Here is a 115,343-nt window from a genome sequence, read left to right on the forward strand (position 1 = left end):
GCCCACCCTTAACAATTACTTAATAAAACCAAAGAGAAAAAACCTCTCACTCCTTTAAAACAAAGAGCTTTACATAATTTTACAAGATTTATAAAATCATAATTATCAAAAGACATACAAACAAAAACCAACTTTACACCACAAAAAAAAGCGAGACATTTCTGACTCGCTTTTTATATAAAAAAATATAAAAAAAATTATACTTTTATCTCTACTTCTACCCCACTTGGCAATTCAAGTTTCATTAAAGCATCAATAGTTTTTGATGAAGATGAATAAATATCAATCAATCTCTTGTATGACATTACTTCAAATTGTTCTCTTGCTTTTTTATTAACGTGCGGAGAACGCAATACAGTGAAAAGTTTTTTGTGAGTTGGTAACGGAATTGGACCTGTTACAACTGCTCCAGTAGTTTTTACTGTTTTCACGATCTTTTCAGCAGACTTATCTACCAACATGTGATCGTAAGATTTTAGTTTTATTCTGATTTTTTGACTCATTTTCTTAAGAATTAAGCGTTACCTTTTGCTTTTTTAATTACAGCTTCTGAAATATTAGAAGGTGTTTCTGCATAGTGAGAAAACTCCATTGTAGAAGTAGCTCTACCAGAAGATAATGTTCTTAATGTTGTTACATATCCAAACATTTCTGATAAAGGCACATCAGCTTTAATAGTTTTAGCACCATTTCTATCACCCATGTCATTAACCTGACCTCTACGACGGTTGATATCACCTACGATATCACCCATGTTTTCTTCCGGTGTAATAACCTCCATTTTCATGATAGGCTCAAGAATAATTGCTCCAGCAGCTTTTGCTACTTCTCTATAACCCATTCTTGCAGCTAATTCAAAAGAAAGAGCATCAGAATCGACAGGGTGGAAAGATCCGTCTGTCAAAGTTACTTTCAAACTATCCACTTGATAACCAGCCAAAGGACCAGTTTTCATAGCTTCACGGAAACCTTTTTCTACAGATGGAATATATTCCTTAGGAACGTTACCACCTTTTACTGCATTAATAAACTGTAATCCTACAGGAACTTTACCATCAACTTCATCAGCTGGCTCAAGTGTAAATACGATATCACCGAATTTACCACGACCCCCTGATTGTTTCTTATAAGTTTCTCTATGCGTTGCAGTTCTTGTAAACGCTTCTTTATATTCAACTTGAGGCTCACCTTGGTTTACTTCAACTTTAAATTCACGTTTCATACGATCCACCAAGATATCCAAGTGAAGCTCACCCATACCTGAGATAATTGTCTGCCCTGAAGCCTCATCTGTTCTAACAGTAAATGTTGGATCCTCTTCAGCTAATTTAGCCAAAGCCATACCCATTTTATCAACGTCAGCTTTAGTCTTAGGCTCAATTGCAATACCAATTACCGGTGCAGGGAATTTCATAGACTCAAGAATAATTGGGTGTTTTTCATCACACAATGTATCTCCAGTTTTAATATCTTTAAATCCAACAGCAGCTCCAATATCTCCAGCCTCAATATATTCGATTGGATTTTGTTTATTAGCGTGCATTTGGTAAATACGAGAAATTCTTTCTTTGTTTCCTGAACGAGTGTTCAAAACATAAGAACCAGCATCTAAACGACCAGAGTAAGCACGGAAGAAAGCTAAACGACCTACAAACGGGTCAGTAGCAATTTTAAATGCCAAAGCAGCGAATGGCTCTTTTACATCTGGCTTACGTAAGATTTTAGTTTGATCTTCTTCTAACAATTCAGCATCATCAGGATGAATTCCCTCGATACCTTCTTTGTCCATTGGAGAAGGCAAATATTTACAAACTGCATCTAACATGAATTGAACTCCTTTGTTTTTAAAAGAAGAACCAGCAATCATCGGAATGATAGCCATATCCATAGTAGCAGCTCTTAAAGCATTATTGATTTCTTCCTCAGTAATAGAGCTTTCATCTTCCATGAATTTCTCTAAAAGATTTTCATCATAGTCAGCAACTGCTTCAATAAGAATAGATCTGTATTCTTTAACTTCCGCAACCATATCAGCAGGAATTTCAACAATATCAAAAGTTGCCCCTTGAGTTGCATCATGCCAAATGATAGCTTGGTTTTTTACTAAATCCACAACACCTTTGAAATCATTTTCTTCACCAATTGGTAAAGTGATTGCAACAGCATTTGATTTCAACATATCACGAACTTGTTGACAAACTGCCAAAAAGTTAGATCCTTGACGGTCCATTTTGTTTACAAATCCCATACGTGGAACTCTGTACTGATCAGCAAGTCTCCAGTTAGTTTCTGACTGAGGCTCAACACCATCAACAGCACTAAACAAGAAAACCAAACCATCAAGCACACGTAAAGAACGGTTTACTTCTACAGTAAAGTCAACGTGTCCAGGAGTATCAATAATATTAAAGTGGTATGGCAATGATTCAGGCAAAAGCTTACCTTGCTCAGTTGGAAAATTCCACTCACAAGTTGTTGCAGCCGAAGTAATTGTAATACCTCTTTCTTGCTCTTGAGCCATCCAGTCCATTGTTGCAGCACCATCATGCACTTCACCAATTTTGTGTGACTTTCCAGTATAAAAAAGGATACGCTCAGTAGTTGTTGTTTTACCAGCATCAATGTGAGCCGCAATCCCGATGTTTCTTGTATATTTTAAATCTCTAGCCATTTCTTACGAATTAAAATCTAAAGTGAGAGAAAGCCTTGTTAGCCTCTGCCATCTTGTGAGTATCCATTCTTTTCTTAACTGCAGCACCTTCTTCTTTAGCAGCAGCTAAACATTCTGAAGCTAAACGCTGTGCCATAGATTTTTCATTTCTTCTTCTTGCATAAAGTATTAACCACTTCATAGCCATAGAAATTTTTCTGTCTGGGCGAATTTGCATTGGAATTTGGAATGTAGCTCCCCCAACTCTACGACTACGCACTTCTACGTGAGGCATAACGTTTGTTAAAGCATCTTTCCAGATTTCTAATGAAGTTTTCTCATCATTTTGCTTTTTAGTTTCAATGATGTCAATTGCATCATAAAATACTTTGAAAGCTGTAGATTTCTTACCGTCCCACATTAAGTTGTTCACAAAACGCGTTACCAATTGGTCATTAAACCTTGGATCTGGTAAAAGTGGTCTTTTCTTTGCCGCTCTTTTTCTCATGTCTTTTTCTTAAAAGTTTTAAATTACTTTTTTGCTTCTTTTGGGCGTTTAGCACCGTACTTAGATCTTCTTTGCGTTCTTCCTGCAACTCCTGACGTGTCAAGCGCTCCACGAACGATATGATATCTAACACCTGGTAAATCTTTTACCCTTCCGCCTCTAACTAATACTATCGAGTGCTCTTGTAAATTGTGTCCTTCTCCAGGGATGTAAGCATTCACTTCATTACCATTTGTCAAACGTACACGCGCAACTTTACGCATTGCAGAGTTTGGTTTTTTTGGTGTAGTAGTGTAAACACGCGTACAAACCCCTCTTCTTTGAGGACAAGAATCTAAAGCAACCGATTTACTCTTCTTAGTTATCTGAGTTCTTCCTGTTCTTACTAATTGTTGAATTGTTGGCATAATTAATACTAAAAATTAATATGATATTAAATTCCCGCTTTTTACGGGGTTGCAAATGTATAAAATAAATTTCACTATGCAAACGTTAATCTATTAATTTTCAACAACATTATTTAATAGTATGTTTTTACAAACAAACAATAGATATTTGCAACATCTTTTAATTAAACAAAACTTTCACTATTGAAACCGTTTTTTCAAACATTATTTTTTCTTTTTATAAGCTATTCAGCTTATACACAAAATTTTTATCTAAAAATAAACGGATCGAACACTTTAGAAAGTAAAACGATAGACTCAGTATTTTATAACACAATTCATCCTAACACAAAATCACTTTTTAACGAGATTAAAAATACTTCAGAAAAACTTTCAAAAGAAGGATACATTGACAACAAAATACTAGACACTAAAAAAATAAATGACAGCACTTATATTTCATTTTTTGACTTAAAAAAGAAAACAAAATACATACATATATATATAGGTAGAAATAATGATGCATTTAATCTGAATAAAAACCAAAATGACACTATAAAAATACCATATAACGAAATTGAGAATTATTTAAACAAAGAAGCATCTAATGCTGAGAAATCTGGTTTTGCTCTCAGCAAAATCAAACTTGAAAACATCAGAAGAAAAAATTCTATAATTTATGCCGATTTAAATCTTAAATCAGAAAAAAAACGAATAGTAAATTCGATAATTTTAAATTACACAAATCAGAGTTCTTCAGATTTTTTTCCGAAAGGACATCTAAAACAACTTAACAAAAAATACCTAAACAAAACATTCAATCAGGAAATCACAAAGCAGCTTTATGATGACATTAATAGTTTTGAATTTGTTTCACAAACAAAATATCCTGAAATTCTTTTCACAAACGACTCCACAAAAATCTACACTTATATAGAAAAGAGAAAAGCCAATACTTTTGACGGCTTTATAGGCTTTTCTAATGATGAAGATAAAAAAGTAACCCTAAATGGCTATTTAGATGTTTTACTAATTAACACTCTTCATGCCGGCGAGCAATTTTCTTTATACTGGAAAAGCGATGGAAACCAACAAAAGACTTTTAACACAAGACTGGAAATCCCTTATATATTTAAAACCTCATTAGCAATAAAAGCTCAATTGAATATTTTCAAACAAGACAGCACTTTTCAAAATACTAAAACCGCTCTTGATTTAGGTTATTATTTAAATTACAATTCCAAAATCTATTTAGGATATCAATCTACAGAGTCAAGCGACATTCAAAACACAAACAATTCAGTCATCAGTGACTTTAATAATTCCTATTTCACATCTTCATATGAATATAAAAAAACTGATTATGAAAATAATTTAATGCCAAAAAAAGCTTTTTTCTATTCCTTAATCGGATTTGGAAAAAGAAATACTAATAACGATCTTGAAACAGCTGGAACAACTAAGCAATTTCAAATAAACTTAAATGCTTTATATAATTTCAAAATCAACAACAAAAACTACATTAATTTAAATTCACAAAATTTCTACCTTAAAAGCAAAAACTATATTACCAACGAATCATTTCGATTTGGAGGCACAAAGTCAATTCGTGGTTTTCTGGAAAACAGTCTTCAAGCAAATTTTACCACATCAATTCTTACAGAATATAGATATGTAGTTTCACCAAGTCTTTACATAAATTCTATATTAGATTATGGTCTTTATCAGGATCTAACGAGTTCCACAAATCCTAAAAAACTTAAAAAAATAATAGGCTTAGGTGTAGGGATATCAATACAAACACTAAACGGAATAATAAATTTAAACCTCACTAATGGAGGAGAAAAAACGTCAGAATTAAATTTATATAACACTATTGTCAATATATGTTATAATGTTAAATTTTAATATTTGTAAAAAAAACATTACCGATTAATAGGTTTCTTAACAAATAATTATGAATTTAGTTTAACTAATTCCAAAATTATTATTAATATGAAACCAAAATGCAACAAGTTTTTAGTACTATTAATAGTACTTATTGCGCAGTTAACCTTTGCGCAAGAAAGAGTTGTTTCGGGAACTGTTACCGATGAATCAGGCTTACCTCTACCAGGTGTAAGTGTCTTATTGAAAGGAACTAATACCGGAACACAAACTGATTTTGATGGGAAATATTCTATCAAGGCTACACCAAATCAGACATTAGTGTTTAGCTATATTGGCATGACAACTCAGGAAATCAATGCAAGCTCAACAAATGTTAATGCAAAACTAACAGGAACAGTGCAACAACTAGAAGGGGTTGTTGTTACTGCCCTAGGTTTATCAAGAGAAAAAAAATCTCTTGGATATGCAACACAAGAAGTTAAAGGAGAGAATTTAGCTGCTGTTAAAAGCGACAACTTTGTAAATGCTATTTCAGGAAAAGTTTCAGGTGTTCAAGTTAAAAGAACAACAAACTTTGGAGGTTCAACCAATATCGTAATTAGAGGTAACTCTTCTCTAACCGGAAACAATCAAGCTTTATTTGTTATTGATGGGGTACCCGTAAGTAATAATAACTCAAACTCAAGAGACCAAGAGCAATCTGGAGCAGGTTTTGACTATGGAAGTGCCGCTTCTGACATTAATCCTGAAGATATCGAGTCAATCAACGTCCTTAAAGGTTCTGCCGCCAGTGCCCTTTATGGATCTAGAGCTGCAAATGGAGTTGTGGTAATAACGACTAAAAAAGGAAACAAAAAAGGCAAAGGCTATTCTGTAACCATAAATTCTGGAATAACTACTGGTTCTGTTGACAAAAGCACTTTCATCAAATACCAAAATCAATATGGCGGTGGTTACGGTCCTTACTATGGTCCAAATGAAGATTCATACTTAGATCTCAAAGACATTAACGGAGACGGAACTTTAGATTATGTGACTCCATTAACCGAAGATGCATCATATGGACAAGCCTTTAATCCAAGTCTGCTGGTATACCAATGGGATGCATTTTATCCGGAATCGCCGAATTATATGAAAGCTACTCCTTGGGTAAATGCAAAAAATGGTCCTATAACTTTCTTTGAAAAACCAATAGCTACCACAAACTCAATCTCTATAGACAAAGGTTTAGAAAATGGATACTTAAGATTAGGTTTTAACAATCTTGATCAAAAAGGTCTTTTACCAAACAGTACACTAAAAAGAAATACTTTTACGTTAAATGGCTCTACACTTATCAATGACCGATTAACAGTATCTGGTTATGGAAATTTTACCAAAACAAGCACAGTAGGACGAAACAGTACCGGATATAATGATAACATCGCTGGTAATTTTAGACAATGGTGGCAAACTAACGTAGACATTAAGTCACTACAGCAAGCTTATCAATTAACGGGAAGAAATATTTCATGGAATCCAAATTCATACACAAACCCAACTCCTATATTTTGGGACAATCCATACTTTCAACGTTATGAAAATTATCAAAACGACAGCAGAAGCAGATTTATTGGTAACGCATCATTAAACTATAAAATCACAAATTGGCTGGATGCTTTCGGAAGAGTTTCTGTAGACACTTACGATGAGCTTCAAGAAGAAAGAAGAGCCATAGGAAGCGTACCCGCAAACTTTGGTATTGGAACCGGCGGTGGTGATGGAAGTACAAATAGAAGTCCGGCATCATCTGGATATTCAAGAAAAAATATTGGGTTTAGCGAGTACAACTATGATTTTATGCTAAACTACAATACTGACATTACTCAAAAATTAAACCTCAAAGGAGTTGTTGGGGTAAACATCAGGAGAAGCTATTATAATTCAATCTTTGCAGCAACAAATGGCGGCTTAAGTATTGCAAAACTTTATTCTCTGCAAAACACAGCAAGTCCTTTATTAGCGCCTATAGAAAGAGACGAAACTATTGGGGTTGATGGTATATATGGAAGTGCATCTTTTGGATATGATGATTATTTATTTCTTGAAGGAACAATTAGAAGAGATCACTCATCAACACTTCCAAAAGAAAACAGTTCCTACTACTACCCTTCTGTATCAACAAGTTTTGTGTTTTCAAAATTCATACAAGCCGATTGGTTTTCATTTGGAAAGCTTAGACTTAATTATGCAGAAGTTGGAAACAGCCCAGGTTTTGACAGAATATTAGACACTTATGCCGTTAACACCGCTTTTGGAGCAGCCTCTGCATCAGTTAAAGACACGAAAAACAATCCGAATCTTAAACCTGAACGCACCAAAAGTTATGAGGCTGGTATTGAACTTTCTTTTTTCAAAAAAAGACTCGGACTTGATTTATCCTATTATAAATCAAATTCTATAGATCAAATCATTCCTTTACGATTAACTTCTTCAACAGGATATCTGTATGAATTGATTAATGCCGGAGAAATAGAAAACAAAGGTATTGAAGTATCCTTAACCGGAACACCAATAAAAACAAGTGATTTTTCTTGGGATATAAATCTTAACTGGGCAAGAAACAGAAACAAAGTATTAAATCTCCTAGAAGGAATAGACAACTTACAATTAGGGTCTTTTCAAGGAGGTGTTACCATTAACGCTGCAGTCGGTCAGCCTTATGGCGTAATTTATGGAACGCAGTATACTTATTTAAACGGTCAAAGAGTCGTTGATCCGTCTAATGGTCAATACATCAAAACTTCAACTTCAGACAATGCTATTGGAAACGCAAATCCAGATTATACTGCCGGTTTAAACAATAAATTTACTTACAAGAATTTCTCTTTGGAATTTTTAATTGATATGCAAAAAGGTGGTCAGATTTTCTCACTAGACCGTTATTATGGTTTAGCAACTGGTTTATATGACGACACTGCATACAATAATGAACTAGGAAATCCTATAAGAGACCCTCTTGCTTTTAACCAATATGACACAGATGGTGTGGGAATTCCTGCCGGAGGATATACTGCTGCTTCGGGGGGATTTATCAATCCGGGAGTTAATCCAGATGGCTCTGTAAACACAACAAGAATTGAGGCCAGCAGATTTGGAGCTCAGGGTTACAGAAGAGGACTTCCAGATGAGGCATTTGTTTATGATGCCAGTTATATAAAATTAAGACAAACCTCTATTTCATATTCATTATCAGAAAAAGTATTAAAAGACACTTTTATAAACGGAATGACAATTAGTATAGTAGGAACAAATCTTTGGATTATTCACAAAAACCTTCCAGATGCTGATCCTGAATCAGGATTAGGAGCTGGTAATTTACAAGGTTACTCAACAGGCTCTTTACCATCAACAAGAGACATTAGCTGTAACATTAAAATCCAATTTTAAAATTAAGAAATCATGAAAAAAATATTTTTCCTTATTTTCACTGCAGCAAGCTTACTATCTTGCTCAGATGACATAGAAAATCTAAACACAAACGAAAAGGATCCTTTGGAAGTTCCAGGTGAAGCTTTATTTACAAGTGCTCAAAAAAGCCTGGTAGACCAAATAACAAGTACCAATGTAAACGACAATGTTTTTAGATTATTAAATCAATATTGGACAGAAACCGTTTACACTGATGAAAGTAATTATGATTTGGTAACAAGAACCATTCCTGAACAACATTGGCAATATCTTTATAAAGATGTTTTAAAAGATTTGGATCAAAGTGCTTCAAACATAACCAATACACCTCTAGGGTTGACAGAAAATCCTTTGGGAAAACAAAACAAATTAGCCATAATAGAGATATTAAATGTTTACACCTACGCAATCTTAGTAGAAACTTTTGGAAATGTTCCTTACTCACAAGCCTTAAATCTTAATTACAAAACACCTAAATACGATGATGGTTTAACAATCTACAAGGATTTAATAACGAGATTAAATAATGCTATTGCAAATCTAAATCCTGCGGGAGGAAGCTTTGGAGATAATGACAGAATTTATGGCGGCAATGTATCAAAATGGATAAAATTTGCCAACACTTTAAAACTGCGAATGGGAATTACTATTTCAGATATTCCTTCTGAAAGTGTTTTGGCCCAGGCTACAGTATCCAGCGCCGCACCAAATGTTTTTACATCAAATGCAGATAACGCTATTTTAAAATATTTAACTGCAACACCAAATACAAATCCTCTATATGTTGATTTAGTAGCAAGCGGACGTTCGGATTTTGTTCCTGCAAATACCCTGGTAGATGCAATGAATACTTTGCAAGATCCGAGACGTGCAAAATATTTCGACAGTAATATGGATGATCCAAATACTCCAGAGATTGAATATATAGGAGGGGTTTATGGAGCAAGTAATTCTTTTGCCAATAAAACACATATTACACCTACGATTCAAGCTCCTGATTTTCCTGGAAAAGTTTTAGATTATTCACAAACAGAATTCCTTTTAGCGGAAGCTGCGGAAAGATCATTATATGGGAGTCCCGCAGATGCAGAAGCCCATTATAATGCCGCGATTACAGCATCAATATTAGATTGGGGAGGAACTCCAGCAGAAGCAACAACATATTTAGCGAATCCTTTAGTTGCATACTCGACTGCAGCTGGAAACTGGAAACAGAAAATAGGAACTCAAATCTGGATTGCTTTGTACAATAATTCATTTGAAGGATATTCATCTTATAGACGCTTAGATTATCCCGTTTTAGTTAAGCCTGCAGATGCAGTATCAGAAATCCCTATGCGCTATACATATCCTATAATAGAACAATCTTTAAATAAGGCAAGTTATACACAAGCAAGCACTGCAATTGGAGGTGATGCTGTAGAAACTAAATTATTTTGGGATAAATTTTAGATATAATATTGCGTTAAGATAAAAACCACCTCCAAAAAGGTGGTTTTTCTGTATAAAAGTTACAGAAAAAACAATTATGGATATGATTTTCCTAAATTTAACATTTCCATTAACAATGATATTTTAAATTATTATCAAATTAGACACTTCTAATTGCGAATATCTAAACAATAACTGTTTTTTAACGCTAAAAAAACAATATCTTATAGTAAAATCATAATTTAACGAAAAAAAAAGCATTTTATATTAGGTAGATTAACAAATTATTAAGATTTTTGTCGAACTAATTCAAAATATTTAAAAATGAAACTAAAGTTCAATGGATTCTTAGTACTTTTATTAGTACTAGTTGCGCAGTTAACTTTCGCGCAAGAAAGAGCTGTTTCAGGAACTGTTTCTGATAATACAGGAATGCCTCTTCCAGGTGTGAGTGTAATAATCAAAGGAACAAAAACTGGAACACAAACAGATTTTGATGGTAAATTCTCTATCAAAGCATCTCCAAGCCAAGTTTTGGTATTTAGCTACATCGGAATGAAAACTCAGGAAGTTGCAGCAAGTTCATCAACTGTAAGCATCAAATTAAAAGATGATTCAGTAGAACTTGGAGAGGTAATTGTAGCGGGAGCTGTAGGTATTAAAAAGAAAAAATCTGCGGTAACATCATCTTACTCTACAGTTAACAATTCAGAATTAAAAGCCGCTTCTAACCCTGACGCTGTGCGTTCATTGGTTGGTAAAGTATCAGGTTTAACAATTAACAGTACTACAAATGGTGTAGGAGGAACAAACTCTATCAGAATTCGTTCTATGTTATCTTTCACAGGTAACACTGAAGCACTTGTAGTTATTGACAACGTTATCTCTAATGCTGATGTATTGGCTTCAATCCCATCTGACATTATCGAAAATGTTACTGTATTAAAAGGTGCTCAAGGAGCTGCTCTTTACGGTTCTCAAGGTAAACAAGGGGTTGTTTTAGTTACAACTAAAAAAGGATCTAAAAACGAAAACCTAACAGTATCTTTCAACTCATCTGCAGATATTGAAAAAGTTAGTTTTGTTCCAGAAAGACAACAAAAATACGGTCAAGGATGGTATAACCTACAAGATCAACAAGAAAATGGTGGATGGGGTCCTTTATTAGATGGATCTTTACAACCAGTTGGTATTCCAGATGCAAATGGTAATTCAATCATAGCACCATATAGCGCTAGAGGGAATGACGAAATCAAAAAATTCTACCAAACTGGTACTATTTTACAAAACAACTTAAACGTTAGCGCCGGTGGAGCTGATGGTTATGTAAACTTAAACTTAGGTAATGTAAGACGTGACTTCATCTTACAAGGAGACGAATTAAACAGAAATACTGTAGTATTAACAGCTGGTAAAAAAATAAATAAATTTACTGTTGGAGGTACATTTACATTTACAAACCAAAGAACAAAACAAGCAAACGTAAATGCTGCTACTTCTCGTTCTGACTATACTCTTTTAACAAACTTGTTACAAGCAGCTTCAAACGTGCCAATTGAACAATTTAAAGACAGAGGATTATACGGATGGAATGGTTATTACCAAAACCCTTACTGGGCAAGAGAAAATAACAGACTTGAAGAAACTAAAAACTTCATCAACTTAGGTCTTAATGCTGGTTATGAAATTAACAAAAACATTGAAATTACTTATACTGGTTCTGTTCAATTAAGAAACACTAATCAAATTTCATACGCAAATCAAGCTATTTCACCAGCTGATGCTGATGGTGGTTTTGATTCACCTTCTGAATTCTTCCAATCTAGTTTAGGATCAACATTCTATTATGGAGATATAATGGCTAACTTCAACTATGATTTATCTGATGCTTTAAAATTAAAGTTCAACATAGGTCAGAACATGCAGTACAATTACAGCAAAAGAATCTCTCAAGGGGGTACAAACTTAGAAATTCCAGGATTATATAACATTTCGAATGTTCTTAATCCAGCGAATCCATCTACTTTAGACAACAGAACAGTTGAAACTAGATCAACAGCAACATTTGCGAACGTTGATTTTAGCTACCAAAACTACTTATTCTTAAACTTAACAGGTCGTTATGAAGGAAATAGTGTGGCTTCAGTAGGAAATCAGTTTTACTTTTATCCATCTGCTGGTTTATCTTACGTAGCAACAAATGCTATCGAATCATTAAAAGACAAGTCTACATTAAGTAACTTAAAATTATATGCTAACTACACACAAGTAGGTTCATTAGATCCGGTAGCTGCTTATGATATTTTAGATTTAGGTTCTATTGCTACAGGTTTCCCTTTTCCAAACACTGGAAACTCTTACAACAATAGTTATTTCCCAACTGACCCAAACATCAAACCAGAAACTTATACTACATACGAAGGTGGTATTAACTTTGGTTTCTTGAATGACAGAATCACATTAGATGTTGCTGGTTACCTTACTAGAACTACAGACTTAATTACAGAGGCATCAACTAGTTCTGCTTCAGGTTTACAAACAAGTAAAACTAATAATGGAGAATTAGAAGGAAAAGGTTTAGAGATTGATTTAGCAGTTATGCCATTCAACACTCCAACATTCAAATGGAATGCAAGACTTTCATATACTTCAAATGATACAAAAGTAATAAGTGCTGGTGAAACTGACAAAGTAGTTATCACTGACGGAGGAAACTCACAAATTAACGGAGACGTATCTGCTGTAAAAGGATTACCTTTCCCTTACATCACTGGTACAGACTGGATGAGAGATTCAGCAGGAAATGTTATTGTTGATGCTCAAGGACGTCCAACTCCAGATGCAACTTTCAAAAACATTGGAAAAGTTACTCCAGATTATATCTTAGGATTAACAAACAGCTTTGAATACAAAGGAGTTGGTTTATCTTTCACAATGGATTACAGAACTGGTCACAGTTTCTTATCTCAAACAAAATACAACTTAACTTGGAATGGTCACTTAGTTGATTCAGGTGATTTCGACAGAAACGTTGGTTTCTTATATCCAGGATCTGTAATTGACAACCCTGCAACAGCAACTGTTGGAGATTACATCCCTAATACAAGTGTTTTAACTGGAGGTTTCTCAAGTTTAACTGGAGCTGCTAACAGAACTCAAGCTTACTTTAACCAAGCTGCAAGTGTAGGTTCTCACAACTTAATTGATGCTACTGCATTTAAAGTTAGAGAGATCGCTTTAAGCTATTCATTCCCTAAAAGAATATTAGAAAAAGCTGGAATCGAAACTTTCAAATTAAGTTTGAATGCTAGAAACCCATTTATCATTTTAGCATCTAGCAACAAAGGATATGCTGATCCTGAAGCTTCTAACCAAGTGAATTCATCAACATCTTCAGCTGCTAAAAACCCTAATGCTAACAGTACTTTAACTAATACCTCAAGAAATGGTCTTGGTTTCATTGGTGATGCTCAATACCCATCAACTCGTACTTTTGGTTTTAGCATAAACACTACATTTTAATACTTAAATAAAAACATTATGAAAAAAATATTTTTCAGCAGTATGTTTGCTTTATTTTTATTTACATCTTGTGAAAACTACCTAGATGTAAACGAAAAGCAATCAAACAGACCTGATTTTGATGCCATCGCACCAAATCAAATGCTTGCGGGAGCTATAAACAATTACACCAATCACCAGTTAAACTCATTATCAACTTATGGTAACAGATTAACATATGTTTGGGGATTAAATAATGGTTTTACTTCTAATGACCCAGCTTGGACATACACTTACGATAGTAACAGTTATCCAGCTCTTTTTGAAAACACATTTCTTTTTGCAGATAACTTTCAAGATATCTTAGACAAAAAAGATTCATATCCTGACTACAAATATCATTTTGGAATCGCTAAAGTTTTCAAAGTAATGTTGATGGATTATGCTACAGCTCTATACGGAGATGTACCTTACTCTGAGGCTTTTAAAAACAATATCACAACTCCTAAATATGATGATGATAAAGTAATCATCCCTGCATTATTTAAGGAATTAGATGAAGCAAGAGCATTTTTTGCTAGTGCAGATGCATCAACTGTTGATTTAGGATCAGAAGATATCGTTTTTAATGGTGATATTGCTCAATGGCAAAAATTCATCAACACTGTTGAGTTAAAACTTGTATTGAGACTATCAAAAACAACAGATGCTACTCTTGTAGCTTTAAGAACTGCTCGTGCTGCTCAATTAAATGCAGCTCAAAACTTTATTAGTGCTGACGTTACAGTTAATCCTGGTTATAACTCAAGTGATACTTCTAAAAGATCTCCATTATACAGATTATATGGTTTAAATGATGCGCTTAGTGACTGGACTTCTGCAAACAGAGCAAATGCTGGTGGTGCTTTCATTATCGATATTTTAAATGGAACTTTGAGCAATACTGACATTAATTCAACTGATGTAGTAGATCCTAGAAGAGCTAGAATGTTTGCTTCAATTCCTGTAACAACTCCTGCAACACCTGGACAAGGTACTTGGATTGGTAACGTACAAGGTCTTTTCCCAACTAATCCAATTTCAAGAATGGGAGGTTTTTACATTGGTCGTGTAGGAAATACTGGTGCAGAAGCAGATGAAAACGGAATGACAAGAGATGCATATTTAATGCAGGCTGCTGAAAGTAAATTTTTACAGGCAGAAGCTATGGAAAGAGGTTACTTAAGCGGAGATGCTCATGCAGCATTTACAGATGCTATTAAGGCTTCATTTAATTTCTACTCTAGACCTTTTGGTAAAGCTGTTGTTTCTACACTTGATGCCAATGCTTACATCGCTGCTACTGATGCTAAAAATGGATTAGGGTGGACAGGTTCTGGAACAAACAAGATTAATGCAATTATTACTCAAAAATATCTTGCATTAGCTCAATGGCATGGAATCGAATTATATATCGACCAACAAAGAACTGGGTATCCTGTAACACCTCTACCTGTAGGAGTTTTACAAACAACTCATCCAAACAGATTAATTTATCCAACATCTGAGTACTCATCAAATAGTGCAAACGTTCCAAACGTTTCAGGTGCAGAAATTTTTACTGTAAATGCAAAAACTCCTTACTACTTACAATAGTAGATAGTAAAAGTTAAAATAATGAAGCAGGCTGTTCAATGAACAGCCTGCTTTTTTTATATAAACAATATAACTATATTTGCTCCATGGAAAAAGAACATCAAATATTTGGCATTAGAGCCATTATAGAAGCAATACAAGCAGGTCAGGAAGTTGATAAAGTATTTATACAAAAAGAGATTTCCAGTGAATTAATGAAAGATTTAATGAAGGTAATGAAACGTGCCAACATTAATTTCTCTTATGTACCTGTTGAAAAATTAAATCGGTTAACTCCAAACAATCATCAGGGTGCGGTTGCTACAATTTCACCAATTGGATTTATCGATATAGAACACCTTGTAGAATCAACTATTGCTTCAGGTTCAAAACCCCTTTTTTTAATTTTAGATCAAATCTCTGACGCAAGAAATTTTGGTGCTATAATCAGAACTGCAGAATGTACTGGTGTAAATGGTATCATTGTCCAAAAAGCAGGTTCGGCACCAGTAAACGGTGACACTGTTAAAACTTCGGCAGGAGCGGTTTTTAATGTGCCTATTTGTAAAGTTGAACACATTAAAGATGCTATTTTCTACTTGCAGGGTTCTGGAATTAAAACGGTAGCCGCGACAGAAAAAACAGATCAAAATATATATGATTTATCATTAAATGAACCATTAGCTATTATAATGGGATCGGAAGATAGAGGAATAAACCCTTCTGTTCTAAAAATTGTTGATGAAAAAGCAAAACTACCAATGTTTGGATCTATAGGATCACTGAATGTGTCTGTTGCCTGCGGTGCCTTTTTATACGAAACTGTCCGCCAAAGAAGTTAAATGACACTAAGAATTAGGATTGACAATTAAATACAATATTTTATGTCTTTAAAACCTAATCATATCATTCTAAAAAACAATGTGTGCTCAATACTTGTAATACTACTATTTACAAGTATTAGCCACGGGCAAACTATACACTACAATCAATTTTGGGGAGAAGTTCAATTTAATAAAACCATAAATAAAAAATGGTCTACTGAACTAAATCTTGGCACTAGTTACAGCAGTACAGAATCATCTCCTCACATATTTGAACAAAACACTCAAAGATCTTTTCGCGGCTGGGGACATTACTATTTGAATTCGCGGTGGAAATTATCTTCTTTTATAGCTTACTACAATAATAAAGATGTTCCGGAAATTGGTCAATTTGAATCTCCAGAATGGAGGTTTGCTCTTCAGGGTATTTATTATTTTCATAAAACCGGATATACACTCAGCACAAGAATGAGAGCTGAACTTCGGCACATGAAAAACGAAGACGATACCTATGAAAACGTTATTCGATACCGGCATCAAATTAAATATATAAAACCAATAAACAGCAAGGTTCTTCGCAGTGGTGTAGTTTATGCTGTAGCTTCAGATGAAATATTTTTAAAATCAGGCACCAAAGTAACCGGGTTGAGTTTTTTTGACAGAAACAGATTAAATCTTGGAGCTGGATATTTATTTTCAGATGATATTCAGCTTGAGATAACGTACGCAAATGAATACCTGCCCAGAGATAACGGAAATCAAATCGTAAATGCAGGTTCACTAACTCTTACTTTCAACAATCTTTTTAAAAATTTGAGCAAAAAACTTTTACATCAAACTCCAACCGAAAATGACGAATAAGTTTTACTTCTCTTCTTTATTTAAAAAGCAGGCCAATTGTTTTACAATTTCGTCTTTATGAAGTTTAAAATTGTAATCACGAATAAACTCTGTACCTTTCATATTTATAGATGCCACAACAGCTTCAAACTTAGAAAAAGCCTCTACATCTTTTGAATCTATTAAATATAAAACCTGCATAACAGAATCATTTTTTATATACTGTGTATCATAATGAGTCAGCTTGTATGCATTTTTATCTGCAAGATATATAACCAAATCATCTGTGATTTTTTTTCCTATCTTTTTTTCTGGAAAAGGAATTGGCCGCAAAGCAACAAAATAACTTTCTTTATCTGTTATAATATTAATTTTCAGAGATTTCGATTTTGTTGTATAAAAAACCTCTGGATCTGAATAATACACCATTGAGCCATCTGCGAGTACTTTATTTTTTATCTCGCATTGTGCAAAAGATTTAGTATTAACTAAAATCAATAAAATCAAAACTGCAAAAAAAAGTGCTTTCATAATCAATAAATGAAATTGAAATGGTCTTTAACAAAATTAAGAATTTAATTAGACACTACTTAAATTTTAAACTTTATCTCCTGATTCTGATTTTGTTACAATATAATTCACAGAAATATTTGAATTAAAAAACGATTCTGTATTTTGAACTTCTTCTTCAACAACCTCAGTATTCACAAAATTACCATCTTCATCAAAATGTTTCATAAAAGGATCTCCCGACGGATCAAAATCAGGTTTTTGCCAATCATAAATTATTGGCTTTGCATATTCGGGGGTTTTGTAATATAAAGAAAGTCCAAATCCGGTAATAAATCCGGCCAAATGCCCTTCCCATGAAATTGTCTTATCTACATCTGGAAACACATACCAAATCATGCCGCCATAGAGAAGAATAACCGATAAGGAAAGCGCAACTAATCGATAATATTTAGTTTGAATTCCTTTAAAGAAAATAAAACTGACCAAAACATAAATCAGTCCACTCGCTCCAATATGAAAATTTTCGCGTCCTATAAGCCATGTTATTAGTCCAGAAAACAAAATTCCAAACACTATAACTGCAAATGACTGTTTTGGATAGAAAAATTGTAATGCAGCTAATAATACTAAAAGCGGAATAGAATTATTATATAAGTGCTCTAAATTTTCATGAATAAAAGGACTAAACAAAACGCCTTGCAATCCCGAAAAATCTCGAGGATAAATTCCGTTTTGGTAAAAATCGAAATCAAAACGAATCTGAATCCAATAAATTATCCATAACAAAAGCACAAAAAATACTGGAAGTCCAATAACGGCATTCGAAAATTTAAAGTAGTTATCATTCATATAGTTTCGGTTCTAATTTCCAGATAGAACATCAAAAAACTATCCAAACACAATCTACTGATATTTTGTCAGCCGCATGATTTTCTGTTAAATGTTTACAATTGAATTCGTATATCTTTTTGGAACCAATAAAATTAATTTTGAAAATAGTAATTTTACAAAATGGAAGCACCTTTAGCAGAGCGTATTCGCCCACGGAAACTAGAAGATTACATAAGTCAAAGTCATTTGGTAGGCCCTAATGGCTCTTTAACACAGCAAATTTCTAAAGGAATTATTCCTTCTTTAATTTTTTGGGGACCGCCGGGAACAGGAAAAACGACTCTGGCACAAATTATTGCACAGGAATCTAAACGTCCGTTTTACGAATTGAGCGCCATAAATTCCGGCGTTAAAGATATTAGAGATGTAATCGAAAAAGCCAAACAAAGCGGCGGACTTTTTACTGCCAAAAATCCTATTTTATTTATTGATGAGATTCATCGGTTCAGCAAATCGCAGCAAGATTCACTTTTAGCAGCTGTAGAAAAAGGCTGGATCACACTTATTGGAGCAACCACCGAAAACCCAAGTTTTGAGGTTATTCCCGCGTTATTATCCCGTAGTCAGGTCTATGTGCTAAATGCCTTTACAAAAGACGATTTAGAGGCTTTGCTGCATCGCGCCATTAAAATTGACAAAGAATTATCATCAAAAAATATAACACTAAAAGAAACAGAAGCTTTATTAAGACTTTCCGGAGGTGACGGAAGAAAATTACTGAATATTTTTGAGCTTGTAGTAAACGCATCATCAAGTGACGAAATAATAATAACCAACGATCGCGTTTTTGAGTTAGTGCAGCAAAACACCGTTTTATATGATAAAACTGGAGAACAACATTATGACATTGTTTCTGCTTTTATAAAATCAATACGAGGGAGTGATCCAAACGGAGCTGTTTATTGGCTTGCAAGAATGATTGAAGGCGGTGAAGATGTAAAATTTATAGCCAGAAGAATGCTTATTTTATCAAGTGAAGATATTGGAAACGCAAATCCAACAGCATTTATCATGGCAAACAATACTTTCCAGGCGGTTTCGACAATTGGTTACCCGGAAAGCCGAATCATTTTAAGTCAATGCGCTATTTACCTTGCAACATCACCAAAAAGCAATGCCTCTTATATGGCAATTGGAAACGCACAGCAGTTAGTAAAACAAACAGGCGATTTACCAGTTCCAATTCACTTAAGAAATGCTCCAACGAAACTTATGAAAGAGTTAGGTTATGGAGAAGAGTATAAATATTCGCATGATTATGCCAATAATTTTGCCGAACAGGAATTTTTACCCGAAGCTATAAAAGAAACGGTTCTTTACAATCCGGGAAGCAATTCCAGAGAGAACAGCAACCGCGAATTTTTAAAGAACCGCTGGAAAGATAAATACGGATATTAATCCGTATTTATTTTAGAATTTTACAGAAATTTTTTCTGAAACTAATTTATCGTTTTGATAATATTCAAAATACCATCCATTGTCTTTTGCATTTAAAGAACCTTGTACTGCATCTTTAATGGCAATAAAAGAATCTGGGCGTGAAGTTTTAAGAAGCTTCATTACAACTTTTGGTGTTTTATCAATTAATTGATATCCATTTTCCGTTGGCTGCGCGTACAACAAATTTGGATCTGAAACATCTACGGTAGGTATTACAGTAGCCGCAACTGGTGCAGTTGTTGGTAATGATTGCGAAGTAATTGTTTTACCATTATATTTATAATGCTGCCCAATAACAGATATAAAAGCATTATCTAAACTTTCTTTGTATGCTGCTTCATAATCTTTCTCCCTGCTTTTTCCTATTTCAGATGTATACACTACTTTTCCATAGCAATCTTTAAGCTCCACAAAAAGTTTAGTTACCAAAAAAGCATTATCTTTTTTCACATCGATGTAAAGAAGCTCACATCTGTCACCTAAACCTGCAGGTATTTCTTCATTTGCATAATAAGCTTTAAATCCAGCTCTAAGCAAATTAGATTTAGTAACTGTAGCCAATCTATACTGATTATCAGTTTTCATAAAATCATACTTTAGTGGAATTATTACAGCTTTATAATCGTTAATAGATTGCGAGAATCCAAGGACTGAACAAAGAAGCAAAGTCAATAAAACTTTTAGTTTCATAATTATAAATATTTTTTAAGTTCTAATAAATGATTAATTTGTTTATAGTTTTTAGGTGTTTCAATATTTCTTATATTAAAAAAAATAGCATCCATACCTGCATTTAAAGCTCCGTTGACATCGGCATCAAAATCATCGCCAATCATGATACTTTTTTCTTTTGATGAGTGAGCCAAATTGACAGCATAATCAAAGATAATACTATTTGGCTTTTTTACGCCTGCTAATTCAGAATTTGTAATTGTCGTAAAATAACCTCCAAGAGCTGCGTTATTAATTTTCTTATCCTGAACATGGGCAAAACCGTTTGTAATAATATGCAGTTTGTATTTGGGTTTTAAATAGTCTAAAACTTCAATTGCACCATCAAAAAGATAATTATTGTCTGTTAAAAATTCGATGTAATCATTTGAAATCTGATCAATGTTTTCGTCTGTCATCGAATAATTCAAAGCGTCAAAAGAAAGCTTTAATCTATTATAACGCAATTCCTGATGTGTAATTTGATCGTTTTGATACAACCTCCAGCATTCCTGATTTATTGGAAGATACTTTTCAATAAAATCCTCAATTTTAATTCCTCCGAAATTGTTTTTAAAAATACGATCAAAAGCCATTTGAGAGTTTTTATCAAAGTCCCATAATGTATGATCTAAATCAAAAAAAATGTCTGTAATATTAGTATTCATAGATTAAAAAATTCCTTCATCTACAAAACTATAATATTTTGTTTCAGTAATAATCAAATGATCTAAAATTTTAACATCTAAAACCTCTCCAGCAGTCTTAATTTTCTTCGTAATCTGTTTATCAGCATTACTAGGAGTTAAATTTCCAGAAGGATGATTATGACACAAAATCAAACCAGTAGCACCATTTTCTAATGCTAATTTAAAAACCAATCGCACATCTACAACTGTTCCGGCAATTCCACCTTTACTTAATTGTGATTTAGAAATTACTTTATTTGAATTATTAAGAAAAAGCACCCAAAATTCTTCATGAGGAAGTTCGCCAATAATAGGCTGCATAATATCAAAGGCATCTTTACTCGAAGTAATTTTTTTTAACTTCAATATATCTTCCGCCCTCTGTCTTCTTCCTAATTCTAATGCTGCAACGATTGAAACTGCTTTGGCCTCTCCTATTCCTTTAAATTTCATTAATTGCGAAATAGACATTTTCCCCAAAGAGTTTAAATTTTTAGCAGAAGCTAAAATCCGCTGGCTTAATGCAACAGCAGATTCATTACGACTTCCAGAACCAATTAAAATAGCCATTAATTCAGCATCACTAAGAGCATCTTTTCCCTTGAGAATTAATTTTTCACGAGGTTTGTCATCTTCAGACCAATCTTTTATCGCGAAATGTAATCCTTCCATATTCGAATTATTTAAGAAGCGAATATATGCAAAAAGAAGAAAAATCTTTCAAAATATCTAAATCATTTCCAAATTTGTTTAACTTTAAAAACTGAGTTATTTCAAATGAAAATTTTACGCATTTCTTTCCTCCTATTTCTTTTTATATCCTGCAGGCACAAGGAAATCACAAAAATTGTTTATTCAAATATACCATTGTGGGACATTATAAATATCAGAAATAAATCACAAAAAAAGCCGACTGTAAAACAGCCGGCAGATTATCTAATTTTCAAATTGACAAATTTTCTAATTAATCAAATCTTTTACTTCATCAAAATTCAAACCTCCGTAATTTCCTGAACTCATTAATAATAGTGCAGAATTATCAAGTTTTAAGTTGAATAAATACTCCTTAAACTCTGTTGGATTCGTATAAATAATTAAATCTTTTCTGTTAAATGCAGTTGCAATCTGCTCATAAGTTACTTCTTCAAGCTGTTTAATTTTTACAGCATCGGGCGAATAAAATACAACGGCAACATCAGCATATTCTAATGCTCCTTCGTATTCTTTTAAAAATTCGGCATTTAAACTACTGTAAGTATGCAATTCTAAACACGCCACCAAAGTTCTGTTTGGATATTGTTCTTTAACCGCTTTAGTCGTTGCGGCCACTTTACTTGGTGAATGCGCAAAATCTTTATATGCCACTTTCCCTTTTCCTTCGGCGATTTTTTCCAAACGTTTAGAAGCTCCTTTAAAGCTGGCTATTGCTTCGTAGAAATCCTCTTCGTCAACACCCATATTTTGGCAGATCCATTTTGCTCCGGCCAAATTATTTAAATTATGTGCTCCAAAAACTTCAATTGGCATATCCCCTTCCGGCGTTTTTAAAAGCGTTACTCCATCGGACACTGAATATTCTGGTGTACTGTAAGGTAATTTACGAATTGGATTTGTTGCTGCTTCAGAAACACGTTTTACTTCAGCATCATTTTCATTATAAACCAAAATACCTCCATTGGTAATTTTTTCAATAAAAATTTCAAACTGCTCTACATAATTCTCATAAGTTGGAAAAACATTGATGTGATCCCAGGCAATTCCGGAAATTAAAGCAATATTTGGCTGATATAAATGAAACTTCGGACGTCTGTCTATCGGCGAAGACAAATACTCATCTCCTTCCAAAACCACAAAATCGTTTTCTTCAGTCAAATGAACCATTGTATCAAAACCTTCTAACTGCGCTCCAACCATATAATCAACCGCAATATTATGATAATGCATTACATGCAAAATCATTGAAGTAATGGTAGTTTTTCCGTGAGAACCACCAATAACAACACGGGTTTTATTTTTAGACTGTTCGTATAAAAACTCTGGATATGAATAGATTTTCAATCCCAATTCCTGCGCTTTTAACAATTCCGGATTATCAGCTTTTGCATGCATTCCTAAAATAATGGCATCAATATCTGCCGTTATTTTCTCAGGAAACCAACCCAGTTCAGCAGGAAGAATTCCTTTTTTTTCTAATCTTGATTTTGAAGGTTCAAAAATAGCATCGTCACTTCCTGTAACCTGATATCCTTTATTATGTAATGCCAATGCAAGATTATGCATCGCGCTTCCGCCAATAGCGATGAAATGTGTTTTCATTTAAATTTCAATTTTTTATCCCGAAGCATCGGGACGAAATTCCATTTATTTCATGAAATTCATCTTTGAGATTTGATCTCTATGCTTCAAATTTTCGTTTTAATTCCTGTGCCTTTTTAGGGTCTTTTAATTTATTCAAATATAAATTATATAATTTTTGAAATGTAACTTTTGATTTACCAATTTCATTTGCTTTTATATAATTTTTTTCGGCCAATGTATATCTTTTAAAGTACTCCTCAATTCTTCCTCTTGACAAATAACCATCTACAGGCGAAAATTGCGCCAATTCATTCGAATATGAAATTGCCCTTAACTCACTCCCTCCCAAAATTCCGGGTAATTGCAAGTAAATTTCGATCAATGCCCATCTCGCCTGAACGTGTTTCGGATTCAGTACAATCGCTCTTTCAAAAGCTTCTTTCATATCATCAACCATTGTAAAAGCCTTAATTTTATTGACCTCCACAGCTCTCATCGCCAAACAGCCGCCATATTTAAAAAAATAATCGGCTTCGGTAGGTTTCAATTCTTTAAGCTTTTTGAAATATGCGGCTCCTTTTACCCATGATTTTTGATGTGCTGCTATCTCTCCTAAATAATTAAGGGTTTTAATATCTAAAGGTTTTGCTTTAAGAATCTCTTCAAAAACAATTTGCGCTTCATCATATTTTTTTGCGTGAAATAACTTTTCTCCTTTTTCAAAATTCGATTGTGACCATAGCAAAATGGGCATCAATATAAAAAAGAACAGGAGTTTTTTCATGTTTCAAAAATAAGGAAATATAAAATGTCACATTTGGTTTTGAGGATAAATTAGTAATTTGTACCAAAATTATTTTTTCGCATATCCCAACCATTTTATAAAAAAAGGCCTCTATATACTAAAAACTGCTTTATGAAAAATATATTATTTGTATTTACTTTGATTTCATCCACATTATTTGCCCAGCAAAATGACAAAAATTGGAAAAAAGTTTTGGCATTTGAAAACGAAGGCAAAATTAAATCTGCAAATGAATTAGTTGCAAAAATTTATAAAAAAGCAACCGTAAAAAAGGATGAAGTTGAAATGATAAAATGTTTTTTTTATCAGGCCAAATATTTACTGGTAATTGATGAAAATGCCAAAACAAAAATCCTCGACAATCTTAAAACCGATATTAATCGTGTTTCAATTCCATCAAAAGCCATATTGACATTGATTTATGCAAAATGCCTCAATCATTATTCAAATTATGACGAATACGCAGTTGTCGTAGACAGCGCTGCAACTGTTGTTGACGAAGCTTCTTTAATTGATGAAGCTGCCGCGACAATTGACACAGCAGCAATTGATGGAATTGCGCATCAGGATTCTTCAATTTATTTAACACCCGAAAAAGAGATTATAGCACTTTACAATAAAACTTTAGAAAACGAAGGTGTACCAAAAAATACACCTTTAAACAATTACGCCGCTATTTTTGAGTTTTATTCGGATAAATTCAAAACTTCAACCTTGTATGATTATGTATTAGATGAAAATATAGCTTTTTATAAAGAAAAAATCAAAAGCTGGAACATTACCTATTCTGATTTCTTTGTGCATTCTGATGAATTGTTAGGCAGTTCTAACTCTTTTACCACACTTAATCTGGATTTTGTAAAGGATGAATATATAAAGAAAACGTTGGAGTTATACCAGAAAAAAGAAAAAGACAATCCCTCATTGGAAAATCAATTTGAGCGTGTAAAATTCTGCAATAGCGTACTAATTCATTCTGATGAAGCTTTTAGCCAATATGTAGACAAAACCGAAAAAATAGCTAAAGATGAAAATCTGCTCCAAAAAATAAAACTTGAAAAAGCAGAACTTTTAGCAAACAAAGCTTCGAAAGAATTTTATCCGAATAATAATATTGAAGCACTCAAAATACTTGATGAGATTATTCAAATCAATAAAAAATCAAATACGGCGAATTTAGCTTTATATAGAAAGAGAGAACTTACTGCTAAATCAGTATCAATTCAACTTGAAAAGTATATTTACGATAATGAAAATACAAGAGCATATATAAGTTATAAAAATCTGAATAGGCTGAAAGTTTCTTATTATAAAATCAATTTATCGCAGGTAAAGAAATTTCAAAAACAATCTGAAACAGCAAGAGACAGCTTGTATAAGTCAACAATAAAAAATCAAACGCCTATAATTTCAGAGGACTATGATCTAAAAAATAAGAACGATTATTTTGAATACAATACCGAACTATTACTTCCTAAATTAACCATTGGAAATTATTTAGTATATTTTGAAAGTGATTCTGACACTAAAAATCAGAGAGCTTTTGCTTATGAAGTGATTACTGTTTCAAATATTTCTGTTTTGGCAACGAGACAAGATAAAATCGAAAATTATCAGGTTTTAGATAGAAAAACAGGCAAACCTCTTGAAAATGTAACGGTAAAATTTTCTACTTCTACTGCCAAAACTGACTCAAAAGGCATCGCATCATTAAAACTGAAAAACGAAAGTTATAATTATGAACCTGTTGAATTTTCGATAGGAAATGATAGTATCTTAATTCACAAAAACTACCTGAGATATATTTCTGATTATAACTTGTCTGAAAATGAAAGAGCAAATGCTAAAATCGAATTTTACTTAGACAGAGCAATATACAGACCGGGACAAACCGTATATTTTAAAGGTATTGCCATTCAAAAAAGCAAAAACAAAAACAGTGTAGTGCCGAACACAACTTTTAAGGTTGTTGTAAACGATGTTAATTATCAAAAAATAAATGAATTTGAATTAACCACAAATGAATTTGGTTCGTTTTCCGGTGAATTTATTCTGCCAAAAAATGGTTTGACAGGTAATTTCCATATTGGAATAGAAAGACCTGATGAATATGAAAAAAAGGAAAATGCATTTAAATTTTGGAACAATGTTAACTTTAATAATTCTACCATTTATTTTAGTGTTGAAGAATACAAACGTCCAAAATTTGAAGTTACTTTTGATGCAAAAAAAGAAAGCTTTAAACTTAACGAATCTGTTAAAATAAAAGGAACAGCAACTGCTTTTGCCGGAAGTAATATTTCTGACGCCGTTGTTAAATACACCGTAAACCGATACACAACGTATTTTAGAAATTATTACGGACACAGAGACAATGAAACTTTAGCTGTTGGAGAAACAAAAACCGATGCTTCAGGAAAATTCACGATTGACTTTACTGCTTCACCTTCAAACAATAATACTAAAGAACAAAGACCCATTTTTAATTATGAAATTAATGTTTCAGTTACAGATATAAATGGCGAAACACATTCGGCAGTAACAACAGTAAAAGTGGGCTATCATGACTTAATTATCGACGCACTTATTCCAAATACTATTGAAACAAAAGACAAAAACGAAATTATTCTAACCAGCACAAACTTAAATGGAGAATTTCTGGCTGCCAAAGGCGAAATCAAATTGTATTTTGTGAGTCCGTTTCCAAATAAATTCAAGCCAAGAATCTTTAACAGACCAGAAATTGAAACTATTTCAGCTAAAGAATTTGAGCGTTTATTTCCGTATGAAATCAATGACAATCCATTTGCAGAGAAATCACCGGAAGTTTTATTGTTTTCAAAGAAAGTAGACACACAGAAAGATAAAAAAATCATTCTTGATTTCATTTCAAACTATAAATCCGGAAATTATAAAGTTGTATTTTCTGCCAAAGACAGTTTCCAAAATGCAATTGAAACCACAACAAACTTCAGCATCAAACAAAGCAAGGATAAATTCCATTCAGACCGCTTATTTTCGGCAGAGCAAATCAATGATGATCCTAAAAAAGATGGTTTTGTACTGGTGAAATTGTCGTCGGTAATTCCTGAACTTTATATTACTGCAAATGGAAACTATCAAAATAAAGTATATTTTGAAGATACATTTCATTTGCAAAATCATGAAGTTGTAATTAAAATTCCGTTGAAAAACGAATTTGAAAAACAGATAAAAATAGGATTTGAAAGCATTTTCGATAATGCCAGTTTTACTGATGCCATAACTGTCGATCTTAAAACCCAAGAACCAAAACTAGAATGGATAGTTGAAACTTTTAGAAATAAAGTACAACCCGGAAGCGCCGAAACCTGGTCGTTTAAATTAAATGGCATAGCTGCAAAAATCGAAGCCGAAGTTTTAGCTTCTATGTACGACAGTTCATTAGACCAATTCACTAAAAAAGACTGGGATATTTTGAAACTTGATACTAACTATTATAATTCAGCTGCGACAAGATCTGTATTAGGTTTTGACATGGCGTATTTATCATTAGAAAACTTAAATGAAATATTCCCTCAAATTGATTTTTATTTTGATGACATCAAACTAAACTGGTTTGGCTTTGACTTTTACAACAGCCGATTTGGTACTGCTCATTCGTCCATAACAATCGCTGAACTAAAAGACAAAAAAGTGGGAGTTGAAACTGATGCTGTTTTAGCAGCAGGCGCACCCCTCGCCGCACCATCTGTTATGAAAGAAGAAAGTATCGAAGGCAGTTTTAAAGCAAGTAAAAAAGCGCCCGGAATACGAATTAGAGGAAATGGCAATATTTCAGGAAATGAACCCATATATATTGTGGATGGCGAAACTGTAACCGATATTAAAAGTATCAACCCGAAAGAGATTCTTTCAATGGAGACATTAGATCCGGAAAAAGCAACTGCACTCTACGGAAGCAGAGCTGCAAACGGTGCAATCATTATTACAACTAAAAAAGCCCTTGAAGCCTTAACTCAGGTAAAAGCGAGAAAAAATCTATCTGAAACTGCTTTCTTTTTACCCAATTTAAAAACAGATTCCAAAGGAAAAGTAAGTTTTAATTTTACATCGCCTGAAGCTTTAACCGCTTGGAAATTCCGTTTATTGGCACATAATAAAGATGCTGTTTCGGGATATTTAGAGAAAAGTGTTATAACACAAAAAGAAATAATGGTCGTTCCTAACTTCCCTCGCTTTTTTAGAGAAAAAGATGAAATTGTGATCAATGCCAAAATTTCAAATATTACGGATCTGGCCAAAACAGGAATTGCTTCTTTACAATTTTTTGATGCAGTCACGATGGAGCCAATTGATGCTAAAATGTTAAACACAAAAAACATTCGAAATTTCACCATTCCATCACATGGTAATACTTCGGTAAGCTGGACAATTACAATTCCTGAAGGTTTACAGGGCGTTCAATATAAAATTATAGCAAAAGCCGGTAATTTTTCAGACGGTGAAGAAAACATCCTTCCTGTCTTAACCAATAATATGCTGGTAACAGAAAGTATTCCGGTATGGGTTCGCGAAAATGCTGCTAAAGAATATACTTTTGAAAACTTAAAAAACAATAATTCTACAACTTTAAAAAATCATCAGTTTACTTTTGAATATACATCTAACCCAACGTGGCTGGCGATTCAATCCTTGCCTTATTTAATGGAATATGAACACGAATGTGCTGAACAGACTTTTGCGCGTTATTATGCCAATTCTTTAGCCTCAGAAATTATTTACGGCAATCCTAAAATTGCAGCTGTTTTTGAAGAATGGAGAAAAAGCGGAAAACCTGTTTCTAAACTGGAAGAAAATGAAGAACTAAAATCTTTAATTCTGGCCGAAACTCCTTGGCTGAATGATGCGCAAAGCGAAGATCAAAAGAAAAAAAACCTGTCTCTTTTGTTTGATTTGGAGAAAATGAAAACTTCTTTAGAAAGTGCTTTTGAAAAATTAAAACAAAAACAAAATACTTCAGGAGCATTTTCATGGTTTGAAGGCGGTTATGAAAATGAATATATTACCAGACATATTTTAGCCGGTTTAGGACATTTAAATAAACTTACAAAAACGGCTGAAAACAAAGCTGATGAAATTGCTAAAAACGGAATTCCGTTTCTAGACACAAAATTTATAGAATACCACAAAACAAGAACTAAAAATTTAAAAGAAATTAATAAGTTAATCTGGATCAACCCGTATTCAGATCTTCATTATTTGTATACCAGAAGTTTCTATTTAGAAAAATATCCACAGTCTGATACTTTGAAAAAAACGATCCAATTGTATCTGGATAAAGCTAAAAAAGACTGGCTCAATTATTCTATTTACGAAAAAGGATTAGCAGCAATAACTCTAAACCGATTTGGTGAAAAAGAAACCGCTAAAAAAATCATAGAAAGTCTAAAAGAAACTTCATCAAACAATGAAGATTGGGGAATGTACTGGATTGCGAATAAATCCGGCTGGTATTGGTATCAGGCACCTATAGAAACTCAGGCTTTATTAATTGAGGCTTTCGCCGAAGTTACTAACGACACCAAATCTGTTGATGCAATGAAAGTATGGTTATTAAAAAACAAACAGACCAAAAACTGGCCAACTACTAAATCTACAACCGAAGCCGTTTATGCTTTATTAATGCAGGGTACAGATTGGCTTTCAGTAAAAGACAATACGATAATAAAATTGGGAGATGAAAAAATCATGACCAAAAAACTGGCAGAAAACCAAAAAGAAGCCGAAACGGGTTATATCAAATTAAACTGGAAAGCCGAAGAAGTGAAAAAAGAAATGGCATCAATCAGCATTCAAAACAAATCGAAGGTTCCCGGATTTGGAGGTGTTTACTGGCAGTATTTTGAAGATTTAGATAAAATTAAAAATAACTCTGGTGCGGTTTTATCAGTTTCAAAAGAATTGTACATAAAGAAAAGCTCTTTAAAAGGAGATCAGCTTCATAAAATTACTTCTAAAGATCCTTTAAAAACAGGCGATCTAGTTACAGTTCGTTTGATAATTACAGCAAAAGAAGATTCAGAATATGTTCATTTAAAAGATATGCGTGCTTCTTCTTTTGAGCCTGTAAATGTACTTTCAGAATATCAATACAAAAATCGTCTGGGTTATTATATGAGTACCAAAGACGCGGCAACACATTTCTTTTTTGATCAAATTAATAAAGGAACTTATGTTTTAGAATATGACATTCGAGTAAACAACAGCGGTGAATTCTCAAACGGAATTACCACAATTCAAAGCATGTATGCTCCGGAGTTTGCAAGTCATACCAAAGGTATTCGGGTTAAGGTTGAATAAAATCAAAGCACAAACAACCTAACACTTTTAAAACCTGTTAGGTTTACTTGATAATAAAACTGAGTCTAAACTCATATTTTAAAAAACAAAAAAGCCCGATAGATTTCAGAAATCTATCGGGCTGAATTTTATAATAAATCGAGATTATTTAGCAATCGTCAATTCATCAATAATATTTTTAGCTCCAGCGTATTTATCGATGATCCAAAGTACATAACGAATATCAACGTTGATAGTTCTTTGTAATTTAGAATCGAAAATAACGTCTCCAGCCATAGCTTCGATGTTACCGTCAAAAGCAATACCAATTAATTCACCTTTTCCGTTAAGAACCGGAGAACCTGAGTTTCCACCCGTAATATCATTATCCGTTAAAAAGTTTACCGGCATATATCCTGCTTTATCAGCATATTGTCCAAAATCTTTTTTCTTGTTTAATTCTAATAAACGTGCTGGTAAATCAAATTCCTGATCTCCTGCCTTATACTTTTTCACCATGCTTTCCATAGTAGTATAATTGTTGATAGCAGCATCGTTACGAGGATCTGCAGGTAAAGCGCGAACTTTTCCGTAAGTTAACCTTAAAGTTGAGTTAGCATCTGGATATTTAATTGCATTTAATTTTGACTCTCTTAAACCTTCAACCAATTCGCGGTAAGCAGTTGCAAAACCATCATCAGCTTTTGCCTGATCATCTGTTTTAGAACGGTATTTTGTCAATAAATCATTAGAAATAATGTACAATGGATCATGTACAATTGCTAATGGTTTTGGATTAGCCATGAATGCTTGTATTTTTTCTTTAGATGAAAAATAACTCATTTCAGCTCCTTTAGTAACATCTGATGTAAAATCACCATTGTTAGCTGCTTTCATAGCTGCAATTTGGGTTGCTAAACCATACTCAGAAGCTTTAGAAGCATATAAATTTAATTGTGCAATTAAAACATCTTTTTCTAACGGCTCATAAAACTCACCGTAGATGTTTTCGATCATGGCATTAATTTTAGGAAGCATTTCTGCTTTTTTTGCATCATTTTCGTTAAAGTAAGCGATTAATGCATTTCCTAAATTTGCTGGTCCTGTTGCGTAACTTGAAGTACGTAAAAGCTGCGTTAAGTAATTATCGTGACGTGCTTTTAAGTTTGTTTCTCTATAGTAATCGTTAATAGTTGGAATTACGTTTTCGTATTTCTCTTTATTTGCAGGTTTACTTGCCCACTCGTAAAATTTATCTTCTTGTTCTGCTTTTGCATCTACTGTTCCTGCTTTTGTTAAAGCATCGATCATACCTTGACGGTTTTTCCAGTAGTTTGCTGTCGAAGCATATTTAGATGCGTATTGTAAACGAACAGTTGCATCTTTATCCATATACTTTTTCATTACATCCATTCCGGTTTTTGCACCTTCAACCCATGCAGGATAAGCAAATTTGATGTTTTGCTCAATTCCTCCTGCCGGCATCCAGCGGTTTGTTCTACCCGGATATCCTAAGATCATTGCAAAATCATTTTCTTTTACACCTTTAATACTTACTGGCAAATAATGTTTTGGTTTCAAAGGCACATTGTCTTTAGAATAAGCCGCAGGATTTCCGTCTTTGTCAGCATAAACTCTAAACATTGAGAAATCTCCTGTTTGACGTGGCCATTCCCAGTTATCAGTGTCTCCTCCAAATTTACCAACGCTTTCTGGCGGTGTTCCCACTAAACGAACGTCTGTATAATCTTGGTAAACGAAATAGTAATATTCATTTCCTTGAAAGAAAGGACGAACAGAAACTGTATATTTTCCGTTTTCGCTATTTTCTTTTTCGATCAAGCTGATTTCCTGCTGAATAACTTTGTTTCTTTCCGTTTCAGTCATTTGATCATTTACTTTTGACAAAATTCTTTTAGAAACATCATCCATACGAACAAAGAAACGAACGTATAAAGATTTTGGTTTCATTTCGGCACTTTTTTGTTTTGCCCAAAAACCATCTTTTAAATAATTTTGCTCTGCTGTAGAAAGCTCAGCAATAGCATTATAACCACAGTGGTGGTTTGTTAAAACCAATCCTTCTTTTGAAACGATTTCAGCTGTACATCCTCCGTTGAATTGTACAATTGCATCTTTCAAACTATGGTGATTAATACTGTAAATTTCTTCGGCTGTTAATTGTAAGCCCATTTTTTCCATATCTCTATGGTTCAATCTTTCGATAAACATCAAAAACCACATACCTTCATCAGCTCTCACCGGGAAAGCCATAAGACACATAGTCAAGAATAAAATTACTTTTTTCATGTTATTTTGTTTAAGTTCTGCGAATATAACTCATTTTAGAAGAGAAAATAAACATTAAAGCAAAAAACAAAAGATATTAAATAGATAATTTGCTGATTTTGCGAAATTCACAATTTAACTAAGATTAAAATAAGTTACCGAAACTTCACAATAAATTATATAAAAACTATTAAAAAACTACTTTAAAAGTATTTTGCTAACATAAATATTGCCTAATTTATAAAAATAAACCTTCATTATAAATTTCATAACATAATCCATTTCTTACAATTTATTTATTCTAAATTTGCCCTTTTGAATAAATAAAACTAAAAAAATGAAAAAATTATTAGCTGCAGTTGTACTTTTTATTACAACTGTTGGAACTGCTCAAAAAAACTCAATCTTATTAGGTGGAAATGTTGGATTCACTTCAGAGAAAATTGGTGAATCTAAATTGGACAATTTTGAATTTTCTCCATTAGTGGGATATCAATTTGCAGATCATTGGACAGCGGGAGTTCAAGGCTCAATCAAAAACACCAAAACAGCTTCGTTAGACAAAACTGAAAAATACAAAATTGGAGGTTTTGTACGTTATTCAACCCCGCTCTATGAAATGTTCTCATTTTACGCAGATTTGGGGGCCGGATATCAAAACACTTCATTAAATAACGCAAAAGGAATATATGCGGGTTTTGATCCAGGTTTATTTATTAATATGAAAAATGGTTTTGGTTTAAATTTTTCTATTGGCGGTATAAACTATGATAATCTGGACGGCAAAAATGACCCAAGGCAACAACGTTTAGGTTTTGATTTTGGAAAAACCTTAAACATTGGTATTTCTAAAAACTTTGGATTATAATTATTTTTAGGATTTCAGTTAAAAAGTAAAATCCTTATACTTTTTGTTTTTTCGCGCAAAAAGTAAAAAACCCGACAATAACAAATTGTCGGGTTTTATATTTTTATAAAAATAATTTTACTCGTTAAGCATTTTCCAAAGTCTATCCTTTAAATCTGTTAAACCTTGCTGTGCAACAGACGAAATAAACATATAAGGAACATCTTTAAAAGAAACGTCTAATTCCGCTTTTAATTCCGCTTTAAGTTCGTCGTCCAGCATATCACATTTAGAGATAACTAAAAGACGTTCTTTGTCTAGCATTTCAGGATTGTATTTTGTTAATTCATTAACCAAAATATCATATTCTGCTCTAATATCGGGCGTATCAACCGGAACTAAAAACAATAAAGTCGAATTACGTTCAATATGGCGAAGGAAATAATGTCCTAAACCTTTCCCTTCTGCTGCGCCTTCAATAATTCCCGGAATATCAGCAATTACAAAAGATTGATAATCTCTGTAAGCTACAATTCCTAAATTTGGTTTTAGCGTAGTAAACGGATAATCTGCAATTTTTGGTTTTGCGGAAGTTAATACAGAAAGCAAAGTAGATTTTCCTGCATTAGGAAAACCAACCAATCCAACATCTGCCAGAACTTTAAGTTCAAGAATAACATCTATTTCTAAACCAGGTAAACCAGGCTGTGCATAACGCGGTGTTTGGTTTGTAGAACTTCTAAAATGCCAGTTCCCTAAACCTCCCTTTCCTCCTTTTGCAATTATTCTTTTTTCACCGTCTTCTGTAATTTCAAAAAGTACTTCGCCGGTTTCTTTGTCTTTTACAACAGTTCCAAGAGGCACTTCAATAAATTTATCATCTCCATCTGCTCCTGTGCTTCGGTCACCTCCACCGTCTCCACCATGTCCGGCTTTTATATGGCGCGCAAACTTTAAATGAAATAATGTCCAGAGTCCTTTATTCCCAACTAAATATACATGTCCTCCTCGACCACCATCACCACCGTCTGGACCGCCTTTTTCTATAAATTTCTCTCTATGTAAATGCGTAGATCCTTTTCCTCCCTTTCCGGAAGAAACATATATCTTAACGTAATCTACAAAATTTCCTTCTGTCATTTTTGTTTGTTTATGTGTAGTTTCAGTTTTCAGGTTTAATGTTCCAAGTTGCGTAACGCAATAAACCTGAAACTTTAAACTTGAAACTTGAAACAAATTCTCTCTACTCTTTAAGTGCTTTTACAAGTACCTTATCAATCTTTACGCCATCCATGTCAACAACTTCCAGGACGAATTTTTGCCAAACCAGTTTTTCCCCTTCTTTTGGAATATGCGAAAGCTCGGTCATAATCATTCCGCTTACAGTGTTTACTTCGTAATCGTTTGTTAGTTCATCTAATTCAAAATACGTTAAGAAATCGTGTAATGAATAATGTCCATCAACCAGCCATGATCCGTCTTCTCTTTCTATAAGCTGAAATTCGTCTTTATAAAATTCAGATGCATCTCCAACTAAAGCTTCAAGGATGTCATTTAAAGTAATCATTCCCTGAAAAACTCCATATTCATCTGAAACTAATGCATAATGCACGCCGGTTTTCTTGAAATTTTCTAAAGCTTTATAGGCCGTAGTCTGTTCCATTAAATAAGGAGCATCTGTCATTATAGAAGCAAAATCAAAATTGTCATTTTCTATACTGGCAAATATATTTTTAAGTGTTACAACACCTACAATATCATCGTAATTTTCGTTGTAAACGGGATAAACCGCATGTAAATCCTGAACGACCAATTCTTTTATTTTAATTCTGTCCGCATTAAGTGGCAGCATGTCAACCGATTTACGGTGTGTCATAAGCGAACTTACTTTTCGGTCTCCAATATGGAAAACACGTTCCACGATATCCTGTTCGATTTCCTGAACTTCACCAACCTCTGTTCCTTCTTTGATGATGGCTTTAATTTCTTCTTCGGTAACTTTTCCGTCAGCAGTTGGTTTTATCTGAAAAATTTTCAATAAAAAATCTGTCGAAGAAGTTAACAGCCAAATAAATGGTGCCGTAATAATCGAAATAATTTTCATTGGCATTGCAACCATTTTTGCAATTGATTCCGGATAGTTTAATCCAATTCGTTTTGGAAGTAATTCTCCTAAAACTAAGGAGAAAAAAGTCAAAACGACAACTACAATTCCAACTGCAACTGAATGTGCATATGGTTTTAAAACTTCAAAACCTCTTACAAATGTTTCTACATCTACCGTGATTTTATCACCAGAATAAATACCTGTCAAAATTCCGATTAAGGTAATTCCGATTTGTACAGTTGATAAAAATTTGTTTGGAGAATTCGCCAGATCCAGCGCTGTTTTAGCACTTTTATTTCCTTTTTTTGCTGCTGTTTCCAGTCTATTTTTTCGTGCCGAAATCAATGCAATTTCTGACATCGAGAAAACTCCGTTTAATAGTATTAGAAAAAATATTATTAGTATTTCCAATGTTTAGTAGATTCGTTATTTGTTTGGTTCGTTGTATATTAGGGTAATCTTATTATTCTTTTTTTGCCCGATTCCCGATAATTATCGGGAGAGGAGCCCGCAGTAAAAAAACTAATTTTTCCTGCCAGAAAACAGTCGACTCCCGAAGCATCGGGATAAGCTCGTTTAATGGTTTGGAAAAATAGTTTTTTTAGTGAGGACTTGTAACGTACAGCTGGATCAGCTTCTACAAATTATCTATAACTGACGTTAAGCGCTCTGTAATTTCTTTTACTTCTCCTATACCGTCTACTGCATGAAACTTACCTTGTTCTTTGTAGTATCCGATTAGTGGAGCTGTCTTTTCATTGTATTCCTGATATCTTACACGAATTTTTTCTTCGTCCTGATCATCTGCTCTTCCGCTTGTTTTTCCTCTTTCAAGTAAACGTGCTACTAAAATTTCGTCATCAGCCTCTAAAGCAATTGTTGCGGTTACGCTTGAACCAATTGTTGGCAAAAATTTATCCAAAGCTTCAGCCTGATCTAAAGTTCTTGGATATCCGTCGAATAAAAATCCTGCAGTATCCGGATGTTTTTTTACTTCGTCAATTAACATTGCGGTTGTTACTTCGCACGGAACTAATTCTCCGTTGTCCATAAAAACTCTTGCTTTTTTACCTAGTTCAGTATCATTTTTTAAATTAAAACGGAAAATATCTCCTGTTGAAAGGTGCGTTAAATTGTATTTTTCTTTTAAAAATTCTGCCTGAGTTCCTTTTCCTGCTCCTGGCTTTCCAAATAAAACAATGTTAATCATAATACGTTTGAGTTGTGTGACTTCTTATTTTTTGAAGAAGTTTAAAATGAATATATAGTTGTGTTTTGTTTAATATTATTCTGCTAATTTGTATATTTCGGTCAGGTTTCGTCCAAGACCATCATAGTCTAATCCGTAACCCACAATAAATTTATTCGGGATTCTGATTCCGATATAATCTATTTTAATGTCTTTTTTATAGGCTTCCGGTTTAAAGAACAAAGTTGCCACTTTAAAGTGTTTTACATTTTGTGCTTTAAATAAATTTTTCAATTCTTCCAGCGTATTTCCTGTATCGATAATATCTTCGATTATTACAACAGTTCTGCCTGTTAAATCCTGATTGATTCCAATTAATTCTTTAACTGAATTTGTTGTTTCAGTTCCTTCATAAGAGGCCATTTTAATGAATGAAACCTCGCATGGGCTTTTATACTTTTTCAGGAAATCAGAAACCACCATAAAGGCCCCATTCAAAACTCCAATAAAAATTGGTGTATCATCTCCAAAATCATCTTCTACCTGAGCCACTAATTTAGTTAAAGCAAAATCAATTTCTTTAGCCGAAATAAACGGAACAAATTGTTTATCGTGAAGTTGTATCATTATTTTTAAATTTAAAATAATGGACAAAGATACAGAATTACAACCAAACTGTAAGTATCAAAAATACACTGTAAGTACATTTTTATGCATGAAGAGTATATTTAATTTTAACAATGTTAAATATCAGTTAATAATTACAAATTCTTTTAAGTCGCTATTTTTAAAATCACTAAATTGTTGTTGAAAAATCATTTAACTCCAAAATACCAATGAAGAAATCCTCACCATTATTTTCTATATCCTTATTAATTTTAATGACTGCCTGTAACGGGCAAGTTAAAAAAGAAGAAAAAGAAGCGCTGGCAAAACAGCCTGGAAATACCGTAAAAACTGCTGTTGGCGACATCACGCTTCCGCCTCCTTATGCTACTGAATCTAAAACGAACAACAGCAAAGTTATTGGATGGCCAAACGGAATTACTCCAAAAGCTCCGGAAGGTTTTACGGTTACGAAATTTGCCGATGGTTTTGAAAACCCGCGTTGGACTTATATCGCACCAAACGAAGATATTTTTGTTGTTGAAAGCGGTACTCGAGCCAGTAAAAACCAAATTACAGTTTTGCGCGATAAAGACAAAGACGGAAAATTTGAAACTCGTGAAGTTTTCATTAAGGACCTCAACAAACCTTTTGGAATGCTGGTTTTAAAAGACTTTTTCTATATTGCCAATACTGATGGTTTATACCGTTATCCTTATAAAAATAATCCGCTCAAACTGGAAACAAAAGGCGAAAAAATCCTTGAACTTCCTGCAGGTGGTTACAACAATCACTGGACACGAAATTTATTAGCGAGTCCTGATGGTTCTAAAATTTATGTTTCTGTTGGTTCCGGAAGTAATGTTGGCGAAAACGGAATGGATAAAGAAGTTCGCCGTGCGGCTATTTTAGAAATTAATCCTGATGGAACGGGCGAAAAAACTTTCGCATCAGGGCTTCGAAATCCTGTAGGAATGGATTGGAATCCTGTAAACAAAGAACTTTGGACGGCTGTAAATGAACGCGACGAATTGGGCGATGATCTGGTTCCGGATTATATTACGAGTGTAAAAAGAGATGGTTTTTATGGATGGCCTTATTCTTATTTTGGAAGTATTCCAGATCCAAGACTGAAAGGCGAACGTAAAGATTTAGTCGAAAAAGCAATTGTGCCTGATGTTCCGGTTGGTCCGCATACGGCTTCGCTTGGATTGGCTTTTTACACGAAAGATGCTTTCCCTGCGAAATATAAAAATGGTGCTTTCGTAGGACAGCACGGATCTTGGAACCGTTCTAAAATTTCAGGTTATAAAGTGCTGTTTGTTCCTTTTAAAGATGGAAAACCTTCGGGAAAACCGGAAGATTTTTTAACCGGTTTTATTTCTGATCAAAATAAAGCTGAAGTTTACGGGCGTCCGGTTGCAGTTACTGTTACAAAAGACGGATCGCTTTTAGTGAATGATGACAGCGGGAATACGATTTGGAAAATTTCAGCTAAAAAATAAATTCCATCCTTACAGCTCTGTCGGGACAAATTCTTTACAGATAATTGAAACACATAGAAACATAGATTTTTAGCTTAAAAAGAAGTTGTTGAATAAAAACCTGTTTTTACACATAGACTGCTATGTGAATCTAAAATAAGTGAAACGCCTTTTTTGCCTCAATCAATACTATGTTTCTACGTGTTTTAAAACTACGCCATTAATTCAGCCTTTTTATGATCTTAAAAAAATATTGTTTTTTTCTTTTTGTGTTTCTTGTTTTTCAAAACATTGAAGCGCAGAAAAAAGAAGGCAAAAGAATTGATTCTGTTAAAACAGAAAAACTGAAAGAAGTTATCATCAGTTCTCTTCATATTGATAACAATTTATTAAACACTCCGGCTTCGATTGGGATTCTTTCCAAAAAAGATTTGCTGCAAAATAACACGACTGATATTACAACGGTTATCAATACAATTCCGGGTGTTTTTATGCAGTCTTCTAATTTTACTACAACCCGAATTTCGATTCGCGGCATTGGTGCACGAACTACTTATGGAACGAATAAAATTCGAGCTTTTTACGGCAGTATCCCTTTGACTTCTGGAAACAGCGAAACGGTTATTGATGATATTGACCTTGAAAACCTCAACCAAATTGAAATTATTAAAGGACCGCTTTCGAGTGTTTATGGTGCAGGTTTGGGCGGTGCGATTTTAATTTCACCCCAACTTTCTAAAAACGGAAATCAAAGTGCGGGAATAAGTTCGGTTTTTGGCTCTTTTGGTTTATTAAAAAACAGCCTGAATTTTGGTTTAGATGAAAAATCAGGAAGTTTAAATATTAGTTATCATAATTTAAAAACCGACGGCTGGCGGGAAAACAGTGCATACAAACGTGAAGGAATTACACTTGCAGGTGAATTATTCAGAAAGAAAAACAGCAAACTGACTTACTTTTCAAATTATACGTATTTAAAAGCTTTTATTCCGAGTTCGATAAATAAAAATGCTTTTGAAAATAATCCAGAATCTGGCGCGCCAACTTGGGTCGCTTCAAAAGGATATAAAGAATACAAATCGACTTTAGGCGGATTGGCTTATGATTTTTCAATCAATGAAAATTTAAAAAATTCTACTTCGGTTTTCATCAATTATAAAGACAGCAACGAGCCGAGGCCTTTTGATATTTTACGCCAATATACTTTTGCAACGGGCGCAAGAACACAATTTTCTGGAAATTTTAAAATTGGAAAAATCAAAAATAACTTTATTACCGGAATTGAATATTTTACGGATGCATATAAAGGCAATACTTTCCAAAACCTGTATCAGCAAAATAATGGTTTGGGAAGTCTGCAAGGAAATCAGCTTACCGAAACGGGACAGAAAAGACATTTCTACAATATCTTTTCTCAATTACGAACTTTACTTTCGGAACAATTTGAAATTCAGGCTGGTTTGAATTACAATAAAACAAATTTCAGCCTTGATAATTATAACGAAACCTCAAAACAGAAATATAGTTATGATGGAATTTTTTCTCCGCAATTGTCTTTATTGTTTAAACCAAATTCACAGCAGACTTTATATTTTTCTGTAAGCCGAGGATTTTCTCTGCCTGCAACAGAAGAAACGCTTACAACTGAAGGAACAATTAATACGAGTATAAAACCTGAAAACGGTTATAATTTTGAAGTTGGCGGAAAATTCTACTTCTTCAATAAAAAGCTTTACACGGAAATTGCAATTTATAGAATGGAAATTAAAGATTTATTGGTCGCAAAACGAGTTGGCGATGATCAATATGTAGGTTTAAATGCCGGAAAAACATTTCATCAGGGAGCTGAAATCACTTTAAATCATAATTGGCAAATGAATCGTTTTCTTTCTCTAAATTCTTATTTGTCCGGATCTCTGGGGAATTATGAATTTAAAGATTTTGTGGACAGCGGTAATGATTATTCTGGTAACAAACTAACGGGAGTTGCGCCGCAAAAAATTAATATTGGTGTAACATTGAATACCAATTTTGGTGCTTATTTTAGTGCCGATTATCAATTTGTTGGTGAAATTCAGATGAACGATGCCAATACTGCTTATTCTGATTCATATACTATTCTTAATTTAAAAACGGGGTATCGATTTGAAATTTTACAAGGTTTAACCAGTCATTTTGCTGTTGGGGTAAACAATGTGACAAATGAGAAATATGCTTCGCTGATACTGCCCAATGCTGTGCCAACGGGAAACTCAGCTCCAAGATATTATTATCCTGGGCTTCCTGTAAATTATTACGGAACTGTATCCTTAAATTATTTATTTTAGATGTATGAAATCAAATCAAAACCAAAAAAAATGCTTTCTGAATTACAGGAAAAACTAGATTATGTAAGTGCTTATCGTGAAAACCGTTTAAAGTGCGCACAAGATGTTCTTGAAAATCCACATTTATTTAATGAATTGGTTTTAATTTGTTTTTCACCCGAAGACAAAAACAATCATAAAGCCTGCTGGATTTTAGAATTTGTATCGTATGAAGAACTAATCTGGCTGCAGCCTCATCTTGATTTTTTCTGTTCTAATTTAAAGGTTTTAAAAGATGAAAGTTCGCTTAGGCCAATTGCAAAAGTGGTACAGCTTTTAGTCAAATCGCATTATAAGAAAAACGAAAACAGCATTTTTTTATCTGAAGAAAATCTCCAGGATTGTATCGAAGCTAGTTTTGACTGGCTGATAAGCAATGTAAAAGTGGCTACAAAAGCGTATTCTATAAGAACTTTACATGTTCTTGGAAATCATTATGACTGGATTCATCCGGAACTTCAAATTATTTTGAATAAAGAGTATGGAGATCATTCTGCCGCCTACAAAGCTGTTGCGCGAGAGGTTTTGAAGAAAATAGAAAAGTAATAAAAATCAAAAGAGGGCATCTGTAGGTGATGCCCTCTTTTTACACTACTCATAAATAAAACTAAACTTCACTTTAGAAACTTTCTAGTTGGGGACTAAAATTTAAAGCGAAGAAAAAATTCGTTAGAGTTTTTAGAACTTGCCATTACTTTACCAGTGTTGGCTTCATAAGCATATCCAAAAGTTAAATGCTGACTAATTGTTATTGCTGCAATTCCTGCATAAGCATTATTGACTCTGTAACTTCCGCCAATTTCAAAAAACTCCTGAATTTGAAGCATTAAATTAAGATCTAAAGAAATAGGCGCACCATTTACATATCTCGCCATGAAAGATGGTTTCAAGAGTAATAAAGTGGTTGTTTCAAGATCAAAATTGTAACCACTGCTTAAATAAACGTGCGGTTTGTCTGTAGCAACAGCGGCGTATCCGTCTTTATCTTTTGCTCGTTCTGTATTTAATATTCTTGGCACAGAAAGCGAAACAAAATATTTATCATTTTTCAACAAAGCTCCTACTCCAACATTTGGATTAAATTGATTGATATTGGTTAAGGCTGGATCTGACTGCGGAATATAGGTTTCTAAACCCGATGTATTTACATTGTAGAAATTTCCTCCTGCTTTAATTCCCAAATATAAATCGGTAAGGGCACCAACCTGAAGTTTATACGAAAAATCAATTCCTAACTGGGTTTGTTTTTCGATAAAGGTTTTATCATATACCATAGAAATTCCTATTCCTATTTTTTCTCCAATTGGTGTTCCAAAAGATACGGCTTGTGTTTCTGGAGCATTTTCGATTCCTGTCCATTGTTTACGGAATGTAGTCGACAAAATAGTTTCTCTGTCTGCACCTGCATAAGCCGGATTTATAACGTTCATTTGGTAACGATACGCTGTTAAAATAGTTTCCTGCTGAGCAAAAAGCATACTACTAAAAAGTAGTAATGCTCCCGCCAATATATTTTTAATTATTTTCATTTCTAAAATTTTATTTTAATTACCTGTTAATGTAAATCCAGCCTTGCTTATCAATTGTTCCGTTTCCATCTAAATCTATTTGATAGAAATAAGAGCTCGCTGCAGGTAAAGTACTGGCATTTCCTTTCGCACGTCCATCCCAATCATTTTGGTAATTTCTGGCAGTAAATACCTCAGCTCCCCAACGGTTGAAAACACGAACTATAGAATTAGGATAATTTTCAATATTAGAAATAACCCAGGTATCATTAATACCATCACCGTTTGGAGTAAAAGCTTCGGAAATATTCATTTGATCTTTATCGCAGGCATCTCCAATTCCGTTATGATTGCGATCTTCCTGATATGGATTTGCCGTAATTGGGCAATTATCATTAACATCCAGAATTCCGTCATTGTCATCATCAGGGTCACAATTGTCTAAAACTCCGTCTTTATCATTATCTCCAAAGGTATTTCTAACCGTAACTGCAGCACTTACAGAAGAGGCATTACCATTTTTATCTGTAATTGTCAAAACAACCGTGTTAACTCCAACATTCGTACAATCAAAAGAGCTCTTACTAAGACTCATAGAAGCAATTCCGCAATTGTCAGAACTTCCGTTATTGATTTCGTTTGCTGTAATTGAAGCATTTCCGGCGTCGTCAAGATCAATTGTTATGTTTCGCGCTTGTGCCGTTGGAAGTACAACATCCTGAACGGTTACAATTGCAATTTCTGTTGCAATATTTCCGTTCACGTCAGTAACTTTAAGTGTTACTTCATTTTCACCAACGTTACTGCAGTTAAAAGTATTTGGAGAAACTGTTATTGCTGTAATTCCGCAATTATCTGAACTTCCGTTATCAATTTGAGCTGCAGTAATTGATGCCTTCCCTGAAGCATCAAGCTGAATTGTCAGATCCTGAGTTAATACAACAGGAGCAATTTTGTCCTGAACAGTAACTGTCGCTGTGCGAGAAGAAATATTTCCATGAATATCTGTTACTTTTAAAGTAACTGTATTCGCACCAACATTTGCACAAGTAAATGAAGTTTTATCTAATTCTATTTTGTCAATTCCACAATTATCAGATGAATTGTTGTTTACATCAGAAACCTGAATTACTGCATTTCCAGAAGCATCAAGTTGAGCTGTGAAATTTTTTGTAATTACAGTTGGCAGTATATTATCTATTACCGTTACAGTTTGAGTTACTGTTACAGCGGCATTTCCATTAGCATCGCTTACATTCCATGTGATTGTAGTAACCCCTGCAGGATAAACATCTGTTAGTAATTTTGCATCACTTCTTACTCCGCTTGGACTTCCAACTGTACAATTATCTGTTGCTGCTGCCGAAACTGTTACGTTTGCGCCACAAACTCCTGAATCTGTATTTACAGTTTGATCTCCGTTTGAAGCAATTACCGGAATTTCGTTATCTGTTACTGTTATAGTTTGAGTTACTGCTGTTGCAGCATTTCCATTAGCGTCGCTTACATTCCATGTGATTGTAGTAATTCCAACAGGGTAAACATCTGTCAGTAATTTTGCATCACTTCTCACTCCGCTTGGACTTCCAACTGTACAATTATCTGTTGCTGCTGCCGAAACTGTTACGCTTGCGCCACAAACTCCTGAATCTGTATTTACAGTTTTATTTCCGTTTGAAGCAATTACCGGAATTTCGTTATCTGCTACCGTTATAGTTTGAGTTACAGCCGTTGCAGCATTTCCATTAGCATCACTTACATTCCATGTGATTGTAGTAATTCCAACAGGATAAACATCTGTTAGTAATTTTGCATCACTTCTTACTCCGCTTGGACTTCCAACTGTACAATTATCTGTTGCTGCTGCCGAAACTGTTACGTTTGCGCCACAAACTCCTGAATCTGTATTTACAGTTTGATCTCCGTTTGAAGCAATTACCGGAATTTCGTTATCTGTTACCGTTATAGTTTGAGTTACTGCTGTTGCAGCATTTCCATTAGCGTCGCTTACATTCCAGGTTATTGTTGTATTTCCTACAGGGTAAACATCTGTTAGTAATTTTGCATCACTTCTTACTCCGCTTGGACTTCCAACTGTACAATTATCTGTTGCTGCTGCCGAAACTGTTACGTTTGCGCCACAAACTCCTGAATCTGTATTTACAGTTTGATCTCCGTTTGAGGTAATAACAGGAATTTGATTATCTGTTACTACAACATCAAATGATGAAGTTGAACTATTCCCGTTAACATCGGTAGCTCTAAATGTGTTTGTTGTTTTCCCTAAAGGAAAAACGCTTCCACTTGGCAAACCTGCAATTTGAACAACAACAGGATTACTATCGCAATTATCTGTAGCTGCTATAACACTGTCTTCTATTTCAAATTCAACAGTTAGAGTTTGAGAGATTCCAAAACACGTCGCTGTTCCTGCACCTCCCCAGTTGCTGTTACCGCTGCCAATACAAGGCCGAACGACATAATCACCAGAATTACAGTCGCAAACATTTCCAGATAAAGAAGCATTTAACTCAATACCGCTGCCGCATTGCCCTGTCACCCAAGTTCTGCTTCCATTAACTACAGAGACAAAAGTACCTGTACGGAGTCCATTTGCAATTTGTAAAATTTTTGCCGGATCATTTATCGAAACTCCAATAGGATCTGAAGATCCTTTTATAGTTAGTTTTTTATAGCTTAAAGTTGGAAGTAATTGAGACAAAAATCCATTCCAATTACCACAACTTGACGAGGCTTGACCTTGAGTAAAAGATTCTGAAAAAACTATTTTAGTTGTTTCAGGATAATTAACCACTGCACCACATGATCCAGAGTCAGTCGTTTTTGTGATATTAGCCAAAGGGCTGAAAACAGGAGCCGTATTATCTATGGGAACAATCGTAAAGGATACTGTCATTGCAACACTATTTCCATCAGTTACAGTTACATTATAAGTTCCTTTTGTAAGATTAGATGCAGTTGAAGTGCTGCTGACATTTGGAGACCAGCTATAAGTAAAAGGTGCAGTACCACCAGTTATTGCAACAGAAAGCTTTCCTGTTGAATCAGTATTACATACAACATCAGCAGTTTGTGAAATAGAAGCGGTAAATAAATTTGTTATAACAACAGATCCATTTCCTGAATTAGCACCTGCAAGATTAACTTGATTCGTGCCAGAATTATAAGAACCGCCGCCACCGCCGCCAGTCCATGGATTATTAGAACTGGTTCCACCGCCTGAGTATCCGCCGCCGCCGCCGCCGTTACCACCATAATACCAACCGCTGCCGCCGCCGCCAAATCCTCCATGATTACTATCACCTCCATTACCTCCTATGCCTCCATTCAAAAATGATAAGCCATTTCCGGAACCTTCACCATTAGTAAGCAAACCGCCGCCGCCGCCGGCACCTCCGCCATTGGAACTACCGCCATTACCGTTAATGCCGCCAGCAACGTCATTATTTCCACTTGCTGTACCATTTGTTGTTATTACTGCGTTTAAACCATTTAATTGGCCGGCACCACATGACCCTACATTGGTGGTCGCGCCGCCGCCGCCTCCGGCAACAACTAAAGGACTATTTGCGCTATTTACAACAAATGAGCCGCCACCGCCGCCACCATCGCGGTTATTTGATAAACCGGTTTGACCAACAATAATTTTTATTACCTGACCCGCAGTTAAGGAAAAATTACCAGACATTTTGGCTCCTAATCCGCCAGTTTGTACACAATTAATATTCACATCCCCCCCTTGAGCACCTAAAGCTTCAATTTTATAAATACCCGTTACAGGCACGGTCCACTCTTGAATACCCTGAGTAGTAACTGTAACTGCCCCTGCAAGCGTTGTTGCAGTATATGCAGTTGTAACCTGTGCTTGCGTAGGTCCAGTTTTTCCTGATGCTCCAGCATTTGAAAATGTATAAACTGTTTGCGAAAAAGACACTAACGGAAATAGCAGTGCTAACATCGCAAGTATCATATATTTTTTTATTGACAAATTTTTCATAGAAATCTCTGACCAATAAGTTGTCTTTTTTTTCATTTAATTCTTTGGTTATTAATTAGTATTACATCATTGTAAACTATTGATAAACAGCAATACTTAATCCCTTCCAATTGTTAAAAACAATGGAATCTTTAGTTATCAAAAGATAAATTATGGACTAAAAGGAAAATTTAAAAACTGCCTAAAATAATAGTCTGCATTATTTAATATGCAAATTCGAAATACGGCGTTTTTTGAAAATTGCGAAAAACATTCGCGAAGTAAAGTAGTTTTGTCATCATATTGGCTGGTTTAAGATTACGAGCAAAATTATATCGAAATCTAAACGTCTAATAGCCCATTCGGACACATCGATAGTCCGAAACGACCAGCCTCGTTTCCCTAAAAATAATCGTCTATTAAAAACTAAAACAAAATACTAATAATCAATAAATTAAAACCTAAAAAAGTACAACTGCAATGTTAACTAAATCTTAAAATAAATTTAATTTTTACCTCAAATAATGGTAAAAAGAAAGAAATTTACATTGTTTATAACCTCATTTCTGAAGGCATTTTTCCAAAACGTTTTTTGAAATTTGCAGTAAACTTGCTAGAACTTCTATAACCTGTCGCCAAAGCAATGCTTTTGATCTGCATATCAGTATTCTGAATCATCTGCATGGCGAGAAGTAATTTTTTTTCTTTATGATATTGCATCATCGAAATGCCGTGAACAGATTTAAATGTCAATTTGAGTTTTGTTGGAGACATTCCAACTTTTGCAGCAATAAATTCTATTCCTAAAAATGAATTCGTAATCGTATCCAAAAGTAATTTTTCCGCTTTAGCAATTTTTCTGTAATCAGGAGTTTCAATTGGAGCATAATTTCCTTCCCGCTGATCCAGAAAAGCATTTTTAAAAAAAGTAGAAACCAGCTGAAATGTCTGTGTTTTTAAAATCGATTTGCTAAACAAATCTTTCTTATTTTCCTCTAAATTGATTAAAATTTCTCTAGATAATTCGACAGCATTTGGAACAATATTTTGATAAGTAATAAAACCGTTATCCGAATTAAGAAATTTTTTTATATGATTATCTTCCGATAAATTTTTGAAAGAAAAGTTACGTTCTGCCCATTCTTTATTAAAGGCATACAAATAAAATTCACATTCAGAACCTTTATAAAAGTATGCGCCAACGGGAGTTCCCGGTTTTTTAAATCCCCAATATTTACTCGAAAAAGGGGTTTTATCGGCAAAAGTATTCTGAAGTTTTACTTCACTGTCAAAAACCGAAAATGTAAGCGTATAATAATCACTTGGAAAATCTTCATCATAAATCGCTTTCAGCATTACATTTTTTTTGAACGTAATACTAGTTACAATAACCCAAAATCCTTCTTCAATTTCGCGATATCGCATTACTCCTTTTGAAAACGGATTATTTCTATAAACGGCCTGTTCTGCCTCAATATGTTGAACAGAAGGAGAATTGATAATACTTTTTACAATTACCTGAGGAGAATTAGACAAATAAGGCAGTTCAAAAAAACCATCCCTGTAAAAGTTAATATTCTCCTTTATGAATTTAATCCACTTTCCAATATTCATATAATGCTGACAAAATTTTAATTTTCTCTAAAAACCGATGGCAGTTCTCCAAATCTCTTTTTAAATGCGGCAGTAAATTTACTGGCACTTTCAAAACCAGTAATTACAGCGATAACCTGAATTTCTATTTCAGAATTTTGAAGCAGCTGTTTGGCAAGAAGCATATTTTTTTCTTTATGATATTGAAGCATCGAAAAACCAAAAACAGTTTTGAAATTGTTTTTTAATTTAGTTGCCGATGTATTAACCTCTTCTGCAATTTTTTCAATTCCTAAAAAATTCAAATGCAGATTGTGCAGAATCATCTTTTCGGCTTTAGCCACATTATAATAATCCAGATTGCTCAACGAAGTATTATCTTCTATACGGCTGTCTTCAAAAGAATTATTAAAAAATTCGGTGATTAATTTCATCGTATTTTTTCTCAATTTTTCTGTATTGAGTTCAATCTCATCTTCTGCCTCAAGAATTTTTGATAATTTGTTAGATATATTATGCGCTTTTGGAGCTATATCGAGCCAGGTATAAAATCCTTTTTGTGAATTAAAAAAACGCTCCAGAATTCCTTTTTTACAGAATTTATCAGATTTTATATTTCTTTCAACCCATTGTTTATTCATGGCAATGTTAAAAAACTTGCCTTTCGTTCCTTTATAAAAATAAGTAGCGACTTCGGTATCGGGTTTATAAAAAGTCCAGCAGGTACTTAGCAGGACTATATCTTCAGAATCTTTGACAGGAAATCGATATTCAAAAACCGAAAATGATAAAATATAATAGTCCTTTGTGTGGTCTTGCGTATAAACCGCTTTGGCCAGCATATTTTCTATTAATTCTAATTTTGTTTCCAAAATCCAAAAACCATCTTCTATCGTTCTATATCGCATAGTTCCATTCCAGAAAGCATTATCTGTAATAATAATCTGCTTTGAAGAGTCGTGCTTTATAATAGGAAGTTTGATCAGGCTGTCTAACATGACCTGAGGGGAATTTGATAAATAAGGTAATTCGAAAAAATCATCTTTCAGGAGAAAAAGAAATTTCTGAATATGTTTGGCCCAATTGTTTGTGGTCATGTACTTACAAAATCTGTAATAGTTGAAAATCAGGATCAAACCTAAGAAATTCAAGGTTATCAATCAAAATTTTAGAAACAGAATTTTAACATTTAACCTTTATTTTTTAATATTGAAAAAATCGCAAAAAATGGTAATTCAATTCACAATAAATTGGCATTTCTATTTTATCAAGTATCTTTGCAAAAACACAACACAAAATGAATTATTTTTCTTCTGATTTTAAATTAGGAATATTAGGCGGCGGACAATTGGGTAAAATGCTTTTGTCTGACACCAGAAAATTTGACATACAAACTTATGTTTTAGATCCAAGCGACGAAGCGCCTAGTAAAATTGCCTGCAATAAATTCTTCCAAGGCGATTTAATGGATTATGAAACGGTTTACAACTTCGGAAAACAAGTCGATGTTTTAACTTTTGAAATCGAATTGGTAAACCTTGAAGCTTTAACGAAATTAGAAAACGAAGGCGTAAAAGTATATCCGTCTCCTAAAACTTTAAAAGGAATTCAGAATAAAGGAACCCAAAAAGATTTTTATACCGAAAGTAATATTCCAACCGCAGCATATTTACGTTTTGAAAGTCCGACGCATTTGCAAAAATCAGTTGGAAATAATGAAATCACGATTCCGTTTGTTTGGAAATGCACCGAATTTGGTTACGACGGAAACGGCGTAAAGGTAATTCGCCAAATTTCTGACATGGACGATTTACCAAATGTAGAATGTATTGCAGAAACGATGGTTCCGTTCAAAAATGAATTGGCGGTAATCGTGGTAAGAAATCCATCTGGAGAAATTAAGACGTATCCGGTTGTAGAAATGGAATTTCATCCAGAAGCAAACCAAGTTGAATACGTAATCTGCCCAGCAAGAATCGATGAAAAAGTAGCCGAAAAAGCCAGAGCAATTGCATTAAACGTTTCAGAAAAATTCAATCACGTTGGACTTTTGGCTGTTGAAATGTTTCAAACCAACGAAGACGAGATTTTGGTAAACGAAGTTGCACCGCGTCCGCACAATTCTGGACATTATTCTATTGAAGCCAGTTATACTTCACAATTCGAAAATCATTTACGCGCTATTTTAGATCTTCCGTTAGGAAACACAGACAGTAAAGTTGCCGGAATTATGGTAAATTTAGTCGGTGCTGAAGGATTTTCCGGAGATGTAGTTTATCAAAACATAGAAACCATTTTAGGGTGGGATGGCGTTACGCCACATATTTACGGTAAAAAACAAACGCGTCCATTTAGAAAAATGGGACACGTGACAATCGTAAATGAAAACATGCAGGAAGCTAGGAGAATTGCACAAGAAGTTAAGAACACTATTAAAGTGATCAGTGTTCAGTAATTTTTAGTGTTCAGTCACAGTTTATAACTTAAAACAAAATAAACAGTTTTCAGTCTCGGTTTTCAGTCCCAACAAAACTTGAAACCTGAAACCTGAAACAAAAAAAACAAAAAAACACAATGAGCAAAGTAGCCATTATAATGGGAAGCATCTCAGACATGCCAGTTATGCAGGATGCAATCGATATATTAAAACAATTTAATGTAGAAGTTGAGGTAGATATCGTTTCGGCACACAGAACGCCGGAAAAATTATTCGATTTCAGTAAAAATGCACATACTCGCGGAATCTCGGTAATTATTGCCGGTGCGGGCGGTGCGGCACATTTACCTGGAATGGTGGCTTCAATGTCTCCGCTTCCAGTAATTGGAGTTCCTGTAAAATCAAGCAATTCAATTGATGGCTGGGATTCGGTATTATCGATTCTGCAAATGCCAGGCGGAGTTCCAGTTGCAACTGTAGCTTTAAACGGAGCAAAAAATGCAGGAATCTTAGCAGCACAAATCATCGGAAGCCACGATAAAAAAGTTTTGGACACAATTATTTCTTATAAAGAAGAATTAAAAGCGGCTGTAAATAAAGCCGCTGAAGGATTAAAAAAATAAGTTTCCCGATTCCTGCAAGGTTTTCAAAACCTTGTAGGTCTGATTATCGCAATCAAAATTAAATACTTCAAAAATACCTGCAAGGATTTCAAAACCTTGCAGGATAAAATTGCAAAGGCTTCCCTGTACGGAAGCCTTTTTTATTTATTTTTTTAAATTAAGTTACATCTTCCACTTCTTCCAAAACAGATTCAAATTCAGATTCGTTTATATCTTCTTTATTTATCCAATTTTCTGAAGTCACCAGATCGTAGTTTATATTGTCTTCAGTCTTCAATTCCCAAATAATACTTTCTGCTTCTGGAAATGGGATGTTTTGAGATATTTGATTTTCGAATAATCTTTTGATCAGATTTCTATCAGATAAACCATTATTCAATAATTTCAACACGTTTTCAGCTGTCAGTTTTTGTGCTTCTCCATCGGTTGGCGTCAGTGAAAAATGAACAATAGAAGCTTTTGCGTTTGGAAATTTTCCGTTATAGGCTTTAAAAAGCAATTGATTGACGTGAAATAAAGTGCCTTGCATGTGTATTTCCGGATATTCTTCGCAAACCTTATCAATTAACATATCGTTCGATATTTGATCTATTTGACCTTCGCTTAATTGATCTCCCAATTTATAGTGCAAAACTATTTGAGCCGCTTCATTGGGCTCATAATCTGAAATGGCCATTTCTAATAATTCCGGCAAACTACTTTTTTCAGCCGCTGCGCCATCGGGATAATTGAATTTTTCTAATAACGCAATAAAATCTTCGTCTGACCAATATCCTTCAATTTCATTAACCGTATCAATATTCTTTATTACAATTTGATAATTCATCATTTTTCTATTTTAATTATGATTCGCATTTTATAATGCAAATCTATTTTTTCAATTTACGCTTTTAAAAACGCCTAGACCAATAAATAACATATCTATAACACATTTTAAGAGGATTTTATGCTGAGAATCGGTTTTGTATAGATGATTAGGTTTTTATAAATTGCTATCTTTGAAATTCAAAAAATTGCCTTCTATTAATAAAAAATATAATATCATAATGAGTGTTTTACTTTCAAAATTTATAACCAAACATAATACCGCACCCTTTTCTCAAATTAAAATCGAAGATTATGTTCCTGCTTTCAACGAAGGAATTGCTTTGGCTAAAGCCGAAATTGATGCAATCGTAAATAATCCCGATGCACCGACTTTTGAAAACACTATTGTAGCGATGGATTTTTCGGGCGATATTTTAGATCGTCTTTCTAGTATTTTCTTCAATTTGAATTCGGCAGAAACGAATGACGAAATGCAGAAAATTGCTCAGGAAGTTTCGCCTTTACTTTCAGAATTTGGAAATGACATTCGTTTAAATGCTGATTTATTTGCAAAGGTAAAAGCGGTTTACGATCAAAAAGAAAGTTTAGGTTTAAATCCTGAACAAACGACTTTATTAGATAAAAAATACAAAAGCTTCTCCAGAAACGGAGCAAATTTGCCGGAAGACAAGAAAAACCAATTAAGAGAAATCGACAAAGAATTATCAAAATTGAGTTTGCAGTTTGGTGAAAATGTTTTGGCAGAAACCAATAATTTCGAATTGCATTTGACTGATGAAAAGGATTTATCCGGTTTGCCTGAAGGCACAATCGAAGCGGCAAGATTATTAGCCAAAAATCAGGAAAAAGAAGGCTGGATTTTCACTTTAGATCATCCAAGTTATGTTCCGTTTTTGACTTATGCTGACAATCGTGAATTGCGTAAAAAAATGGCGATTGCGTTCGGCGCAAAAGCATTTCAAAATAACGAATTTGACAATCAGGAAAATGTTTTAAAAATTGCTAAACTGCGTTTTGAAAGAGCTAATTTATTAGGCTACAAAACGCATGCACATTTTGTTCTGGAAGAAAGAATGGCAGAAAGTCCAGAGAAAGTTTTTTCTTTTTTAAATGATTTATTGGCAAAAGCAAAACCGGCTGCTCAAAAAGAGTTTGCAGAATTAACTGCTTTCGCGAAAGAACTAGACGGAATCGAAAAATTAGAAAAATGGGATGGCGCTTATTATTCTGAAAAATTAAAACAACAGCTTTTTAATTTAGACGATGAAAAGCTGAAACCTTATTTTCAATTAGAAAAAGTATTAGATGGCGCTTTTACAGTTGCCAAAAAATTATACGGTTTAACTTTTACCGAGGTTTTTGATATTGATAAATACCACGAAGAAGTTACGACTTATGAAGTTCGTGATACTGATAATAATTTGGTTTCGATTTTCTACGCTGATTTTTTCCCAAGAAAAGGAAAAAGAAACGGTGCATGGATGACTTCATTCAAATCGCAATATGTAAAAGACGGTGTAAACGAAAGACCGCACATTTCGAACGTTTGTAATTTTACAAAACCAACAGAAACAAAACCTTCGTTATTGACTTTTAATGAAGTTACGACTTTATTTCACGAATTCGGACACGGTTTACACGGAATGTTAGCCGATACGGTTTATCCAAGTTTATCAGGAACTTCTGTTTACTGGGATTTTGTGGAATTACCAAGTCAGATTATGGAAAACTGGTGTTACGAACCAGAAGCTTTGGCTTTATTCGCGAATCATTACGAAACGGGAGAAATTATTCCGATTGAATATGTACAGAAAATTAAAGAAAGTGCAAGTTTTCAGGAAGGTTTGGCAACATTGCGTCAGTTGAGTTTTGGATTGTTAGACATGGCTTGGCATGGACAAGATCCAACTTCTATTACCGATTTAAAAACTTTTGAAACTGAACAATTTGCCAACACACAATTATATCCAGACGTAAAAGAAAATGCAATGAGTACGGCTTTCTCTCATATTTTTCAAGGCGGCTATTCTTCTGGATATTACAGTTATAAATGGGCTGAAGTTCTAGATGCTGATGCTTTTGAATTTTTCCAAGAAAAAGGAATTTTCAACGAAGAAGTAGCGAAGAAATTCAAAGACAATGTTCTTTCTAAAGGAGGAACAGAACATCCTATGACTTTGTACAAACGTTTTAGAGGTCAAGAACCAAAACCGGAAGCTTTGTTGAAAAGAGCGGGATTACTTTAGACTTTTAGACTTCTTAGACTATTAGATATTTTGAAACCGAGGTAGAAATACATCGGTTTTTTTATTTGATTTTACTTAGAAGGAAATTTAGTTATCTTCGCATTTTTTAAATCTTAATCTTACAAAAAAATATCGTGAAAAAATATTTTAAAATAGCCCTTTATCTTGCAATTATAGGATTGATTGCTGTCGTTTCAGTAAATTACTATGTAAAATCTTCTACTAAGAAATACATTCATTATTCGATAAAAAAGTTCCCAAAAAATGATGTTGGAATTATTTTTGGTGCGGGAATCAACGGCAATCAGCCAAGTAAATATTTAAAAGATCGTCTGGACGCCGGAATTATGCTTTGGAAAGCAAAACGCATCAATAAGATTTTACTTTCTGGAGATAACGGCCGCGAAGAATATGATGAATTAACGGTAATGAAAAATTACTGCTTCAATCACGGCGTTGACACAACCAAAATATTTATTGATTATGCAGGCTTTGATACGTATTCAACCATGTATCGCGCAAAACATATTTTTAAGATTAAAAAAGCAACTTTAATTTCTCAGGAATATCATTTAAATCGTGCTATTTATATCGGACAAAAACTCGGAATTAAATCTGCAGGTTATTCTGCAAATAAAGGAGAATATTTAGGATATAATTATGTTTGCTTTAGAGAATATGGTTCGGTTTTCAAATCTTTTTTTGATGTTTTGAGAAATCGGGAACCTCGTTTTTTAGGTAGAGAAATTAATATTAATGGAGAATCTAATTATTCGAAAGAAGATAAACGATAAATAAAAGCCCGAAACATTTCTGTTTTGGGCTTTTATTTAAAAAATTAATGACAAAGAATAGAAATCTTACATCTTTAATCTTGTTTCTACTTCTAAATCTTTACTCTTTCTCTAAAACTCTCTTAGCCAATTTTCCAACAGTAAGTCCCTGTACTACAATTGAAAATAAAACTACTATATAAGTTACTTCAAGTAAAAGGTTTTTATATTCTCCTTCAGGCATAGAAAGTACTAAAGCAATAGAAACTCCGCCACGAATTCCGCCCCAAACCAAAACCATCAAGGAACCTTTGTTATAAGCAGATCGGATTCCGAAAAACTTGAATATATCGAAGAATTTCCAAGGCAGAACTATAGAAGTTAATCTTGAAAAAAGCACTATAAAAATAGTAACAAAACCTGTAACCAATTGTTTATTTAAATCGGGCAGCAACAATAGTTCAAAACCTATAAATAAGAATAAAATAGCATTTAAGATTTCATCAATAAGTTCCCAAAATTTACCTAAATAATCCTGGGTTACTTCACTCATCGCAACTTTTTTTCCGTAGTTTCCAATTATCAATCCGGCAACAACCATCGCCAGCGGACTAGAAACGTGTAAACTTTGAGCGATCAAGAATCCTCCCATTACAATAGAAAGCGTGATTAAAACTGAGACTTTATAATCGTCAATTTTCTTCATGACTTTTGATGCTGTAAATCCTAGAAAAGCTCCTAATAAAAGTCCGCCGATTCCTTCTTTTGCAAATAACCATGCAATAGAACTAAAACTCATATCAAATGTTGGATCGGTTGCCATTTTTAATACAACGGCAAACATTACTACCGCTACTCCATCATTAAACAAAGATTCACCCACAATTTTAGTTTCGATTCTTTTAGGAACTTTCGCTTCCTTTAAAACACCCAAAACAACAATTGGATCGGTTGGAGAAATTAAGGTTCCAAAAACCAAACAAAATATATAAGGGATTTTTATTCCTAAAAGTGGTGCTATATAAAAAAGCAAACCAGAAATGATTAGAGCAGACAATACTACACTTACTGTAGAATAAATCATAATGGGAACTTTTTGTTCTTTAAGATCAGACATGTTTACGTGTAAAGCGCCGGCGAACAAAAGAAAGTTCAACATTGCTCCCATTAGGATTTCATTGAAGTCAAATTCTTTTATTAAATCAAAAAAATGTTTTGTAGTTGCAGGAAAATAAGAATCTCCCAAAAGGCGAATCCCAACAGAAACGAGCATCGCAATAATCATGATTCCGATAGTTCCCGGAAGTTTTAAAAATCTTAAATTTAAATAGGCGAAGAAAGATGCCAATACAATAAGTATTGAAAAGGTGTAGTATAATTCCATAAATGTGATTTTTACAAAAATATCTTTCTCATTATTTAATCAAAAATTTCAGGGCTTGAATTAACATAAATTTATAATTCGTTAAACCGGCTTTAAAACTATTGTGGAGAACTAATTTTAATCAAATTATACTAATAATCAATTTGTTGAGTAAGATGTTTTAAATTATTAAAATTTTTCTTACCACACTTGTATATTTATTTATATTTGTTTCTTGAATATTTCACTTTCAATAAACCTTTATATGACCGAATTTTTCTCGACATCCCAAAAAAAAGCTTTAAACTTCATTTGGATATTATGTTTGTTAATTACTTTCTTTTACTGCAGTAATTATTTTATATCCTTTTATGGACCAGAAACCAATACTTACGACTATATATATAAAATACAAGGATGGTTATTGCATAGTTTAATTTTTGGCTGGTATTTCTATAGAAATAGTCTTGTAAAAAAAGCCGTTATAATTCAATTGCTTTTTATTCCTTATTATATTTTAAGAAAAGATCTATATCTAACTCTTGATTACTATTTAGACATCGACAATAGTTCTTATATTGATACTTTTGTACGTTTTTTTACTTTTACTATTCCAATAGTTTATTTTGCGATTTCATATTTCAAAAATGAAGTAAATTCAAAACCTCTTTCAAAACTTAAAGTATTTCTGCCCTATCTCTCTTTAGTGATTGTTATGTCTTTTATAATTGAAAGTGATGTTGATCAATTTTTCAGTTTCTTTACTTTTATTGGAGATTCTCCTTACATTCAAGATCTTATTGTTTGTTTTATATTTTTATTAATTGGTATAAAAACGGCATTGGTTCTGGCTGCCTTTTTTTATATTTCAAACCGAATTTATTCCCTAAAAAAAATCCTCAATCCTATAGAGGAGCATTCTATTTCAAGCAATTTTTTTAAATGGGGATTTGTAATCAGCTACACTATTTTATTAATGTCTATTGTAGATTTAGGAAGCAATTCTTTTAGGATCTCAATGTTTGCATTTAATGATATTGAGTTTAGCCAAGTTTTATTTTACTTCTCAAGTTTCTTTGTCCTTTTAGTAAGCGGGCGTTTTTTAGGAAACTTAATTCAATTTAGAAATTATTCACTCAAAAAATATCTTGGTGTAATCAATTCACTTTCTGTTCTGCCTGTGTTTAATCTTATTCCATTTTTGGTTTTGATAATCTCTAAAAAAAATCCAGATACAATTGAACATTACATAACTAAGCTAAAAACAAAAAGAAACATTCACTTGATCATTTACAGTATTTTTATTGTCTTACTTATTTGTTATAACTATTTTTCTAAAGAAACATCACTTAGAAATTCTAATGATTTTTATCAAATACCAATACAGATCATTACAATTATTTTATTATCCCGATTTAAGTTTACAACTAAAATAATTCCTTTTGCGCTAGTTGGTTTTACTTTCTATGAAGATATCAAGGAAATTCTTGATTTTACAAAAGGTTATTTATTTTTCATCGAGGATAAAATTTTCTCTTTCCTTTGGTTAGCAGTAATTTCTATAATTCTGATTTATTATCTTTTCTATTATATCCTCCACAAATCATTTTATACAGAGTATTTTCAATATAAAAATGAGTTGGAATTTGAAGAGCATATCAAACAATTTCAATAAAAAATGGCCGTCAATTGACAGCCATTTTTTATTTCTTTCTAATTATAATACTAGTACTGCTATTGTTTTTTTCAAAAAAATCCATTTCCGGTATATACAATTTAAAATCAAAATTATAATTTCCGTCCTTAGGAACTGTAAAAAAAGAGTTGTTCTTAATTTCAAATTCCCAATTCTTGACATATTCAATCGAATCTTTTTCAGTAGAAGAGCTATGAACAATTTCTTCAATTTTAGTTTTTGAATTTATCTCATGTTTCCCATTTGATACATAAGTACTATCATACTTAACGACCTTTCCGTCTAAACTAATACTGTATCTAATTTTATATTTTGCAAATGATGAATCTTTTCGTGTTGCAACTTTGTTCCAAAACGTAATTTTATCCCCTTTCTTTAAATTTATATCATTGATTGATGAAATTCCATTTTCAATTAACGGCGTCTCACCTACACTTTCTCCAATTGGATTACAGGAAGCTAAGACAAAAAGTAACAGAACCGTAATATTTTTTTTCATAATTATTTTTTATTGGATAAATCTAAAGTGTTGTTTTTTGAATAATAATTAAACATTTTCACATAAAAGTCTGTCGATTTTTCGTTTAGATCGTTATTACTTTTTAATATAAAAGATTTATTATTTTTATTGATTATCGAAAATACCATAAATTCTTTCGCATAATCTTCTCCATTATAGTATTGGCTGATGATTTCCACTAAATTTGAATTTTCTTTGGGAATTAATGTGCATTTTTTATCTGTATAGAGCAATTTACTTGCCCACTTTGCATTTTGTTGGGCCTCATGAGGCTTACCTTCTGCAAGATTATTTAAATATTGATAAAACTGAGCTTCTTTATCTTGGTTTATTCTATATAATTTAATCATTGAATAATCATCAAATGCAGGTTCTGAAGACTCTCCAATACTTAAAAAAACATCTATTTCTTTTTTAAAGTTATTAAAAAAGTACTTCATCAAATTTATTTCAATTTTAGGCCTGTTTTCTATATAATCTTTCCATGTAAATTCTTTTTCCGTCAAATTATTACTTAAAAGATTTTTAGCATTTCTTAAGAAATAAAAAGCCAGATCCAGTTTTTCTTCTTTATTAAACTTTTTTGTCCAACTTACACTTCCGGTATAAATAAGATAGCTTTTTGTTTTTAAATCATAATCAAAATGTACAGTTGTAAAAGTATCATCGTCACTAAAAACGAGACTATTTTTATCTTGATAATAAATGGTTTCAATTCGATAATCTTTTTTTAAATCATTAATATTAAGCAAATTTGAACCTTGATTCTTTATAACCATGATTTCTTCTTCACCTATATTATTTTTAATAAATAAAGAGTTGAAAATCTGGACTAAATCATAATTATCAATTGACGCTAAATCTATCTTGCCAATTTTTGAATCCTTATCAATATATTCCTTCTCTATTGTTTGGGTTTGAAAATAATAATTTCCAGGAAGACTTAATTTTATGTCATCCGAAACCAAAACACTTTCTAAATTGGCATTTGTTTTTAAGATTCTTTGTATTTCTTGAGACGAAATTTCAAGTTTCTTTTCTATTTGAAAATTACCTTCCTTTTCTTTTTCTACACGTTTGCAGCCAATAGCTAATACTAATAAAATTAAATATGCAATTTTATATTTTTCTAATTTAAACCTGAACCTGTTTTTCATAAATTATATTCATTCAAATGCAAATATATAAATTCAAATATTTAACAAACCATTTACTATAAAATAAAGTTTCTTTTTTTAGAAATAGTTTTAAATGTAATTGATGAGAGGTAATACACAAGACCGCTATATTTTTAAAGGTGAATTAATAAAGCGGCTTTTCTGCCAGAACTCGTTTTTTATCGAAAAAAAGCACCTGTCTGTATACTCAAAAACAAGCCGGATAAGGTTTTGTTTTCATTTTTTTTTGAGATTATTTTGGTAAATAAAAAAGGGTCGTCTAGACAAGACGGCCCTTTAAATCAAAACTGTAACCAAATCAGGAGCTCTATTAAATTCCTAATTGTTTCGTTTTTGGAGAGGTTAAAAATTTGAGCTCTTTTTTAAGCCAGCTCTGCTTGTAAATTTTTTGCAGCTTTAACAGGTACATTTTCAATATTATGCTGGTAGTATGAAAATCCTCCAGTTCCATTCCAAGAATTATCAATTGCTAAATGAGCGCTAAAATCTGCTAAAAAAGCACCAAATCCAGGAGGAGGAACAGAATGAACATATTCACCTTGTAAACTAACAACCTGTGTAAATTCTCCTATTCCGGTTGAGTATATCTTTCCTTTTACATGAACTACAATATGGCCGTCCGGACCTGGCACAGCCTGAGTAATTACTACTATACCATTCACAGAATGTTGCGATGGTACAACTACTAAACTAAATGTTGCGATTGGAGCACCTGGTGTTCCAACATTTCCGATTGTTCCTTTTGCTAAATAAGCACCTGCTAATAAATCTGACATAACTTTTCGATTTAGGTTTTCCTACTCGTATGGCTTTTCGGTACCGCCTCGTTTTTTCTAGTGGGTTCTGCTCCACTTATTTGATTCGTTTTTGTTATTTAATTGTTTTTTTTAACCAACATTTTAAATAACATTTTTGGGTTTATTTCTATATCAAAACTATATCAGATAAGTAGACATAATAGAAAAAATGCTGCGAAGTGTCATTTCTTTGACATGAATGAAGTAAAAAATGACATAAGAAATTTACCCCCGTAGAAATACCTGTTTGGTATAAAAACTAAAATAAAGTGCACAGAAAAATTAAAATAAAACAATAAAAAAAGCACGATTATCAAACCATGCCTTGTTTAAAACTTAATAAAAATCTATATCATTCTATTTCCAGGATAAATCGAAATTCAAAATATCCCAGAGATGTAAAATCATAACTAAAAACACCAAAATAAATTCCATATTCCTCTACACCTATTCCTGTCACTAAAATTTTATTAACCAAAAACATTCTGGTTTCTATCGTAGTTTCGAGCGGGTCAAAACTTATTGGAACGATAGTATCTATTTCAGAAGCTGACACTAAAAATTTATCCAAAATTTCATTCTCTCCGTGATGCTTCAGATCATACAATAGTACAGGACTATCAAAATTGGCACTTTCAGAAATGACATGAAAGCTTATTTCATCAACAACATCCTTCTTTACTTTTATTTTATTCTCTCCTAATTCAAAAAAACCATCAGATTCTCCTGCTTTAACTACACACAAAAATTTATTAGAAACCATAGTGGGATTTTTTGGATCCGTACTAGGGTTGGAATATTCTTCTAATAAAAGTGAGGTTTCAATTATGACATGAATTTGCATATTCTTTAATTTTTAATTAAATAAGAATTGACTTTTTTGTGTTTATTTTAAATAAACATTAAAAAGCCATTACAGTAGGTTTCCAGCTGAAATAGCCAAAAAGACTTAAACTTGAATCATATAATGCAAATTGCAAACCGTAATTTTGTTCTCCTTTTGCATTAACGGTATTTTGGGCGAACCAAAAATTTTGTGTTGACTGAACCGCATTTAACGGATTAAACACCTCAGGAACAATAATATCAGCATCTGGAAAATCTTCTAATTGAAAATTCGGATTTTGAAAAAGATCATTATCTTTCAAATTGAATAATTGATAAACTATTACCGGATTATCAAAATTATTATATTCAGAAGTTGCGTAAAACCGAACTACATCACCTTGCTTAGCCTTGATTCTAAGATTTCCGGTACCCTGCCCACTAAGTCCTGTATTGTCTGAGGCTACCATGAACTGATAACTATTTCCAATACCAGTTGGATTATTTTGATCTTTACTCGGGTTTTTATAATCATCCATTACCCTGCATGTGTCAATTATAATATTGACATTTATAACTTTATTTTTTGACATGATTTGATTTGTATTAATGATAAAACTCTTATTGTGCCCCTTTAAAGCAAAAGAGGTTCAACTAAAAGCTGAACCTCTTTATAAAATTATTTAGCAGTAATTGCTGGATCCCAGCTAAAGTAACCGTAAAGATTTAAATCTGAATCATACAAAGCAAATTGTAAGCCGTAATTTTCAGTTCCTTTTGCATTTACTGTATTTTGAGCAAACCAAAAATTTTGAGTTGAAGGTCCCGTTGATAACGGATTAAATGATTTTGGAACAATAATATCTACTCCAGGAAAATTCTGCAGCTCAAAGTTTGGGTTTTGAAATACATCAGATCCTCCAAACTTGAACAATTTGTATAATATTATCGGATTGTCATAATTGTTGTATTCAGAAGTTGCATAAAAACGAACTACATCTCCCTGATTAGCCTGAATACTTAAATCACCTGTACCCTGACCACTTAGATTAGCTGTATCCGAAACTACCATAAACTGATAGTTGTGACCAATACCCGTAGGATTGTTTTGATCTTTACTTGGTGATTTAAAATCATTCATTAAACGACTAGAGTCAATAATGATATTTACGTTTATAATCTTATTTCTTGACATGATAAATTTGTTTTTGGGTTTCCTTACTCATAAGGCTTTTCAGGTTCCGCCTCGTTTTTTAAAGTGGGTTCTGCTCCACATAGTAATCAAATTGAAAATAGATTTGGACCGGTTTATTTTATTTTCTCCATCAAAATTAATTTAGAAGCATTCCTTCAATCAAAAAAATGTCATGAAACATAAAATATTAGTAATGAAATACTTAAAACCACAACATAAAAATATTCTTACACTATGGGTTGACCAGTTAAAAGCGTCGTCAAATAAACTTTCAATTATTTTTGAAAGTTTAAAAACTTTTACCTACATTTGATCCATGGAATTCAAAGAAGCAAAAAATAAGTTTGTACAAACCTGGGGAGCATTAGGTTCTCAATGGGGAATTAATAAAACGATGGCGCAAATCCACGCTTTATTAATGATCTCAAACGAAGCTGTTTCTATGGAAGACATAATGGAGGAATTGCAGATTTCTCGCGGAAATGCAAGCATGAACCTGAGAGGATTAATGGATTGGGGAATTGTATATAAAGAATTTAAAGCCGGCGAGAGAAGAGAATTTTTTACTGCCGAAAAAGATTTAGATGAATTAGCAGCAAAAATCTCCAGAGAAAGAAGCAAAAGAGAAATTAAACCTGCCCTTAAAATCTTAAAAGAAGTTTCGACAATTGAAGCAAAAGATTCTGCAGAAGAAAAACACTTTGTAGATCAAACTTCCAAATTATACGATTTCGTTTTAAAAGCAGATAATATGCTGGACAAAGTGACTGAATTCAATGAAAACTGGTTAGGGAAATTGGTTATCAAAATGATGAAGTAAAAAAATTTAATTAAAACTTTCATTTTTTTCTGAAAGTTTAAAAACAATAAATAGTTATGAAAACAATAAATTACCTTAATTACTTTTTTGTTGGAACGCCAATTCTATTAATCGCATTCGGAATAGCAGTTGATGAAAGCAGCGGAAATATTTTAGGAAGCGGATTTCTGTTTTTAATATTGACTGGTTTATTTCAACTGATTTTCGGAATAAAAATGATTATAGATGAACCTGATGATAAAAATCTTCAATATTATTTAAAAGGAGTCTGTCTCTTTTTTGCACTTTGGCTGATTAATGGATTCATTTTAAATTCTCAGATTCTCTACTTTATCCTATTTGTAATTCCAATTATATTGGCAATGTTCTTTTCTACAATAACCTATAACAAAGCTCACACATGAATTTTTTAAAAGCAGAATGGAAAAACTTAGCACTCTTCAATTATGAAGTTGATGCCGTCATTTTAGAAAAATATCTTCCAGCAGGAACTCAGATTGATATTTGGAACAACAAATGTTATGTAAGCTTAGTGGGTTTTATGTTTAAAAACACCAAAGTTTTAGGATTAAAAGTTCCTTTTCATATCAATTTTGAAGAAGTCAATCTAAGATTTTATGTAAAACGATTTGAAAACGGTGAATGGAAACGCGGAGTAGTTTTCATTAAAGAAATTGTTCCCAAAAAAGCCATCACTTTTATTGCTAATACTTTGTATCAGGAACATTATGAAACTCAAAAAATGAAACATGAAATCAATGAAAATAAGGACACCAATACTTTTATTTATCAATGGAAGAATGGCAAAAAATGGAATACAATGGAGTTAGAAACCAAAAATGTATTAACTGCAATTGAAGTTAATTCTGAAGCGGACTTTATTACAGAACATTATTTTGGTTATACAAAAATCGATGAAGATTTAACTTTTGAATATGAAGTTACACATCCAAGATGGGAACAATATGAAGTTTTAAATCATCGAATTGATATTGATTTCGAAAAGAATTATGGAAGTGATTTCGCATTTCTTCAAACTCAAAAACCAATATCCGTTTACTTAGCTAAAGGTTCAAAAATTACAGTTAAAAACAAAAGAAAACTCCAGACAATTCCAGTTCTGGAAGAAATGTATTAAACCTTATAAACCGGGAAATTATGAATCTCAATATAATTGGGTATTTTATTTACCTCTGCATAACCATTTTCATCATTCTAAAAGTTGGAAAAATCTGCTACAAAAACGGAAATATTTATGTGGCAGATCTGATCCCGGATCACACTGACATCTGCCAAAAAATTAATCAGGTTTTGCTTTTAGCTTATTACCTTTTAAACATTGGTTATTGCGCTATGACTTTAATTTCCTGGCAGAAAATTATTTCATCAACACAATTGATTGAAACGATCTGTATAAAAACAGCTGTCATAATTTTTATTATTTCAATCCTGCATTACCTCAACATTTTAATTATAACTAAATACATTCAAAAACTAATTCATAACAACAAAAACTAAATAGTATGGAAACTACAAAAATCTTAATCGGTTATAGCATTTATTTACCAGTTGCTTTATTTTTAACTTATTACGTTTCTAAAACGCTTTTTAAAAATGGAAAAATATTTATGCTTGACATCTTTAAAGGCAGAGAAGAAATTGCAGAAGCAACCAACAGACTTTTTGAAACCGGATTTTATCTTTTAAACATTGGTTTTGCCTTAATGATTTTAGAAATGCAATTATATAGAGACAGTTATCAGGAATTAATTGAAAATTTAAGTTATAAAATTGGCGGGTTTTCTATTTATCTTGGTATTATGTTATTCTTCAATTTGTATTTCTTTTTTAGAGGAAAACGAAAAGCTAAAGAAGCTCAAAGAGAAGAAAGATTGGTATTTAAAGCATAATTTGATCCAGAAACCCGACAGGTTTTAAAAACCTGTCGGGTTTAAAGAAAACCTTAAATCATAAATAATGACACATCAGGAAATACTCAAAAAAGTGCAATGGAAAGATTTGAAAACACTTAGCTTTAAAGAAATGCTAATTGAAAACAACTTGACAATTCCGTGGTTTCTAATTTCTATGACACTTGCTTATTTTGGCTATTATTTAGCAGCGATTCCTTTTTCAGCTTTTTTCTTTCTAGCCGGATTAAGACAAGTGCATAATGGTTTTCATAATTCATTGGGAACAAATAAATTCTTAACCTGGTTTACACTTTATTCAAACAGTATTTTATTGATGGTTTCTATTCATGCCGTTAAATTCAATCATATTCGACACCATAAATATTGTTTGTCTGATGAAGATTACGAAGGAAAATCAGCAAAAATGACTTGGTACGGCGCTATTCTTTATGGACCAGTTCACATGTTCTTGATTCATAAAGTAACATTGCAGAAAGGAAATAAAAATTATGTCAAAAATGTAATCTTAGAACTTTTTTCTATTGCAGTAGTAACTTTTATAATTTTCTATTTTCAGATTCATTTCCTGATCTATCACATTATAATAATGGTCTTCGCCGAATTTTTAATGGCTTTCTTTGCGGTTTGGACAGTGCATCATGATACAGAAGATTCTCCGGAATTTGCAAGAACACAGCGAGAAGGCTGGAAAAACAAAATTACTTTCAGTATGTTTTATCATTTAGAACATCATTTATTTCCTGCAGTTCCAACAATTAAATTACCAGAACTCGCAAGAAGAATTGATAATGTATTTCCGGATATTGAAAAAAAGAATACTTTTTAATATAGTTTGCCACTAATTGCACGAATTTTCACGAATTAATATTCAACAAAAAAATTAGTGGAAATTCGTGCAATTCGTGGCAAAAAACACAACGATGAAAAAAAATTAGTGATAATTCGTGTAATTCGTGGCAAAAAAATCTACACCCAATGAAAAAACTCATAATCGCAGCCGGAACTGGTTTTCTTGGACAAGTTTTAGTTAATCATTTCAAAGATAAATTTGAAGAAATTGTAATTCTGACCCGAGGAAAATCTCAGACAATTAACGGAATAAAATATGTAAACTGGAATGCCAGAACTTTTTCCGGATGGGAAAAGGAATTGGAAAATGCAACGGTTTTAATCAATCTCGCCGGAAAATCTGTTGATTGTCGTTATACAAAAGAAAACAAAAAAGAAATTCTTTGGTCTAGAATTGAAAGTACCAAGATTTTAAACAAAGCTGTTTTGAATTGCAAAAATCCGCCGAAACATTGGCTGAATTCATCTACCGCAACTATTTATCGATTTTCTTTAGATAAACAAATGGATGAAATTGACGGCGAAATCGGAAATGATTTTTCTATAAATGTGGCGATTTCATGGGAAAAAGCATTCTTTAAAACCGAAACTCCCAATACTCTAAAAACGGCTTTGCGAACTTCGATAGTTTTAGGAAAAAAAGGTGGTGCCTTAATTCCGTTGAAGACATTGGCAAAAATAGGTTTTGGAGGAAAACAAGGAAAAGGAAATCAGTTTGTAAGCTGGATTCATGAAGAAGATTTTGCGAATGCGGTTGATTTTATTATTAAAAAAGAAATTACGGGCGTTATAAATGTGGTTTCTCCAGAACCTATTCGAAATGCTGATTTTATGCAGAAACTTAGAAAAGCTGTTGGTTTTCCTTTTGGAATTCCATTAAACAAATTCTTTCTGGAAATTGGATCATTTTTTATTCGAACAGAAACTGAACTAGTTTTGAAAAGTCGAAATGTGATTCCGAAAAGACTTTTGGAAAATGGATTTCAATTTAAGTTTGGAGATATTGATAATGCTTTTAAAAATTTATTAAAGAAATGAATTGGACCTTTACAGGTAGACATTGGACTTTCACACTATTATGTGGGCCACTTATTTTTGCAGTGATAAATGGTCTTAATACCAATTGGAGTCCAAACAATTATTTTGATTTTTTTCAACTATATCCACTTACAATAATCATCGGGCTTCTATTTTCCCTGCCAACTTATGTTTTTTATATTGTTCTTTTTACCTTTTTTAAAAACAAAAAGATAAAAACGATTAATGAAAAAGCATCTCTAATTATCATCGTAATAATTGGAATTTTTATAACAACAGCACTTATAAATGGAACTGTATGGCTTGACCTTGCCATATCTTATTCAATCTCGTCAATTATAACAGGATTATTTTTTACGCAATATTTTAAAGATCAAGAAGAATCATGACAACAATACACCTCACAACAAAAATAAAAGCCTCAAAACAAATCGTTTTTGATGCATCACGAAATATCGATATACACCAGCAATCTGCAAGTCCTACAAAAGAAAAAGCAATTGCTGGCGTAACATCTGGATTAATAAATTTAAATGAAACGGTAACTTGGCGAGGTAAACATTTCGGGCTTTATCTCACACACAAAACCCGAATTCCTGTAATGGATTTTTATGATTATTTTGTGGATGAAATGGAAGAAGGAAAATTCAAATCTTTCAGACATGAACATATTTTTGAAGAACAAAATGGCGTAACAATCATGAAAGATGTATTGCAATATGAAACTCCATTCGGAATTTTCGGAGAACTTTTCGATATTTTATTTTTAGAAAAGCATCTTACTAATTTTCTTTTGGAAAGAAATAAGGTTTTGAAAGAAGTATCGGAAAAACTTAGTTAAGATAATTTTCTTACTTTTATGAGTAATTCACTTTTGAATGAATCAGATAAATTAATCAAAAATATACTTATGAAATTAAAAACGATATTAACTGTACTTCTTTTTGCCATTTCTTTTATTGGATTTTCGCAAAGCAATTGCACAACTTTAAAAGGCTGCGAACGTAAATTATGTGAGTTAAATACAAAATTAACCGCTGCTAAAAAAGCCGGAAATCAAAATCAGATAAAAGGTATTGAAGATGCTATCGCTCAGACCAAGAAAAACTGTACCACAAAAACAGTCAATAAAGATCTTGACAAAAAGGTAAAAGAGAAACAGCAAAAAGTAAACGAAAGAACTGCTGATTTAAACGAAGCGATTAAAGACAAGGAAAGCAAAGAAAAAATCGACAAGAAAAGAAAAAAACTAAATGAAGCTAAAGCTGATTTGAATAAAGCTCTTGCAGAACAAAAAACGAAATAGATTTTTTTTAAAGATAATGTCGTTGTTTTCACGCAGATTAAGCAGATTTGAGCAGATTAAAAGATATTTTCAATTGCCTCCAGCTTTAGCTGGAGGAGAAATAGGATTAGATATTCTTGGCTTTAGCCAAACTTTATCATTTGGCTAAAGCCCTCTTAGGAGACTTATTTTTACCTCCAGCTAAAGCTGGAGGCAATTAAATCAAAATTTATTTTCAAACTCTACAATTCAAACATAGCCCACGGTTTCAACCGTGGGAAACGTTGTCAAAAGAAACCGTCCCAATGGTTGAAACCATTGGCTATGCTCAATAGAAAATAAATAATATATTTTGAAAATGAATTTCTTCGTTTTACGGTTTGCGTGAGGGATAGAAGCGGATAGCCCACAGCCTGACGAAGGAAGTGCGAGGACTTGGAGCGGATAGCCCGACCCGGAGGGACACGCCCAAATTATTTAGAACTTTATGTCTTTTATAAAAAAGCAATCATCAGCCACCAAAAGATGGGCACACTTTCGACCCAAAAAGAAGTATAATATCGAGATCGGTTTGTGTTAGCAAAAAAGATAAAAAGCATTAAAGTCACAACCATAATGAGATTGATAATAAGATCGTGAAGCGTAAAAGACAAAATTCCTAAAACCCAAAAAGGAACCAGAAGTGAAAACCCTAAAATTTTAGTTCGTTTTACGCCAATTGTCTGCGGAACGGTTTGCAAATGCGGATCGTCATTGGCTAAATCTAAAATTTCGAAAACTAAAATCAGCACAAAAACCAAAACAAAACGCTGGACGCATTTTATAAAAAAGTTAGCTGTAAAGGGAATTTCGGCATTAATGTATGGCAAAACCAAAGTCGCACCAACCCAACAAAGTGCTACGATATAAATTTTTACCCCTGCCCAGTTTCGGGCATTTTTTCTGTTTGGAAAAAACGGTAAAGTATAAAGTGCCGTTATGGCAAAAATTATTACGGAAACAATTTGAGTAATTCGCTTTAAATGAAAAAAATAATAGCCGACTAAAATCACCGAAATAAAGCTTAAAACAGCAATAATTTTTAATTGAATGCCAACCGGTTTTCTTTTCACCCGAACCAAAGCATCATATTTTACAAAATTATATCCTACAATTGTTCCGAAAAAAACAAACAATGCCATGGGTTCATCATACTGAATATGAAAGAAATGAAAAGTAATACGAACCAAAGCATAACACGATAAAGCCACGTGAATACTGCTGTTTAAATAAAAATCTAATATTTGTTTTAGAAGTTTCATGCCTCAAATCTAATCAATTGGTAACAAATCAACTCTTTAGTTATAAATTTGATAAAAATTGAAGTTAAAAATACCCATTAAATTATTAATAATACTTAATTTTGCGCCACAAAAAAACAACACATTTACTATAAATTGTAATAAACCTTGTGAAATCGTATAGAAACACTCGGTAAATTACTTTTGATCTTTAAAAAAATAGACTGCTACAGATGAAAACAGATGCTTTTGCTTTAAGACACATTGGTCCAAGAGAAACAGATCTTCAACACATGTTACAAACCATTGGTGTTGACTCGATCGAACAACTTGTTTACGAAACCCTTCCGGACGATATTCGTTTAAAAGCGCCTTTGAATTTGGATCCTGCAATGACAGAATATGAATTTGCAAACCATATTCAGGAATTAGGAAAGAAAAATAAAGTTTTCAAATCATATATTGGTTTGGGTTATCATCCAACTATCGTTCCTGCGCCAATTCAGAGAAATATCTTCGAAAACCCGGGATGGTATACAGCTTACACGCCTTATCAGGCAGAAATTGCTCAAGGTCGTCTTGAAGCAATTTTAAATTTCCAGACTACAGTTATCGAATTAACAGGAATGGAAATTGCAAACGCTTCTTTATTGGATGAAGGAACTGCAGCTGCAGAAGCTATGGCGTTATTATTTGATGTTCGCACAAGAGATCAAAAGAAAAACAATACACACAAATTCTTCGTTTCTGAAGAAATTTTACCTCAAACTTTATCTGTACTTCAAACACGTTCAACTCCAATTGGAATTGAATTAGTGGTTGGAAACCACGAAAACTTTGATTTTTCAAATGAGTTTTTCGGAGCCATTTTACAATATCCGGGAAAATATGGTCAGGTAAACGATTATGGTGCTTTTGTTGCTAAAGCAAAAGAAAACGAAATTAAAGTTGCTTTTGCTGCTGATATTTTATCATTAGCTGCTTTAACTTCTCCGGGAGAAATGGGAGCTGCAGTAGTGGTTGGAACTTCACAACGTTTTGGTGTACCAATGGGTTATGGCGGACCTCACGCTGCATTTTTTGCAACTAAAGACGAATACAAACGTTCTATGCCGGGTCGTATCATCGGAGTTTCTATTGATGTAAACGGAAACCGTGCTTTACGTATGGCGTTAGGAACTCGTGAACAGCACATTAAACGTGAAAAAGCGACTTCAAACATTTGTACAGCTCAGGTTTTACTAGCGGTTATGGCCGGAATGTATGCAGTTTACCACGGACCAAAAGGATTGAAATATATTGCAAACAAAGTTCACGCATCGGCAGTTACTACTGCTGAAGCTTTGAATAAATTAGGCGTTTTCCAAACTAACACGGCTTACTTTGACACGATTTTAGTAAAAGCTGATGCTCAAAAAGTAAAAGCAGCTGCTGAGAAAAACAAAGTAAACTTTTTCTATCCTGATGCTGACTCGGTTTCTATTTCATTAAACGAAACAACTTCTGTTGCAGACATCAACCAAATCGTTGCGATTTTTGCCGAAGCTTTAGGAAAAGAAACTTTTACGGTTTCTGAATTAACTGAAGCTAGTCAATTACCAGCTTCATTAGAAAGAACTTCTGCTTTCTTAACGCATGATGTATTCAACAATCATCATTCTGAAAGCCAATTGATGCGTTACATCAAAAAATTAGAGCGTAAAGATTTATCGTTGAATCATTCGATGATTTCCTTAGGTTCTTGTACAATGAAATTAAACGCAGCTTCAGAAATGCTGCCTCTTTCAATGCCAAACTGGAACAGCATTCACCCATTTGCACCAGTTGAACAAGCAGAAGGTTATATCACGATGCTTAAAAAATTAGAACAGCAATTAAATGTAATTACTGGATTTGCCGGAACAACTTTACAGCCAAACTCTGGAGCTCAGGGAGAATATGCTGGTTTAATGGCGATTCGTGCTTACCATTTATCGAGAAACGAAGGTCACCGTAATGTATGTTTAATTCCATCATCGGCTCACGGAACAAATCCTGCTTCTGCAGCGATGGCCGGAATGAAAATCATTGTTACGAAAACAACTCCGGAAGGAAATATCGACGTAGAAGATTTAAGAGAAAAAGCAATTGAACATAAAGATGATTTATCTTGTTTAATGGTAACGTATCCTTCTACTCACGGAGTTTTCGAATCTTCAATTATCGAAATCACAAAATTAATCCACGATAATGGCGGATTAGTATATATGGACGGAGCAAACATGAACGCGCAAGTTGGATTAACAAATCCTGCTACAATTGGTGCTGACGTTTGTCACTTGAACTTACACAAAACATTTGCTATTCCTCACGGTGGCGGCGGGCCTGGAGTTGGACCAATCTGTGTGAACGAAAAATTAGTTCCGTTTTTGCCAACCAACCCAATCTTAAAAGTAGGTGGTGAACAAGCTATTACAGCAATTTCATCTGCACCTTACGGATCAGCTTTAGTATGTTTAATCTCTTACGGTTACATCACAATGATGGGTGCTGAAGGTTTAAAAAGCGCTACAGAACACGCAATCCTAAATGCTAACTACATGAAATCTCGTTTCGAAGGACACTACCCAATTCTTTATACTGGAGAATGCGGAAGAGCGGCTCACGAAATGATTTTAGATTGTCGTTCATTCAAAGAAAACGGAATCGAAGTTGGTGATATCGCAAAACGTTTAATGGATTACGGTTTCCACGCTCCAACGGTTTCTTTCCCAGTTGCTGGAACTTTAATGATCGAGCCAACTGAATCAGAAGATTTAGCAGAATTAGATCGTTTTTGTGATGCTCTTATTTCGATCAGAAAAGAAATCGAAGCTGCAACTGCTGATGACAAAAACAATGTATTGAAAAATGCACCACACACATTGGCAATGTTAACTACAGATTCTTGGGATTTCCCTTACACCAGAGAAAAAGCAGCTTATCCATTGGATTACATCGCTGACAATAAATTCTGGCCATCAGTTCGTCGTGTAGATGACGCATACGGTGACAGAAACTTAGTTTGCAGCTGTGCTCCTATTGAAGCTTATATGGAAAACTAAAAAATATTTTTCTTATAAATATCCAAACCCGACAGATTTTAAAAACCTGTCGGGTTTGTTTTTTGTTTCAGGTTTAAAGTTTTAGGTTTTAGGTTCTGGCACAACGTGAAACCTGAAACTTGAAACAAAATCTAAAATTAATTAGTGCGTGCCGCCACACTGCTTCGGCAGATTGCTCCTATCTCTCACGCGTACAAAACAATAAAGTAGAATCGCGTGTAAAAAAAATAACTTTTTGTTATATTTTTGTGAAATAAATTTTAGCAAATAAAAGAATAATTGAAAAAAAATTGCTCCTCAAGTTGACTTCAATCGTTTGAAATCTAGGAAATATTAAAAAATCATTAAAAGAAACACAATATATCTTCTAAAAAATTGTTATTTCATAATTATATGCATGCATACTATTTTTTATGATAGTTATCATAATATTATTTATACATTAGCACTAAATTTATCGGATAATTAAAGGGAAATAATGAAAATAAAAATAATTGGTATTGGGAGTTACATTCCTAATTTAGAAGTAAAAAACACAGACTTTGACAAACATATTTTTTTAAATGAAGATGGAACTCCATTTGGTTACCCGAACGAAGTTGTTATTAAAAAATTTAAAGGCATTACAGGAATTGAAAATCGCCGTTATGCTGAACCTCAATATACTGCCTCTGATTTAGCCTTTTTTGCAGCTCAAAAAGCAATAGCAAATGCCGAAATAGATGCCGAAACTTTAGACTATATCATTTTTGCACACAACTTTGGTGATGTAAAAACGGGAACGCACCAAACTGACATTTTACCAAGTTTGGCAACTCGTGTAAAAAACAAATTAGGCATTAAAAATCCTAAATGTGTGGCTTACGATATTCTTTTTGGATGTCCAGGATGGATTGAAGGCGTTCTTCAAGCAAATGCTTTCATTAAATCTGGAATGGCAAAACGAGTAATGGTAATTGGTGCCGAAACTTTATCCAGAGTAGTTGATGATCACGATCGCGATTCGATGATTTATTCTGACGGAGCAGGAGTTTCTATTTTAGAAGCTTCACCTGACGAAGCAGGATTACTGGCTTACGAAAGTGCTACTTACGCTAATGATGAAGCAAATTATCTATTCTTCGGAAAATCGTACAATCCAGATTTAGATCCGGATATTAAATACATTAAAATGTACGGTCGTAAAATTTACGAATTTGCTTTAAGCAATGTTCCATTAGCTATGAAAAGCTGTCTAGACAAAAGCGGAATTGCAATTGATGAAGTGAAAAAAATCCTTATTCATCAAGCAAACGAAAAAATGGACGAAGCGATTATTGAACGTTTCTACAAATTATACGACAAAACGGCTCCTGTAGCTATTATGCCAATGAGTATTCACGATTTAGGAAACAGCAGTGTGGCAACAGTTCCAACTTTATATGATTTAATCCTTCAAGGAAAAATTGAAAATCAAGAAATCAACAAAGGCGATGTTATTATTTTTGCTTCTGTAGGAGCCGGAATGAATATTAATGCTTTTGTTTATAGACACTAAATTCAAAGAAAAATAATTAAGAATAAAATCTCGCAGAGACGCTAAGTCGCAAAGTTTTTAAACCATATAAGTAATATAAGATATTTTAAGTATTTACTTAATTGAACTTATATTACTTATATGGTTTACTTTTTTTTATCAATACTTTGCGAGTTCGCGAGAAATTTATTTTTCAAACTTAGCTCCGCAACTGAATACTAAAAACTGAACACTGAATACTTTTTTAGTATATTTGCGACCTAATTAAAATCAAGAACGACAGCTTATTTCGTTCCTCGCAATAACTATGTACGAAAAAACGTTTCCGAATAAAAGATTCAAACTTACCTTAGAGTTTTTACAAAAGCACGTTAGCACATCTGAAACCATTTTTGATTTTGGCGTACCTAATCCGTTTTCTAAAATAATGGAAGAAAATGGCTATACCGTAAAAAACACAAAAGGCGAAGATTTAGACAACGACCAAACGGCTTTACAAACAGAAGATTATACTGTTTTTACAGCATTTGAGATTTTCGAACATTTACTAAATCCATACACCATTTTAGAAAACGTAAAATGTGATAAATTACTAATTTCAATTCCGTTACGTTTATGGTTTTCACCAGCATATCGTTCTAAAACAGACATGTGGGACAGACATTATCATGAATTTGAAGACTGGCAATTAGACTGGCTTTTAGAAAAGACGGGATGGAAAATTACAGATCGTCTGCAATTTACTCATCCGGTAAAAAAGCTTGGATTCAGACCTTTACTAAGATATTTTACTCCAAGATATTATATAGTTGTTGCTGAAAAAGTTAAGAACTAAAATTGCAGATTAACGATTTTTGATTTTCGATTTTTAGACCACTCAAAACAATCTAAAATCTAAAATCTAAAATCTAAAATTTTTTACATGAAGTACTATATCGTCATTCCCGCTCACAACGAGCAAGATTTAATTGGCTTGACTTTACAATCTTTGGTTTCTCAGACTGTTCTGCCATCAAAAGTGGTAGTTGTAAATGACAATTCTACAGATAAAACCGAAGAAGTTGTACTAAGTTTTGCGAAAGAAAATCCATACATTTCTGTTGTAAACAAAACATCCGATGCGATTCATTTACCGGGAAGCAAAGTGATCCAGGCTTTTCAGAAAGGTTATGAAACTTTGGACCAGGATTATGATATTATTGTAAAGATAGACGGCGATTTAATTTTTCCTTCTAATTATTTCGAAACGATAATCAAACATTTCGAATCTGATTCAAAAATCGGAATGGCGGGCGGATTTTGCTATATCGATAAAAATGGCGAATGGGTTCTGGAAGACCTAACCGATAAAGATCATATACGCGGAGCGCTGAAAGCCTACAGAAAAGAAACTTTTTTACAAATTGGCGGTTTAAAACCTGCAATGGGCTGGGACACGGTTGATGAATTACTTTGTAAATATTACGATTGGAAAATTGTTACAGACCAGTCTTTACATGTAAAACATCTAAAACCAACGGGTGCAAACTACAACAAAACAGCTCGTTATAAACAAGGCGAAGCTTTTTATACTTTAGGTTATGGTTTTTGGATTACCGCAATTGCATCTGCTAAATTAGCGATGATGAAGAAAAAACCATTTCTCTTTTTAGATTATATTAAAGGATTTATGAAAGCTAAAAAAGCGAAAACACCTTTATTAGTCACCCCTGAACAAGCTAAGTTTATTAGAAATTATCGTTTACAAAAAATGAGACAAAAGTTAATTTGATTGCTAAAACACTCGAAAAACCGGAACTCATAACTCAAAACTCATAACTTCTTTTTAACTTAGCCAATATTTAAAACTTATGATGCTAATTCGTTACTTATCTCAGATAGGAAGATATTTTTTAATGCTTAAAGAAATTTTCAATAAACAGACCAAATGGCCTGTTATGAAAAGTTTGATTTTCAAAGAAATCGATGATTTAATAATTGACTCTCTTGGAATTGTTTGCTTTATCTCTTTTTTCATTGGAGGAGTTGTCGCCATTCAAACGGCCTTAAATTTAACTAATCCTTTAATTCCTAAATATTTAATTGGTTTTGCCACACGTCAATCGGTAATTCTGGAGTTTGCTCCTACATTTATTTCGGTAATTATGGCCGGAAAAATGGGGTCTTATATTACTTCAAGCATCGGAACAATGCGTGTTACAGAACAAATTGATGCTTTAGAAGTTATGGGGGTTAATTCATTAAACTACCTTGTTTTTCCAAAAATAGTAGCATTATTAATGTATCCTTTCGTAATTGGAATTAGTATGTTTTTAGGGATTTTTGGCGGATGGCTTGCTTGTGCTTACGGTGGTTTTTCTACTAGTCAGGATTTTATTCAAGGTGCTCAAATGGAATTTATTCCATTTCATATTACATATGCTTTTATTAAAACTTTAATTTTTGCAATGTTATTAGCTACAATTCCCTCTTTTCATGGATATTACATGAAAGGTGGTGCGTTAGAAGTTGGTAAAGCAAGTACAGTATCGTTTGTATGGACATCGGTTTGTATTATTCTTTTCAATTATATATTAACTCAATTACTATTAGGATAATGATCGAAGTAAAAAACATAGAAAAATCATTTGCTGATAGTAAAGTTTTAAAAGGTGTTTCAACCGTTTTTGAAACGGGAAAAACCAACTTGATTATTGGGCAGAGTGGATCTGGGAAAACCGTTTTATTAAAAACTTTGTTGGGAATTCACACACCTGATTCCGGAACAATTGAATTTGACGGAAGAGTTTATTCTGAATTAGATCCAGATGAAAAAAGAGAATTAAGAACTGAAATTGGAATGGTTTTCCAGGGAAGTGCTTTATTTGATTCTATGACGGTTGAAGAGAATGTTGCTTTTCCGTTAAAGATGTTTACAAAAGATAATAGGGCAAAAATTAAAGAGCGTGTTGATTTTGTTTTAGAAAGAGTAAATCTGGTTGATGCGCATAAAAAACTGCCTTCTGAAATTTCCGGAGGTATGCAAAAGCGTGTGGCAATCGCCCGAGCGATCGTAAACAATCCAAAATATTTGTTTTGTGATGAACCAAACTCTGGTCTTGATCCAAATACCTCAACTTTAATTGACAATTTGATTAAGGAAATCACAGAAGAATACAATATTACAACTGTAATTAATACACACGATATGAACTCTGTAATGGAGATTGGAGAAAACATTGTTTTCTTAAAAAAAGGAGTAAAAGCGTGGCAGGGAACTAAAGAAGAAATTTTTAGAACCGAGAATAAAGATATAGTAAAATTTGTTTACTCTTCAAACTTATTCAAAAAAGTAAGAGAAGCGTATTTGAAAGGTTAGAAAATTTAAATTCCATTTCCCCACCGGAAGTCTCAATAAAAAAAATCCCCAATTCCAAACTATTTCTAACTTGGAATTGGGGATTTTTTATTGTTTATTTCTATAATTGGAATTTTCTAACCCATCAATTCTACTTCAGCATTTGGATTAAAAAGATAGGTTTTTCCAGAGCTTATTTCGATGCATTCAAAACGTTTGGTCCTAACAGCTAGTTTCTTGAATACTTTACCGTTTTTGATCCTGAAAACGCTTCCAAATGGAATTTCAAAGACATAATTCTTATCATTGTCTGTATCAAATTGTTTTAGTGCCAAAGACAAAGTGGTATCTGTATCACTGCTCGCCGAAGGATTCTTAAAATGTCTTGCCAATAAAGGCAATATCTGACTCGGAAATATCTCAGGTCGAATAAACGGAACCATTAATCTTTGAAAAGTAAATTTCCATTCATTTCCGTGAGGCTTAATATTCCGTCCGAATTTTTCAAAAGCAACCAAATGTGCAATTTCATGAATCAGCGTAATCATGAACCTGTATTTATTCAAACTTGCATTAACCGTAATTTCATGTTTACCGCTCGGCCCGCGTCTGTAATCTCCATGACGCGTCTGACGTTCGTTTACGATTTTCAAATGAACCTGATTGGCCACAATCAAATCAAAAACAGGCTTTACAGCATGTTCGGGAATATATTTTGCTAGTGTATCGCTCAAAATAATTATAAATTATGAGTTATAAGTTATGAGTTTTTTCTTGGTCGTGATTATTAAACTTCTTATAAGCTTCAATACTTCATTGCACTGGTTATGCATTGAATCGAATTCAATCGTAGAAATAAAATCTGTTTCTTTCAAAATTTCAAACCAATACATTGATTCATCACATTCTTTCTGAGCGATTGACAATTTATGAATAAAACAGGGCTTACTTTGTGCATTGACAGCTTCGCGAACATTTGCACCAACAGAAGTAATTGAACGTAAAAATTGTTTACTCATTACAAATTCTTTTCTCTTTAACCAGCCATTTATAAAAATTAACTCCTCTTACAGCTAACTCAAAACTTTTAATTTTCACAATACTCTCACTCATAATTTATAACTCATAACTATTTAAGGATTTGTTGAAGAAACCTCTAATACTTTTCCATTAAAATATTTATTTCCATTCAATGTAAAATCATAAATATAAGCTGCCATTCCTTCTGCCGAAATTGGAGCCTGATACCCCGGGAAGGCCTCATTGAGCATTTCAGTCTGAACTGAGCCTAACGCCAGAACATTAAATGAGATACCTTGTTCCTTATATTCTTCTGCTAATAATTCAGTCAACGTAATTACAGCACCTTTACTTGAACTGTAAGCAGCTAATCCTGCAAATTTTAAACTCCCTCGTACGCCGCCAATTGAACTTATTGTTACAACATGACTTCCTTTTTGTAAATACGGCAGACAAATTCTGGTAAGATTGGCTACAGCAAATACATTAACTTTATAAATACTTTCAAAATCGGCTTGGGTTGTTTCTGCAAAAGGTTTAAGCAATAAAGCCCCTGCGTTATGAACCAGTGCATCTACTCTTTTCCAGTTAGAAGAAAGAAAATTTTCTACTTCGTGCAAAGCGGTTTCATCTGCCAGATCAATTGATAGACAGGTTACATTTTTATGTTCTAAAAGTGATTTTGGAGTTTTTCTTGAGATCGCTAAAATCTGATTTCCGGCATTGGCAAATTGCAAAGCCAATTCGTAGCCAATACCTCTACTTGTTCCGGTAACAATAATATTTTTCATGAAGCAAAAATAAGAAAAACCAAAATAAAGAACTGTTATTTATTCATTACAATTTCCTGAGCCGGCGAAGTACTTATTTTGGTTACAGCCGGAAGTAATTCCTGGATAAATGCAGTAATATGCGGAATATCCATCACTTTAAATTCATCTGAAACATGATGATAAAAATTAAAATTCTCAAAATCGAAAGTACTCAAAGACTGGCAGGGTTTTTTAAAAACATCATAAAACGAATAATTATCAGATCTGTAAAACAATTGATATTCGGCTTCTTTAGGCAAAAACCCGATGGTCTTTTTTCCTGTATATTCATTTATTTTTTCGGCCATATTCGACTTATCAAAACCAGTAATATAAGCCAGATAATCGCGTTTCATAGGAACACCAATCATTTCGATATTCAGCTGCGTATACAAATTAAAATCTTTTGCTTTAAGTTTCTGCACCATGCTTTTAGACCCCAAAAGTCCTTTTTCTTCACCGGCAAAAAACACAAACAAAATACTTCGTTTATTTGATTTGGTTTTACTGAAATATTTTGCCATTTGAGCCACAGCCGTTACACCCGAAGCATCATCATTTGCTCCGTTATAAATTTGATCCGCCTGTTGTTTTTTTTCAACTCCAATATGATCATAGTGTGCACTTAAAACTACATATTCGTTTTTAAGCGCCGGATCTGTTCCTTCTAAAACTCCCACAATGTTAAATGCCGGAGCTTTAAAATTGGTCAAAGTATCGCGATAGGTTTTAAAATATGGTTTGATATCATTCTTCTTAAAAAAATCTTCCAGAAAAACGGCTGCTTTTTCAATTCCCTTTGTTCCGGTTTCACGGCCTTGCAATTCATCTGAAGAAAGATATTTTAAAAAATCAGAAACTTCAGATTCTTCAATTTTATACGTTATCTCGGTTGATTCTGATTTTGATTGTTTTTCGCTTACAGTTGATGTACCCGATTTGCAGGCCAAAAAAACAAATGGAAGAAGAAAGTATAATTTTGTCATAAAGCAGTTGAATAAATTGAAAAAAATTAAACGATTGGTTTAAAAGTATAACGTTTCTGAAAAGTAACAAAAAAATATGAAAAAACCCTTTCAAAGCTCAAAAAGCTGAAAGGGTTTCTTTTATACTGACAAAATCTAAATTTATCCTGCGATAACTGATCTTGAAATTACTATTTTCTGAATCTCTGAAGTTCCTTCATAAATTTGAGTGATTTTTGCATCACGCATAAAACGCTCTACATGATACTCTTTTACATAACCATTTCCTCCGTGAATCTGAACTGCTTCAACCGCGGTATCCATTGCAACTTGCGAAGCAAATAATTTGGCCATTGCACCACTCACGTCATAATTTTTATGCTGGTCTTTATCCCAAGCCGCTTTCATGCATAAATGGCGCGCTGCTTCAATATTAACCGCCATATCCGCCAGTTTAAAAGCAATTGCCTGATGATTGCAGATTTCTGTTCCAAAAGCTTTACGTTCTTTAGAATATTTCAAAGCCAGTTCATAAGCTCCCGAAGCAATTCCTAAAGCCTGAGAAGCAATACCAATTCTACCTCCGGCAAGTGTTTTCATTGCAAATTTAAATCCAAAACCGTCTTCTCCAATTCTGTTTTCTTTAGGAACTTTAACATCCGAAAACATTAAAGAATGGGTATCAGAACCTCTAATTCCCATTTTTTGTTCTTTTGGACCAACAGAAAATCCAGGCATATCTTTCGTCATAATCAAAGCGTTGATTCCTTTGTGCTTTAATTCAGGATGCGTTTGTGCAATTACTAAATATACAGAAGCTGTGTTTCCGTTAGTAATCCAGTTTTTGGTTCCGTTTACCAAATAATGATCGCCCATATCAATCGCTGTTGTTTTTTGCGAAGTTGCATCACTTCCTGCTTCTGGTTCGCTTAAACAAAAAGCACCATGAATTTGACCTGAAGCCAGACCCGGTAAATATTTTTGTTTTTGTTCCTCAGTTCCAAATTCCTGTAATCCCCAACAAACTAAAGAATTATTAACCGACATTACTACAGAAGCCGAAGCATCAACTTTAGAAATTTCTTCCATAGCAATTACATACGAAATTGCATCAAGTCCGCTTCCGCCGTATTTTGGATCAACCATCATTCCCATGAAGCCAAGTTCACCCATTTTTTTAACTTGTTCAGTTGGAAAAATTTGTTTTTCGTCGCGTTCAATAACTCCTGGCAATAATTCATTTTGAGCAAAATCTCTTGCAGCTTGCTGAATCATCAAATGTTCTTCGGTAAGATTAAAATCCATAGTTTTTTATTTTATTGTTTTTTCTAAACCAAATTGGGAAATTCAGTTTATGTGGTTTTTTATTTTTTGCTTTTTGAAATACCTATTTTACTTAAAAAAGGCTTTCAAAGATAATTTTTAAATGCGTAATTTACAATGCGCGCATATAATTTTAATAGATCAGCAGCGATAACGATAACGTTTTCGTAAATATTCACTGTTTACAATACAGAAGCAATAATCCTGCAGCGATTTTTCTAAAATTCAACATCGAAAAAATCCAAAAAAACGCTTTAAAAAACTCTTTTTCTAAGACAATTCTTATCAGTAAAAGATTAAACAATTCCCAAAGTGGATAAATCTACGTAAAACAAGTCTTACTAATTTGATTATTAAATAAATAGATTAAAAAAAATAAAAAAACATGTTAAAAAAACTTATTCGAAATAGCGATAAAATTGATAAATTAACATTATTTTTGACCAAAAATTAAATAATCGATAGAGTATGAGAAAGATTTTACTATTACTTACACTCCTTTTAAGTCTACAGTTTTCTGAGGTTTCGGCACAAACTCACTTAGAAGTAAATGGTGTTACCGTTCCACGAAAAATTGAGTTTCAGGGCAAAACTTTACAACTTAACGGCGCTGGCGGGAGATCGAAAATGTGGTTAGAAGTTTATGTTCAGGCATTGTACTTATCACAATTAAGTCAGGATCCGCAATTTATTATTGACAGCGACACAGAGATGGCTATCCGCATTGAAATTACCTCATCTATGGTCTCATCAGGTAAATTGACAAAAGCCATGAATTCTGGTTTTGAGAAATCGGCAGGAAGTAATCTTGAAGAACTACGCCCAAGAATTGAACAGCTAAAAAACTATTTAAGTGATGTAATTACAGAAAAAGATGTATTTGTTTTGGCATACAATCCGCTTGACCAAAATGTATACGTTTCTAAAAATGAAGTTTTGAAAGGAAAAATTCAGGGATTTGATTTCAAAAAAGCATTATTCGGAATCTGGCTTTCTGACAAACCAGTTGACGAAACTCTAAAAAAACACTTATTAGGACAATAACTCTTAATTTTTTAAATATTCAAAAAGCCGAAAACCAAATAGTTTTCGGCTTTTCTGTTTTGTTTACTACATTTGATGCGAAATACATTATTCACATTATTCTATTTTATACATTTACGCAAAATAAACATATCACAACAAAATGAAAGATTTATTACAACAATTTGAAAATAAAGCACCTGAAATTGTTTTTAATTGGAAAGATTCAGAAACAGAAGCCGAAGGATGGACAGTCATAAATTCACTGCGCGGCGGAGCTGCAGGAGGTGGAACAAGAATGAGAAAAGGCCTTGACATGAACGAAGTTTTATCATTGGCAAAAACAATGGAAGTAAAATTCTCAGTTTCTGGTCCTGCAATTGGAGGAGCTAAATCTGGAATTAATTTTGACCCAAACGATCCCCGCAAAAAAGGAGTTTTACAGCGTTGGTATAAGGCCGTTTCTCCTTTATTAAAAAGCTACTATGGAACTGGAGGTGATTTAAATATTGATGAAATTCACGAAGTTATTCCAATGACAGAAGAATGTGGTGTTTGGCATCCGCAGGAAGGTGTTTTCAACGGACACTTCAAACCTACCGAAGCTGACAAAATTAACAGAATCGGACAATTGCGTCACGGTGTTATTAAGGTAATTGAAAATCCAAAATTCTCACCAGACGTTACAAGAAAATATACTGTTGCTGATATGATTACCGGTTTTGGCGTTGCCGAAGCGGTTCGTCATTTCTATGCAACTTACGGAGGCGACATTAAAGGCAAAAAAGCAATCGTACAAGGTTTCGGAAACGTAGGTTCTGCTGCTGCTTTTTATTTAGCCGAAATGGGAGCAAAAGTTATCGGAATAATCGATCGCGATGGCGGATTAATTAAAGAAGATGGTTTTTCTTTTGAAGAAATCAGAACGTTGTTTTTAAATAAAGACGGAAATAAATTGGTTGCGGATAATATGATTCCGTTTGAGGAAATCAATTCTAAAATCTGGACTATTGGTGCTGAAATTTTCACGCCTTGTGCTGCTTCAAGACTGGTTACTCAAAACCAAATTGACAGTTTAATAGCAAACGGATTAGAAGTTATTTCCTGTGGAGCGAATGTTCCTTTTGCCGACAAAGAAATTTTCTTTGGCTCTATTATGGAAGAAGTGGACCATAAAGTTAGTTTAATCCCGGATTTTATTTCAAACTGCGGAATGGCTAGAGTTTTTGCTTATTTCATGGAGAAAAAAGTTCAAATGACAGATGAAGCTATTTTTAATGATACTTCTGAAATTATAAAAAATGCAATTGTTAAGGCTCACGCTTTAAATCCATCAAAAACAAACATCAGCGCAACAGCATTTGAAATTGCATTGAAACAATTAGTATAATCTATTTTATACTTTATATATAAACGAGCCGAATAATATTCTGGCTCGTTTTTTTTACCAGATTTTTTTTTTAACGCAAAGCACGCTAAGGTATTTTCATATGGAACGTGAGCAATATCTAAATATTAAGTTCGCAAAGCTATGTATAGATAAACTTTGCGAACTTTTAATCTAAAGATTTACTTAAATTTAAAATAAATAAAACTTTGCGTTTCTTTGCGTAAATCTTAGCGAACTTTGCGGTTAAATCTCGTCCTGCACTTCCATTCTAAACAATTTTTACTACTTTTAAACGTTTTTATTTAATACATTACAAAATTCAGAATTACAATGAGTTTTACTATTTCTTCAGATAAAAAGAAATCATTACTATTCACTACTGCAATATATGCGGTAATCATACTATTGCTGTTTTTTATCCGTTTTTGGCCTCCCTATAATCCAGAAAACAACTCTGCTCTTGCAGAAGGCGGCGGTGGCGGCGGTGTTACTGTAAATTTTGGTGACAGCGATTTAGGTTCTGGAGCGAATTACAAAAGTGAAGTTCTGGATGTAAAAAATAATGCGAAACAAGCTCCTGCAAAAGCAACTCCGGATGAATCTATACTCTCTCAGGAAAATGCCGAGACAGATGAAACTGATGTCGTTATTCCAACAAAAGAAAAACCTAAAAAAAATACTCCTGTTGTAAAACCTGAAACTAAAGTGGTTCCTGAAAAACCAAAAGTTTCCAACTCTACCAACGATGCATTGGCAAGTATCATGAAAGGATCAAACAAAGGCGGTGACGGTGACGATAAAGCGGCAGGAAATAAAGGAAAAGCAAACGGAAGTCTGGGTTCAAGCGGTTATTACGGATCTGGTGGTTCCGGCGGAGGAACCGGAGGCGGTAACGGAACAGGAAATGGTATTGGAACAGGAAGCGGATACGGTGCCGGAAGCGGCGGTGGTTCTGGAGGCGGATCTGGATATTCTTTAGGAAACAGAAAAGCATTATCTAAACCAGCACCAAAATATACTTGTAACGAAGAAGGAAAAGTTGTGGTGGAAATAACGGTTGATCAAAACGGAAAAACGATAAGCGCAACTCCTGGAATTAAAGGAACAACAAATACCGCAAAATGTTTGTTAGACCAAGCCAGAATTGCAGCTATGAATACAAAATGGGAATCTGACAGTGATGCTCCCACAAAACAAACTGGAAAGATTATTTATAATTTTAGTTTGAATTAAAACACAAATTACACAGATTTACACGAATCTATTATTATACAAAAAGGCTTTCTGATGATTTTCAGAAAGCCTTTTTAGTATTTATTTTATCTAGTTTATCCTTCCTTCGGTCGAAATGACAAGATTTTTTTTTGCGTGAGGGATAGGAGCTGGCTGCCGAAGCAGCGTGGATAGCCCGACCACAATAAAAAAATGGGCGAATCAACGTTATGCTGATTGCCCATTTTTTTATTGTGGTCACGCCCTAATGATAATTTTACTTCGGACTTGTAGCAATTACAAACTTCAAATTGTTCTTCACTCCTATCTGCAATACATCAACTAAGTCTTGTACCTGCAGATTAAACGGAATTCGAACTACGACAGTCTGTGTTTTATCGGCGCCTATTTTATTCATTAAAGTGGTTTCTAATTCTTCAAAAGCCACGGGCTGTTTGTCGATATAGAATTGCTTGTCTTCGGTAACGGATAAACTAATTAACTGTTTATTTGTTTTTTCATTTGATTTGGCTTTTGGAAGCGTCATCTTAATAACATTCGGGTTTGCCAGTGTTGAGATGATAAGAAAAAACAACAACAGGAAAAACATAATGTCACTCAAAGATGAAGTCGCAACCTCAGCGTGAAATCTTCTTTTTCTCTTAATTGACATACCTTATGATCTTTGAATTATGTTTACAAATTCTAATATCTGTTTCTGAATTTTTAAAGCAAAATCATCAATTTTTCCGTTCAGTAAGTGGTAAGCGCTATAAGCGATAATTCCCACGATAAGCCCGGAACCGGAACTGATCATTTTTTCGTATAAACCTCCGGAGATATTTCCGATACTGATATTTTCTGTAACCGAAATACTGTAGAAAATTTTAATAACCCCAGAAATTGTTCCAATAAAACCAAGTGTTGGCGCAATACCTGCGATAAGTCCTAAATGCCCTAAACGTCTTTCCATTTCGCCAATTTCAATATCGGCGGCACGGTCCATGTTAGATTCGATTTCGGCAATTGGTCTTCCAATAACCAAAACACCCTCTTTTAGAATATTTCCAACAGCAGTATCGTTTCTTTCTACAATTGTTCTTGCTAATTCAATGTTTCCGGCATGTAATTTATCGCCTACATCCTGCATTAACCTTGCATCAATTCGTGAAGCTTTCTGGATATACAGGTAACGCTCAAAAATTACGTAAATGGTATAGAATAATAAAAGCGCGATTGGTATTAAGAAAAAACCTCCTTTTAAGATAAATCCTAAAACAGAGATTTCAGTTTCTGGTGCAATTTTTTCGATCACTACGTTTGATGCGTTTGCGAGAGTATCAGCTTGTAATTGAATGTAGCTAAACATATTTTAATTCTGGTTTTTAATAATTAATTCTAAAAAATATTTCAATTTTGCAATAAAGATAATTTTCATTGTAATATTAAACTAAAAAAACTGAAAATTATTTCAATTACACACTATTTTATCCAAATAAAATGAACTATCAGGAAACAACAAACTGGATGTTTAATCAATTACCAATGTATCAGCTTCAGGGTGCTTCGGCATACAAAGAAGACCTGACTAACATTAAGTTACTGGCAGGACATCTTGGTAATCCGGAAAAGAAATTACAAACGATTCACGTTGCGGGAACGAACGGAAAAGGATCAACATCGCACATGCTGGCTTCGGTTTTGCAGGAAGCGGGTTATAAAGTAGGTTTGTACACGTCGCCGCACTTAAAAGATTTTAGAGAAAGAATAAAAGTAAACGGTCAGGAAATCTCTGAAGACTTTGTTTGTGAGTTTATCTCGAAACACAAAGATTTCTTTGAAGCCAATGATATGAGTTTCTTCGAAATGTCGGTTGGTTTGGCTTTTGATTATTTTGTCGCAGAAAAAACAGATATCGCGATTATCGAAGTTGGTTTGGGCGGAAGACTGGACGCAACGAATATTATTACGCCTTTGGTTTCGGTAATTACCAATATTGGTTTAGACCATACTCAGTTTTTAGGAAATACACTTGAAGCCATTGCAGGCGAAAAAGCAGGAATTATTAAACCAAATGTTCCGGTTGTTATTGGCGAATATACTCCGGAAACGCAGCCTGTATTCTTGGCTAAAGCCGAAGCAAACAATGCGCCGATTTCTTTCGCCTCAGATTTAATTGATCAAATTTATTTGTCTGACTTAATTGGTGATTATCAGTTTCATAATAAAAAAACGGTTCAGCAGACGATTTCAATTTTGAATAACGAAACCCGTTTTAAAGTTTCGACTGAGCAATTAAAAGAAGGTTTATTGAATGTTGTAAAAAATACAGGATTACAGGGAAGATGGCAGCAATTGGGCGAAAACCCAAAAATTGTATGCGATACGGCACACAACAAACACGGATTAGCTGTTGTTATGAATCAGCTTCAAAATGAAAAATACGAAAAACTGCATATTGTTCTGGGCTTGGTGAATGATAAAGATCTGGATTCTATTTTACCACTTTTCCCAAAAGAGGCGCAATACTATTTTTGCAGTCCAAATTCGGCAAGAGGTTTGCCGACTGAAACGCTTCAAAATGCGGCTGAGAAATTTAATTTAATTGGAGAGAAATATGATTCGGTTGAAAGCGCTTTCGCGAAAGCCAAACAGAATGCCTCAAAAAATGATTTTATTTATGTTGGCGGAAGCACTTTTGTCGTTGCCGAATTGCCTTTGTAACTATCAAAACTTAAATCTTAGAAAAAAGTCTAAAAAAACCGATTTTTTAACAAATTCATAAACAGCGAGATAGAATTTATTTTAAAAAAAGTTTTATTTTTTATTCGATTTTCTTTGCAGAACTCAAAAACAAGCGTATATTTGCACTCGCAATCACAAACGATAGCAACCTAGTAAAACAGGGCGATTAGCTCAGCTGGTTCAGAGCACCTCGTTTACACCGAGGGGGTCGGGGGTTCGAACCCCTCATCGCCCACCATTTTTAATCAACCTCTAAAGTCTTTTGATTTAGAGGTTTTTTTATGGTTTGAAAAAATTTGCTTCGTTTTCTCTACACCTGTATTTACCGTAAAAATTGATTTGAACATCGCAAGGCTCTTCGCTGATAACTTTTACTACAATATGCCAAAATTGCAAACTTCTTTAATTTGCGTTTTTATATTCATTTGGTGTCATTCCTGTTTTTTGTTTAAAAAGGCGAGTAAAGTGCTGCTGGTATTTAAATCCCAGTTCATCTGCAATTTCATTTATTGATTTAAAAGGATCAAATATTTTAACCTTGGCTTCGTCAATAAGTTTAGACTGAATGTAATCTAATGCTGTATTTCCTGTTTCTTTCTTAATTAAATCACCAAAATAATTGGGTGACAAATGCAATTGTTCTGCACACCACGTTACACTAGGCAATCCTAACTTTCTTGGTAAGTCGGAATTGAAATATTCATTAAGTAAATCTTCAAAACGAACCAAAATATCCCTGTTTACATTGTTTCGGGTGATAAACTGGCGGTCATAATAACGCATACAATAGTTTAGGAAAAGTTCAATATTTGAAACGATTAATGTTTTGCTGTGTTTGTCGATATTTAAATCAATTTCGGCAGCAATCTTTTCTAAACAATCATTTATTGTTGCTCTTTCTTTTTTTGATAAGTGAAGGGCTTCATTAACTTCATACGAAAAAAAAGAATACTCTTTTATGTGTTTTCCAAGTGGTGTTCCCACAATTAAATCGGGATGAAATACAAGCGCTCTTCCGGCAGGTTTTATAAGTTTTCCTTTGCTGTCAATTCCGTAAACCTGTCCAGGTGCAATGAAAACTAAAGTTCCATCTTCATAATCATAAGGCTGGCATCCATAGCGCATGTCGCCGCAGTTTATATATTTAAGAAAAACAGCATAAACCCCCATGTATCTTCGGAAATATTGATAAGTTGGTATTTCGTCAAAATTAACAACGCTTACTAAAGGATGTAAGGTATCAACCCCGACAGAATCGTTGTATTGCTTAACAGTATCTATTCTTTCAACTTCTTCCATGATTAAAAATTACTATACAAATTTAAAGAAACTATATCAACTGATTTTGCCTTATAAACAATATCAGTAAAAGTGGTAAATAAAACCGTATTCTGTCTACCCTTAAAGAAAAGAATACTGACGAAATTTGCATTAGCGTTTATTTATAATCATTTACCGGATAAATTCTATGGTTAGAATACTTCAAAATACAAAAGGGAAATTTATGATAAAAGGAATACTGAAAAGACTAACTTTAATATCGATAATCATACTGACATCGTGTAATAACAAAATAATTCAACAAAAAATGAGTACAGAAAACACTTCATCCCTTTTTTCTAAAGGCGAAAAATTAACAAACGGATATTTTACAGGAGATGCATATTTGCAATTATTACTGGCAAAAGATAAAAACAACGACTTCGTAATAGGAAGTGTAACCTTTGAAGCAGGAGCGAGAACAAATTGGCATACACATCCGAAAGGCCAGGTTTTAATAGTTACTGAAGGACTGGGTTTATATCAGGAAAAAGGTAAACCTGCACAATCAATTAAAAAAGGAGATATAATCAATATACCTGAAAATGTAGAACATTGGCATGGCGCTTCTGCAACTTCGAAAATGGTTCATATTGCTATTACAAATTACAAAGGAGAAGTAAATGCCGTTTGGTTAAGTCCAGTGACAGATCTGGAATATTCCGAGGCAAATAAATAATTTCAAAAAATGAAAGAAGCAAATAATTTCAGAAAGCTTTTGCTTGCCATTCTTTTATTAAATATCAATATCATGATCGCACAAGATAAAAATACAGGCAGTACCAATTTGAATGCCCATCAGCAAAGCATGGCAAGTATTTGTGCATTGTCTGCCATAGGAAATATTCAAAAACTAAAAACAGAGTTAAATACAGGTCTTGATTCTGGACTTTCCGTTAATGAGATTAAGGAAGCATTAGTACAGCTTTATGCGTATTGTGGTTTTCCAAGAAGCCTAAACGCAATTAACGCTTTTATGGAAGTTTTGGAAAAGAGAAAAGCGGATGGAATTACTGATTTACAGGGCAGAGAAGCATCTCCAATTAACACAGCAAATGACAAATACAGCGTAGGAAAAGAAACATTGCAGCAATTAACAGGACGAGAAGAAAAAGGCCCAAAAACTGGCGCAAATGCTTTTGCACCTGTAATTGATGTTTTTTTGAAAGAGCATTTATTTGCTGATATTTTTAGCCGTGACGTACTCAATTATCGTCAGCGTGAGTTTGTAACTATTTCTATATTATCAGCAATGTCAGGTGTAGAACCGCAATTGCAGGCTCATATTTCGATGGGATTAAATACAGGAATTACAGAGGAACAAATTATTGAATTGAGTGCTATTATTGAAAAGCAAATTGGAAAAGAGCAGGCAGAAATTGTGAAAAATGTTTTAGAGAAGGTCATTCAAATGAATAAAAAGATTAATTAAATTGAAGCTATAAATGAAAACTTTAATTCATAATTCTCCGAGTAATTCTCTAAATAGTTTATTCGTGTATTTAATATCTGCAACGATATTTTTAACTTACAGTACTATGTCAGCTCAAAAAAAAGACATGATGGTTCGTCTTTCAGAAATTGAAGTTTACCCTGAATATTTATCTGAATATAAAGCCATATTAAAAGAGGAATCTTCAGCTTCAGTAAAATTGGAACCTGGTGTATTGGCAATTTTTCCGATGTATCAAAAAAATGATTCCACTCAAGTTAGAATAATCGAAATATACAATGACAACCATGCTTATCAATCGCATTTAAAAACACTACATTTTCAAAAATATAAAACAACGACGCTTAAAATGGTTAAATCATTAAAGTTGGTTGACATGAATACAATAGATCCAGAATCAATGAAAATCTTGTTTAGGAAAATGATTGAATAAAAATAATTTTAGAAATACCGCCATTAAAAGATGAGATATAATCTTTAAAAAAACATCAAAGTAGTATTTTATAATTTTGAAGTTTCTTTAAATCCTGTAAAAAATGGTTCGCAAACAGGTTCTTAAGGACCACCCAGAAACTCCTTAAGAAATTTAAGGATGCTTTTTATTTTCCTTATATAACTTTTTATTGATTTAAATAAATGCAAAGTATTGTCATTTCGAGGAACGAGAAATCTCAATCGAAAATCGACAAAGATTGGCAGAATATTTATTAATATCATACTTTTGGATTCACAAGGACTCTTTGTTTAACAAAAAAACTATATATGAGAAATGAAGAAGATTGCCCGCAAACTCAACGATACTTATTTTGCGACACATATCTATCTGACAAAGGAATTGATTTATCTCAAAATGACATAATTAAACGATTTACAAATCGTAATAAAAGTGAATCCTATCAAAAATATATAACTTGGAAAAGAAAAAGCAATGAAATAATTGTCTTTACCATGTACGCTTACGCAGACTTAAAGATAAATAAAGAATTTGACTGCATATTTAACTATGATAATCCGGATGAGTTTGTGTTAGAAAAATTTATTTTAACTCAATCAATATATGAAGGCTGGGTACCAACCGATATTGTTGATGAAGGACACAAGCATTTATTGGTTCTTAAATTTGAAAATGAAATCCCAAAAATACTTTTTAAATTACATAAAGAAGAAACTCTTGGAGATACAAGACCTAAAATTTACACAAAATTAGGTTTCTGCAATAAAAAAGATTTTGAAGCCATCGCAACTAACATTAAAAAATATCATGTATTGAGAAAAAAATATGGAATGGAATATTGGAAATATGTCGATGAAGAAATATAATAAAGCGAAAACGCAAAGTCTTTTTAATTAAGCGTTTTCCCGTAAATTCAAACAGATTTGCAATCCCTGCTATTCAGTTTCAAATACAAAACCTAGAATTTCAAAATCCTTATCAGAAAAATTGTATTTTTGTTTACCGCTCCCAAAGAACAACTGTAACATACATTTAAAATCTGTTTTTTACAGTTCCGGTTTATTATACTTAATTATTATCTTTGAATTATGAGCACACTATCAAGACCAAAACACATTGGAAGAAACATAAGCCGTATTCGCGAACTTCGTGATATGAAGCAGGAAGCATTGGCACAAGCTTTAGGTACAAATCAGCAATCAATTTCGATTATCGAAAACAGCGAAACTATTGATGATACGAAATTGGCTGAAGTTGCAAAAGCACTTGGCGTAACTGCAGAAGCTATTAAAAATTACAGCGATGAAACCATATTAAATGTTATTAGCAGTCATGATAACTCAACAATAACAGCAATTAATATTCAACCTAGCTTTAATCCTCTTGATAAAGTTGTAGAACTTTATCAAGAAAAAGAAAAACTTTATGAACGCTTAATCCAAGCCGAAAAAGATAAAGTTGAATATCTCGAAAAAATAGTAAAAGGAAAATAACCTTTTAAAAGCATAAAAAAACTCCATTATTTCTAATGGAGTTTTTTTATGCTTACTATTTTTTCAAACGATGGTTATTCGTTCGCTTATTTATTTACCCAGCTCTTTGTCAATTTCTTTAATAAGTTCAACTGCGAGTGGTTTTGTATTTTCTTTATAAACCCTTATATTATTCCTGCCTAGTTTAACAAGATATTCGAGCGTTTTTTTATATTTTGGATCTGAATATAATTCTTTTTCTGGTTTATCTGCATTTTCTATTTCTTTATCAAAACACTTAAACAAAAAATCAGTGTACATTTTATCAACGTCGTTAGCAGCTGGTACATATATTTGATAATAGGTTAAGATTTTCTGTTTTAATTTTTCGTCTTCAATGTAACCAATTTTACCGCTTGACTTAAAACCTTCATAATTGCCTACATTCAATGTTTGTCCATGTGAATGAATTGGGAAATTAACTTTGCTTTTAGACTTATAAATACTGTCAAGTTGAAAAGTCGTTAATGCTAAAATTTTTTCGTACTCTACGTTTGTCTTATGGTATGCTTTCACTTCTGTGTCTATACTTTCTACATCATTCTGTAAATCATTCCTTAAATTAGCAAGAAACACAGAAACTTCTTTTTGCTGGTGTCTGTGCTCACTCCAACTGTGCAGCCATATTGAAAGCGTGACTGCAAAAACGATTATGAATATTTCTATTATTATTTCTTTTACTTTTTCTCCCAATGTATGTTCTGAATTTTTCACAGTTTTATAAATTTTGTTTGAATGTTTCGTTATTTCTTCTTGCATAATTAGTGTTGTAATTTAACTCTGGTTCTTATTTTATAGTTTATTTAGTTCGCTATTAATTCTATGAGTTCAAAATCGACATTGTTCTTTAAGCAGGTATTTAATTCGATTCATGCAAATTGTTAATTTGATTAAATAAATACCTTCGTCTTAGTACCCGACTTTTATTTAAAAGCGAATATAAGATTATTTACAAAATCTCTTATTAATTTCTTACATACGATATAAAAAAATAATATTTTTCAATGATCAATCATTATTACTTTGTATTTTCTCACATACTTTTTCAAGAAGGCTCTTGGTCTGTTTGAAATATTTCATTTTATCATCAATCTCTTTTATTTTAGCTTGAAAAAGCTCGAGTGTTTCCGGTTTCGAATCTGTTGTTTCGAACCAGCTGGTCAATATTTTTTTTATTTCTGCTAAAGTAAACCCAACTTCTCTTGCTTCTATAATGATTTCTAATCGCTCAACAGTATTGGCATCGTAATGTTTATAGTTATTCGACAGCACCTTTTCGTTAGTCAATCCTTTGATCATTCCTAAATTCTCGTAATATCTAATAGTATGGATTGTCAATCCTGTTTTTTTTGATAATTCGTTTATAAGCATCGTTTTATTTTTTTAATGAAAACAATAAAGTATAGAGTATAGTCTACACTTTATTGTTACAAATATACCAACTTTTTACTTTTAAAGCTTTAAGAAGAAGAAATAAGAATAAACAGAATGATAAAACACCACTATAAAAATTATTTCTAATGGAGTTTTGTTATTTTTATCAAAACTTCCAACATGGACATCATCATCAAAAAAATCAAAATCACAGTTTTTGCAATCGCATTAACAACGTGTAATTATTTTTACGCTCAAACCAATAAAACAGAAACCGAACTGGATGTTTTATTTCAAAAAGCCCTTCAGTCAAAAGCTTTTAACGGAAATGTTTTAGTTGCCAAAAACGGGAAAATCATATACGAAAAGGCTTTTGGAAAAGCCGACGTAAGCAATACCATTCCATTAAATAAAGAGTATCGTTTTCATATAGGTTCAATTGCCAAAGAATTTAATGCAGTTGGAATCATGATGCTGAAAGAACAAGGGAAATTAAAGCTCGATGATCCCATTTCTAAATTTCTGCCAGAACTTCCGTCCTGGGCCAATACAATAAAAATCATCAATCTGCTTCAATACACAAGCGGACTGCCTCAAATAAAGTGGAGCGAAGTCAATCAGGATTCAGATAATATGGCACATCTGCAAAACACCTTGACACTTGATTTTGAGCCGGGAACAAAATATGATTACAATAACAACAATGTGTTTTTACAGAGACGCATTATTGAGAAAATCACCAATATGGATTTTAATTCATTTGTAATAAAAAAAATATTGAAACCTATTGGGATAAAAAATGCTGTTGTAGATCCTGATGAAAAAGAGCCTCTGCTTGCAAAATCTTTTAATGATAAAGGAAAACAGGATGTTCTTAAATATAATATTTCGGGCTGGACGGCTTTAAACTTAAAGGATTTTTACAAATGGTCTGAAGCCGTTAATTCCTTTAAAGTTATTAATCAAGAATCTACTCGTGAGCTTTTCGAACCTTTTTCTAAAGATAATCAAACTGGTCTTGGCGGAGGAACTATCGAAAACGGAAAAGTAACCAATCATATACATGATGGCGCAGCTTTTAATTATCAGGCGATATTAATCAGCAGTCCTGACTTAACCATTATTTTAATGACAAATAACAAACAAAATAATCTGGAAGAAATCAGCAATTCAATACAAGCCATAGTTGACAACAAGCCTTATAATATGATACGATAACGCGAATTTGTAATTCGTGCCCGCAAAGATTATTTTCCTTTTCGAAGATCAGCATAAAGTCTTACTGTTACCGGCACGGATTACAAATCTGCAATATCTGGATCTAAAATTGGTTTACTGATTGACGGCTCTTTTTTGGAGTATAAAATATAGATTTCAGTATTAATGCATTTTTTGTCGTCTTCGCAATTATCAAAAAGTTTATCCGGATTAACTGTTTTTGTGTAAACGCGGCCATTAACGGTATAGGAATATTTCATATAGAAACTGCTTAAACCAATTTCATAATAGTCAACAATAATTCCCGTTGTTTTAGCAGTATTATTTTTAAGTAAAATATAGGATTTAAAATCATTGTAGTAACGAAACGATACAAATACAACAATTATTGAAATTAATAAAATTGATAACGCCTTCTTTTTCGATTTCATCACAATGTTCATGTATTTCTTTTTTTGACTGCTATCAAATCTTTTTTAGCTCCCAATGTTTAACTATATAGTAATTCCAAATCCCTTTTTGAACCGTAATTTCTAATTGGTAGTCTTTTGGATTACGATTGTAATTTTTTCTATTGGTTTCAGAATTAACTTCAAAAACTTCGGTTTCGTTTTTGAATTCAAAAGAAATGTCCGGATTCTTTTTTGTATAAAACCCTGTAACATTGCAGTTTATTATTTCTATTTTGTTTTTTGCTGCTTCTTTTTTATTGATATAATTCCACATTACGTTTGCAATTTGTCCAAAACTTAAATATGAAACTATAATGCCTTGCAATAAATAAAATCCAATCACATAAATTTTAGCATATGTTTCTTTAAAACTCAAATAGGTCTTGATTAAAAATTCTCTTCTGTAGATTCCAAAAAACAGTATTCCAATAACCAACGGCAGACAAAAAACATAAATAATATATCTTACATCGTGTCCAATCGTATTATCATCATAAAATGTAAAGTTTACAATACAGAAAATCATAGCCAGAATTACAAGAAGGTAATGTATTTGTTCCCGTTTTTTCTCTTTCTTTTTAAACTTCTTTTGTTCTGTTTTTTTTAGCTTTTGCTTTTCTCTTAAATGCATTATAATTCTTTATTTTTCTTTCTGTTTATTCTAATGGCACGAATTTTTAATCAATTAAAAAGAGTTTTTATTTTTTTAATAGCCATCTATTTTTAAAAGCATTTGTTTGGCATTTTGATTGGCCGGATCTAATTCTAAAACTTTTGAATAATCATTTCTAGAAAGCTGATATTCTTTTTTGTTAAAGAAAGCTTCTCCCCGACTATCATACGCATTAGCTGATTTAGGAAATTCATTTATATTCAAGCTGAAAATTTTTAAAGCAGCATCAATTTCCTGATCTCTCAACAATTCATACCCCAATTCATTCAATTCGTTTTCGTTTGAAAAATTATAATCACTGCTTTTTTCTTTCTTAAGTTTATAATAAAGCGCAATTCCTTTGTCAATATTCTTTTTGCATTCTTTTCTTATTGTTAAAGCAATTGATTCTTTTTGAGCTTGTAATGGATAATTTTTCCAATTATTCAAGTAGGCAATACTGCAGACAATTTCTTCTACTAATTTTATGTTTCGCCCATTTGTCATTACTACAACACCGTTTCCGTCTTCAAAACTTCCTACATAATGACATACAAAACCCTCGTTACCGCCGCTATGTCTAAAATATCTTGCACCATTAAAATTATTGATAAAAACTCCCAGTTGATTTTCCAGCCTTTTTTCAGATATCTCTTTAGATAGTACCTTATTAGACTTTCCTGACAATGATAACTGTGTGTCAATTACATATTTTGATAAATCAGTTGGATTTGTCCACAACCCCGCAGCGGCTTTTTCCGGATAAATATGGTATTTTCCTTTTACTTCTATACCATTGGTGTAACCTGTTGCTAATAAATATTCTTTATCTTTGGGAGCTGGCTGGTTAAAAAAACTATTGGTCATCCCTAACGGAATCAAAACATTTTTCAACATGTAATCTTCATATTTTTCTCCCGTTGTATTTTCTAGAATAAGCTGGGAAATTGTGGTGCCGCCGCCTGAATATTGAAATTTTAAACCCGGTTCAAATATAGATCTTACGGCATTTGAATTTGCAGGTTTCAATCCGTCGAGAGTTTGGATTGTTGTGGGTAAATCAGCTCCTTTTGGATAGCCGCCAAAACCGCCGGTAGATAAACCGGCTGTATGGCTCAATAAATTGGCTATAGTTATTTTTTTTCCTTTTGAAATTGAGTCATAAGGAAATTTCCATGTTTTCAGGTAATTATTTATATCCTCATTTAAGGTTAGTTTACCTTCTTTAACCAATTTTAAAATTCCCAGACTATTGATAGATTTACTTATCGATGCTGCCTGAAAAAGTGTTTCTGTTGTTGCCGGTCTTTTTTCGCCAGCATCGGCTAAACCGTATGCTTTTACCCACTCTACTTTGTAATCTTTAATTACAGCAATGTTACTGCATTAACTTCATAAAAGGACATTCTCTCTTTTAAGGTCCATTTTTTATTTTTTGATTTATTCCATTGATTTAAATCATTTTCAAACGATTTTATTTTATCACTTGCATTTTGTGCAAAAAGGGTCAGGGAAAAAGAAAGCAGAATAATTAAATTTATTTTTTCTATTTTATTCATAAAAGCGGTTTTTGGTTAGTATTCCTTTTTGATTAGATAAAATGACGGCTGATCCTGTTACTATGTGAGATAAACCTAGATTTCATTTTACTTATTTAAGGAGATAAGTCTTATATCGTTCCATTTGTTCTTTTAACAAATATAGAAATATTTCTTACAGAGAATTTAAAAAAGCGTTCATTGAATTTGATGATTTGTTTAGCGCAAAAATGGCAGGATTGTGTATTATAAAACTGTGTTATCATACCATAAACATATCCATGCGAGATTATAACTTCTTAGAGCTATAATAATTTTTAATTATATTTGACGTTGATATTGATCTGTTTGGCAGCCTTATTGCTAAAGGAAAATCAAATCATCAAACCCAAATCTTAAAAATGAAAACAAAACTAATAACTCTTTTATTTGTAATTACCGTTATAAATATGTTTGGGCAAGCGCCGGCAACACCAAAACCTGCCAATGCGAATACAAACAATAAAGCTTTACCGCCTAGTGAGATAGTTTCTAATAAGATTGTAAGTGCACTAAAAAAAGTTCCTTTAGACGAAGCTTCAATTTTAATTTATGATTACGACGGTTCTCTTTTTTCTTATGATTTAGAATCGGAGCAAATTGGCTGGACTGTAAAAGCAACAACTCCTTTTACAGAAATGTGTGCCAATAAAGTAACAATAGCTAATGGAGTGGTTTATATTCCGTTTATAAATGGTGAAATTTATGCAGTAGATAACCAAAGCGGCGATGTATTCTGGAAATCGAGGTTGGGTAATATTACAGATCAAATTGTTCTTAAAGATCAGGTTCCGGTTGTAAGCAATGGAAAGTTGTATATAACAGCTCAAAATCAAAACGGAAGCAGTAATCTTTATGCTCTTGATACAAAAGACGGAAGCTTAGCGTGGAATTATAAACTGGATACTCCTAATAATGATGTTCCGGTATTGGCTTTCAATAACAAAATTTTTGCTCCAAGTGCCGCTAATCTTTACAGTTTTGATGCCGGCACAGGAAAAGTTTTAGGACAGAAAAGTTTTGAGGAAGGCATGCACAGTAAACCTGTAACTGATGGTGAAAATGTATTTGCAGCAAACGAAAAAAATCTGCTTTTTGCTTTAACTCCAGATAAACTAGACGTTTTATGGCAATTTAAATTAGATGAAAATCAATACAATGTAAAGGAACGCATCTTTTGCAAAGACCAAAAAATATATTTTGCAGCACAAGGTGAAACCGTTTCTTCTATATACGCTGTAGATTCAAAAACAGGAACACAGATTTGGAAAAGGGATTTTAAAGATGATAATGTAGAATATATCACCGAGGACAGCGATAACATTTGGGGTTATACTAAAAAAGGAAAGCTTTTTCAACTGGATATAACAAATGGTGAAATAGCAACTGAAATAAAATTAACCACACAGCCAATTTCAAATATCGAATTTCCGGTTGATGATACTATCTTTTATTATTGTGATGCCGGTTTAATTAAATTTGATTTAAGCACCAAAGATGAAGATTTATATTATATGCGAACTTCTCTTAAAGACGATGTTTACAGCGCATATCTAAAAATAATTCGATAAAAAAATAAGCCGTCTCAATTAGACGGCTTATTTTTTATTATTAAGTAGTAGCACAACTAATCAAATAGTTTCCTTCAACCGCTTTTATCAAAATCTCCTTAAATTCCTTCAAGTTTTCCAATTCGCTGTAATGCTGCAATTCTTTCAAATCTTCCTCATCAAAATAATTAATTATCTCTAACAAAATAGTAATTCCTTTAAGCACTCTTGAAGGCTCAAATAATAAACTATATACTTTACCATTAACATTTACGGCATTTTCACCATATTCACCAGAAGCTAGAGCATAAAACATAAAAAGCTCAAAATAATCCTCGTAAACTTCATAAGCTGGTCCCAGATTAATAAATCTAAGTTTATCTAATGATCTGATACCTCCATAAAATGATTTTGAATAATCACTGAGTCTAAATTTATCCTTTTCTTCATAACCGACTTCAAAAATTCCTAAAACAGAATTTTCACTTTTAATATAACTTTCATCTTTTTTGTAAACTCCTATATAGGTATAAACTCCCATTTTTAACTTATTTAATTGATTTCGGCTTTTCTGTTATATACAAATGCGAATATAGGTTATTCGATTTTAATCTTATCTTGAAATCCGTATCAACATAAAAAACATCTGTACTATTGCTTTTTTTCTGTCTTTTCAATTTCAAAATTCATATTATCCCTCATTAAGATTACAGAATTTACTTTTCCATTACCGAAATCGAATTTCAGCAAATTAGGATAATCTACAATTTTGAATAATCCGTTTTTTAGATAAAGTAATTCATTCTCATTTTTCCCTTTAAAAAAACCTAATAATTGAGATTCAACATAGAGGCGATTATTTTTTTCTACTATTTTGGTTTCTACTCCCTGCTGATACAGAAAATCGTCATACGTTCCTAAATAGTATTTTTCATGATATCGGGTTTTTATATAAAAGGTTATTTTAAAATTGTTCCATAAATCTCATTCAATAGATCTTGTCTTTCTTTTGAATTTCTTTGATTTAAAAGTATGATGATTCCCCAATTTTTAGTTCTATCATAACATATCATCGAAGATTGTCCCATAGAATCTCCTGATTTCAAGTAAATAGTATTTACCTCATCTGTCATAATGTTTGTTCCTAATCCCATTTCTCTTTTTTCATCTTTATAGAAAATTCTTTCTGTAATTAAAGCTGCCTGTGCGATTGCTGTTTCTTTATTCAATAGCGTTTTTAAATACATAACCATATCCGAAGCACTGGATTTAACTAATCCGGCAGATGCTGTAATATTCCAGTTAAAAATTTCCTGAAGACCTCCATTAGGATTGTGGCCGGTTGTAATGTTCTTTACATTAAAATCTTTGGTTAATGTATTGGTAAGCTGTAAAGGCTCTATTATTTTTTGGGTAATAATTTCATCATAGCTTTTGTTGTAGACTTTTTCTAATATTTGTCCCAGTAAAGTATATCCAATTGTAGAGTAACGGTATTTACCATAATCTGCTAACTCACTGCAATTATTAACGATAGCGGCAAAAGTTTTTTCAGTTAGACCGCTTATTGGCTGCTGCGGATTTTGTTCTATTAATTTGCCAAAATCTATATCAGGCAAACCGGATTGATGTGATGCCAGATCTGAAATTTTTATTTTATTTCTAAGGTTTTTATGCAGTACGTATGCTGCAGGAAGGTACTTATCTATAAAATCATCTGTTTTTATTTTATTTTCAATTACTGCTTGTGCAATTAAGTTTGAAGTCAAAATTTTAGTGATAGAAGCAATTTCAAATATGGAATTTTTATTTATTTTTATTGAACTGCCTTCTTTCAAATTACCATAAGCTGTATAGTATTCTTCGTTGTTTTTAATAAAGCCGATACTAATACCTGCGTTTGGATTTTTTTGATAAGCATTCTTTACTATTGAATCTATTTTTTTTGTGATGTCTTGTCCAAAAGAAATAGTACTTATTAATAATAGTGCGGCTAAAAATTGTAATGAAGTTTTCATTGTATCGAGTTTTTGGGTTAAAAATTATTTCGATACAAACTTGAGAAAGAAACTAATTATGTGCGACCGAATGAAAGTACTCGTACGCATTTGCTGAAAAAAATGAGTATGAATCTTTCACTACAGAAGTACGAGTAATTACAAAATGTTGTTTTACAAGTTTTTGCGATAAGAAGTGGGCGTATCGCCTGTGTGTTTTTTAAAAGCAGTATTAAAAGAAGATTTTGAATTAAAACCTACCTGATATAGAATTTCTAAAATAGTTACTTTACTTTTTGCAGCATCTTTTAAAATATCCATGGCATTTTCTATACGATAGGTATTTACAAAATCATAAAAATGCTGTTCTAATTTATGATTAATTAAAAGTGATAAGTCCCTAACCGGAATTTGAATTGCTGCAGAAACATCCTGAATCGTTAAAGCTGGGTTAAGAAACGGCTTTTCTTCAATCATATACTTTTTTAGTTTCAGCAGTTTTTCATTGAATTCATTATCATTTAAGGTTGATTGTTCTCTATTTTTTTCTTCTAAAACAATATCCGAAACCAGTTTTAATTTTGAATCAATATTTCTAAATAAACCAGGATTGTTTAATGCTTTAAATAAATACCAGCTGGTAAGAAACAGCTGTAATACGAGAATTCCAATTTTAATCGATTCAGAAATATACGGCTGATCTGAAAATTTGAAAATGTTTTTTAAAATAACGATCAGATATAGAATTGTAAGTACAACCGTAAACTGAAACAGCCAGTTATAAGAATTAATATGTATGCCTGCATTATTTTCAAGATAAAGCTTTTTTGCTTTTCTTAATAACATAAAAATGGCTATAAAATAGACAACTATCTGAATATGAAAAAGAATATGAGTGAATTGGAGTTCCATCATATTTTGTCTATTTAAGATAAACTCAATTTTAGAAGCGGTATTTACAAGATAAAATCGAGGCAGCAGAATGAAATTTGCAAATAAAAACGGAAGCAGATGTATAACATGTCTGGGTCTCAATTTAAAATCAGAATAACAAACAGATAATACGTAGAGATAAAAAACCGGAATTTGTAAAAATGCTATTGTAATTCTAAACATTCCCAAATTGGATGGGCCGTCAGTCATTAACTCAAACAAAGGACTGCTGGAATCTATTGCTGTTATAAACAAAAAAAGAGCAAAAAGAACATTGCTTATTTTATGCTTTGTTTTAACTGTAAGCAGAAAAAATGCAAGAAATAACGAAATGAATAAGGAGATTATAGTGACAATAAGCAATAAGTTAATCTTATCCATTCATTATTTTGTTTTTGGTTTAGTTAATTAAATTTGGCTTTATTCAGGCGAATATAAGAAATATTTTACTCTAATTTTTTAACTTTTAGAAATTGAAATTACACAGATCTTTAAAGCAAAAAAAGGCACGAACTCAGAAACATTCGTGCCTTTTTTATGCTATCTGTTTATAGAATAATTTAAATTTATCTAACTCTTGTTAAATCTAAATCATGAAAATCAAAACTAAAATCAATATTTGGAGAGATTCCTTTCATTTTAATAGATTGGGCTTTGCCGTTTTCATCCAGCGAAAACATGGCAAATGCATCGCAGTTCATTCCTTGGTATTCCCATTTTACAGCAAATGTATTGGCATTGTAAAAAGCCATTGGGCCGTTTAATTTTGGCGAACGGTACGATTTAAACCATAATTGTTTATTCTTTTCAAATACTTCAATTTCGCCAAACCATTTGTCTGCATACACACCAATAAAGTCTTCCTTCTTTATTTTTACGTTTTTTGCCAGTTTTACCTTTTCCCAAACTTTTTTGGTTACATCATCACCGGTATTCCTATCTTCCTTCATCCATTCGACCAATTTATCTGTCCATCCAAAATCGTCTAAACCTAAATAACTGTCTGAAATGGTATTGGAAACTGCTGAAAAAAGTCCCGCTCCGCCATTTTCAGTATTGGTTAAAATGACAATTCCTAAATTGAGATCCGGATACATCGTTACAATGGAAAGCATTCCCGGCAGTCCTCCCGTATGTGATACTTTTAGATTTCCTTTTTCATCAGATACCTGCCAGCCTAAACCATAGCCGTTAAAATGAAAATTGTATCGTGGATTTTGATCTGATTCCTGAACCGTGTGTATTCGCCACATTTCATTATGATTTTTTAAAGAAAAAAGTCTTGCTTTCGAATCTTCTCCATACTGACCTTTATTTAAACGAACCGTCATCCATTTCGCCATATCTGCAGCATTAGAAAATATCCCTCCCGCCGCAGCATTTATTTGATCTCCAAAACCATCAATTGTTTTTATAGTTCCCGATTCAGATGAATGGGGTACTGCAAAATTAGATTTATCCTTTATTAAACTGCTTCCTACAAACGTATTATTCATTTGCAAAGGGGCGATGATTCTTTTTTGTACAAACTCTTCATAACTCATACCACTCACCCTTGCAATTACTTCTCCTGCTACGACATAAAGCAAATTATCATAATCAAATTTCGTTCGAAAAGCCGAAACGGGTTTAAAGTACTGAAAACTGGTTAAGACATCTTTTATGGTAAAATTAGAACCATCAGGAAAAAACATCAAATCACCAACTCCTAGTCCAAGTCCGCTGCGATGAGTTAATAAATCCTGTATGTTAAAATTTTCAGTTACATAATCATTATACATTTTAAATTCCGGCAGATAATCTCTTACTTTATCGGTCCACTTTAATTTTCCTTCATCTTCTAAAATAGAAAGTGCGGTTGTTGTAAATGCTTTACTGTTTGAGGCAATTTGAAAATTAGTATTTTCATTTACCGCTTTTTTTGTTTCTACAGATGCTTCCCCATATCCTTTTAAGTGAATTATTTTTCCATCTTTAACAACAGCAATCGACGCGCCTGCGACATTAAATTTTGTCAAGGCAGATTCCATCAATACATCAATTTGTGAAGATGTTAATTGAGCAAAAACTGGTACAGATGAAAAACAAATGCAAATTACTAATACTAAAAAACTATTTACTTTTTTCATTTTATGGTTTTAATAAGAGATTCAAGTGTAGATTTTTTTTGATTTATCACAATCAATTGGCTTTTGTCATCGAGAAGGATTTTTGATGCAAACTCCTTGTCTGCTTTAAACTGCCATTTTTTTAATTCCTTAAATTTACTTTTAGTCAGTTTTAACTTTTGAGCATTGTCTTTATAAATTATTATCACCTTTGTCAACGGTGTTTCCTGCATTTTTTCGATACTCGTTTCTGTTATTTGATCTTCGTATTGTGTTCTGGAACGATAACGAAACATTTTATCAATGACATCAAAATCTTTTTCGTTTTCAGACAGCACATATCTGTACGTCATTATATTATCCAGTTCATTAATCCAATTTGGAAAATTTACTTCATAAGCCTGGATATAATTATCAATAAAATTTTTATCTATAGGTTTCTTCTCATCAATATATTCTTTAACCAATGGATAAATCTGCTTGGCCATAAGATTTATATACTTTTTATTGTACCAATCGTGAGTATCCATTTTTCCGTCTAATTGTCCATACACATAGCCATTGCCTAATGCGGTTGCTAAAACTTCATTCATCAATTGATAAGCATAATTACTGCATTTCGATTTATTTTCTTTAAAATAAGTATCAATTTGTGTTTTTACTTCAAGCGATTGTTCATCATAAATAATATGATAGGTTTCGTGAAGCATTACGCTGAATAGGTCTTTATAGGATTTTAGATCCGTTTGTATTGCGCTGATAAAATTATTGCAAAACGCTTGTGCAGTAAAACCTTTAGAATTGGGCAGCGGATAAAAAGCGATTTCAAAAGGAATTGCATTATCCCAGCTGGAGTTGTAAAATACTAAACCCGTATTGAAATAATTCTCTATTTGATGCTCGTTTGAATATTTGGCAATATCTTCTAATTGTTTTTCAAACTTCTCTTTGTTCGGATTATAAATCAGTTCGTTGTAAATTGGCGTAAATTCTGAAATACTTTCGGCCAAATCAATTAGTGTTTTATTTGGAATAATCCCAACAGAACGTATTTTGAAGTTTACTAAATCTCCCGTTTCAATCAGGTTCTTTTTAAGAATATCTTCCGTCTGCATCGTTTTTTTTGAGCCATAAGGAAACTCTTCAAATCTATAACTATAGTAAATTCCCAGTTTTTCGAATTTTGAAATTACATTTTTGTATTTATCATTATTATATTTTGATTTCTGAAACTCCGTTTTGAAAACATTTTCAGGATAATTTTCAGAAAGATTTTGTAAAAAAACAAAAACCGCTAATTGTTCAGAATATTTAATTTTGAAGGTTGCTTTTTGTGCAAATGAAAAAACTGGCAAAAATAAAAACAGGAGTAAAAATCTATTTCTCATTACTTTAATATGCTTATAGTTTTTAATTTCCTTGTTTCATATATGTTTTCAATTTCAACAAAAAGGACCGCATTAATAAAAATAAAAGCAATCGCAAACCAAAAATTATAATGAAAACTTAACCAGGTTGATGCTCCAAAAGAATGAGCAATTAAGACAAAAAGAGCAAAAATTTTCAGTTTTCGATTTGATAAATTATAACCTATAACTCCAATTAATACTAACCAAAGTGCACAAATTATAAATAATCCCGAAGTGTGATTCGCCATCATAAAAGCGCCTATTGGGTTTCCTTCATCTGCTTTGCTTAAATCTCCTTTCCAATATTCATCAGATTGATTTATAATCGTAATAATTTCATCAAATAGACAGGCCCAGTAAGCCGGAATTAACAGAATTAATTTAGAATTCAGGATTTTTTCTTTCATGAAATGGTGGTTGTTTGTTTTTGGTTTCTGGTATTTATTTTGCTAATATATAAGAAATATCCTTACTAAAGTCCAACACTCAAAAAACTTATCCTTCAACCAAAAAGCTTACCTTTTTTTCCACAATACTATTTCATTTGGGTTTATGACTTCATATTTTAGATCAAGTTCTATCCAAAAATTTTCAAAATATAATATCGAATCAGTGTTTTCAGAACAATAAATGCTATGTAAAGAAAGATTGTAATTTCTATTTTTTGTAAGATGGGAATTAAAGTCTCCTTTTACTTTTTTTAAAATATGCTCTAAATTCCAAATATCATCATCATTCACAAATTTTCTTCGGAGTATATTATTCTTAATTTCTTCAACTGATAAATTTTCTACAGTCTGTTCCTGATCCTCATTAAGACATCCAAAATATTCTCCGCAAACAAAATCACCACTTCCACTGGTTTTATATTCTTTAGTTTCTTTATTATAAACTATTGGCCCAGGTCCTATTAATCGTCCCCTTTCGTCATCTTCATAAAATTCTTTATGCTTATACGTTATAAATAGATACTTCGAACTGTCTATGAATTCATGAATAACATAATCAGTACCAACAAAATCATTTATCATTTCCTGAACCAAGTCTCTGTCAATTTCCATAAATTTATTTCAATATTTTCAAATTATGCTTTTACCAATCACATTATCTCAAACTAAAAAACACAAAACTTATCCTTCCACCAAACAAATCTCAAAAACCGTTTTCTCATTCTCGTTTTTAAACGAAATATAACCTCCGTGCGCTTCAATAATATTTTTAGACAAGGTTAGGCCAATTCCCGCACCTTCATTTCGGGTGGTAAAAAAGGGCAGGAAAATTTTGTTTTCAATTTCTTTTTCAATGCCATTTCCATTATCAATTATTTTAATGTAGGTTCTGTTTTCTTTGGCTTCCGCCGAAATTAAAATCTGCTTCTCGCTGCTATTCTTTAAGGCGTTTATTGAATTCGTTAAAAGGTTAATGATGACTTGTTCTGTTTGCTGGGTATCGACATTTATCAAACGTTTTAAAGAAACCGAATTCACCACTTCAATTCCGTCTTTCTTAAATAACGGATTCATGATTTGCAGACAATTATCAATCAAATTTTTCAACTCTATTTTTTCTTTTTTAGGAGAAGGAAGCATTGCCAGTTTTCTATAACCTTCAACAAATTTCTGCAAATGGTCACTTCGCCTTAACATGGTTTCGACACTGTTTTTAATATCTTCTAAATCTTCTGCCGAAAGCGAATCCTGTTCTACCAAATCCTGTAGGTTTTGGCAAATAGAACGAATGGGCGTTATAGAATTTAAAAGTTCATGCGAAATCACTTTCATCAAATTTACCCACGCATCTTTCTCTTTTTTATCGACAACATTCTGGATAGAATCTAATAAAACGATATAATAATCACGCTCGAAAATCTCGGTTCTTGAAGCCTGTAAAACAAAAGTCTGATTATTTTGTTCATTGATACTGATTTCTACAGACGTTTTTATTTCATGAAAATCGTCAGCTTCAATAATTTCGCAAAGAGATGGCAGTTGATTTTTAAGATATTTCCATTTTGAAACTTTCGGAACATTAAAATGAGACGAAAAATAATCGTTCATCAAAAATATACCCCAATTATTATCCTGTTTTTCTAAAATGATAATTCCGGTTTCGATATTATTTAAAATAGAACGGTAAATAATATCTTTTGAAATTTGTTCATTTTGTCTGTTCTTCAAAGTATCATACAATAGAAACAAATCATCATAGCTTTTATTGCTTTTGTGCTTCGTAAAATCGGATGTAAAATCATTTTGAAGTATTGATGCAATAGTTTTATCATAAAGCAAAACAAAATTCCGAACATAAAAATACATTTCGCGAATGAGCAGAAAAACAATAAAAAAACCAAATATGCCTGTAAAAAGCAAATTGATTTTAAAGAAATAAATCGAAAATTCAATCGCTGCAATAATGGCAAGCAATCGAAAAAAAAGCAGTTTATAAGTTTGCAGCGATTTAAACATACTAATTAATGTTGATATTATATTTCTCTAAACGTCTGTACAAAGAACCTCTTGACAAACCCAGTTCTTCGGCTGTTTTGCTGATATTGCTTCCATGTTTTAAAAGCGCTTTTTCGATCGTGGCTTTTTCTACAGAAGAAAGCTGAATGTCATCCGGATTTTCATCATAAGGAGTGATGATTTCTAAATCCAGATCTGAAACGGTGATTTTATTGTTTTCGCACAGAATAACAGCGCGTTCAATTTTATTTTCCATTTCACGGATGTTTCCGTTCCAGGCGTGTTTTTCAATTTGTTCCAATACTTTTTTCTCAAAAGTAATTTCGCCTCTTCCGTATTTATCTCTCATTTTTTCCAGAAGATATTCAGCAAGCGGTATTTTATCTTCGTTTCTTTCTCTCAACGGAGGCAGTACAATTTCCATTGTATTAATTCTATAATACAAATCTTCCCTGAAATTTTTATCGGCCGCTTCCAGTTTCAAATTCAAATTGGTTGCCGTAATAATTCGCACATTTAAAGGTCTGGCTTTTGTTTCGCCTAGTCTCGTTACGGTTTTGGTTTGAATAACCTGTAATAATTTGGATTGTAAATGCAGCGGAACATTTCCTATTTCATCTAAAAAAATAGTTCCGTTCTGCGCCATTTCAAAACGTCCCGGCGTATCTATTTTAGCATCTGTAAAAGCACCTTTTGCATACCCAAACAATTCACTTTCAAAAATATTCGAATTCAGAGAACCTAAATCAACGGCAATAAACGGATTATTTTTTCTTTCGGATTGACTGTAAATATGATGTGCCAAAACAAACTTTCCTGTTCCGTTTTCACCCAGAATCAAAACATTGGCATCGGTTTTGGCCACTTTATCGGCAAGAGAATAGGCTTTTTTTATAATTTCAGAAGTTCCAATAAAAAAGTCGTTTTCAATTTCAATCTCTTTGCTCTTTTTTTGTTCTTTACGAGATTTATCTACCGCCTGCTTTACAGATTCTAATAGTTTTTTGTTTTCCCAGGGTTTCAAAATATAATCAAAAGCACCAGATTTTAATCCTTCAACTGCCGTTTCCACTTTTCCAAAAGCCGTCATTAAAATCACAACCGTTTTTGGCGAAAGCGTTTTTATTTCTTTTAATAAATACAACCCTTCTCTTCCATCTTCAAAACCTATTCGGTAATTCATGTCGAGCAAAACGACATCAATTCTTTTTTCAGATAATAATTCGACAATATTTTTTGGATTATTGAGTGTGTAAATCTCTTCAAAATATTTTTTTAAGTACACTTTCGACGCAAAAAGAATATCTTCCTGATCATCTATGATTAAAATTGAAGCGTTTGTCTTTTTCATTATTGTTCAGTTTTGGACAAAAAGTGTCCAATTATGGACATTGTGATTTTTTTGTAAAAAATAAAATTTTAAAAATTAAGCAGTTACAAATTTTAATTTTCTGGCATGAAAATCACATTTCTACTTGTAAATCAATTAATTATTAAAGTCTTTCAGAGGTAAAAATAACAAAATAAATATCTATCAGCCGCATTATTAATTATCTTAATTTTCGGCCGTATTTCTTTTACTTCTGAAGATCAAAAAACGAACATCAATCAAATTTAAAAAAAATCAATTATGATTACCATTAAGAATCTTTCAAAAATTTTTAGGACCGAAGAAGTAGAAACAAAGGCTTTAAGCGAAATTTCATTAACGATAAAAGAAGGTGATTTTGTCTCGATAATGGGACCATCCGGAAGCGGTAAATCGACTTTATTAAATATCATTGGATTATTGGACAGTGCTTCAGGCGGAAGTTATCAATTACTAAATCAGGAAATGATTGGCATTAAAGAAAAAGCAAAATCAAAAGCCCGAAAAGAAAATATTGGATTCATTTTTCAGAATTTTAATTTAATCGATGAATTATCGGTTTATGATAATATCGAATTACCGCTGCTTTACAATAATATTCCGGCATCAGATAGAAAGAAAAAAGTAGAAAATATTGCCAATATATTAGGTATCTCACATCGCCTGAAACATTTTCCGCAACAGCTTTCGGGAGGACAACAACAGCGTGTGGCCGTTGCAAGAGCCTTAATCAATGACCCGAAAATTATTCTTGCTGATGAACCTACAGGAAATCTGGACAGTAAAAACGGTAATGAGGTAATGGAATTATTAACAGATCTTCATGCTGGCGGTGCCACAATTTTAATGGTTACACATTCTGATTATGATGCTTCATTTTCGCAGAGAACTATTTTAATGAGAGATGGAATTATTCTTTCGGAAAAATTAAACCACAAAAATGTAGACGTCTTAGTAACTGCTAAAAATTAGAATCATGCTCAAAAACTGGATTAACATATTTATCTACCATATCAAAAACAACAAATTCTTTACGGCTTTGAATGTTTTGGGTTTGAGTATTGGAATTGCGGGTTTAATTTTTGCGATTTTGTATTGGAACGACGAACATAGTTATGACCAATGGAATCCTAATAAAGAAAATATATTTTTAGTCGCTAACCAAATGGATGCGACTACATACTGGGCCTCAAGTTCGGCACCAGTTGGATCTGCGATAAAACAAATAAGTCCTGATGTCGAATCATACTGTTATTTAAGCGGCGAATACGAAAATGATATCATTCGTTTTAATAATAAAAAAATTCAGTCAGACAAAATTGTTTCAGCTCAAAAGAATTTTTTTGATTTTTTTCCTTATGAATTTATTCAAGGCAGTCCAAAAAAGGCATTACCAGATGTAAACAGTATTTGTTTATCACAAGATCTGGCTGTTCAGATTTTTGGAAATGAAAGCCCTTTGGGAAAGCAGGTAATTTTGCAACATAAAAACCTAATTGTAAGGGGTGTTTATAAACTAGACAAAAAATCAGTTTATAACCCGTCCTGCGTGGTTAACTTTATGGATGAACGAGTAAATGGAAACATTCAAGCCTGGGGAAATTTTCAATTTGTTCTTTTATTAAAACTTAAAAACCCAAACAATCAGAAACAAGTGACCGATAACCTTCAGAATATATATTTTGAAAATATGACCGCTCGCTATGCAAAACTAAAAGGCATTTCGCCAAAAGAATTTATTCGAAAATTTGGTGAAGTAAAACCTGGTTTAGAGCCATTATCATCACTTCGTCTGCATTCAAAAACCGGCAGTCTGATTGAAGAAAAAGGGAATTATCAATTTTTACTTATTATGGTTGGATTATCAGTTTTAATCCTAATCTTATCAATTGTAAATTATGTCAATTCTGCAACGGCAAATGCTGTAAAAAGAGCCAAAGAAGTTGGGGTTCGCAAAATTATCGGCGCTTCAAAATCAGCTATAATTCAGCAGTTTATTTTTGAAACAGCAATAATTTCGCTGCTTTCTATTTTAATATCGCTTGTTATTGTAGAGCTTTCTCTTCCTTATTATAATGCTTTTTTAGAAAAAACACTTGTACTGCAAAGCGGTCAGTTTTATTTACAGCTTGTTGTTATATTTATTGTAACCTTAGTATTGGCAGGGATATTTCCGGCAGTTTATGTTTCTAATTTTGAATCGCTAAAAGTATTGAAGGGAAATTTTGGAAGAAGCAAAAGCGGTGTCTGGCTTAGAAACGGTATGCTGATTTTTCAATTTGCTGTAGCCTCTTTCTTTATTGTTGGGTCTTATATTGTGTACAAGCAAATAGATCTTATGAATTCTAAAGACCTTGGGTTTAGCGGTAAACAGATTTTAAATATTTCATATCGAAATATCTATGGTGAAGGAATTACAGATAAAGACCGTTTGGATCGATACAGCATTATTAAAAACCAATTGCTGCATGTAAAAGGAGTCCAGCAAGTTGCAGGTGGTGGTTTTGTTTTTGGAAACGGCGCTAAATCAGTGACAACTTATCAATATAAAGATATAAGTGTTGATGGAAATAATACTCCTATTGATTTTGGACTATTGGAAATGATGAAAATAAAAATGGTAAAAGGCCGTTATTTTAGCCCCAAATTTGCACAGGATACAATTTCATCGATGTTAATTAATGAAACGGCTTTAAAATTATTGAACGAAAAAGATCCGATAGGAAAAAAGGTAGACTACATGGACGGTAAAGAAGTTATCATTGTGGGAGTTGTCAAAGATTTTAATTTAGGTAATCCCGGTGAGCCAATTCCTCCAATGTCTTTTTTCCATTTTAAAGCCATGCCTTGGTCCACATCAACTTTGAATAATATTTACATTACTGCAGATCCTAAAACCATGCAGCAAACGGTAGCTGGTATAGAAGATTTGTGGACAACAAAAGTAGATCCCGATTATCCTTTTTTATATGATTTTGTTGACAAAGAATACAAAAGATCATACAGCAGATATGTAAAACAAAAAAATATTTTCTCTTTATTGAATATTGTGGTTATTGTAATTGCGCTTTTCGGATTGTTTGCTTTAGCTTCATATTCTATTGAAAGACGCATGAAAGAAATCGCAATTCGAAAAACACTGGGAGCAGAAACAAATGTTTTATTAAAGGAACTCTGCAAACAATATGTTGGTTTTAGTATAATTGGTTTTTTAATTGCTTTATTCCCTGTCTATTATTTACTTAATATATGGCTGGAAAATTTTGCCTACAGAATAACCATATCTATATATCCTTTTTTAATTGGTTTTATGGCTTTGCTTTCATTAACCCTATTAGTTGTGCTTTCCAGAGCTTATCAGGCAACAAAAGTTGATGTTTTAAAATATCTGAAATATGAATAATAATATCGCTTTTGTTTTTTCTACTAACTCCAAACACAAACTATGATACTAAATTATATCAATATATTTATTTACCAGTTAAAGCATAATAAACTATTCTCATTATTAAATATTTTAGGTTTATCAATAGGGATTGCAGGATTAATATTTGCCTTACTTTACTGGAACGACGAACAGAGTTATAATAAATGGAATCTGGAAAAAGACAATGTTTATCAGGTTTTGGTACAGCTAACTGACATGCCTGTTGGCAGCGATCATCCCGTACGATTTAAAGCCTATTTAGAAAAAGATTCTAATGTCGAAAACATAGTTTTTGCAGATAGCTGGTATCAAAAAAGTAAAATTATTTATAACGGCAAGAAAGAATTCGTTGATAAAATTATCAATGTCGAAAGTGATTTCTTTTCTCTGTTTCCTTTTAAAATTATACAAGGAAATGGCTCTAGTGCGCTAAAGGACGGGACAAGTATCGCTATATCTGAAGATCTGGCAAAACGTGTTTTTGGTAATGAAAATCCAATTGGCAAACAAATTAACTGCCTTGACAATTTGTTTGTAGTTCGTGCCGTATATCGTATTCCCGGTAAATCTTCGATTGCTCCTAATGTTATTGTAAATCGAATGAAAGATCTTGTTGATCCTTCTAAAAGTCGAAATCTGTTTGCCTTAAAAATACTTTTAAAAGTAAAAGATCCATCAAAAGTGGAGCTAACACGCAAAATGCTAGAAAAGACATATTATGATGAAGTTATTGTAAAAGAAGCCAGACAAGCTGGTTTTACTCCTGATGAAATGGCAAAAAAAGTGGGACATTTTACAGTTTTCATGGAACCTCTTTCTAAAGCCAGATTACATTCTATCACAGATGGTTATCCTGAAGGCCGAGGCAGTTATCAGTTTTTGTTGATCATGATGGGACTCTCTATTTTGATTCTCATTTTATCTATAGTCAATTATATAAATTTAGCCACGGCCAATGCAATAAAACGCGCTAAAGAAGTAGGTGTTCGCAAAATTGTTGGTGCATCAAAAAGCCATATTATTTTTCAATTTATATTTGAAACAACCTTAATCAGTTTATTTTCAATCTTGCTGGCTTTAGTAATTGTAGAATTGACTTTGCCTTATTACAATAATTTTTTAAATAAAAATTTAATGATTATTGGAACCCAATTCTATTTACAACTCATTCTAATTTTTGTTGTTACAATTT

The 115,343-nt window shown here is 32.8% G+C and carries 99 protein-coding genes and 1 tRNA gene (1 of these 100 cut by a window edge); 48 read left to right on the plus strand and 52 right to left on the minus strand.

The window, feature by feature from the left end; all coding sequences use genetic code 11:
• Positions 1-197: 197 nt before the first annotated feature.
• From rpsJ to rpsL, 4 genes are read right to left on the minus strand one after another with little or no spacing between them, the layout of a single operon-like run.
• Complete coding sequence (gene rpsJ / locus L1276_RS21810; protein ID WP_007803605.1) at positions 198-503, minus strand: 30S ribosomal protein S10; 306 nt, start codon at positions 501-503, stop codon at positions 198-200.
• 11 nt (positions 504-514) lie between these two features.
• Positions 515-2,671: an elongation factor G gene (gene fusA / locus L1276_RS21815; RefSeq protein WP_253791550.1), complete on the minus strand. Its 2,157-nt coding sequence runs from the start codon at positions 2,669-2,671 to the stop codon at positions 515-517.
• A 10-nt stretch (positions 2,672-2,681) separates the two neighbouring features.
• The gene (gene rpsG / locus L1276_RS21820) at positions 2,682-3,158 is read right to left on the minus strand and encodes a 30S ribosomal protein S7 (protein WP_012022493.1); all 477 of its coding nucleotides are present in this window, start codon (positions 3,156-3,158) and stop codon (positions 2,682-2,684) included.
• 23 nt (positions 3,159-3,181) lie between these two features.
• Complete coding sequence (gene rpsL / locus L1276_RS21825; RefSeq protein ID WP_007136570.1) at positions 3,182-3,565, minus strand: 30S ribosomal protein S12; 384 nt, start codon at positions 3,563-3,565, stop codon at positions 3,182-3,184.
• A gap of 183 nt (positions 3,566-3,748) precedes the next feature.
• Between rpsL and L1276_RS21830 the strand changes: the two genes are divergently transcribed.
• The 7 genes from L1276_RS21830 to L1276_RS21860 all read left to right on the plus strand — a co-directional run bounded on the left by L1276_RS21830 (position 3,749) and on the right by L1276_RS21860 (position 17,115).
• Positions 3,749-5,452: a hypothetical protein gene (locus tag L1276_RS21830; RefSeq protein ID WP_253791553.1), complete on the plus strand. Its 1,704-nt coding sequence runs from the start codon at positions 3,749-3,751 to the stop codon at positions 5,450-5,452.
• A gap of 87 nt (positions 5,453-5,539) precedes the next feature.
• Positions 5,540-8,863, plus strand: coding sequence for a SusC/RagA family TonB-linked outer membrane protein (locus L1276_RS21835; protein ID WP_253791554.1), 3,324 nt, complete (start codon positions 5,540-5,542; stop codon positions 8,861-8,863).
• A gap of 12 nt (positions 8,864-8,875) precedes the next feature.
• A complete protein-coding gene (locus L1276_RS21840) occupies positions 8,876-10,336 on the plus strand; it encodes a SusD/RagB family nutrient-binding outer membrane lipoprotein (protein ID WP_253791556.1) in 1,461 nt (486 codons plus the stop codon).
• 303 nt (positions 10,337-10,639) lie between these two features.
• Entirely contained in the window at positions 10,640-13,837 is a 3,198-nt protein-coding gene (locus L1276_RS21845; RefSeq protein ID WP_253791558.1) for a SusC/RagA family TonB-linked outer membrane protein, read from the plus strand.
• A gap of 18 nt (positions 13,838-13,855) precedes the next feature.
• Entirely contained in the window at positions 13,856-15,451 is a 1,596-nt protein-coding gene (locus L1276_RS21850) for a SusD/RagB family nutrient-binding outer membrane lipoprotein (protein WP_253791560.1), read from the plus strand.
• An 86-nt stretch (positions 15,452-15,537) separates the two neighbouring features.
• Positions 15,538-16,272 (plus strand): 23S rRNA (guanosine(2251)-2'-O)-methyltransferase RlmB, encoded by a 735-nt coding sequence (rlmB, locus tag L1276_RS21855; RefSeq protein WP_253791562.1) that lies wholly within the window; start codon positions 15,538-15,540, stop codon positions 16,270-16,272.
• 42 nt (positions 16,273-16,314) lie between these two features.
• On the plus strand, positions 16,315-17,115 hold the full coding sequence (locus tag L1276_RS21860) for a DUF2490 domain-containing protein (protein WP_253791564.1): 801 nt from the start codon (positions 16,315-16,317) through the stop codon (positions 17,113-17,115).
• A gap of 3 nt (positions 17,116-17,118) precedes the next feature.
• Here the strand turns inward: L1276_RS21860 and L1276_RS21865 are convergent, their stop codons facing one another.
• Positions 17,119-17,625: a hypothetical protein gene (locus tag L1276_RS21865; protein WP_253791566.1), complete on the minus strand. Its 507-nt coding sequence runs from the start codon at positions 17,623-17,625 to the stop codon at positions 17,119-17,121.
• 66 nt (positions 17,626-17,691) lie between these two features.
• The gene (locus L1276_RS21870) at positions 17,692-18,456 is read right to left on the minus strand and encodes a rhomboid family intramembrane serine protease (RefSeq protein WP_253791568.1); all 765 of its coding nucleotides are present in this window, start codon (positions 18,454-18,456) and stop codon (positions 17,692-17,694) included.
• 162 nt (positions 18,457-18,618) lie between these two features.
• On the opposite strand from L1276_RS21870, the gene L1276_RS21875 reads away from it, so the two are divergent.
• Positions 18,619-19,896, plus strand: coding sequence for a replication-associated recombination protein A (locus L1276_RS21875; RefSeq protein WP_253791569.1), 1,278 nt, complete (start codon positions 18,619-18,621; stop codon positions 19,894-19,896).
• A gap of 12 nt (positions 19,897-19,908) precedes the next feature.
• Here the strand turns inward: L1276_RS21875 and L1276_RS21880 are convergent, their stop codons facing one another.
• The 5 genes from L1276_RS21880 to L1276_RS21900 all read right to left on the minus strand — a co-directional run bounded on the left by L1276_RS21880 (position 19,909) and on the right by L1276_RS21900 (position 24,420).
• Positions 19,909-20,628 carry a hypothetical protein gene (locus L1276_RS21880; protein ID WP_253791571.1) on the minus strand — a complete coding sequence of 240 codons (720 nt, stop codon included), beginning with the start codon at positions 20,626-20,628 and terminating at the stop codon, positions 19,909-19,911.
• A 2-nt stretch (positions 20,629-20,630) separates the two neighbouring features.
• Positions 20,631-21,317, minus strand: a complete 687-nt coding sequence (locus L1276_RS21885) for a YjjG family noncanonical pyrimidine nucleotidase (RefSeq protein ID WP_253791573.1) — start codon at positions 21,315-21,317, stop codon at positions 20,631-20,633.
• Positions 21,318-21,320: 3 nt separating this feature from the next.
• Positions 21,321-22,010: a DNA repair protein RadC gene (gene radC / locus L1276_RS21890; protein WP_253791575.1), complete on the minus strand. Its 690-nt coding sequence runs from the start codon at positions 22,008-22,010 to the stop codon at positions 21,321-21,323.
• Positions 22,011-22,298: 288 nt separating this feature from the next.
• Positions 22,299-23,654 carry a UDP-N-acetylmuramate--L-alanine ligase gene (gene murC, locus L1276_RS21895; protein ID WP_253791577.1) on the minus strand — a complete coding sequence of 452 codons (1,356 nt, stop codon included), beginning with the start codon at positions 23,652-23,654 and terminating at the stop codon, positions 22,299-22,301.
• 79 nt (positions 23,655-23,733) lie between these two features.
• Entirely contained in the window at positions 23,734-24,420 is a 687-nt protein-coding gene (locus L1276_RS21900) for a lipopolysaccharide assembly protein LapB (RefSeq protein WP_253791579.1), read from the minus strand.
• Positions 24,421-24,552: 132 nt separating this feature from the next.
• Between L1276_RS21900 and L1276_RS21905 the strand changes: the two genes are divergently transcribed.
• On the plus strand, positions 24,553-30,783 hold the full coding sequence (locus L1276_RS21905) for an alpha-2-macroglobulin (protein ID WP_253791581.1): 6,231 nt from the start codon (positions 24,553-24,555) through the stop codon (positions 30,781-30,783).
• A gap of 144 nt (positions 30,784-30,927) precedes the next feature.
• Here L1276_RS21905 and L1276_RS21910 read toward each other — a convergent pair whose 3' ends face one another.
• Complete coding sequence (locus L1276_RS21910) at positions 30,928-33,072, minus strand: S46 family peptidase (RefSeq protein ID WP_253791583.1); 2,145 nt, start codon at positions 33,070-33,072, stop codon at positions 30,928-30,930.
• A gap of 316 nt (positions 33,073-33,388) precedes the next feature.
• On the opposite strand from L1276_RS21910, the gene L1276_RS21915 reads away from it, so the two are divergent.
• Positions 33,389-33,919, plus strand: a complete 531-nt coding sequence (locus L1276_RS21915; RefSeq protein WP_253791585.1) for an outer membrane beta-barrel protein — start codon at positions 33,389-33,391, stop codon at positions 33,917-33,919.
• A 117-nt stretch (positions 33,920-34,036) separates the two neighbouring features.
• Here L1276_RS21915 and obgE read toward each other — a convergent pair whose 3' ends face one another.
• The 4 genes from obgE to hpt all read right to left on the minus strand — a co-directional run bounded on the left by obgE (position 34,037) and on the right by hpt (position 37,821).
• On the minus strand, positions 34,037-35,038 hold the full coding sequence (gene obgE, locus L1276_RS21920; RefSeq protein ID WP_253791587.1) for a GTPase ObgE: 1,002 nt from the start codon (positions 35,036-35,038) through the stop codon (positions 34,037-34,039).
• A 103-nt stretch (positions 35,039-35,141) separates the two neighbouring features.
• Complete coding sequence (locus L1276_RS21925) at positions 35,142-36,416, minus strand: hemolysin family protein (RefSeq protein WP_256527428.1); 1,275 nt, start codon at positions 36,414-36,416, stop codon at positions 35,142-35,144.
• Positions 36,417-36,642: 226 nt separating this feature from the next.
• Positions 36,643-37,215: an adenylate kinase gene (locus L1276_RS21930; protein ID WP_253791590.1), complete on the minus strand. Its 573-nt coding sequence runs from the start codon at positions 37,213-37,215 to the stop codon at positions 36,643-36,645.
• A 75-nt stretch (positions 37,216-37,290) separates the two neighbouring features.
• Positions 37,291-37,821: a hypoxanthine phosphoribosyltransferase gene (gene hpt / locus L1276_RS21935; protein ID WP_253791592.1), complete on the minus strand. Its 531-nt coding sequence runs from the start codon at positions 37,819-37,821 to the stop codon at positions 37,291-37,293.
• Between the two features lie 209 nt (positions 37,822-38,030).
• On the opposite strand from hpt, the gene L1276_RS21940 reads away from it, so the two are divergent.
• From L1276_RS21940 to L1276_RS21950, 3 genes are all read left to right on the plus strand, one after another.
• On the plus strand, positions 38,031-39,305 hold the full coding sequence (locus L1276_RS21940; RefSeq protein WP_253791594.1) for a sorbosone dehydrogenase family protein: 1,275 nt from the start codon (positions 38,031-38,033) through the stop codon (positions 39,303-39,305).
• A gap of 215 nt (positions 39,306-39,520) precedes the next feature.
• Positions 39,521-41,611 (plus strand): TonB-dependent receptor, encoded by a 2,091-nt coding sequence (locus L1276_RS21945; RefSeq protein WP_253791597.1) that lies wholly within the window; start codon positions 39,521-39,523, stop codon positions 41,609-41,611.
• Positions 41,612-41,641: 30 nt separating this feature from the next.
• Positions 41,642-42,196 carry a hypothetical protein gene (locus L1276_RS21950; RefSeq protein WP_253791599.1) on the plus strand — a complete coding sequence of 185 codons (555 nt, stop codon included), beginning with the start codon at positions 41,642-41,644 and terminating at the stop codon, positions 42,194-42,196.
• 95 nt (positions 42,197-42,291) lie between these two features.
• Here L1276_RS21950 and L1276_RS21955 read toward each other — a convergent pair whose 3' ends face one another.
• From L1276_RS21955 to L1276_RS21970, 4 genes are all read right to left on the minus strand, one after another.
• Positions 42,292-43,179: a type IX secretion system membrane protein PorP/SprF gene (locus tag L1276_RS21955; RefSeq protein WP_253791601.1), complete on the minus strand. Its 888-nt coding sequence runs from the start codon at positions 43,177-43,179 to the stop codon at positions 42,292-42,294.
• A 19-nt stretch (positions 43,180-43,198) separates the two neighbouring features.
• Positions 43,199-47,212 (minus strand): gliding motility-associated C-terminal domain-containing protein, encoded by a 4,014-nt coding sequence (locus tag L1276_RS21960; RefSeq protein ID WP_253791603.1) that lies wholly within the window; start codon positions 47,210-47,212, stop codon positions 43,199-43,201.
• 495 nt (positions 47,213-47,707) lie between these two features.
• Entirely contained in the window at positions 47,708-48,769 is a 1,062-nt protein-coding gene (locus L1276_RS21965; RefSeq protein ID WP_253791605.1) for an AraC family transcriptional regulator, read from the minus strand.
• A 17-nt stretch (positions 48,770-48,786) separates the two neighbouring features.
• Positions 48,787-49,845: an AraC family transcriptional regulator gene (locus tag L1276_RS21970; RefSeq protein ID WP_253791607.1), complete on the minus strand. Its 1,059-nt coding sequence runs from the start codon at positions 49,843-49,845 to the stop codon at positions 48,787-48,789.
• Positions 49,846-50,045: 200 nt separating this feature from the next.
• Between L1276_RS21970 and L1276_RS21975 the strand changes: the two genes are divergently transcribed.
• Positions 50,046-51,203 carry a 5-(carboxyamino)imidazole ribonucleotide synthase gene (locus L1276_RS21975; protein WP_253791609.1) on the plus strand — a complete coding sequence of 386 codons (1,158 nt, stop codon included), beginning with the start codon at positions 50,046-50,048 and terminating at the stop codon, positions 51,201-51,203.
• Between the two features lie 119 nt (positions 51,204-51,322).
• Positions 51,323-51,808 carry a 5-(carboxyamino)imidazole ribonucleotide mutase gene (gene purE / locus L1276_RS21980; protein WP_012022518.1) on the plus strand — a complete coding sequence of 162 codons (486 nt, stop codon included), beginning with the start codon at positions 51,323-51,325 and terminating at the stop codon, positions 51,806-51,808.
• Between the two features lie 157 nt (positions 51,809-51,965).
• Here purE and L1276_RS21985 read toward each other — a convergent pair whose 3' ends face one another.
• Complete coding sequence (locus L1276_RS21985; protein ID WP_253791611.1) at positions 51,966-52,637, minus strand: hypothetical protein; 672 nt, start codon at positions 52,635-52,637, stop codon at positions 51,966-51,968.
• A 217-nt stretch (positions 52,638-52,854) separates the two neighbouring features.
• Here L1276_RS21985 and L1276_RS21990 point away from each other — a divergent pair, with 217 nt between their 5' ends.
• Both L1276_RS21990 and L1276_RS21995 read left to right on the plus strand, forming a co-directional pair.
• Positions 52,855-54,882, plus strand: coding sequence for a M3 family metallopeptidase (locus tag L1276_RS21990; protein ID WP_253791613.1), 2,028 nt, complete (start codon positions 52,855-52,857; stop codon positions 54,880-54,882).
• 134 nt (positions 54,883-55,016) lie between these two features.
• The gene (locus tag L1276_RS21995) at positions 55,017-55,676 is read left to right on the plus strand and encodes an ElyC/SanA/YdcF family protein (RefSeq protein WP_253791615.1); all 660 of its coding nucleotides are present in this window, start codon (positions 55,017-55,019) and stop codon (positions 55,674-55,676) included.
• A gap of 100 nt (positions 55,677-55,776) precedes the next feature.
• On the opposite strand, the gene L1276_RS22000 is transcribed toward L1276_RS21995, so the two are convergent.
• Complete coding sequence (locus L1276_RS22000) at positions 55,777-57,039, minus strand: sodium:proton antiporter (protein WP_253791617.1); 1,263 nt, start codon at positions 57,037-57,039, stop codon at positions 55,777-55,779.
• A 244-nt stretch (positions 57,040-57,283) separates the two neighbouring features.
• Here L1276_RS22000 and L1276_RS22005 point away from each other — a divergent pair, with 244 nt between their 5' ends.
• Complete coding sequence (locus L1276_RS22005) at positions 57,284-58,693, plus strand: hypothetical protein (protein WP_253791619.1); 1,410 nt, start codon at positions 57,284-57,286, stop codon at positions 58,691-58,693.
• 28 nt (positions 58,694-58,721) lie between these two features.
• Here L1276_RS22005 and L1276_RS22010 read toward each other — a convergent pair whose 3' ends face one another.
• The 6 genes from L1276_RS22010 to L1276_RS22035 form a co-directional block, all read right to left on the minus strand.
• Positions 58,722-59,213 carry a hypothetical protein gene (locus L1276_RS22010; RefSeq protein WP_253791621.1) on the minus strand — a complete coding sequence of 164 codons (492 nt, stop codon included), beginning with the start codon at positions 59,211-59,213 and terminating at the stop codon, positions 58,722-58,724.
• A gap of 2 nt (positions 59,214-59,215) precedes the next feature.
• Positions 59,216-60,202, minus strand: a complete 987-nt coding sequence (locus L1276_RS22015) for a hypothetical protein (protein ID WP_253791623.1) — start codon at positions 60,200-60,202, stop codon at positions 59,216-59,218.
• Positions 60,203-60,774: 572 nt separating this feature from the next.
• On the minus strand, positions 60,775-61,188 hold the full coding sequence (locus tag L1276_RS22020) for a DUF1842 domain-containing protein (protein WP_253791625.1): 414 nt from the start codon (positions 61,186-61,188) through the stop codon (positions 60,775-60,777).
• Positions 61,189-61,561: 373 nt separating this feature from the next.
• On the minus strand, positions 61,562-62,053 hold the full coding sequence (locus L1276_RS22025; protein WP_253791627.1) for an AidA/PixA family protein: 492 nt from the start codon (positions 62,051-62,053) through the stop codon (positions 61,562-61,564).
• A gap of 58 nt (positions 62,054-62,111) precedes the next feature.
• Positions 62,112-62,627, minus strand: a complete 516-nt coding sequence (locus L1276_RS22030; protein WP_253791629.1) for an inclusion body family protein — start codon at positions 62,625-62,627, stop codon at positions 62,112-62,114.
• An 86-nt stretch (positions 62,628-62,713) separates the two neighbouring features.
• A complete protein-coding gene (locus L1276_RS22035) occupies positions 62,714-63,229 on the minus strand; it encodes an inclusion body family protein (protein ID WP_253791631.1) in 516 nt (171 codons plus the stop codon).
• A gap of 316 nt (positions 63,230-63,545) precedes the next feature.
• Between L1276_RS22035 and L1276_RS22040 the strand changes: the two genes are divergently transcribed.
• From L1276_RS22040 to L1276_RS22080, 9 genes are all read left to right on the plus strand, one after another.
• Positions 63,546-64,049 (plus strand): GbsR/MarR family transcriptional regulator, encoded by a 504-nt coding sequence (locus tag L1276_RS22040; RefSeq protein ID WP_073486775.1) that lies wholly within the window; start codon positions 63,546-63,548, stop codon positions 64,047-64,049.
• Between the two features lie 56 nt (positions 64,050-64,105).
• Entirely contained in the window at positions 64,106-64,453 is a 348-nt protein-coding gene (locus L1276_RS22045; RefSeq protein WP_253791634.1) for a hypothetical protein, read from the plus strand.
• On the plus strand, positions 64,450-65,187 hold the full coding sequence (locus L1276_RS22050; protein WP_253791636.1) for a YqjF family protein: 738 nt from the start codon (positions 64,450-64,452) through the stop codon (positions 65,185-65,187). Before L1276_RS22045 ends, L1276_RS22050 begins: the two co-directional genes overlap by 4 nt.
• A 20-nt stretch (positions 65,188-65,207) precedes the next feature.
• The gene (locus tag L1276_RS22055; RefSeq protein ID WP_253791637.1) at positions 65,208-65,567 is read left to right on the plus strand and encodes a hypothetical protein; all 360 of its coding nucleotides are present in this window, start codon (positions 65,208-65,210) and stop codon (positions 65,565-65,567) included.
• Between the two features lie 5 nt (positions 65,568-65,572).
• Positions 65,573-65,959, plus strand: a complete 387-nt coding sequence (locus tag L1276_RS22060) for a hypothetical protein (protein WP_232680610.1) — start codon at positions 65,573-65,575, stop codon at positions 65,957-65,959.
• Positions 65,960-66,026: 67 nt separating this feature from the next.
• Positions 66,027-66,809, plus strand: coding sequence for a fatty acid desaturase (locus L1276_RS22065; protein WP_253791638.1), 783 nt, complete (start codon positions 66,027-66,029; stop codon positions 66,807-66,809).
• Positions 66,810-66,958: 149 nt separating this feature from the next.
• A complete protein-coding gene (locus L1276_RS22070; protein ID WP_253791639.1) occupies positions 66,959-67,870 on the plus strand; it encodes a TIGR01777 family oxidoreductase in 912 nt (303 codons plus the stop codon).
• Between the two features lie 385 nt (positions 67,871-68,255).
• Positions 68,256-68,711, plus strand: a complete 456-nt coding sequence (locus L1276_RS22075) for an SRPBCC family protein (RefSeq protein WP_253791640.1) — start codon at positions 68,256-68,258, stop codon at positions 68,709-68,711.
• Between the two features lie 69 nt (positions 68,712-68,780).
• The gene (locus tag L1276_RS22080; RefSeq protein WP_253791641.1) at positions 68,781-69,176 is read left to right on the plus strand and encodes a DUF1090 family protein; all 396 of its coding nucleotides are present in this window, start codon (positions 68,781-68,783) and stop codon (positions 69,174-69,176) included.
• A 473-nt stretch (positions 69,177-69,649) separates the two neighbouring features.
• On the opposite strand, the gene L1276_RS22085 is transcribed toward L1276_RS22080, so the two are convergent.
• Positions 69,650-70,456 (minus strand): hypothetical protein, encoded by an 807-nt coding sequence (locus L1276_RS22085; protein WP_253791642.1) that lies wholly within the window; start codon positions 70,454-70,456, stop codon positions 69,650-69,652.
• 212 nt (positions 70,457-70,668) lie between these two features.
• On the opposite strand from L1276_RS22085, the gene gcvP reads away from it, so the two are divergent.
• From gcvP to L1276_RS22115, 6 genes are all read left to right on the plus strand, one after another.
• Positions 70,669-73,518: an aminomethyl-transferring glycine dehydrogenase gene (gene gcvP, locus L1276_RS22090; protein ID WP_253791643.1), complete on the plus strand. Its 2,850-nt coding sequence runs from the start codon at positions 70,669-70,671 to the stop codon at positions 73,516-73,518.
• Positions 73,519-73,996: 478 nt separating this feature from the next.
• Positions 73,997-75,055, plus strand: a complete 1,059-nt coding sequence (locus tag L1276_RS22095) for a 3-oxoacyl-ACP synthase III family protein (RefSeq protein ID WP_253791644.1) — start codon at positions 73,997-73,999, stop codon at positions 75,053-75,055.
• A 286-nt stretch (positions 75,056-75,341) separates the two neighbouring features.
• Positions 75,342-75,869, plus strand: coding sequence for a methyltransferase (locus L1276_RS22100; RefSeq protein ID WP_253791646.1), 528 nt, complete (start codon positions 75,342-75,344; stop codon positions 75,867-75,869).
• An 87-nt stretch (positions 75,870-75,956) separates the two neighbouring features.
• Positions 75,957-76,805, plus strand: coding sequence for a glycosyltransferase family 2 protein (locus tag L1276_RS22105; RefSeq protein WP_253791648.1), 849 nt, complete (start codon positions 75,957-75,959; stop codon positions 76,803-76,805).
• Positions 76,806-76,884: 79 nt separating this feature from the next.
• Positions 76,885-77,631, plus strand: coding sequence for an ABC transporter permease (locus tag L1276_RS22110; RefSeq protein WP_253791650.1), 747 nt, complete (start codon positions 76,885-76,887; stop codon positions 77,629-77,631).
• The gene (locus tag L1276_RS22115; RefSeq protein WP_253791652.1) at positions 77,631-78,392 is read left to right on the plus strand and encodes an ABC transporter ATP-binding protein; all 762 of its coding nucleotides are present in this window, start codon (positions 77,631-77,633) and stop codon (positions 78,390-78,392) included. The genes L1276_RS22110 and L1276_RS22115 overlap by 1 nt, the downstream gene beginning before the upstream one ends.
• Positions 78,393-78,508: 116 nt before the next feature.
• Here the strand turns inward: L1276_RS22115 and L1276_RS22120 are convergent, their stop codons facing one another.
• From L1276_RS22120 to L1276_RS22140, 5 genes are all read right to left on the minus strand, one after another.
• A complete protein-coding gene (locus tag L1276_RS22120; protein WP_253791654.1) occupies positions 78,509-79,105 on the minus strand; it encodes a SprT-like domain-containing protein in 597 nt (198 codons plus the stop codon).
• A 12-nt stretch (positions 79,106-79,117) separates the two neighbouring features.
• Positions 79,118-79,390, minus strand: a complete 273-nt coding sequence (locus tag L1276_RS22125) for a four helix bundle protein (RefSeq protein WP_253791656.1) — start codon at positions 79,388-79,390, stop codon at positions 79,118-79,120.
• Positions 79,391-79,504: 114 nt separating this feature from the next.
• The gene (locus L1276_RS22130; RefSeq protein WP_253791658.1) at positions 79,505-80,182 is read right to left on the minus strand and encodes an SDR family oxidoreductase; all 678 of its coding nucleotides are present in this window, start codon (positions 80,180-80,182) and stop codon (positions 79,505-79,507) included.
• A gap of 35 nt (positions 80,183-80,217) precedes the next feature.
• Entirely contained in the window at positions 80,218-81,189 is a 972-nt protein-coding gene (locus tag L1276_RS22135; protein WP_253791659.1) for a M20/M25/M40 family metallo-hydrolase, read from the minus strand.
• A gap of 141 nt (positions 81,190-81,330) precedes the next feature.
• Positions 81,331-82,473 (minus strand): acyl-CoA dehydrogenase, encoded by a 1,143-nt coding sequence (locus tag L1276_RS22140; protein ID WP_053470769.1) that lies wholly within the window; start codon positions 82,471-82,473, stop codon positions 81,331-81,333.
• A 486-nt stretch (positions 82,474-82,959) separates the two neighbouring features.
• Between L1276_RS22140 and L1276_RS22145 the strand changes: the two genes are divergently transcribed.
• The 3 genes from L1276_RS22145 (at position 82,960) to L1276_RS22155 (ending at position 86,137) form a co-directional block, all read left to right on the plus strand.
• Complete coding sequence (locus L1276_RS22145) at positions 82,960-83,535, plus strand: chalcone isomerase family protein (protein WP_253791661.1); 576 nt, start codon at positions 82,960-82,962, stop codon at positions 83,533-83,535.
• 142 nt (positions 83,536-83,677) lie between these two features.
• On the plus strand, positions 83,678-84,904 hold the full coding sequence (locus L1276_RS22150) for a Glu/Leu/Phe/Val dehydrogenase dimerization domain-containing protein (protein WP_253791663.1): 1,227 nt from the start codon (positions 83,678-83,680) through the stop codon (positions 84,902-84,904).
• A 330-nt stretch (positions 84,905-85,234) separates the two neighbouring features.
• Entirely contained in the window at positions 85,235-86,137 is a 903-nt protein-coding gene (locus tag L1276_RS22155; RefSeq protein WP_253791665.1) for an energy transducer TonB, read from the plus strand.
• Positions 86,138-86,393: 256 nt separating this feature from the next.
• Here L1276_RS22155 and L1276_RS22160 read toward each other — a convergent pair whose 3' ends face one another.
• Positions 86,394-86,789, minus strand: a complete 396-nt coding sequence (locus L1276_RS22160; protein WP_071635281.1) for a biopolymer transporter ExbD — start codon at positions 86,787-86,789, stop codon at positions 86,394-86,396.
• A 3-nt stretch (positions 86,790-86,792) separates the two neighbouring features.
• On the minus strand, positions 86,793-87,485 hold the full coding sequence (locus L1276_RS22165; protein WP_253791667.1) for a MotA/TolQ/ExbB proton channel family protein: 693 nt from the start codon (positions 87,483-87,485) through the stop codon (positions 86,793-86,795).
• Between the two features lie 131 nt (positions 87,486-87,616).
• Between L1276_RS22165 and L1276_RS22170 the strand changes: the two genes are divergently transcribed.
• Both L1276_RS22170 and L1276_RS22175 read left to right on the plus strand, forming a co-directional pair.
• Positions 87,617-88,840 (plus strand): folylpolyglutamate synthase/dihydrofolate synthase family protein, encoded by a 1,224-nt coding sequence (locus L1276_RS22170; RefSeq protein WP_253791669.1) that lies wholly within the window; start codon positions 87,617-87,619, stop codon positions 88,838-88,840.
• A 181-nt stretch (positions 88,841-89,021) separates the two neighbouring features.
• A tRNA-Val gene (locus L1276_RS22175) sits at positions 89,022-89,099 on the plus strand.
• Between the two features lie 164 nt (positions 89,100-89,263).
• On the opposite strand, the gene L1276_RS22180 is transcribed toward L1276_RS22175, so the two are convergent.
• On the minus strand, positions 89,264-90,160 hold the full coding sequence (locus L1276_RS22180) for an AraC family transcriptional regulator (protein ID WP_253791671.1): 897 nt from the start codon (positions 90,158-90,160) through the stop codon (positions 89,264-89,266).
• Between the two features lie 289 nt (positions 90,161-90,449).
• Here L1276_RS22180 and L1276_RS22185 point away from each other — a divergent pair, with 289 nt between their 5' ends.
• The 5 genes from L1276_RS22185 to L1276_RS22205 all read left to right on the plus strand — a co-directional run bounded on the left by L1276_RS22185 (position 90,450) and on the right by L1276_RS22205 (position 93,581).
• Positions 90,450-90,860: a cupin domain-containing protein gene (locus L1276_RS22185; RefSeq protein WP_253791673.1), complete on the plus strand. Its 411-nt coding sequence runs from the start codon at positions 90,450-90,452 to the stop codon at positions 90,858-90,860.
• A 9-nt stretch (positions 90,861-90,869) separates the two neighbouring features.
• Complete coding sequence (locus tag L1276_RS22190) at positions 90,870-91,613, plus strand: carboxymuconolactone decarboxylase family protein (protein ID WP_253791674.1); 744 nt, start codon at positions 90,870-90,872, stop codon at positions 91,611-91,613.
• Positions 91,614-91,719: 106 nt separating this feature from the next.
• A complete protein-coding gene (locus L1276_RS22195) occupies positions 91,720-92,067 on the plus strand; it encodes a putative quinol monooxygenase (RefSeq protein ID WP_253791676.1) in 348 nt (115 codons plus the stop codon).
• A 329-nt stretch (positions 92,068-92,396) separates the two neighbouring features.
• The gene (locus tag L1276_RS22200; protein ID WP_253791678.1) at positions 92,397-92,954 is read left to right on the plus strand and encodes a hypothetical protein; all 558 of its coding nucleotides are present in this window, start codon (positions 92,397-92,399) and stop codon (positions 92,952-92,954) included.
• Between the two features lie 222 nt (positions 92,955-93,176).
• Positions 93,177-93,581 carry a helix-turn-helix domain-containing protein gene (locus tag L1276_RS22205; protein ID WP_253791679.1) on the plus strand — a complete coding sequence of 135 codons (405 nt, stop codon included), beginning with the start codon at positions 93,177-93,179 and terminating at the stop codon, positions 93,579-93,581.
• 90 nt (positions 93,582-93,671) lie between these two features.
• Here L1276_RS22205 and L1276_RS22210 read toward each other — a convergent pair whose 3' ends face one another.
• Positions 93,672-94,334, minus strand: a complete 663-nt coding sequence (locus tag L1276_RS22210; RefSeq protein WP_253791680.1) for a DUF6090 family protein — start codon at positions 94,332-94,334, stop codon at positions 93,672-93,674.
• A gap of 294 nt (positions 94,335-94,628) precedes the next feature.
• Positions 94,629-94,991, minus strand: a complete 363-nt coding sequence (locus L1276_RS22215) for a MerR family transcriptional regulator (protein ID WP_253791681.1) — start codon at positions 94,989-94,991, stop codon at positions 94,629-94,631.
• A 183-nt stretch (positions 94,992-95,174) separates the two neighbouring features.
• Between L1276_RS22215 and L1276_RS22220 the strand changes: the two genes are divergently transcribed.
• Positions 95,175-96,212: a serine hydrolase gene (locus tag L1276_RS22220; protein ID WP_253791683.1), complete on the plus strand. Its 1,038-nt coding sequence runs from the start codon at positions 95,175-95,177 to the stop codon at positions 96,210-96,212.
• Positions 96,213-96,292: 80 nt separating this feature from the next.
• Here the strand turns inward: L1276_RS22220 and L1276_RS22225 are convergent, their stop codons facing one another.
• From L1276_RS22225 to L1276_RS22240, 4 genes are all read right to left on the minus strand, one after another.
• Complete coding sequence (locus L1276_RS22225) at positions 96,293-96,655, minus strand: hypothetical protein (protein WP_253791685.1); 363 nt, start codon at positions 96,653-96,655, stop codon at positions 96,293-96,295.
• Between the two features lie 22 nt (positions 96,656-96,677).
• Positions 96,678-97,295, minus strand: coding sequence for a hypothetical protein (locus L1276_RS22230; RefSeq protein ID WP_253791687.1), 618 nt, complete (start codon positions 97,293-97,295; stop codon positions 96,678-96,680).
• A gap of 75 nt (positions 97,296-97,370) precedes the next feature.
• Positions 97,371-98,693: a serine hydrolase gene (locus L1276_RS22235; RefSeq protein WP_371924218.1), complete on the minus strand. Its 1,323-nt coding sequence runs from the start codon at positions 98,691-98,693 to the stop codon at positions 97,371-97,373.
• A complete protein-coding gene (locus L1276_RS22240) occupies positions 98,684-98,875 on the minus strand; it encodes a hypothetical protein (RefSeq protein WP_253791689.1) in 192 nt (63 codons plus the stop codon). The genes L1276_RS22235 and L1276_RS22240 overlap by 10 nt, the downstream gene beginning before the upstream one ends.
• A gap of 380 nt (positions 98,876-99,255) precedes the next feature.
• Between L1276_RS22240 and L1276_RS22245 the strand changes: the two genes are divergently transcribed.
• Complete coding sequence (locus tag L1276_RS22245) at positions 99,256-100,464, plus strand: PQQ-binding-like beta-propeller repeat protein (RefSeq protein WP_253791691.1); 1,209 nt, start codon at positions 99,256-99,258, stop codon at positions 100,462-100,464.
• 40 nt (positions 100,465-100,504) lie between these two features.
• Here L1276_RS22245 and L1276_RS22250 read toward each other — a convergent pair whose 3' ends face one another.
• The 9 genes from L1276_RS22250 to L1276_RS22290 form a co-directional block, all read right to left on the minus strand.
• The gene (locus tag L1276_RS22250) at positions 100,505-100,984 is read right to left on the minus strand and encodes a hypothetical protein (RefSeq protein WP_253791693.1); all 480 of its coding nucleotides are present in this window, start codon (positions 100,982-100,984) and stop codon (positions 100,505-100,507) included.
• 418 nt (positions 100,985-101,402) lie between these two features.
• Positions 101,403-102,461, minus strand: coding sequence for a serine hydrolase (locus L1276_RS22255; RefSeq protein ID WP_253791695.1), 1,059 nt, complete (start codon positions 102,459-102,461; stop codon positions 101,403-101,405).
• Positions 102,462-102,614: 153 nt separating this feature from the next.
• Complete coding sequence (locus L1276_RS22260; RefSeq protein WP_253791697.1) at positions 102,615-103,754, minus strand: AraC family transcriptional regulator; 1,140 nt, start codon at positions 103,752-103,754, stop codon at positions 102,615-102,617.
• Positions 103,755-103,939: 185 nt separating this feature from the next.
• Entirely contained in the window at positions 103,940-105,502 is a 1,563-nt protein-coding gene (locus L1276_RS22265; RefSeq protein ID WP_253791699.1) for a serine hydrolase, read from the minus strand.
• Positions 105,499-106,869, minus strand: coding sequence for a hypothetical protein (locus L1276_RS22270; protein ID WP_253791701.1), 1,371 nt, complete (start codon positions 106,867-106,869; stop codon positions 105,499-105,501). Before L1276_RS22270 ends, L1276_RS22265 begins: the two co-directional genes overlap by 4 nt.
• Complete coding sequence (locus tag L1276_RS22275; RefSeq protein ID WP_253791703.1) at positions 106,869-107,297, minus strand: hypothetical protein; 429 nt, start codon at positions 107,295-107,297, stop codon at positions 106,869-106,871. The genes L1276_RS22270 and L1276_RS22275 overlap by 1 nt, the downstream gene beginning before the upstream one ends.
• 108 nt (positions 107,298-107,405) lie before the next feature.
• Entirely contained in the window at positions 107,406-107,951 is a 546-nt protein-coding gene (locus L1276_RS22280; protein WP_253791704.1) for a hypothetical protein, read from the minus strand.
• A gap of 69 nt (positions 107,952-108,020) precedes the next feature.
• Positions 108,021-109,355: a PAS domain-containing sensor histidine kinase gene (locus L1276_RS22285; RefSeq protein WP_253791705.1), complete on the minus strand. Its 1,335-nt coding sequence runs from the start codon at positions 109,353-109,355 to the stop codon at positions 108,021-108,023.
• Between the two features lies 1 nt (position 109,356).
• The gene (locus tag L1276_RS22290; protein WP_253791706.1) at positions 109,357-110,706 is read right to left on the minus strand and encodes a sigma-54 dependent transcriptional regulator; all 1,350 of its coding nucleotides are present in this window, start codon (positions 110,704-110,706) and stop codon (positions 109,357-109,359) included.
• Positions 110,707-110,985: 279 nt separating this feature from the next.
• Between L1276_RS22290 and L1276_RS22295 the strand changes: the two genes are divergently transcribed.
• The 3 genes in view from L1276_RS22295 to L1276_RS22305 are tightly spaced (at most 42 nt apart) and all read left to right on the plus strand, a layout consistent with a single transcriptional unit that may run on beyond the window.
• Positions 110,986-111,696 (plus strand): ABC transporter ATP-binding protein, encoded by a 711-nt coding sequence (locus L1276_RS22295; protein WP_253791707.1) that lies wholly within the window; start codon positions 110,986-110,988, stop codon positions 111,694-111,696.
• A gap of 4 nt (positions 111,697-111,700) precedes the next feature.
• Positions 111,701-114,127, plus strand: a complete 2,427-nt coding sequence (locus L1276_RS22300) for an ABC transporter permease (protein WP_253791708.1) — start codon at positions 111,701-111,703, stop codon at positions 114,125-114,127.
• 42 nt (positions 114,128-114,169) lie between these two features.
• Positions 114,170-115,343: the 5' portion of an ABC transporter permease gene (locus tag L1276_RS22305; RefSeq protein WP_253791709.1), read on the plus strand. The gene runs 1,250 nt beyond the window's last position; only the first 1,174 of its 2,424 coding nucleotides appear in the window; it begins with the start codon at positions 114,170-114,172; its stop codon lies beyond the right edge, outside the window.

The organism is Flavobacterium sp. HSC-32F16 (genome assembly GCF_024171645.1).
Taxonomy (GTDB): Bacteria; Bacteroidota; Bacteroidia; order Flavobacteriales; family Flavobacteriaceae; genus Flavobacterium.

Bases quoted from the DNA above. Each gene is read 5' to 3' on its own strand.
- rpsJ (WP_007803605.1), bottom strand. From the start codon at position 503: ATGAGTCAAAAAATCAGAATAAAACTAAAATCTTACGATCACATGTTG.
- fusA (WP_253791550.1), bottom strand. From the start codon at position 2,671: ATGGCTAGAGATTTAAAATATACAAGAAACATCGGGATTGCGGCTCAC.
- rpsG (WP_012022493.1), bottom strand. From the start codon at position 3,158: ATGAGAAAAAGAGCGGCAAAGAAAAGACCACTTTTACCAGATCCAAGG.
- rpsL (WP_007136570.1), bottom strand. From the start codon at position 3,565: ATGCCAACAATTCAACAATTAGTAAGAACAGGAAGAACTCAGATAACT.
- L1276_RS21835 (WP_253791554.1), top strand. From the start codon at position 5,540: ATGAAACCAAAATGCAACAAGTTTTTAGTACTATTAATAGTACTTATT.
- L1276_RS21840 (WP_253791556.1), top strand. From the start codon at position 8,876: ATGAAAAAAATATTTTTCCTTATTTTCACTGCAGCAAGCTTACTATCT.
- L1276_RS21845 (WP_253791558.1), top strand. From the start codon at position 10,640: ATGAAACTAAAGTTCAATGGATTCTTAGTACTTTTATTAGTACTAGTT.
- L1276_RS21850 (WP_253791560.1), top strand. From the start codon at position 13,856: ATGAAAAAAATATTTTTCAGCAGTATGTTTGCTTTATTTTTATTTACA.
- rlmB (WP_253791562.1), top strand. From the start codon at position 15,538: ATGGAAAAAGAACATCAAATATTTGGCATTAGAGCCATTATAGAAGCA.
- L1276_RS21860 (WP_253791564.1), top strand. From the start codon at position 16,315: ATGTCTTTAAAACCTAATCATATCATTCTAAAAAACAATGTGTGCTCA.
- L1276_RS21865 (WP_253791566.1), bottom strand. From the start codon at position 17,625: ATGAAAGCACTTTTTTTTGCAGTTTTGATTTTATTGATTTTAGTTAAT.
- L1276_RS21870 (WP_253791568.1), bottom strand. From the start codon at position 18,456: ATGAATGATAACTACTTTAAATTTTCGAATGCCGTTATTGGACTTCCA.
- L1276_RS21875 (WP_253791569.1), top strand. From the start codon at position 18,619: ATGGAAGCACCTTTAGCAGAGCGTATTCGCCCACGGAAACTAGAAGAT.
- L1276_RS21880 (WP_253791571.1), bottom strand. From the start codon at position 20,628: ATGAAACTAAAAGTTTTATTGACTTTGCTTCTTTGTTCAGTCCTTGGA.
- L1276_RS21885 (WP_253791573.1), bottom strand. From the start codon at position 21,317: ATGAATACTAATATTACAGACATTTTTTTTGATTTAGATCATACATTA.
- radC (WP_253791575.1), bottom strand. From the start codon at position 22,010: ATGGAAGGATTACATTTCGCGATAAAAGATTGGTCTGAAGATGACAAA.
- murC (WP_253791577.1), bottom strand. From the start codon at position 23,654: ATGAAAACACATTTCATCGCTATTGGCGGAAGCGCGATGCATAATCTT.
- L1276_RS21900 (WP_253791579.1), bottom strand. From the start codon at position 24,420: ATGAAAAAACTCCTGTTCTTTTTTATATTGATGCCCATTTTGCTATGG.
- L1276_RS21905 (WP_253791581.1), top strand. From the start codon at position 24,553: ATGAAAAATATATTATTTGTATTTACTTTGATTTCATCCACATTATTT.
- L1276_RS21910 (WP_253791583.1), bottom strand. From the start codon at position 33,072: ATGAAAAAAGTAATTTTATTCTTGACTATGTGTCTTATGGCTTTCCCG.
- L1276_RS21915 (WP_253791585.1), top strand. From the start codon at position 33,389: ATGAAAAAATTATTAGCTGCAGTTGTACTTTTTATTACAACTGTTGGA.
- obgE (WP_253791587.1), bottom strand. From the start codon at position 35,038: ATGACAGAAGGAAATTTTGTAGATTACGTTAAGATATATGTTTCTTCC.
- L1276_RS21930 (WP_253791590.1), bottom strand. From the start codon at position 37,215: ATGATTAACATTGTTTTATTTGGAAAGCCAGGAGCAGGAAAAGGAACT.
- hpt (WP_253791592.1), bottom strand. From the start codon at position 37,821: ATGATACAACTTCACGATAAACAATTTGTTCCGTTTATTTCGGCTAAA.
- L1276_RS21940 (WP_253791594.1), top strand. From the start codon at position 38,031: ATGAAGAAATCCTCACCATTATTTTCTATATCCTTATTAATTTTAATG.
- L1276_RS21945 (WP_253791597.1), top strand. From the start codon at position 39,521: ATGATCTTAAAAAAATATTGTTTTTTTCTTTTTGTGTTTCTTGTTTTT.
- L1276_RS21950 (WP_253791599.1), top strand. From the start codon at position 41,642: ATGCTTTCTGAATTACAGGAAAAACTAGATTATGTAAGTGCTTATCGT.
- L1276_RS21955 (WP_253791601.1), bottom strand. From the start codon at position 43,179: ATGAAAATAATTAAAAATATATTGGCGGGAGCATTACTACTTTTTAGT.
- L1276_RS21960 (WP_253791603.1), bottom strand. From the start codon at position 47,212: ATGAAAAAAAAGACAACTTATTGGTCAGAGATTTCTATGAAAAATTTG.
- L1276_RS21965 (WP_253791605.1), bottom strand. From the start codon at position 48,769: ATGAATATTGGAAAGTGGATTAAATTCATAAAGGAGAATATTAACTTT.
- L1276_RS21970 (WP_253791607.1), bottom strand. From the start codon at position 49,845: ATGACCACAAACAATTGGGCCAAACATATTCAGAAATTTCTTTTTCTC.
- L1276_RS21975 (WP_253791609.1), top strand. From the start codon at position 50,046: ATGAATTATTTTTCTTCTGATTTTAAATTAGGAATATTAGGCGGCGGA.
- purE (WP_012022518.1), top strand. From the start codon at position 51,323: ATGAGCAAAGTAGCCATTATAATGGGAAGCATCTCAGACATGCCAGTT.
- L1276_RS21985 (WP_253791611.1), bottom strand. From the start codon at position 52,637: ATGATGAATTATCAAATTGTAATAAAGAATATTGATACGGTTAATGAA.
- L1276_RS21990 (WP_253791613.1), top strand. From the start codon at position 52,855: ATGAGTGTTTTACTTTCAAAATTTATAACCAAACATAATACCGCACCC.
- L1276_RS22000 (WP_253791617.1), bottom strand. From the start codon at position 57,039: ATGGAATTATACTACACCTTTTCAATACTTATTGTATTGGCATCTTTC.
- L1276_RS22005 (WP_253791619.1), top strand. From the start codon at position 57,284: ATGACCGAATTTTTCTCGACATCCCAAAAAAAAGCTTTAAACTTCATT.
- L1276_RS22010 (WP_253791621.1), bottom strand. From the start codon at position 59,213: ATGAAAAAAAATATTACGGTTCTGTTACTTTTTGTCTTAGCTTCCTGT.
- L1276_RS22020 (WP_253791625.1), bottom strand. From the start codon at position 61,188: ATGTCAGATTTATTAGCAGGTGCTTATTTAGCAAAAGGAACAATCGGA.
- L1276_RS22025 (WP_253791627.1), bottom strand. From the start codon at position 62,053: ATGCAAATTCATGTCATAATTGAAACCTCACTTTTATTAGAAGAATAT.
- L1276_RS22030 (WP_253791629.1), bottom strand. From the start codon at position 62,627: ATGTCAAAAAATAAAGTTATAAATGTCAATATTATAATTGACACATGC.
- L1276_RS22035 (WP_253791631.1), bottom strand. From the start codon at position 63,229: ATGTCAAGAAATAAGATTATAAACGTAAATATCATTATTGACTCTAGT.
- L1276_RS22040 (WP_073486775.1), top strand. From the start codon at position 63,546: ATGGAATTCAAAGAAGCAAAAAATAAGTTTGTACAAACCTGGGGAGCA.
- L1276_RS22045 (WP_253791634.1), top strand. From the start codon at position 64,106: ATGAAAACAATAAATTACCTTAATTACTTTTTTGTTGGAACGCCAATT.
- L1276_RS22050 (WP_253791636.1), top strand. From the start codon at position 64,450: ATGAATTTTTTAAAAGCAGAATGGAAAAACTTAGCACTCTTCAATTAT.
- L1276_RS22055 (WP_253791637.1), top strand. From the start codon at position 65,208: ATGAATCTCAATATAATTGGGTATTTTATTTACCTCTGCATAACCATT.
- L1276_RS22060 (WP_232680610.1), top strand. From the start codon at position 65,573: ATGGAAACTACAAAAATCTTAATCGGTTATAGCATTTATTTACCAGTT.
- L1276_RS22065 (WP_253791638.1), top strand. From the start codon at position 66,027: ATGACACATCAGGAAATACTCAAAAAAGTGCAATGGAAAGATTTGAAA.
- L1276_RS22070 (WP_253791639.1), top strand. From the start codon at position 66,959: ATGAAAAAACTCATAATCGCAGCCGGAACTGGTTTTCTTGGACAAGTT.
- L1276_RS22075 (WP_253791640.1), top strand. From the start codon at position 68,256: ATGACAACAATACACCTCACAACAAAAATAAAAGCCTCAAAACAAATC.
- L1276_RS22080 (WP_253791641.1), top strand. From the start codon at position 68,781: ATGAAATTAAAAACGATATTAACTGTACTTCTTTTTGCCATTTCTTTT.
- L1276_RS22085 (WP_253791642.1), bottom strand. From the start codon at position 70,456: ATGAAACTTCTAAAACAAATATTAGATTTTTATTTAAACAGCAGTATT.
- gcvP (WP_253791643.1), top strand. From the start codon at position 70,669: ATGAAAACAGATGCTTTTGCTTTAAGACACATTGGTCCAAGAGAAACA.
- L1276_RS22095 (WP_253791644.1), top strand. From the start codon at position 73,997: ATGAAAATAAAAATAATTGGTATTGGGAGTTACATTCCTAATTTAGAA.
- L1276_RS22100 (WP_253791646.1), top strand. From the start codon at position 75,342: ATGTACGAAAAAACGTTTCCGAATAAAAGATTCAAACTTACCTTAGAG.
- L1276_RS22105 (WP_253791648.1), top strand. From the start codon at position 75,957: ATGAAGTACTATATCGTCATTCCCGCTCACAACGAGCAAGATTTAATT.
- L1276_RS22110 (WP_253791650.1), top strand. From the start codon at position 76,885: ATGATGCTAATTCGTTACTTATCTCAGATAGGAAGATATTTTTTAATG.
- L1276_RS22115 (WP_253791652.1), top strand. From the start codon at position 77,631: ATGATCGAAGTAAAAAACATAGAAAAATCATTTGCTGATAGTAAAGTT.
- L1276_RS22125 (WP_253791656.1), bottom strand. From the start codon at position 79,390: ATGAGTAAACAATTTTTACGTTCAATTACTTCTGTTGGTGCAAATGTT.
- L1276_RS22130 (WP_253791658.1), bottom strand. From the start codon at position 80,182: ATGAAAAATATTATTGTTACCGGAACAAGTAGAGGTATTGGCTACGAA.
- L1276_RS22135 (WP_253791659.1), bottom strand. From the start codon at position 81,189: ATGACAAAATTATACTTTCTTCTTCCATTTGTTTTTTTGGCCTGCAAA.
- L1276_RS22140 (WP_053470769.1), bottom strand. From the start codon at position 82,473: ATGGATTTTAATCTTACCGAAGAACATTTGATGATTCAGCAAGCTGCA.
- L1276_RS22145 (WP_253791661.1), top strand. From the start codon at position 82,960: ATGAGAAAGATTTTACTATTACTTACACTCCTTTTAAGTCTACAGTTT.
- L1276_RS22150 (WP_253791663.1), top strand. From the start codon at position 83,678: ATGAAAGATTTATTACAACAATTTGAAAATAAAGCACCTGAAATTGTT.
- L1276_RS22155 (WP_253791665.1), top strand. From the start codon at position 85,235: ATGAGTTTTACTATTTCTTCAGATAAAAAGAAATCATTACTATTCACT.
- L1276_RS22160 (WP_071635281.1), bottom strand. From the start codon at position 86,789: ATGTCAATTAAGAGAAAAAGAAGATTTCACGCTGAGGTTGCGACTTCA.
- L1276_RS22165 (WP_253791667.1), bottom strand. From the start codon at position 87,485: ATGTTTAGCTACATTCAATTACAAGCTGATACTCTCGCAAACGCATCA.
- L1276_RS22170 (WP_253791669.1), top strand. From the start codon at position 87,617: ATGAACTATCAGGAAACAACAAACTGGATGTTTAATCAATTACCAATG.
- L1276_RS22180 (WP_253791671.1), bottom strand. From the start codon at position 90,160: ATGGAAGAAGTTGAAAGAATAGATACTGTTAAGCAATACAACGATTCT.
- L1276_RS22185 (WP_253791673.1), top strand. From the start codon at position 90,450: ATGAGTACAGAAAACACTTCATCCCTTTTTTCTAAAGGCGAAAAATTA.
- L1276_RS22190 (WP_253791674.1), top strand. From the start codon at position 90,870: ATGAAAGAAGCAAATAATTTCAGAAAGCTTTTGCTTGCCATTCTTTTA.
- L1276_RS22195 (WP_253791676.1), top strand. From the start codon at position 91,720: ATGTCAGCTCAAAAAAAAGACATGATGGTTCGTCTTTCAGAAATTGAA.
- L1276_RS22200 (WP_253791678.1), top strand. From the start codon at position 92,397: ATGAGAAATGAAGAAGATTGCCCGCAAACTCAACGATACTTATTTTGC.
- L1276_RS22205 (WP_253791679.1), top strand. From the start codon at position 93,177: ATGAGCACACTATCAAGACCAAAACACATTGGAAGAAACATAAGCCGT.
- L1276_RS22215 (WP_253791681.1), bottom strand. From the start codon at position 94,991: ATGCTTATAAACGAATTATCAAAAAAAACAGGATTGACAATCCATACT.
- L1276_RS22220 (WP_253791683.1), top strand. From the start codon at position 95,175: ATGGACATCATCATCAAAAAAATCAAAATCACAGTTTTTGCAATCGCA.
- L1276_RS22225 (WP_253791685.1), bottom strand. From the start codon at position 96,655: ATGAACATTGTGATGAAATCGAAAAAGAAGGCGTTATCAATTTTATTA.
- L1276_RS22230 (WP_253791687.1), bottom strand. From the start codon at position 97,295: ATGCATTTAAGAGAAAAGCAAAAGCTAAAAAAAACAGAACAAAAGAAG.
- L1276_RS22240 (WP_253791689.1), bottom strand. From the start codon at position 98,875: ATGAATAAAATAGAAAAAATAAATTTAATTATTCTGCTTTCTTTTTCC.
- L1276_RS22245 (WP_253791691.1), top strand. From the start codon at position 99,256: ATGAAAACAAAACTAATAACTCTTTTATTTGTAATTACCGTTATAAAT.
- L1276_RS22250 (WP_253791693.1), bottom strand. From the start codon at position 100,984: ATGGGAGTTTATACCTATATAGGAGTTTACAAAAAAGATGAAAGTTAT.
- L1276_RS22255 (WP_253791695.1), bottom strand. From the start codon at position 102,461: ATGAAAACTTCATTACAATTTTTAGCCGCACTATTATTAATAAGTACT.
- L1276_RS22260 (WP_253791697.1), bottom strand. From the start codon at position 103,754: ATGGATAAGATTAACTTATTGCTTATTGTCACTATAATCTCCTTATTC.
- L1276_RS22265 (WP_253791699.1), bottom strand. From the start codon at position 105,502: ATGAAAAAAGTAAATAGTTTTTTAGTATTAGTAATTTGCATTTGTTTT.
- L1276_RS22270 (WP_253791701.1), bottom strand. From the start codon at position 106,869: ATGAGAAATAGATTTTTACTCCTGTTTTTATTTTTGCCAGTTTTTTCA.
- L1276_RS22275 (WP_253791703.1), bottom strand. From the start codon at position 107,297: ATGAAAGAAAAAATCCTGAATTCTAAATTAATTCTGTTAATTCCGGCT.
- L1276_RS22280 (WP_253791704.1), bottom strand. From the start codon at position 107,951: ATGGAAATTGACAGAGACTTGGTTCAGGAAATGATAAATGATTTTGTT.
- L1276_RS22285 (WP_253791705.1), bottom strand. From the start codon at position 109,355: ATGTTTAAATCGCTGCAAACTTATAAACTGCTTTTTTTTCGATTGCTT.
- L1276_RS22290 (WP_253791706.1), bottom strand. From the start codon at position 110,706: ATGAAAAAGACAAACGCTTCAATTTTAATCATAGATGATCAGGAAGAT.
- L1276_RS22295 (WP_253791707.1), top strand. From the start codon at position 110,986: ATGATTACCATTAAGAATCTTTCAAAAATTTTTAGGACCGAAGAAGTA.
- L1276_RS22300 (WP_253791708.1), top strand. From the start codon at position 111,701: ATGCTCAAAAACTGGATTAACATATTTATCTACCATATCAAAAACAAC.